The sequence below is a fragment of the Pseudomonas sp. B21-059 genome (assembly GCF_026016285.1).
Lineage (GTDB): Bacteria > Pseudomonadota > Gammaproteobacteria > Pseudomonadales > Pseudomonadaceae > Aquipseudomonas > Aquipseudomonas danubii.
The window spans coordinates 989,152-1,100,539 of record NZ_CP087201.1; the positions used below are offsets into that span (position 1 = coordinate 989,152).

The following is a 111,388-nucleotide window of genomic DNA, read 5'->3' on the forward strand; positions in this document are numbered from 1 at the left end:
CGGTACTGCCTATCCAGGCGGCGAAGTACGTGAAGTCGACGTACGCGGCCGTAACCTGGCTGAAGGTGTGCCACGTGCCTTCACCCTGAACTCCAATGAAGTGCTGGAGGCTCTGCAGGAGTCCCTGGCAACCATCGTTCAGGCGGTGAAAAGTGCCCTGGAGCAATCGCCTCCGGAACTGGCTTCGGACATCGCCGAGCGCGGCCTGGTGCTGACCGGTGGTGGCGCTCTGCTGCGTGATCTGGACAAGCTGTTGGCCCAGGAAACCGGTCTGCCGGTGATCGTTGCCGAAGATCCGCTGACCTGTGTTGCTCGCGGCGGTGGCCGTGCATTGGAAATGATGGACAAACACACCATGGACCTGCTCTCCAGCGAGTAACTTCGCCGGTTGCATCTATGCTGTTGCGCTCACAGGCAGCACTTTGCAGTGCTGCCTGTGGCGTTTATCTTCTGTCAATCTGCATCCAGGCCGGTTTGATGCCGTATGAATAAACACAACATTTGCCTGGGAGGAGCGGCTTATTAAACCGCTTTTCGCCAAAGGCCCCTCATTGGGCGTGCGCCTCCTGGTGCTGGTCGTACTGTCGGTCGCACTGATGGTGGTCGATGCCCGCTTCACACTGCTCAAGCCAGTGCGTAGCCAGATGTCGCTGGTGTTGATGCAGTCCTACTGGATCACCGACCTGCCGCAGCGGCTATGGCAGGGCGTGGCCAGTCAGTTCGGCAGTCGCACCGAGCTGGTCGCTGAAAACGAAAAACTCAAGACCGAAAACCTGCTGCTGCAGGGACGCATGCAAAAGCTTGCCGCCTTGACCGAGCAGAACGTGCGTCTGCGCGAGTTGCTCAACTCTTCGGCACTGGTCAACGAGAAGGTTGAAGTGGCCGAGTTGATCGGCATGGACCCCAACCCCTTTACCCATCGCATTATCATCAATAAAGGTGAGCGTGACGGCGTGTTCCTCGGCCAGCCGGTGCTCGATGCCCGTGGCTTGATGGGGCAGGTGGTGGAGTTGATGCCTTATACCTCGCGCGTCCTGTTGCTGACCGACACCACCCACAGCATTCCGGTACAGGTCAATCGCAACGGCCTGCGGGCCATTGCCAGTGGCACTGGCAACCCGGAGCGCCTGGAGTTGCGCCACGTGGCCGACACCGCCGATGTCAAGGAAGGCGATTTGCTGGTCAGTTCGGGCCTTGGCCAGCGTTTCCCCGCTGGATATCCGGTGGCCACGGTCAAGGAAGTGATCCACGATTCCGGTCAGCCATTCGCCATTGTGCGAGCGGTGCCCACTGCTGCGCTGAACCGCAGCCGTTACCTGTTACTGGTATTCAGTGATCCGCGCACGGCCGAAGAGCGGGCCAATGATGCGGCCCAGGCTCAGGAAGCCCAGGACCAGCAGGGTGGCAATACCACCCCGGCGGTGCCGGCCACGGTGCCCAAGCCTGCGGTGACTCCAGCGGCCACTGCCGCGCCTGCCACTGCCCCCACTGCTGCACCGGCGACTCCGGTCAAGCCGGCCGCCCATGCGCCGGCCAAGCCGGTCAATAAACCTGTGGTGAAACCGGCGGCCCAGCCTCCGGCTGCGGCACCGGCCACCACCGGAGGAAGAGAATAATGGCGGGTAGCACCTATTCGCAAAACGGCTGGATCGTCTGGCTGACGTTTCTGATCGGCATGCTGCTGAGTGTGTCGCCTTTGCCTCAGTTCATGGAAATCCTGCGCCCGCTATGGCTGGCCCTGCTACTGGCCTTTTGGGCCCTGGCCCTGCCGCACAAGGTGGGCATGGTCACGGCTTGGTGCCTTGGGCTGGCGGAGGATGTGCTCTACGGCACGCTCCTGGGGCAGAACGCCTTGATCCTGACTCTGATCACCTTCCTCGTGCTATCCCTGCAACAGCGTCTGCGGATGTTCCCGATGTGGCAGCAGAGTTTGGTGATCCTGGTGATCTTTGGCTTGGCGCAGTTGGTCCAACTCTGGCTCAGCGCCCTGACCGGTAATCGCCAGCCGACCCTGGCGCTGGTCCTGCCAGCCCTGGTCAGTGCGCTGTTGTGGCCGTGGGTCAGCTTTGGCCTGCGTGGGTTGCGCCGACGTTTCAAAATCAATTAATTCGGTCAGGCATTGGCCCGCACCTCGACAGGGAGATGTCTTGATGAATCCGCTTTACCTCGCTTCCGGTTCGCCCCGTCGGCGTGAGCTGCTCACCCAGATCGGTGTGCCCTTCACCGCCATCAGCGCGGACATCGATGAAACTCCGCTGGCTGATGAATCCCCTGCGGCTTATGTCGAGCGTCTTGCCCGTGGCAAGGCGGCGGCCGGACGCGCCCTGATCACCAGCAGCGAATCCCGGGCCCCGGCCTGTGTGCTGGGAGCCGATACGGCCGTGGTGCTGGATGGGCGGATCCTCGGCAAACCGCTGGACCAGGCCGACGCCCTGGCGATGCTCATGGCGCTGGCCGGGCGCGAGCACGAAGTATTGACCGCCATTGCCTTGCTCGACGGAGAGCGCTGCGAGTCGAGAGTGGTGCGCAGCCTGGTGCGGTTTCGCGCCATCTCCGTTGAGGAAGCGAGCATCTACTGGGCCAGCGGCGAGCCTCGGGACAAGGCCGGCGGTTATGCAATCCAGGGGCTTGCGGCGGTGTTTGTGTCAGGGCTCAATGGCAGTTACTCCGCTGTGGTTGGCTTGCCGGTGTGCGAAACCGCAGAACTGCTTGGCCATTTCGGCATACCCTGTTGGCAAAACCTTCCAGTGCGCTAAAGCGCCGTACCCGACTGCTGCGGCCTTCTATGAACACGCCTGAACGAGACACTGCCATGAGTGAAGAGATTCTGATCAACATCACGCCGATGGAATCACGGGTGGCGGTGGTCGAAAACGGAGTGCTGCAAGAGGTTCACGTCGAACGGACCCAGCGCCGCGGTATCGTTGGCAACATCTATAAAGGCAAGGTGGTGCGGGTATTGCCCGGCATGCAGGCCGCCTTCGTCGATATCGGCCTGGACCGCGCAGCGTTTATTCATGCTGCGGAAATCTCCACCCGTGAAGGTACGGCGGTGGAAAGCATCAGTGCCCTGGTGCATGAAGGGCAGAGCCTGGTGGTGCAAGTCACCAAGGACCCCATCGGCACCAAGGGCGCCCGACTGACCACCCAGTTGTCGATTCCCTCACGTTATCTGGTGTACATGCCCCGTACCGCCCATGTCGGCATCTCGCTGAAGATCGAGGATGAAGCCGAGCGTGAGCGCTTGAAGCAGGTGGTCAGCGACTGCGTGGCCCAGGAAGGCATCAAGGAGGCGGGCGGGTTCATCCTGCGTACTGCCGCCGAGGGCGCCGGGGCCGATGAGATCCTGATGGACATTCGCTACCTGCGTCGGCTCTGGGATCAGATCGGCGTTCAGATCAAGACCATTGGCGCGCCCAATGTGATCTACGAAGACCTGGGCCTGGCGCTGCGTACCCTGCGGGATCTGGTGAGTCCGAAAATCGAGAAGATCCGCATCGACTCCCGGGAAACCTTCCAGAAGACCACTCAGTTCGTTGCCGAGCTGATGCCGGAAATCGCCGATCGCCTGGAGCACTACCCCGGTGAGCGGCCGATCTTCGACCTGTACGGCGTCGAGGATGAAATCCAGAAGGCCCTGGAGCGCAAGGTGCCACTCAAGTCCGGTGGTTATCTGGTGGTGGACCCGGCGGAAGCCATGACCACCATCGACGTCAACACCGGGGCCTTCGTCGGTCATCGCAATCTTGAGGAAACCATCTTCAAGACCAACCTCGAAGCCGCTACCGCCATTGCCCGGCAACTGCGCCTGCGCAACCTGGGCGGGATCATCATCATCGACTTCATCGACATGGAAGACGAGGAGCATCAGCGTCAGGTACTGCGGACCCTGGAGAAGCAGCTGGAGCGCGATCACGCCAAGACCAACATCATCGGCATCACCGAACTGGGCCTGGTGCAGATGACCCGCAAACGCACGCGCGAGAGTCTGGAGCAGGTGCTCTGCGAGCCCTGCAGCAGTTGTCAGGGACGGGGCAAGCTGAAGACTCCGGAAACCATCTGTTACGAAATATTCCGTGAAATCCTCCGTGAGGCCCGGGCTTATCAGGCAGAAGGGTATCGAGTGCTGGCCAATCAGAAAGTGGTGGATCGTCTGCTGGACGAAGAGTCGGGCAATGTGGCGGAGTTGGAAGGTTTTATCGGCCGTACCATCAGGTTCCAGGTCGAAACCATGTACTCCCAGGAACAATACGACGTGGTGCTGCTCTGATTTCCCGTGTTTTACACCACTGGAAACGGCTGGCTTCAGCTTTTTGCATGACTTTTGCCATGGGAGCCAACTGAGATGGAGCGGCTGATCCGCTTGTTCACCACGCTGATTCGCTGGGGGCTGGGCTCCTGCGCGTTGCTGCTGGTGGTGACGGCCTTGTACGTCAGCCTGGGTCGGGAACTGACTCCGTTGGTGGCTGAGTACCAGGCCGAGGTCGAAGCCAAGGTGCAGCAGGCCGTGGGGCTGCCGGTGCATATCGGTAGCCTGGAAGGGCGTTGGAGCGGACTGTCGCCGATTCTCCTGGCACACGATGTGATGGTGGGCGAGGGGGCCAACGCCCTGCGCCTGGACCAGGTCAGCGTGGCCCCGGACATGCTCGGCAGCCTGTTGGCCCGTGACCTGCGCATAGGGCGCCTGGAGCTCAGTGGTCTGAGTCTGAGCCTCAAGGAGGGCGCGGACGGCCAATGGCAATTGCAAGGCCTGCCAATGCAGCAGGACCAACCCATGGATCCGGGACAACTGCTGACTCGCTTGCAGCAAGTTGCGGAACTCTCCCTGTTGGACAGCCAAGTCACTTTGCTGCCGCAGGATCATTCGCCGCTGGCCCTGACCTATGTCGGACTCAATCTGCGCACCGGTCCCAGCCGCCAGCGCCTGGACCTGCGCCTGACCCTGCCGGACGGGCAGCCCCTGGCCGTCAACCTGCGCACACGCATCCAGGCGGATGCATGGCGCGACGCCCGGGCCGAGCTGTACCTGAGCCTGCCGCAAAGTGACTGGTCGCGCTGGCTGCCGGCCCGTGTCACTCAGCAATGGAAACTCTCCGAACTCAAGGCCGGTGGCGAGCTGTGGCTGACCTGGGCCAAGGGCACAGTGCAGAGCGCGGCGCTGCGCTTGAATGCGCCACAGCTAACCGGCGCCTATGCCGAGCGCACGCCAGTCACCCTGAAGAATCTGGCGTTGAATGCCTTCTTCCAGCGCAGCGATCAGGGCCTGCAGGTACAACTCGATTCCCTGGCGCTGAGCCTTGGCGAAACCCGTTGGGAATCGCGCCTGCAACTGCAGCAAACCCAGGCCGGCGATAACCGTGAAGAACTCTGGCATCTGCAAGCCGACCGCTTGGACCTGACGCCGCTCACGCCGATCCTCAATGCCCTGGCACCTTTGCCGCAAGGCCTGGCCACCACCATCGAGCGCTTGAAGGTTAGCGGCGGGCTGCGCAATGTGCTGCTCGACTATCGCCCCCAGAACACCGGCGACCAGCGGCTGAGCTTTGCCGCCAACCTTGATCGGGTCGGCTTCGACGCCTATCACGGCGCTCCGGCGGCGCGAAACGTCAGTGGCAGCATCAGCGGCGACCTGGGTAAGGGCGAGCTGCGCATGGACAGCAAGGATTTCTCCCTGCACCTGTACCCGATCTTCGCCAAGCCCTGGCAGTACATCCAGGCCAACGCCACCCTGACCTGGAAACTCGACAAACAAGGTTTCACCCTGATCGCGCCCTACCTCAAGGTGCTGGGGGAAGAGGGCAAGATTGCCGGCGATTTCCTGATCCGGCTGCACTTCGACCACAGTCAGGAAGACTACATGGACCTGCGGGTCGGCCTGGTGGACGGCGATGGGCGCTACACCGCCAAGTACCTGCCCCAGGTGCTCAGTCCGGCGCTGGATGAATGGCTGCGCACGGCGATCCTCAAGGGCGCGGTGGATGAGGGCTTCTTCCAATACCAGGGTTCGCTGAACCATGACGCTATCGAGGCGGCCCGCAGCATCAGCCTGTTCTTCAAGGTGCATGACGCCGAACTGGCGTTCCAGCCGGGCTGGCCGCACCTGAGCAAGATCAGCGGCGATGTGTTTGTCGAAGACAGCGGCGTACGCATCGTCGCCAGCAAGGGGCAGCTGTTGGATACCAAGGTGCGGGATGTTTTCGTCAACATTCCCCATTCCGTTGCCGGTCAGAGCAGCCACATGTTCATCGACGGCAGTTTTGCCGGCGGCCTGGGTGACGGGGTGAAGATTCTGCAGGAAGCGCCGATCGGCACCGCATCGACCTTTGCCGGCTGGCAGGGCGAGGGCGACCTGCAAGGCAAGCTGAACCTGGACATCCCCCTGGTCAAGGGCGAGGAACCGAAGATCCTGGTGGACTTCAAGACTGACAAGGCGCGCCTCAAACTCAGCGAACCCGAGTTGGAACTGACCCAGCTCAAGGGCGACTTCCGCTTTGACAGTGCCAGGGGCCTGAGTGGCTCAGGGATCAGCGCCCAGGCTTTCGATCGGCCGGTCACGGCGCAGATTTTTGCCGATGGCAAGCCAGGCAAGCCCAATACCCGAGTGGTTGCCAAGGGTCAGGTTACGGTGAAGAAACTCACCGACTGGTTGAAAGTCAGCCAGCCGTTGCCGGTGTCCGGCGAAGTGCCCTTTCAGTTGCAACTGAACCTTGACGGTGCCGACAGTCAATTGATGGTCAACTCCAGCCTCAAGGGCATGGCGGTGGACCTGCCGGCGCCGTTTGGCATGGCTGCCAGCACCGGGCGCAACAGTGTGTTTCGCATGACCCTGCAAGGGGCCGAGCGGCGCTACTGGTTCAAATACGGCGAGTTGGCCGACTTCACTTTCGCGGCGCCCAGCGGCAAGCTCGCCGAGGGTCGGGGCGAACTGTTCCTCGGCGATGGTGCGGCCTTGCTGCCTCCTGGCAAAGGGCTGCGGGTACGGGGGATTCTCTCCGAGCTGGATGTGGAGCCGTGGAAGGCTCTGGTGGATCGCTATGCCGGAAAGGACCCGGGGGGCAGCGCCAAGCAGTTGCTCAGCAGTGCGGACTTCAAGGTCGGCAAGCTCAGCGCCTTCGGCACCTCGCTGGATCAGGTCAACCTGCTGCTGAGCCGCAAGCCCACTGCCTGGGAGCTGCAGATCGACAGTCAACAGGCCAAGGGCAAAGTCGGGATTCCCGATGCCAAGGTGGCGCCAATGGTCATCGACATGGCGTATGTGCGCCTGCCGGCCGCCGACCCGACGGCCCAGACCGATGAAAATGCACCTGATCCTTTGGCTTCGGTGGACCCGAAGAACGTTCCGCCACTGGATATATCCATTGCCCAACTGTTCCAGGGCCAGGACCTGATCGGTCGCTGGGCGCTCAAGGTTCGGCCGACGGCCAAGGGCATGGTCTTCAATGGCCTGAACCTGGGCCTCAAGGGCATGCAGTTGCAAGGCGAGGGTGGCTGGGAAGGTCAGGCCGGTGCCAGCAGCAGTTGGTACCGTGGCCGTATTGGTGGCAAGAACCTGGCGGATGTGCTCAAGGGCTGGGGCTTCGCACCGACCGTGACCAGTGAAGACTTTCACCTGGATGTCGATGGCCGCTGGCCGGGCTCACCGGCCTGGGTGGGCTTGAAGCGCTTCTCCGGCAGCCTGGACGCCACCCTGCGCAAGGGGCAGTTCGTTGAAGTCGAAGGCGGGGCCCAGGCCCTGCGGGTATTCGGCCTGCTCAACTTCAACTCCATCGGCCGGCGCCTGCGCCTGGACTTCTCCGACCTGTTCGGCAAGGGCTTGAGCTATGACCGGGTCAAGGGCGTGCTGGCGGCGAGCAATGGTGTGTATGTCACTCGCGAACCGATCACCCTCACGGGGCCGTCGAGCAATCTGGAGCTCAATGGCACCCTGGATATGGTGGCCGATCAGGTGGACGCCAAGCTGCTGGTGACCCTGCCGGTCACCAACAACCTGCCGATTGCCGCGCTGATCGTCGGGGCGCCTGCGGTGGGCGGGGCGTTGTTCCTAATCGACAAACTGATCGGAGACCGCGTGGCGCGCTTTGCCAGCGTCAAATACAACGTCAAAGGCCCGTGGAAAGATCCCCAAATCACCTTCGACAAGCCGTTTTGAGAATCCTCGATTCGTGCCTATGGAGTAGCATGGCGGCCTACCCTACAAGGAGTTCGCCATGTCTCTTGCGGTGATTCAAATGGTCAGCCAGAGCGATGTGCTGGCCAATCTGAACCAGGCACGGAGCCTGCTTGAGCAAGCCGCCGTTGCTGGCGCCAAGCTGGCCGTGCTGCCGGAAAACTTCGCCGCCATGGGCCGCCGCGACATGGCGGCCATCGGTCGTGCCGAAGCCCTGGGCGAAGGTCCGATCCTGCCATGGTTGAAACAGACCGCCCGCGACCTCAGGTTATGGATAGTGGCCGGCACCTTGCCGCTGCCCCCCGAGGATCAGCCCGAGGCCAAGGCCAACGCCTGTTCTTTGTTGGTGGACGATCAGGGACAGATTGTGGCGCGCTACGACAAGCTGCATCTGTTCGATGTCGACGTGGCGGACAATCGCGGACGCTATCGCGAATCCGATGACTATGCTCATGGAGACCGCGTGGTAGTGGCGGATACGCCGGTGGGTCGGTTGGGGCTGACGGTTTGTTATGACCTGCGCTTTCCCGAGCTGTACAGCGAATTGCGCGCCGCCGGCGCTGAATTGATTACCGCGCCTTCGGCTTTTACCGCGGTGACCGGCGCCGCCCATTGGGAGGTGCTGATCCGGGCCCGGGCCATTGAAACCCAGTGCTACCTGCTGGCGGCGGCCCAGGGTGGCGTGCATCCCGGTCCACGGGAAACCTACGGCCATGCGGCCATCGTCGACCCATGGGGACGCGTGCTGGCGGAGCAGGATCAAGGTGAGGGCGTGCTGTTGGCCGAGCGCGACAGCAGTGAACAGGCGTCCATTCGGGCGCGGATGCCGGTGGTCAGTCACCGGCGCATTTTCTCGCAAGGCGTTCAACGGCTTGCATAAGTACGACGAATTTAAGGCCAAAGCATATGAGCGGGTTGTTGTCCTCAGTCAGTGAACATCTTCTAGCCCCTGGCGGCGTGACCATCGAAAGCTTGCAGGGCGTGCTGGGGGATCTGGCCGGCCCGGGCATCGATGCCGCCGACCTGTATTTCCAGGGGCAGATTTCCGAGTCTTGGTCCCTGGAAGACGGGATCGTCAAGGAAGGCAGTTTCAACCTCGACCAAGGGGTGGGTGTGCGTGCGCAGTCCGGGGAGAAGACCGGCTTTGCCTACAGCAACGCCATCACCCTGGAAGCCCTGGGGCTGGCGGCCCGTGCTGCGCGATCGATCTCCCGGGCCGGACAGAACGGTACGGTGCAGGCATTCACCAGCCAGGACGTGGCGCAACTGTATGCGCCGGACAATCCTCTGGAAGTCATCAGCCGGGCCGAGAAAGTCGAACTGCTCAAGCGAGTGGACGCGGCGACTCGTGCTCTGGACCCGCGTATCCAGCAGGTCAGCGTGAGCATGGCTGGGGTCTGGGAGCGGATTCTGGTGGCCTCGACGGACGGCGGCCTGGCGGCGGATGTGCGGCCGTTGGTGCGCTTCAACGTCAGCGTCATCGTCGAGCAGAATGGCCGCCGCGAGCGCGGTGGTCACGGTGGCGGCGGGCGTACCGATTACCGCTATTTCCTCACTGAAGATCGGGCCATGGGCTATGCCCGTGAAGCGCTGCGTCAGGCCCTGGTCAATCTCGAAGCCATTCCGGCACCGGCGGGCACCTTGCCGGTGGTACTCGGCTCCGGCTGGTCCGGTGTGCTGCTGCACGAAGCCGTGGGCCACGGCCTGGAAGGCGATTTCAACCGCAAGGGCAGCTCGGCCTACAGCGGCCGCATGGGCGAGAGGGTGGCTTCCAAGCTTTGCACCATCGTCGACGATGGCACCCTGGCTGGGCGTCGCGGCTCCCTGAGTGTGGACGACGAAGGCACCCCGACCGAATGCACCACCCTGATCGAGAACGGTGTGCTCAAGGGCTATATGCAGGACAAACTCAATGCCCGCCTGATGGGCGTGGCCCGCACTGGCAACGGGCGTCGTGAGTCCTACGCGCACTTGCCGATGCCGCGCATGACTAACACCTACATGCTGGCTGGCGAAAGCGATCCGGCGGAAATCATCGCCTCGGTGAAGAAAGGTATCTACTGCGCCAACCTTGGCGGCGGCCAGGTGGACATCACCAGCGGCAAGTTCGTGTTTTCCACCAGCGAGGCGTATCTGATCGAAGACGGCAAGATCACCGCACCGGTCAAGGGCGCGACCCTGATTGGCAACGGTCCTGAAGCGATGAGCCGAGTGTCGATGGTGGGCAACGATTTGTCCCTGGACAGCGGCGTTGGCACTTGTGGCAAGGACGGGCAATCAGTGCCGGTAGGCGTCGGTCAGCCGACCTTGAAGATCGATGCGATCACCGTGGGTGGCACAGGGGCATAAGAGAAGAGGGCGCCGGGTGAACTGCTGGGCAGCTCACCCGTGGAGGGCTCAACGCAGACCGCGTTGGGTCTCGTCCAGCTCGCGGATGTACTTGAAGATTTTACGGCTGGAGGCCGGCGCCTTGTTATGGGCCACCTCGTGCTGGGCCTGACGAATCAGGGAGCGCAGTTGCTGGCGATCGGCGTCAGGGTATTCACTGACGAACTTTTCCAGAACGTCATCGCCGCCGCCGATCAGGCGGTCACGCCAACGTTCCAGGTTGTGGAAACGTTCGTTGTACTGCCGGGTGGAGGCGTCGAGTTGGTCGAGCAGTTGCAGAATCGCGTCGGTGTCCTGGTCACGCATCAGCTTGCCGATGAATTGCAGGTGGCGCTTTCGGGCGATATGGGCGACGTGCTTGGGCGCATCCGCCAGGGCCCGGCGCAAGGCGTCGGTCAACGGCAGTTTGTTCAGCAAGTCAGGCTTGAGAGTGGTAAGGCGCTCGCCGAGATCAACCAGAGCATGCAGCTCGCGTTTGACCTGGGATTTGCTTTTCTCCCCATCGAGGGAGTCGTCGTAAGAATCAACCATGGTGGCAGTCCGCAAAGAAACGCCGCCATGATAACCAGTCGAGGGCCGCTTGTCCGGCCCGGTCGCTCGCCGGCCTTAATCGAAAGCAGAATTTGAGTGGAGAACAGCATGAGTGCAGCACAAAGCGTCGGCCCACAGGCTTTGCCGGCCCTGCAGGAGCAAGTCGAGCAGATCGTTGCCGAGGCCAAGCGCCAGGGGGCCAGTGCCTGCGAAGTAGCGGTGTCTCTGGAGCAGGGCCTGTCGACTTCGGTGCGCCAGCGGGAAGTGGAAACCGTGGAGTTCAACCGCGACCAGGGCTTTGGCATCACCCTCTATGTGGGCCAGCGCAAGGGTTCGGCCAGCACCTCTGCCAGCGGCCCCGAGGCCATTCGTGAAACCGTGGCCGCGGCCCTGGCAATCGCCAAGCACACCTCCGAAGACGAAGCCTCGGGGCTGGCCGATGCATCCTTGATGGCCAAGGACCTGCAGGACTTCGACCTGTTCCATGCCTGGGACATCACCCCAGAGCAAGCCATCGAGCAGGCCCTGGCCTGTGAAGCTGCGGCCTTTGCCGCCGACAGCCGGATCAAGAATGCCGACGGCACCACCCTGAGCACCCATCAGGGCTGCCGGGTGTATGGCAACAGTCACGGTTTTATCGGTGGTTATGCCTCCACTCGCCACAGTCTGAGTTGCGTGATGATTGCCGAGGCTGACGGCCAGATGCAGCGCGACTACTGGTATGACGTCAATCGCCAGGGCCAGTTGCTGGCCGACCCTGCGAGCATTGGTCAGCGTGCTGCCCAACGCGCGGCCAGTCGACTTGGCGCCCGCCCGGTGCCGACCTGCGAAGTGCCGGTGTTGTTTTCTGCGGAACTGGCCGGCGGCCTGTTCGGCAGTTTTCTCGGCGCGATTTCCGGCGGCAATCTGTACCGCAAGTCATCCTTCCTTGAAGGCGCCTTGGGCCAACAGCTGTTTCCCCAGTGGCTGACCATCGATGAGCGCCCGCACCTGATGCGCGCCATGGGCAGTTCGGCGTTCGATGGTGACGGCCTGGCCACTTACGCCAAGCCTTTCGTCAAGGACGGGGAGTTGGTGTCCTATGTGCTGGGCACCTATTCGGGTCGCAAGCTGGGCATGCCGAGTACCGCCAACGCCGGTGGCGTGCACAATCTGTTCGTCACCCATGGCGATGAAGACCAGGCGGCGCTGCTGCGGCGTATGGGGCGTGGCCTGTTGGTGACCGAGTTGATGGGGCATGGCCTGAACATGGTCACTGGGGATTACTCCCGTGGTGCGGCGGGTTTCTGGGTCGAGAATGGCGAGATCCAGTTCGCGGTGCAGGAAGTGACCATTGCCGGTAATTTGCGGGACATGTTCAAGCAGATCATTGCCGTGGGTAACGACCTGGAACTGCGCAGCAACATCCGCACTGGCTCGGTGCTGATCGAACGCATGACCGTCGCTGGCAGCTGACTGCCCTCCTGAGTCACCCAAACGCGCCACCTCCCCGGGTGGCGCGTTTTTTTATGCCTGGCGCTTTTCTAAGCTGGCTTGCCAGCGAAGGCGTCCTGACGCTCGATACCCGGCATAAGGGCTCATTCGCCGGCAAGCCGACTCCTACAAGGGTTGGGCAAAATTCGTACAAGTCAGATTGATTTGATTCTCAATATCATTTAATAATGAAAATCATTATTCAATGAGCCCAGGTCATGAGTTCTGCCTTGCACGAGCAGCCCTACCTCGAAAGCTGGCGCTGGATGAGTCGCCAGATCCGTTGCGCACTGGAACCGGACGAACCACGTCTGATTGAGCATTACCTCGCCGAGGGCCGCTACTTGGCCTGCTGCACCGCGATGTCGGCCTGGACCGTCGCTGAAACCTCCTTCCGTTTGTTGATCGATACCGCTACCGATACTGCGCTGCCCTGGCACTGGCGCAGCCTGTGCCTGGATCAGGCCTGGCGGCCATTGCGTGACATGGAGCGGTTGTCTTTGTGCAAGTGCCGGCTCAAGCGCTGGCAAAGCCATGCCTGGCAACTGGCGACCTGTTCGCTGCTGCCTTCCATTCCTCTGATTGAACTGGTGCAAGGATTTCCCGATGAGTAATACCCGTATCGAACGCGACAGCATGGGCGAACTGCAGGTCCCTGAGCAGGCCTTGTATGGCGCGCAGACTCAGCGCGCGGTGGATAACTTTCCCATCAGCGGGCAACGTATGCCGGCAGCCTTCATTCGTGCCCTGATTCTGGCCAAGGCTGCAGCGGCCGAGGCCAACGTCGAGCTTGGGCAGCTCAGCGCGTCCCAGGGCAAGGCCATTGTCGATGCCGCCCAGGGGCTGTTGGAAGGCGACTACATGCAGCACTTTCCGGTGGACATCTTCCAGACCGGCTCCGGTACCAGTTCCAACATGAACGCCAACGAAGTGCTGGCGACCCTGGCCAGCCGCCTGTTGGGCGAGCCGGTCAACCCCAATGACCACGTCAACTGTGGCCAGAGCAGCAACGACATCATTCCCACCACCATTCACGTCAGCGCAGCCCTGACCCTGCATGAGCAACTGCTGCCGGCACTGGTGCATCTGGTGGAGGTCATTGAGCGCAAGGCGGTGCAGGTGCATCCCTTCATCAAGACCGGTCGTACCCACCTGATGGATGCCATGCCGGTGCGAATGAGCCAGGTGCTGGACGGTTGGGCGCAGCAGCTCAAGGCCAATATCGCTCACTTGCAGGACCTGCTACCGAGCCTGCAGGCCCTGGCTCAGGGCGGCACCGCCGTGGGTACTGGAATCAACGCTCACCCCGAGTTCGCTGCGCGCTTCAGCCGGCAGTTGAGCAAGCTGACCCAGGTGCAGTTCACCCCGGGCAAGAACCTGTTCGCCCTGATCGGCTCACAGGACACGGCGGTCACGGTGTCCGGCCAGCTCAAGGCCACTGCGGTGTCGTTGATGAAGATCGCCAACGACCTGCGCTGGATGAACTCCGGTCCACTGGCGGGGCTTGGCGAGATCGAGCTGGAGGGGCTGCAGCCGGGCTCGTCGATCATGCCGGGCAAGGTCAATCCGGTGATTCCGGAAGCCGTGGCGATGGTCGCGGCCCAAGTCATTGGTAACGACAGCACCATCACCGTGGCCGGGCAATCGGGCAACTTCGAGCTCAACGTGATGCTGCCGATCATTGCCCAGAACCTGCTCGGCAGTATTGAACTGCTGGCCAACTCCAGTCGCCTGTTGGCGGACAAGGCCATTGCCAGCTTCAAGGTCAACGAGCCCAAGCTCAAGGAAGCACTGTCACGCAACCCGATCCTGGTGACTGCTCTGAACCCGATCATCGGGTATCAGAAGGCCGCTGAAATTGCCAAGACTGCCTACAGGCAAGGTCGCCCGGTGATCGACGTGGCACTTGAACTCACTGATCTGCCACGCAGCCAACTTGAGGTCCTGCTGGACCCGGAAAAACTCACCGCAGGCGGCGTGTAACTCCCAACACCGCTTTGGAGGCTCACCATGGAGCACTGGAAACGCACGATCGAAAGGGCCAATCGCCTCTTTATGCAGGGCGAACTGGTGGATGCTCGCGAGTTCTACCTGCAGGCACTGGCCTTGGCTCAGGTGTTGTTCGAGCGCTGGGGGGATGCCGACGAGGCGGTGGCAGCCTGTGTGATTTCCCATCACAACCTGGCGGACCTGCATTTGCGCCTGAACCAGCCGGAGGAGAGCGCAGAGTACCTCTGCGCGATCCACCAGCGCCTGCTGCAGACCATGCAGGACAGCCGCCTCAGCCCTGCCTTGCGCGAAGCGGCTTTGCGCCAGAGCAGCAAGACCTACGTCGAACTGTTGAATTTCATCGGTGATCACGGTGAGTACCCCCGTACTCATCGTTTGCTGGACAGCAACGTCGCGGGCCTGTCAGCCGACAGCCCGCTAGCCGACAGCCCCTCTTACGGAGCCCATTGATATGTCCTTTACCTTGCCTGCACTGCCTTATGCCTATGACGCGCTGGAACCGCACATCGATGCGCAGACCATGGAGATTCACTACAGCAAGCACCACCAGACCTACATAAACAATCTCAATGCCGCTGTAGAAGGCACTGAATGGGCGGGCTGGGAAGTCGAAAAACTGGTGGCCAGCGTCCAGCAACTGCCGGAAAAACTTCGGGCCGCGGTGATCAACCAAGGGGGTGGTCACGCCAACCATTCGCTGTTCTGGGCGGTCATGACCCCGGCCGGCGGCGGTAAGCCCGAGGGTGCCCTGGCTCAGGCAATCGAGCAGCAACTGGGTGGTTTCGAGCGCTTCAAGGAGGCGTTCACCAAGGCTGCGCTGACCCGTTTCGGCAGTGGCTGGGCCTGGCTCAGCGTGACTCCGGAGAAAAAGCTGCTGGTGGAAAGCAGCGGTAACCAGGACAGCCCGCTGATGAATGGCAACACGCCGATTCTCGGTCTGGACGTGTGGGAGCACGCCTACTACCTGCGTTATCAGAACCGTCGGCCGGAATACATCAATGCGTTCTACAACGTGATCAATTGGCCGGAAGTCGCTCAACGCTATCAGGCCGCGATGGCCTGATACCTCCATTCATAACAAGACCTAAGGCCGACTATGGGCACTGAAACACTGGCGATCAGCAGCGGACGGATGTTTCGTTATGCCTTCGGTTCGCTGTTGCTGTTGGCGGGTACCGCGTTGCTGGTGGCTCAAGGGCTGAGCTGGCTGGATCTGGAACCAAGGTTGTTGCGCGCCTTGCAGGGTGGCTCGATCTGCGCGTTGGGCACGGCGCTGGGGGCGGTCCCGGTGCTGGTGATCCGCAGAATGCCGATGGCCGTGAGCGATACGTTGCTGGGTTTTGGCGCTGGGGTGATGCTGGCGGCGACGGCGTTTTCGCTGATCGTTCCCGGTATTGCCGCTGCTCAAGACTTGGGCTTGTCTGCCTGGGGCTCCAGTGGCCTGGTTTGCGCCGGCATCATGCTGGGGGCTTTTGGCTTGTTCCTGGTGGATCGCAAGGTGTCGGGAGCCAGCCCCGAAGTGCTGGTAGGTACGGCGGAGCATCCGGTGATTGCGCCACGCATCTGGCTGTTTGTCTTTGCCATCATTGCCCACAACATTCCGGAAGGCATGGCGGTGGGGGTGTCGGCAGGGGGCGGCATGGCGGATGCGGACAGCTTGGCCATGGGGATTGCCCTGCAGGATGTACCGGAGGGGCTGGTGATCGCTCTGGTGCTGGCGGGGGCGGGGATGTCGCGGGTCAGGGCATTTCTGATTGGCGCCGCTTCAGGCTTGGTGGAGCCGGTCTTTGCCTTGCTCTGTGCCTGGTTGGTCAGTCTGGCGCAGGTGCTGCTGCCGCTGGGGTTGGCCTTGGCGGCGGGAGCCATGTTGCTGGTGGTGACTCACGAAGTCATTCCCGAGTCCCGCCGCAATGGTCACGAAAAGCTCGCCAGCCTCGGATTGTGCATCGGCTTTTGCCTGATGATGGTGATGGACACGGCGCTTGCCTGAGGGCCGTTTGGCGAGTGGCCCGCAGGGGCTTACTCGCCCTCGTCGAAGTAGTTGTTGATCAATGCCACCAGCGCATTCAGCGCTTCCTGTTCTTGCTCGCCTTCGGTCTTCAGATGGATCTTGGTGCCCTTGCCTGCGGCGAGCATCATCATGGCCATGATGCTTTTGCCGTCCACCATTGACTCCGGGCTCCTGCCGGCGCGGATCTGGCAGGGGAACTGTCCCGCTACACCGACGAATTTGGCTGAGGCGCGGGCGTGCAAACCCAGTTTGTTGATGATCTCGATTTCCAGAGCTGGCATCGCGGGGTAGATCCTTTCAGCTAAGGTCGCGGTGGCGAACCTGGACGTTCTTCAGGGTTTTTTGCAACACCTTGCCCAGGCGCTCGGTCAGGTACACGGAGCGGTGATGTCCGCCGGTGCAGCCAATGGCAATGGTCACGTAGGCGCGGTTGCTGGCAGCGAAGCGTGGCAGCCACTTGAGCAGATAGCTTTCGATGTCCTGGAACATTTCTTCGACATCGGGCTGTGCGGCCAGGTATTCGGCCACGGGAGCGTCCAGACCGGATTGGGCGCGCAGTTCGGGCTTCCAGTACGGATTGGGCAGGCAGCGCACGTCAAACACCAGATCGGCGTCCACCGGCATGCCGCGCTTGAAACCGAAAGACTCCACCAGGAACGCAGTCCCGGGTTCGGGTTGGTTCAGCAGGCGCAGCTTGATGGTGTCCCGCAATTGGTAGAGGTTCAGATTGGTGGTGTTGACCTTGAGGTCGGCCAGATCGACGATCGGCCCCAGCAGTTGAGTCTCATCGTGGATGGCTTCAGCCAGCGAGCGATTGGCACTGCTCAGCGGGTGGCGCCGTCGGGTTTCCGAGAAGCGCTTGAGCAGGGTTTCCTCATCGGCGTCCAGATAGAGCACGTCGCACTGGATATGCCGGCTGCGCACTTCTTCCAGCAACTCGGGGAAGCGCGACAGATGGCTGGGTAGGTTTCGGGCGTCGATGGAAACCGCTACCAGAGGTTGTGCCAGTTCCGTGTGAATCAAAGCGCGCTCGGCCAGCTCGGGCAGCAAGCCGGCGGGAAGGTTGTCGATGCAGTAGTAGCCGTGGTCCTCAAGAACATCGAGGGCGGTGCTTTTACCTGAGCCGGAGCGGCCGCTGACAATGATCAAGCGCATGGTTACTGACCGTTTTGCTCGTCCAGGACAACCTGATACAAGGCTTCATTGCTGGTGGCACTGCGCAGCCGGTCACGGACTTCCTTGCGATCGAGCATGCTGGCGATCTGCCGGAGCAGTTCCAGGTGTGCGTCGGTGGCGGCTTCCGGAACCAGGAGGACGAACAGCAGATCCACGGGTGCACCGTCGATGGCGTCGAAATCGATCGGAGCGTCCAGGTGCATCAGCGCACTGATAGGCGACTCGCAGCCTTTGAGGCGGCAGTGGGGAATGGCGATGCCGTTGCCAAAACCGGTGGAACCGAGTTTTTCACGGGCGATCAGGCTCTCGAAGACATCCTGCATCTCCAGATCAGGCACTTCGCGGCTGATCAGGTTGGCAATTTGTTCGAGGGCGCGTTTTTTACTGCCGCCCGGCACGTTCACCAGGGAACGGCCGGGGGTCAGGATGCTTTCAAGTCGGATCATGGGAGGGGAGTGTTAGCGACCCGTGCCTTGGAGAAGGTGGAGTTGCTTTTCCTTATGCTTTTTCAGTTGGCGGTCAAGCTTGTCCGTGAGCAGGTCGATTGCGGCATACATATCGTCATGTTCTGCATTGGCGACGACCTCCCCACCGTGGATGTGCAGGGTGGCTTCGATTTTCTGTTTCAGCTTCTCGACAGCCATGGTGACCTGCACATTGGTAATCTTGTCGAAGTGCCGCTCCAGCCGGTCGAGTTTCTCGCCGATGTAAGCGCGCAGAGGTTCAGTCACTTCGAGTTGGTGTCCACTGATGTTGACTTGCATACAGCTTCTCCTTCGTTGCCAGTGCATAACGCGACAGGCTGGGTTGCCTGCCACCTAGACCGCGTTTGAAACCGACTTTCGGCCTGTTTCAAACACACTCTGAAACGCTGTGGCCAGCCCGGCGGCTACATCAACCGCTTCCGTTCGCTGGAAGGCGCGATCCCAAGGGATTCGCGGTACTTGGCGACGGTACGACGGGCTACCTGAATGCCTTGTGCCTCCAGTAAACCAGCGATCTTGCTGTCACTCAACGGCTTTTTCTGATTTTCCGCAGCCACCAGTTTTTTGATGATCGCGCGGATCGCCGTGGACGAGCATTCGCCGCCTTCGGAGGTGCTGACGTGGCTGGAGAAAAAGTATTTCAGTTCATATATGCCCCGGGGGGTATGCATGAATTTTTGCGTGGTTACACGGGAAATGGTCGATTCGTGCATGCCCACAGCTTCAGCGATGTCATGCAGAACCAGAGGTTTCATGGCTTCGTCGCCGTACTCCAGGAAGCCTCGTTGGTGCTCGACGATCTGAGTGGCGACTTTCATCAGGGTTTCGTTACGGCTCTGCAGGCTCTTGATGAACCAGCGAGCTTCCTGCAACTGATTGCGCATGAAGGTGTTGTCGGCACTGGTGTCGGCGCGGCGAACAAAGCCGGCGTACTGTGCGTTGACCCGCAGGCGTGGCACTGATTCCTGATTCAGCTCCACCAGCCAGCGCTCGTTGTCCTTGCGCACGATGACGTCCGGGACCACGTATTCGGCTTCGCTGGATTCGATCTGTGAGCCCGGGCGCGGGTTGAGGCTTTGCACCAGTTCGATGACCTGGCGCAGCTCGTCTTCCTTGAGCTTCATGCGGCGCATCAGCTGGCTGTAGTCGCGACTACCCAGGAGGTCGATGTAGTCACTGACCAGGCGCTGGGCTTCGCTCAGCCAGGGAGTTTTCGCTGGCAGTTGGCGCAGTTGCAGCAGCAGGCATTCACCCAGGTTGCGGGCGCCGATGCCGGCCGGCTCGAATTGCTGGATGCGGTGCAGGACGGCTTCGATCTCGTCCAGCTCGATGTCCAACTCCGGATCGAAGGCCTCGAGAATCTCTTCAAGGGTTTCGTCCAGGTAACCCTGATTGTTGATGCAATCGATCAGGGTCACGGCGATCAGGCGGTCGGTATCCGACATTGGCGCCAGGTTCAGTTGCCAGAGCAGGTGGCTTTGCAGGCTCTCGCCGGCCGATGTGCGAGTGGTGAAGTCCCATTCATCGTCATCGCTGCTGGGCAGGCTGCTGGCGCTGGTCTGGTAGACGTCTTCCCACGCGGTGTCCACCGGTAGCTCGTTGGGGATGCGTTCGTTCCATTCGCCTTCCTCGAGGTTATCCACCGTGGGGGCGGTTTCCTGGTAGGAGGGTTCCTGAATCTCGGTGTTGGGTTTGGACTCGGTGTTGTCGGCCAAGGGGTCGCTGTTGTCGAAGTCTTCGCCATCTTCCTGGCGTTCGAGCATCGGGTTGGACTCCAGGGCCTCCTGGATTTCCTGTTGCAGGTCCAGGGTCGACAATTGGAGCAGGCGGATGGCCTGTTGCAGCTGCGGTGTCATCGTCAGCTGCTGGCCCATTCTCAGGACTAGCGATGGTTTCATGGCAGGGGCTTAACACCTTATTTGCCGGCGCACATGCGCCATCCACTACAGGGCGCCGGAGCGCCAAACATAAGCAAATTATATGCCTGAAACTGAAGTGTTTGCCTAGAGCGCTGTAACAATAAAATCAGTAGGGATTTATTGTTCCTGGCGCTCTGGCATCTAGCCCGACACCTCAGCCTTTACAGGCGGAACTCATGGCCCAGGTAGACTTCCTTGACCAATTCGTTGGCCAGGATGGTCTCGGAGTCGCCTTCGGCAATCAGTTGCCCGTCATTGACGATATAGGCGGTTTCACAGATGTCCAGGGTTTCGCGGACATTGTGGTCGGTGATCAGCACCCCGATGCCCTTGGCCTTCAGGTGGTGGATGATCTGCTTGATATCGCCGACCGAGATCGGGTCCACGCCGGCGAAGGGTTCGTCCAGCAGGATGAACTTGGGCGCGGTGGCCAGGGCGCGGGCGATTTCCACGCGACGGCGCTCACCACCGGACAGGCTCATGCCGAGGTTGTCGCGGATATGGTTGATGTGGAACTCCTGCAGCAGGCTTTCCAGTTCCTGGCGACGGCCGGCCTTGTCGAGTTCCTTGCGGGTCTCGAGGATGGCCATGATGTTGTCGGCCACCGACAGCTTGCGGAAGATCGAGGCTTCCTGTGGCAGGTAGCCGATGCCGGCGCGGGCGCGACCGTGCATCGGTTGGTGGCTGACATCCAGGTCGTCGATCAGGACGCGGCCCTGATCGGCCTGGACCAGGCCGACGATCATGTAGAAACAGGTGGTCTTGCCGGCGCCGTTGGGGCCGAGCAGGCCGACGATCTGGCCGCTGTCGATGGACAGGCTGACATCACGCACGACCTGACGGCTCTTGTAGCTCTTGGCCAGGTGCTGAGCTTTCAGAGTTGCCATTACTGGGCCTTTTGCTCGTCGGTTTTCTTTTTCGGCTGGATGACCATGTCGATCCGCGGACGTGGCGCGGTGACCGAGCTGCCATTGGCGCGACCGGCGTTAGCCACTTGCTTGACGGTGTCGTAGACGATCTTCTCGCCTTCGGTGGTGTTGCCGTCGTTGATGACCTTGGCTTTGTCGATCAGCACGATGCGATTCTGCTGAGCGTGGTACTGGATGGTCACAGCGTAGGCCTGAACCGGTTTCGGGTCGGTCTGCTTCTGCAGCTGCTCGAAGTAGGCGAGGTTGCCCACCGACGTCACTACGTCGATTTCGCCGCTCTGGGCTCGGGTGATGGTCACGGTGTTGCCAGTGATCTTCATCGAACCCTGGGTGATGATCACATCGCCCTTGTAGGTGGCTACGCCGTTCTTATCGTCCAACTGGGCGTCGTCGGCCTGGATGCGGATTGGCTGTTGGCTATCGTTCGGCAGAGCCCAGGCGCTCACGCTTCCCAGTGCTGCGCCCAGACTGAGCAAAATAGGGAGGGTTTTAACGAGCCTCATACTGTCCTCTTACGTTCGATAGCAGGTTCATCCTGCCGTCTTTCAAATACGCTTTCATTCCCTTGGCCGTAGTCACGCCGCCGGCGCCGTCGATTCTAACGGCTTGCTCGGTCTGCGCATATTGCTTCTGCGGGAATACTGTCATGCGGCTGGTGGTGATCAGCAGGTTGCGGTTGCGCTCATCAGTGCGGGAAACCCGTACCGAATCGATCAGCTCGACCTCGGTGCCGTCCGGATTGACTTCGCCGCGCTCGCTCTGGACGTGCCAGGGGAAAGTGGTGCCGCGGTACATCTGCAGGTCCGGCTTGGTCAGCAGCGTCACTTCGCTGGCCTTGACGTGCTCCACTTTGTCCGAGGTCATTTCGTACTGCAGCTTGCCGTCAGGCAGGTACTGCACGCTGCGAGCGTTGATCACGTAATAGTCGATGGCGTTGTCGTCGACCTGCACTACCGGCTTGTCGAGGAAGCGCTCAGGGCTGATGTTCCAGTAACCGACCGCGGCGAACAGCAGGGCGATGATCCCGAATATCAGGATGTTGCGAATCTTTTTACTCAGCATGGGAGGGCTCTATAAATAAGCGGCGTTGGCTGCTTCAAGGCGGTCCTGGGCTTGCAGGATCAGCTCGCAGAACTCCCGGGCAGCGCCTTCGCCACCGCGGGCTACAGTGATGCCATGGGCGTGTTCGCGGACAAAGCCGGCTGCGTTGGCCACCGCCATGCCCAGGCCGACACGGCGGATCACCGGCAGGTCGGGCAGGTCGTCGCCCAGATAGGCGACCTGTTCATAGCTTAGGCCCAGTTGGGCAAGAAGTTCGTCCAGCACCACCAGCTTGTCTTCACGACCCTGGTAGAGGTGGGGAATCCCCAGGTTCTTGGCCCGGCGCTCCACCACAGGGGTCTTGCGCCCGCTGATGATCGCCGTCTGCACCCCGGCGGCCATGAGCATCTTGATGCCTTGGCCGTCGAGGGTATTGAACGTCTTGAACTCGCTGCCGTCCTCAAGGAAGTACAGGCGACCGTCGGTCAGTACGCCGTCGACGTCGAAAACCGCCAGCTTGATGTTTTTACCGCGTTGCAGCAGGTCGGCACTCATTACATCACTCCCGCGCGCAGCAGATCGTGCATGTTCAAGGCGCCGATCGGCCGGTCTTCCTTGTCCACCACCACCAGGGCGCTGATTTTATGGTCTTCCATGATCTTCAGGGCTTCGGCTGCCAGCATATCGGCGCGTGCCGTCTTGCCGTGAGGGGTCATGACCGAGTCGATGGTGGCGTGATGAATATCGATGGCGCGATCCAGGGTGCGGCGCAAGTCGCCGTCGGTGAAGATCCCGGCCAGGCGGCCATCGGCCTCCAGGATCACGGTCATGCCCAGGCCCTTGCGGGTCATCTCCATGAGCGCGTCCTTGAGCAGGGTGCCCCTTTGCACGTGCGGCAACTCGGTGCCTTCATGCATCACATTCTCCACCTTGAGCAGCAGACGGCGGCCCAGGGCGCCTCCGGGATGGGAGAAAGCGAAGTCTTCGGCGGTGAACCCGCGAGCTTCCAGCAGGGCCACGGCCAGGGCATCGCCCATGACCAGGGCGGCAGTGGTCGAGGAGGTCGGCGCCAGGTTCAGCGGGCAGGCCTCGTGTTCGACATGCACATTGAGGTTGACGTCGGCGGCCTTGGCCAGCGGCGAGTCAGGGTTGCCGGTCAGGCTGATCAACTGGATGCCCAGGCGCTTGATCAAGGGCAGCAGGGTGACGATTTCGTTGGTGGAGCCGGAGTTGGAGAGGGCCAGGATCACGTCGTCGCGAGTGATCATGCCCATGTCGCCATGACTGGCTTCAGCCGGGTGGACAAAGAAAGCCGTGGTGCCGGTGCTGGCCAGGGTGGCGGCGATCTTGTTGCCGACGTGCCCGGACTTGCCCATGCCGACCACTACCACGCGGCCTTTACTGGCCAGAATCATCTCGCAAGCGCGCACGAAATCTGCATCGATATGGGGCAGCAAGCCTTCTACGGCCTGAAGTTCGAGGCGGATGGTGCGTTGTGCTGATTGAATCAGGTCGCTGGATTGGCTCATGTCTGAAATCGTATAGCCCGATGAAAAGGCGGCGATTATAGCGGTAATGAACAAATCCCTCACGCAAGTTCGTCAGCCTTTATCTGGCCGGTATTAGGATTCCTCCGATTTTGCCTGTCTTGGACCTGAACGTTCACGGCTTCGGCCTTGGGGGCTCCGTATCAGCAGTGATATAGTTCGCCGCCAGTTCGGCCTGCCCAGGGGCACGTACTCCCGGCAGGGAGCCAAGCGTCCGAGTGATAGGCTGCATCGCAAGGAGTTTAGATGAGTGCCGATAACGCCTACGCGGTCGAGCTGAAGGGACTGTCCTTCAAGCGCGGTACGCGCAGCATTTTCAATAACGTGGATATCCGTATTCCGCGGGGCAAGGTCACCGGCATCATGGGGCCTTCAGGCTGCGGAAAAACCACCCTGTTGCGCTTGATGGGCATGCAATTGCGGCCCAGCAGCGGCGAAGTGTGGGTCAACGGCCAGAATCTGCCGACCCTCTCGCGCAGCGATCTGTTCGATGCACGCAAGCAAATGGGCGTTCTGTTCCAGAGCGGCGCGCTGTTCACCGACCTGGACGTGTTCGAGAACGTGGCCTTTCCGCTGCGGGTACATACCGAGCTGCCGGACGAAATGATTCGTGACATCGTGCTGCTCAAGCTACAGGCGGTGGGCCTGCGCGGTGCCGTCGACCTGATGCCCGACGAGCTGTCCGGCGGCATGAAGCGTCGGGTCGCCCTGGCCCGGGCCATCGCCCTGGACCCGCAGATTCTCATGTACGACGAGCCTTTCGTGGGCCAGGACCCGATTGCCATGGGCGTCCTGGTGCGCTTGATTCGCCTGCTCAACGATGCCCTGGGCATTACCAGCATCGTGGTGTCCCACGATCTTGCGGAAACCGCGAGCATTGCCGATTACCTCTATGTGGTCGGCGATGGCCAGGTATTGGGGCAGGGAACTCCTGACGAACTGATGGACTCCGACAATCCGCGTATCCGTCAATTCATGAAGGGCGATCCCGACGGCCCGGTGCCGTTTCACTTTCCAGCGACGGATTACCGCGCAGATCTTCTGGGGAAGCGCTGATGCGCAAAATATCGCTAATCGAGAGGGTTCGCCTCTTCGGTCGCTCAGGCATCGATGTCCTGGCGGTACTGGGGCGCTCCACGCTGTTTCTGTTTCATGCGTTGCTGGGGCGCGGCGGCATTGGCGGCAGCTTTGGCCTGCTGGTCAAGCAACTGCATTCGGTGGGCGTGATGTCCCTGGTGATCATCGTCGTGTCCGGGATCTTCATCGGCATGGTGCTGGCGCTGCAGGGCTTCAACATTCTGTCCAGCTACGGTTCGGAGCAGGCCGTCGGGCAAATGGTTGCCCTGACCTTGCTGCGGGAGTTGGGCCCGGTGGTGACTGCGTTGCTGTTCGCCGGTCGTGCCGGGTCGGCGCTGACCGCGGAAATCGGCAACATGAAGTCCACCGAGCAACTCTCCAGCCTGGAGATGATCGGGGTCGATCCACTCAAGTACATCATTGCGCCGCGCCTGTGGGCCGGCTTCATTTCCCTGCCGTTGCTGGCGATGATTTTCAGCGTGGTGGGAATCTGGGGCGGTTCCTGGGTGGCTGTCGACTGGCTGGGCGTCTATGACGGTTCCTACTGGGCGAACATGCAGAACAGCGTGACCTTCACCGGTGACGTGCTCAACGGTGTGATCAAAAGTATTGTTTTTGCGTTTGTAGTGACCTGGATCGCCGTATTCCAAGGCTACGACTGTGAGCCCACTTCAGAAGGGATCAGCCGTGCCACTACCAAGACCGTGGTGTATGCCTCGTTGGCCGTACTCGGCTTGGACTTTATTCTGACCGCCTTGATGTTTGGAGATTTCTGATGCAAAACCGCACCCTGGAAATCGGTGTCGGCCTTTTTCTGCTGGCCGGCATCCTGGCTTTGCTGTTGCTTGCCCTGCGGGTCAGTGGCTTGTCTCCGACTGCGAGCACCGATACCTATAAACTTTACGCCTACTTCGACAATATCGCCGGTTTGACGGTCAGAGCTAAGGTGACCATGGCCGGTGTGACCATCGGCAAGGTTACAGCGATCGATCTGGACCGTGACAGCTTCACCGGCCGGGTGACGATGCAACTGGAAAAGCGTGTGGATAATCTGCCGACCGACTCCACTGCATCTATCCTGACGGCTGGCCTGTTGGGTGAGAAGTACATCGGTATCAGCGTGGGCGGGGAAGAAGCCTTGCTCAAGGATGGTGGAACCATCCACGACACCCAGTCGTCGCTGGTGCTGGAGGACCTGATCGGTAAATTCCTGCTCAATACCGTTAGCAAAGACGCCAAATGAGGAGTTTTTCGATGATCTCTATCTTGCGACGTGGCTTGTTGGTCCTGCTGGCGGCCCTGCCGTTGCTGGCCAATGCGGCAAGCACGCCTTCCGCGCATGATCTGGTGCAGGACACGACCACCCGTCTGCTGGCGGATCTGGCGGCCAATAAAGAGAAGTACAAGCAAAGCCCGAACGACTTCTACAACGCCTTGAACGGTATTGTCGGTCCGGTGGTGGACGCCGATGGCATCTCCCGCAGCATCATGACCGTGAAGTATTCGCGCAAGGCCACCCCGGAGCAGATGGCGCGCTTCCAGGAAAACTTCAAGCGCAGCCTGATGCAGTTCTATGGCAATGCCTTGCTGGAGTACAACAACCAGGGCATCACTGTTTCTCCGGCCAAGGATGAAAGCGGTACCCGTACCAGCGTGGATATGCAGGTCAAAGGCAACAACGGCGCGATCTACCCGGTGTCCTACACCCTGGAGAAGATCAACGACGAGTGGAAGGTGCGCAACGTGATTATCAACGGCATCAATATCGGCAAGCTGTTCCGTGATCAGTTCGCCGATGCCATGCAGCGTAACGGCAACAACCTGGACAAGACCATCGACGGCTGGGCCGGCGAAGTGGCCAAGGCCAAGGAAGTGACCGAAGACGCCGCAGATAAGGTTGCGCAATGAGCGAGTCCGCCGTACGCCTCGGGGACGCCGGGGAGTTGCTGATCAGCGGTGTGCTGGATTACCGCAGCGGTCCGGGTCTGCGCAAGCAGGGTCAGGCATTGATCAAGTCCAGCGCCGCTGCGGCGTTGGTGCTGGATTGCTCGGCGGTGGAAAAGTCCAGCAGTGTCGGCCTGGCCCTGCTGCTGGCCTTCATGCGAGATGCCCAGGACCTGGGCAAGGCAGTGAGTGTTCGTGCCTTGCCCGAAGACATGCGAGAAATTGCCGAAGTATCCGGGGTCACCGAGATCCTTCTCCATCCGTAGTAACCCACATCTATATAGAAGCCCCCCGTCAGAGTCCTGCTATGCGGGGTTCGCAGGCGCGGGGCTTTTTTGTATGATGTCCGACCCGCGCGCACAGGGCGCCGATTGAGGTTGAGCATGCAGGCCAACGAAGTGAAGAGCTTTCTTGAGGGAAAGCTGCCCGGAGCTCAGGTAGAAGTTGAGGGCGAAGGCTGCAACTTTCAGCTGAACGTGATTAGCGACGAACTGTCGGCCTTGAGCCCGGTGAAGCGTCAGCAGAGCATCTATGCCCATTTGAATCCATGGATTGCCGATGGCAGCATCCACGCGATCACTATGAAATTTTTCAGCCGCGCGGCCTGGGCCGAGCGCACCTGAGCCCAAGGGCGTCGAGACTGTTATGGATAAATTGATTATTACCGGCGGCGTTCGCCTTGATGGCGAGATCCGCATTTCCGGGGCCAAGAACTCCGCGCTGCCGATTCTGGCAGCAACCCTGCTGTGCGATGGCCCGGTCACCGTGGCCAACCTCCCGCACCTGCACGACATCACCACCATGATCGAACTGTTCGGTCGCATGGGCATCGAGCCGGTGATCGACGAGAAACTGAGCGTCGAAATCGATCCACGCACCATCAAGACCCTGGTGGCGCCGTACGAGCTGGTGAAAACCATGCGCGCCTCGATCCTGGTCCTGGGCCCGATGGTTGCCCGTTTCGGCGAAGCCGAAGTGGCCCTGCCAGGCGGTTGCGCCATCGGTTCGCGTCCAGTGGACCTGCACATTCGCGGCCTGGAAGCCATGGGCGCGGTGATCGATGTCGAGGGCGGCTACATCAAGGCCAAGGCGCCTGAAGGCGGCCTGCGCGGTGCCAACTTCTTCTTCGATACCGTGAGTGTGACCGGTACCGAGAACATCATGATGGCCGCTGCCCTGGCCAAGGGCCGCAGCGTGCTGCAGAACGCCGCCCGCGAACCTGAAGTCGTCGACCTGGCGAACTTCCTGATCGCCATGGGTGCGAAGATTTCCGGTGCTGGCACCGACACCATCACCATCGATGGCGTCGAGCGTCTGCATTCGGCGATCTACAAAGTGATGCCTGACCGTATCGAAACCGGTACCTACCTGGTGGCCGCAGCCGTCACCGGCGGCCGGGTCAAGGTCAAGGACACCGATCCGACCATCCTTGAAGCCGTTCTGGAAAAACTCAAGGAAGCGGGCGCCGAAGTCACCACCGGCAGCGACTGGATCGAGCTGAACATGCATGGCAAGCGCCCCAAGGCGGTCAACGTGCGTACTGCTCCGTACCCGGCGTTCCCGACCGACATGCAAGCGCAGTTCATTTCCCTGAACGCGATTGCCGAAGGCACGGGCGCGGTCATCGAGACCATCTTCGAAAACCGCTTCATGCACGTGTACGAGCTGCACCGCATGGGCGCCAAGATCCAGGTCGAAGGCAACACCGCGATCGTTACCGGCACCGAGATCCTCAAGGGCGCGCCAGTCATGGCCACCGACCTGCGGGCCTCGGCCAGCCTGGTGATCTCGGCCCTGATGGCCGAAGGCGACACCCTGATCGACCGCATCTACCACATCGACCGTGGTTACGAGTGCATCGAAGAGAAGCTGCAGATGCTCGGCGCCAAGATCCGCCGCGTACCGGGCTAGTTGCATGACGGGCACAGGGAGGTGCCCAACGCTGAATCAGTTCCACGTCGAGCCTGTCTTCAGGCTCGACGCATGTCTGGCGCCGTTTGCGTCCGGGCATCAGTCGCCGCATAAGGACTTACGTTACTCATGTTGACCATCGCACTGTCCAAGGGCCGTATCCTCGACGACACGCTGCCGCTTCTGGCTGAAGCGGGCATCGTGCCAACCGAGAATCCGGACAAGAGCCGCAAACTGATCATCCCCACGACCCAGGACGACGTTCGCCTGCTGATCGTGCGTGCCACTGACGTACCGACCTATGTCGAGCATGGCGCCGCCGACCTCGGGGTGGCCGGCAAGGACGTCCTGATGGAGTACTCCGGCCAGGGCCTGTACGAACCGCTGGACCTGCAGATTGCCCAGTGCAAGCTGATGACCGCCGGTGCGATTGGCGCCGTCGAACCCAAGGGGCGCCTGCGCGTGGCCACCAAGTTCGTCAACGTCGCCAAGCGTTATTACGCCGAGCAGGGCCGTCAGGTCGACATCATCAAGCTCTACGGCTCGATGGAACTGGCGCCGCTGATCGGTCTGGCGGACAAGATCATCGACGTGGTCGACACCGGCAACACCCTGCGGGCCAACGGTCTGGAACCCCAGGAACTGATCGCCACCATCAGCTCCCGCCTGGTGGTCAACAAGGCATCGATGAAGATGCAGCACGCCCGTATCCAGGCGTTGATCGATACCCTGCGCAAGGCAGTGGAATCGCGACACCGCGGCTGATTCACATGCGTGGCCTTGAGCCGCGCCCATCTATCCGCGTCATAGCCAGAATGCTCAGGTGCCCACGCGGATGGCTTGGTAGTCTTGCGGCGCCTGAGCTTTGCAAATCCAAGCTTGCCCTTTTGTGCACTCGCCAATCATTGAGGCCTTCGCTATGACCGCTCCGACTGCAATTCGCCGACTCAACGCTGCCGACCCGGATTTCGCCCGTCATCTGGATCATCTGCTGAGCTGGGAAAGTGTCTCTGACGATTCGGTCAATCAGCGGGTGCTGGACATCATCAAGGCCGTGCGCGAGCGCGGCGATGCGGCGCTGGTGGAGTTCACCCAGCGTTTCGACGGCCTGCAAGTGGCCTCCATGGCCGACCTGATCCTGCCGCGCGAGCGCCTGGAACTGGCCCTGACCCGAATCACCGTGGCCCAGCGCGAAGCCCTGGAAAAGGCCGCGGCGCGGGTGCGCAGCTACCACGAGAAGCAGAAACAGGACTCCTGGAGCTACACCGAAGCCGACGGCACGGTGCTGGGCCAGAAGGTTACGCCGCTGGACCGCGCCGGCTTGTATGTACCGGGGGGCAAGGCGTCTTACCCGTCATCGGTGCTGATGAACGCGATCCCGGCCAAGGTGGCGGGCGTGACCGAGGTGGTGATGGTGGTGCCGACCCCCCGTGGTGAAGTCAACGAGCTGGTACTGGCCGCTGCCTGCATCGCCGGGGTTGACCGGGTGTTCACCATCGGTGGCGCCCAGGCCGTGGCCGCGCTGGCCTACGGCACCGAAAGCGTGCCCCAGGTGGACAAGGTGGTCGGCCCAGGCAACATCTATGTGGCCACCGCCAAGCGCCACGTGTTTGGCCAGGTCGGGATCGACATGATCGCCGGTCCTTCGGAGATCCTCGTGGTCTGTGACGGCCAGACCGATCCGGACTGGATCGCCATGGACCTGTTTTCCCAGGCTGAGCACGACGAAGACGCCCAGGCAATCCTGGTCAGCCCGGACGCCGAGTTCCTCGACAAGGTGGCGGCGAGCATCGCCAAGCTGCTGCCGACCATGGAGCGCGCAGAAATCATCAACACCTCGATCAACGGCCGTGGCGCGCTGATCCAGGTTCGCGACATGCAGCAAGCCATGGACGTGGCCAACCGCATTGCCCCCGAGCACCTGGAGTTGTCGGTGGCCGACCCGCAAGCCTGGCTGCCGCAGATCCGCCACGCCGGGGCGATCTTCATGGGCCGTCACACCTCCGAGGCGCTGGGCGATTACTGCGCCGGGCCGAACCACGTGCTGCCGACGTCCGGTACTGCGCGTTTCTCCTCACCGCTGGGGGTGTATGACTTCCAGAAACGCTCGTCGATCATTTTCTGCTCCGAGCAGGGCGCGTCCGAGCTGGGGCGGACCGCCTCGGTGCTGGCCCGTGGCGAGTCGCTGACCGCCCACGCCCGCAGCGCCGAATACCGCATCGTCGACGACCAAGATCAGGGGCAATGAACATGAGCAAATTCTGGAGTCCGTTCGTCAAGAACCTGGTGCCCTACGTGCCGGGCGAACAACCCAAGCTGACCAAGCTGGTCAAGCTCAACACCAACGAAAACCCCTATGGCCCGTCGCCCAAGGCCCTGGCGGCGATGCAGGCCGAGCTCAATGACAACCTGCGCCTGTATCCCGACCCCAACAGCGACCTGCTCAAGCAGGCGGTGGCCCGCTATTACGGGGTGCAGGGCAATCAGGTATTCCTCGGCAACGGTTCCGACGAAGTCCTGGCGCACATTTTCCATGGCCTGCTGCAGCAGGATAAGCCGCTGCTGTTCCCGGACATCAGCTACAGCTTCTACCCGGTGTACTGCGGTCTATACGGCATCGACTACCAGGCGGTGCCCCTGGATGAACAGTTCCAGATCCGTGTGGCCGACTACGCCCAGCCCAACGGCGGGATCATCTTCCCCAACCCGAATGCGCCCACCGGCTGCTTGCTGACCCTGGACGCGGTGGAGCAGATCCTCCAGGCCAGCCCGGATTCGGTGGTGGTCGTGGACGAAGCCTATATCGACTTCGGTGGCCAGACTGCCATCAGTCTGGTGGACCGCTACCCCAACCTGCTGGTGACCCAGACTCTGTCCAAGTCGCGCTCTCTGGCCGGCCTGCGGGTGGGCCTGGCGGTGGGGCATCCGGACCTGATCGAGGCCCTGGAGCGGATCAAGAACAGCTTCAACTCCTACCCTCTGGATCGCCTGGCCATTGTGGGGGCAGCGGCGGCCTTCGAGGACCGCGAGTACTTTGCCAAGACCTGCCAGCGGGTGATCGACAGTCGTGAGTGGGTGGTGGCGCAGTTGGAGGCCAAGGGTTTTGAAGTATTGCCGTCGGCGGCCAACTTCATCTTTGCCCGCCACCCCCAGCACGACGCAGCCGGCCTGGCGGCCAAGCTGCGTGAGCAAGGGGTGATAGTGCGTCACTTCAAGCAGGAACGGATCGCCCAATTCCTGCGCATCAGCATCGGCACGCCGGAGCAGAACCAGGCGCTGATCGACGGATTGGTGCAGCTTTAAGCCGCAAGCTGCAAGTTAGAAGCCCAGAGCCAATGCTTGGAGCCTCTCGCTTGCAGCTACAAGCTTGCCGCTTGTAGCTGCAGCCCCCGGCTGCTCTCACTCGTGGTGCGGCTCGCCGAGGAAGGTCAGGGAGCTGAACAGGCCGCGTGAAGCCACATCCGGGTCGTCCTTGAGCGGCACTTCAAGCTCTGCGGCAATCACGTTCAAGCCTTCATTTCTCACCAACACTTGAGCGCGTCCCTGGGCATCGGTTTCGGTGCTCAGGGTGCTCGGTGCATTGCGGTAATCGCCGATCAACTTGACCCCAGCCACGGGCTGCCCATCCAGCAGGACCCGCACCGGCAGGCTGTTGCCCTGGCCCACGGTCAGCGGGTCGACTTCCGGCAGGATCAGCAGCTTGAGCTGTTCCAGCTTGGGCAGCTTCGCCCCCGCTTGATAGATCGCCAGGCTGTACTTGAAGGTGTGGGTCGAGGCGATGGCCCCCGGGACTTTGCTGCGCCCCTGGTTGACCCAGCGTTTGTCCGCCGTTTGCGACCACGGACCGTTGTCCAGCGCCACGGCCAGCACCGCCGGTGGCTTGAGTGGTTGCAGGCGCGCGTGGTCGGCCAGGCGTTGCACGCTCACCGGAATCATTCTGGCTGCGGCGTCGTAGGCCCAGGCACCACTGACCTTCTTGGCCTTGAAGGCGTCGTCTTCGGCGCCGTGGCCGTAGATCACTTCGATATTGCCGCGGCGCTGTTCGGTCCACAGACCGTGGGCCGAGGCCTGGGTTGTACCCAGGGTGGCGAGCAGGCCCAGCAGGGCGATTGATTTGAGGTTGTGCATGGCGATTTCCGGCTACAGGTTGAGTGTCAGGCTGACGGTGAAGTTGCGCGGCTCGCCGGGGTTGACCCAGTAGTTGCTGTAGGAGCGCTCGTAGTACTTCTCGTCGAACAGGTTGTTCAGGTTCAGGCCCAGGGTCAGGTTGTCGCTGGCCTTGTAGTGGGCCAGCAGGTCCAGGGTGCGGTAGGCGGGCAACTCGAAGCGGCCTCCGGCCTCGCCTGAGCGATCGCCGACGTAGGTCAGGGCGGCGCCGACGTCCGAGCCTTTGAGTCGTCCGTCCTGGAACTCATAGACGCCCAACAGGCTGCCACTGTGCTTGGCCACGCCGAGTATGCGACTGCCGGCGGGGATCGCCCGATCGCCCTTGGTGACCTCGGCATCGATCAGCGCATAGGCACCAATCACCCGCACCGCATCGGTCAACTGGCCGGTCACTTGCACGTCGAAGCCCTGGCTGCGGGCCTTGCCCACGGCGCGGCTGGAGTCGGTGCCGGGGTCCAGGGCCAGGACGTTTTCCTTGTCGATATGGAAGGCGGCGAGGGTGGCGCTCAGGCGTTCGTCGAACAGCTCGCTCTTGATCCCCACTTCATAACCGACCCCTTCCTCGGGCTTGAAGGTCTTGCCGGCCGCATCCAGCCCGTTGTTGGGCTTGAACGAGGTGGAGGCGTTGGCGAACAGCCCCAACTGCGGAGTCAGTTGATACAGCAGGCCGGCGCGCTGGGTCAGGGCGTCGTGGCTCTGGCGGCTGCGCTTGCCGGTGGTGTGGTCGTCGATCCGTTGCTCGAAATGTTCGAAGCGGGCGCCGAGCATGCCGCGCAGGCGGTCGTTGAAGACAATCTGGTCCTGCAGGTTGAGGGCCTGGCTTTCGACATGTTCGAAAAAGTCCGTGCCGGAACGTTTGCCGTTGGGCTTGGCCTGGCCGTAGATCGGGTCGTAGATGTCGACAGCGTAGGCGCCGCCGGCAATGGTGGTGACCCGCTCGTTCTTGCGGTAGTTCTCGTATTCGCTGCCGATCAGCAGCTCGTGCTGCCAACTGCCGATGTCGAACAGGCCGCGCAGTTCCAGTTGGGTGATGCTGTCGTGCCAGTTGTTGTCGCGCTCGCGATAGCGCCGGTTGACGGTGTGCTGGTCGGCATTCAGCGGGCGGGTTTCCGAGGCGAAGCCCCACAACTTGCCTTCCTTGTAGTGGCTGGCCAGGCGCAGCTTCCAGCTGTCGTTGAGGTGATGTTCCAGGGCGGCCTGGAGCATGGTGTTGTGGTTGTCGATGTTGCCGTCGTTGGGTTCACCGAGGAAGGTCGAGCGCGAGACGCCGCTCCAGCGATTGTTGGGCGCGACGATGCCGCGGTCGAAGGTCGAGCTGTGGCGCACGAACTCGCTCTCCACCAGCAGGCTGGTGTCCGGGTTCAGCTGCCAACTGAAGGAGGGGGCGACGAACAGCCGGCGGCTGTCCACATGGTCGCGGAAGCTGTGGTTGTCCTCCACCGCCAGGTTGACCCGGGACAGCAGGTTGCCCTGGTCATCCAGCGGGGTGTTGAGGTCCAGGGCGGTGCGGTAGCGGTCCCAGCTGCCGGCGCTGGTCTGCAGGGTGGCGAAGGCTTCGGGCTGAGGTTTCTTGGTGACGATGTTCACCGTACCGCCGGGATCGCCCCGGCCATAAAGGCTGGCCGCCGGTCCCTTGAGCACTTCGATGCGCTCGATATTGGCCGCATCCGGGGTGCTGGGATAACCGCGATTGGCGCTGAAACCGTCCTTGTAGAACTCCGAGGTGGTGAAGCCGCGCACGCTGTATTCATACAGGGTCAGGCCGCCGAAGTTGTTCTGCTTGGAGACTCCGCCGGCGAACTCCAGGGCCCGCTCGACGTTACTGCTGCCCAGGTCCTTGAGCACGCTGGCGGGGATCACGCTGATGGACTGCGGGATATCGCGGATTGCCGTGTCAGTCTTGGTGGCGCTGGCCGAGCGAGTGGCCCGGTAACCTTTGACCGGGCCGCTGGCAGACTCGTATTCGGTGGTGATGCGGGTGGTTTCAAGTTCCAGCGACTGCGGTTCTTCGGCAAGCAGCGGGTCTGCCAGCAGGCCTAGGGTCAGGCCTGCCAAGGGGAGGATTTTTCGGGACGTCATCGGGCTGTTCCAATAGCAATATTGAAACAATATAACATGACTGATGAGAATGTATGTTGTTAACCCGGCATGGCCGGGCGCACATTCACTCTTCTTCTTTGACCGGTGCGGGCGGCGGACGCAGGCCGATTTCTGCGGTCAGCTTGAGTTCCTTGCCGTTGCGCATGACCTGGATCGAGACTTTGTCCGTCGGTTTGATTCGCGCCACCTGATTCATCGAACGACGACCATCGCCGGCGGGTTCGCCGTCGATGCTGAGGATCACATCACCCAGCTGCATACCGGCCTTCTGCGCCGGACCGTCGCGGAAGATCCCGGCCACCACGATTCCAGGCCGCCCGGCCAGGCCGAAGGACTCTGCCAGCTCCTGGGTCAGCGGCTGCACTTCGATGCCCAGCCAGCCACGGATCACCTGGCCATGCTCGATGATCGACTTCATCACCTCCATGGCCAGTTTGATCGGGATCGCGAAGCCGATGCCCTGGGAACCGCCGGACTTGGAGAAGATGGCGGTGTTGATCCCGGTAAGGTTGCCGTTGGCGTCTACCAATGCACCACCAGAGTTGCCTGGGTTGATCGCGGCATCAGTCTGGATGAAGTCTTCGTAGTTGTTCAGGCCCAGCTGGTTGCGCCCGGTGGCGCTGATGATGCCCATGGTCACGGTCTGGCCGACCCCGAACGGGTTGCCGATGGCCAGGGCGACGTCACCGACACGGACGTTTTCCGAGCGGCCGACGGTGATCGAAGGCAGTTTTTTCAAGTCGATCTTGAGTACCGCCAGATCGGTTTCCGGATCGCTGCCGATGACCCTTGCCAGGGTTTCACGGCCATCCTTGAGCGCCACCACGATCTGCTCGGCGCCGGAAGTCACGTGGTTGTTGGTCAGCAGGTAGCCTTCGGGGCTCATGATCACCCCGGAACCCAGGCTTGACTCCATGCGCTGCTGCTTGGGCAGGTTGTCGCCGAAGAAACGCCGGAACTGCGGGTCTTCAAACAGCGGATGCGCGGGTTTGTTGATCACTTTGGTGGTGTACAGGTTGACCACCGCGGGCGCGGCAATCAGTACCGCATCGGCGTAGGAGACTGGCCCCTGCTGGGTGCTGGTGGTTTGCGGAGCTTGCTGCAGGTTGACGTCCAGGCTGGGTAGCCCGACCCATTGCGGATAACGCTGAATAATCAACAACGCGATAAGCACGCCGGCCAGTAGCGGCCAGCCAAAAAAACGCAGAGCCTTGAGCATTGAGCAAGTCCTGGGTGGTTACGAAGGGCTGCGCACGGCCCATAATGTCGCGCATTATACGAGGCCGCGCGCGCCTCTGAACGGGATATTTAGGAGTCTTTTATGGCCGTTGCCCTGAGCACACTGGTGGAAGAAGCGGACCGCTACCTGGGCAGTTCACGTATCGCCGACTATTGCCCCAATGGCTTGCAAGTCGAAGGACGCCCGCAGGTGATGCGCATCGTCAGTGGCGTGACCGCCAGCCAGGCGTTGCTGGACGCAGCCGTGGAGGCCAAGGCCGATCTGGTGCTGGTGCATCACGGCTACTTCTGGAAAGGCGAGAACCCCTGCATCACCGGAATGAAGCAGCGTAGGTTGAAAACCCTGCTCAGGCACGACATCAGCCTCTTGGCCTATCACCTGCCCCTGGATCTGCACTCGGAGGTGGGCAACAACGTGCAGTTGGCCCGGCAGTTGGATATCACCGTGGAAGGCCCATTGGACCCGGAGAACCCCAAGGTCGTCGGTCTGGTCGGTTCCCTCAGCGAACCCATGACGGCGCGGGACTTTGCCCGGCGGGTGCAAGAAGTGATGGGCCGCGAACCCTTGCTGATCGAAGGCAGCGAGATGATCCGCCGGGTCGGCTGGTGCACCGGCGGCGGCCAGGGCTACATCGACCAGGCGGTCCAGGCCGGCGTTGACCTGTACCTGAGTGGTGAGGCTTCGGAACAGACCTTCCACAGCGCCCGGGAAAACGACATCAGCTTCATTGCTGCCGGTCACCACGCCACCGAGCGTTATGGCGTCCAGGCCCTGGGCGACTACCTGGCCCGGCGCTTTGCCCTGGAGCACCTGTTCATCGACTGCCCCAACCCGATCTGACCCCGTGCAGGAGCCGGCTTGCCGGCAAAAAGATCTTCAGCCCTGAGGTGCGCTTGAAAGTGCCTTCGCTGGCAAGCCAGCTCCTACAGAGGGGCGTTTGGGGGCTAACGGAGCGGTATATTCATATACCGTTTCGTTCTAGTTGGCGTCCTGATTAGAAGCAGGTCGCTGTGCTAGCATGCCCCGCTCGAACACGGCCCGCTGGCCGTCCATAAGAAAGCTTTCGTGAGTAGCCATGGTCGACAAACTGACGCATCTGAAACAGCTGGAGGCGGAAAGCATCCACATCATCCGCGAGGTGGCCGCCGAGTTCGACAACCCGGTGATGCTGTACTCCATCGGTAAAGACTCCGCCGTGATGTTGCATCTGGCCCGCAAGGCGTTCTTCCCCGGCAAGCTGCCGTTCCCGGTGATGCACGTCGATACCCAGTGGAAATTCCAGGAAATGTACAAGTTCCGCGATCGCATGGTCGAGGAGCTGGGGCTGGACCTGATCACCCACGTCAACCCGGATGGCGTGGCCCAGGGCATCAACCCGTTCACCCACGGCAGTGCCAAGCACACCGACATCATGAAGACCGAGGGCCTCAAGCAGGCTCTGGACAAGTACGGTTTCGACGCCGCATTCGGCGGTGCCCGTCGCGATGAAGAGAAGTCCCGCGCCAAGGAGCGCGTCTACTCGTTCCGCGACAGCAAGCACCGCTGGGATCCGAAGAACCAGCGCCCCGAGCTGTGGAACGTCTACAACGGCAAGGTCAACAAGGGCGAGTCGATCCGCGTGTTCCCGCTGTCCAACTGGACCGAGCTGGACATCTGGCAGTACATCTACCTGGAAGGCATCCCGATCGTGCCGCTGTACTTCGCCGCCGAACGTGAAGTGATCGAGAAGAACGGCACCCTGATCATGATCGATGACCAGCGCATCCTCGAGCATCTGTCCGATGAAGAGAAAGCCCGCATCGTCAAGAAGAAAGTGCGTTTCCGTACCCTTGGCTGCTACCCGTTGACGGGCGCGGTGGAGTCCGAGGCCGAGAGCCTGACGGACATCATCCAGGAAATGCTCCTGACGCGAACTTCCGAGCGCCAGGGTCGGGTCATCGACCACGATGGCGCCGGCTCGATGGAAGATAAAAAACGTCAGGGTTATTTCTAAGGGGCTGTCATGTCGCATCAATCTGATTTGATCAGCGAGGACATCCTCGCTTACCTGGGCCAGCACGAACGCAAAGAGCTGCTGCGCTTTCTCACCTGCGGTAACGTCGACGACGGCAAGAGCACCCTGATCGGGCGTCTGCTGCACGACTCGAAGATGATCTACGAAGACCATCTGGAAGCCATCACCCGGGATTCGAAGAAGGTCGGCACCACCGGTGACGACATCGACCTGGCGTTGCTGGTCGATGGCTTGCAGGCCGAGCGCGAGCAGGGCATCACCATCGATGTCGCCTATCGTTATTTCTCCACCGCCAAGCGCAAGTTCATCATCGCCGACACCCCCGGCCATGAGCAGTACACCCGCAACATGGCCACCGGTGCTTCCACCTGTGACCTGGCGATCATCCTGGTGGACGCCCGCTACGGTGTGCAGACCCAGACCCGTCGTCACAGCTTCATCGCCTCCCTGCTGGGCATCAAACACATCGTCGTGGCCATCAACAAGATGGACCTCAAGGACTTCGACCAGGGCGTGTTCGAGTCGATCAAGGCCGACTACCTGAAGTTTGCCCAGGGTTTGAAGATCCAGCCCACCAGCCTGCACTTCGTGCCAATGTCGGCCCTCAAGGGCGACAACGTGGTGAACAAGAGCGAGCGTTCGCCCTGGTACACCGGCCAGTCGCTGATGGAAATTCTCGAGACTGTGGAAGTGGCGGGTGACCGCAACTTCACCGACCTGCGTTTCCCGGTGCAGTACGTCAACCGTCCGAACCTGAACTTCCGTGGTTTTGCCGGCACCCTGGCCAGCGGCATCGTGCACAAGGGCGACGAAGTCGTGGTGCTGCCGTCGGGCAAGAGCAGCCGGGTCAAGTCCATCGTCACCTTCGAGGGCGAGCTGGAGCAGGCAGGTCCAGGCCAGGCCGTGACCCTGACCATGGAAGACGAGATCGACATCTCCCGTGGCGACCTGCTGGTGCATGCCGACAACGTGCCGCCGGTCACCGACAGCTTCGAAGCCATGCTGGTGTGGATGGCCGAAGAGCCGATGCTGCCGGGCAAGAAATACGACATCAAGCGCGCCACCAGCTACGTGCCGGGTTCGATTGCCAGCATCACTCACAAGGTTGATGTGAACACCCTGGAGGAGGGCGCGGCCAGCGCGCTGCAACTGAACGAGATCGGCAAGGTCAAGATCAGCCTCGACGCGCCGATTGCCCTGGATGGCTACGAAAGCAACCGCACCACCGGTGCTTTCATCGTTATCGACCGCTTGACCAACGGCACCGTCGGCGCCGGCATGATCATCGCCCAGCCAGTGGCCCATGGCAGCGTCACCCATCACGGCAAGCTGGCCCATGTGGCCACTGAGGAGCGTGCCCTGCGTTTCGGCCAGCAACCGGCCACCGTGCTGTTCAGCGGCCTGTCGGGCGCTGGCAAGAGCACCCTGGCTTATGCGGTGGAGCGCAAGCTGTTCGACATGGGCCGTGCGGTGTATGTGCTCGATGGTCAGAACCTGCGTCACGACCTGAACAAGGGTCTGCCACAGGATCGTGCCGGGCGTACCGAGAACTGGCGCCGTGCGGCTCACGTGGCCCGTCAGTTCAACGAAGCTGGCCTGCTGACCCTGGCCGCGTTCGTGGCGCCGAGTGCCGAAGGGCGCGAGAAGGCCAAGGACCTGATCGGCAAGGATCGTCTGCTGACGGTTTACGTCCAGGCATCGCCTGCGGTGTGCGCTGAGCGTGATCCTCAAGGCCTGTACGCTGCCGCTGGGGACAACATCCCGGGCGAATCCTTCCCCTATGACGTACCGCTCAATGCCGATCTGGTGATCGACACCCAGGCGCTGTCGGTGGAAGAGAGTGTCAAGCAGGTGCTGGACCTGTTGCGTGGCCGCGGCGTGATCTAAGCCGTAGCAAAAAGCCCGCAGTCGAGTGATCGGCTGCGGGCTTTTTTGTGCGCTGCAGATAGCGTCAGCCGGCCAGGACGGTGCAGCTACGCAGGCGCTGGCCTGCCAGCGAACAGGCCCTCAGGGCTTTGCCGGATACTCGCGATGCAGTTCTTCCAGCAGCGCGTCCTTGTCCAGCCACTGCTGGTTGATCCAGCCCTGGAATGCCTGGCGATAGGTCGTGTCCTGCTCGTAGTTCTTGCCAATGAACTGCGGTGGAATCTGCACTTCCTCAAAGCGCACCACCACCTCCTTGACCCTGCCGCACAGCAGGTCCCAGAAACCGGGCCGGCCAGCGGGGTAGTGGATGGTCACATCGATGATCGATTGCAATTGCTCGCCCATGGCATCCAGGACAAAGGCGATGCCGCCGGCCTTGGGCTTGAGCAGGTAGCGGAACGGCGACTGTTGCTGGGCATGCTTGCCTTCGGTGAAGCGCGTGCCTTCGACGAAGTTGAAGATCCCCACCGGGTTGTTGCGGAACTTCGCGCAGGTCTTGCGGGTGGTTTCCAGGTCCTTGCCCTTTTTCTCCGGATGCTTTTCCAGGTAGGCCTTGGAGTAGCGCTTCATGAACGGAAAGCCCAGGGCCCACCAGGCGAGGCCAATCACCGGCACCCAGATCAGCTCCTGCTTGAGGAAGAACTTCAGCGGGCGGATGCGGCGGTTGAGCACGTACTGCAGCACCATGATGTCGACCCAGCTCTGATGGTTGCTGGTGACCAGATAGGAGTGCTGGTAATCCAGGCCTTCAAGGCCCTGAAGGTGCCAGCGAGTGCGGCACACCAGCTGCATCCAGGCCTTGTTGTTGCTGATCCAGGCTTCGTGGGTGTGGTTCATCAGCCAGTGGGTGAAGCGCTGGGTGAGGGCGAAGGGCAGGGCCTTGCAGATCGCCACGCAGAACAGGAACGAGCACAGCAGGATGGTGTTCAGCGCCAGCAGGATCGAGGCGATGATCCCGCGCACGGCGGCAGGTAGAAATTCCAGCATTTAGGCATCCATGGGTCGGTTGGCGGCTTGAATCGCGGTCAGGGCGATGGTGTAGACAATGTCATCCACCTGGGCGCCCCGGGGCAGGTCGTTCACAGGCTTGCGCAGGCCTTGCAGCATCGGGCCCAGGCTCACGCAATCGGCACTGCGTTGCACGGCCTTGTGGGTGGTGTTGCCGGTGTTCAGGTCGGGGAACACGAAAACCGTGGCCTTGCCTGCCACCTGGCTGTTGGGGGCCAGTTGCCGGGCGACGTTTTCGTTGGCCGCGGCATCGTATTGCAGCGGGCCGTCGATCAACAGCGAACGCTGGGCTTCATGGGCCAGCAGGGTCGCCTCGCGGACTTTCTCCACTTCTTCGCCGCTGGCCGAGTCGCCGCTGGAGTAGCTGATCATGGCCACTCTTGGAGTAATGCCGAACGCAGCCGCCGAGTCGGCACTCTGCAGGGCGATCTCCGCCAGTTCGCTGGCGCTGGGGTGCGGGTTCATCACGCAGTCGCCGTAGACCAGCACCTGCTCGGGGAACAGCATGAAGAATACCGAGGACACCAGGGTGCAGCCCGGGGCGGTCTTGATCAGTTGCAGGGCCGGGCGAATGGTGTTGGCGGTGGAATGGATGACCCCCGATACCAGGCCATCCACCTCATCCAGGGCCAGCATCACGGTGCCGATCACCACCGGGTCCTCCAGTTGCTGCTCGGCCATGGGGGCGTTGAGGCTCTTGCTCTTGCGCAGGGCCACCATGGGCTCCACGTAGCGCTCGCGAATCAGGTCCGGGTCGAGAATCTCCAGGCCTTCGGGCAACTCGATGCCCTGGGCCCGGGCGACCGCATGCACTTCCTCTGGCTTGGCCAGCAGTACACAACGGGCGATGCCCCGGGCCTGGCAGATGGCGGCGGCCTGCACGGTCAAGGGTTCGCTGCCTTCGGGCAGGACGATACGCTTGTTGGCGTCCTGTGCCCGCTGGATCAACTGATAGCGGAACACCGCCGGCGACAGGCGCATTTCCCGCGGAGTGCCGCAGCGCTGGTGCAGCCAGTTGGCGTCCAGGTGGCTGGCGACGAAGTCGGTGATGATTTCCGCGCGCTCGCGGTCATCGATGGGGATTTCCTTGTTCAGGCCATTGAGCTGGTTGGCGGTGTCGTAGGACCCGGTGCTGACCGATAGCACCGGCAGGCCGGCGTTCAGGGCACCACGGCACAGATCCATGATGCGCGGGTCGGGCAGGGTGTCGCTGGTCAGCAGCAGGCCGGCCAGGGGCACACCGTTGATCGCCGCGAGACTCACGGCGAGGATGATGTCGTCGCGATCCCCCGGGGTCACCACCAGTACGCCGGGCTTGAGCAGTTCCACGGTGTTGCGCATGGTGCGGGCGCAAATGATGATCTTGGTCATGCGCCGGGTTTCATAGTCCCCGGCATTGAGCACCTGGGCGCCCATCAGGTCGGCTACGTCGCGGGTGCGCGGTGCGTTCAGTTCCGGCTGGAAGGGAATGCAGCCCAGCAGGCGGAAGTCGCCGCTGCGCAGCAAGGGCGAGTGCTCCTTCAAACGGGCGGAGAACGCCTCCATGCTTTCGTCGGTACGCACTTTGTTGAGGATCACCCCCAGCACTTTCGGGTCTCGCGGGCCGCCGAACAACTGCGCCTGCAACTCGACTCGTCCCGACAGCTCGGTGAGCACTTCGTTTTCCGGAGCAGAGACCAGGATCACTTCGGCATCCAGGCTTTTGGCCAGGTGCAGGTTGACCCGGGCGGCGTAGCTGGCGCTGCGGGTCGGTACCATGCCTTCGACGATCAGCACGTCCTTGCCGATGGCGGCCTGCTGGTAGAGGGTGATGATTTCCTCTAGCAATTCATCCAGCTGGCCGTCGCCGAGCATTCGCTCCACATGGGCCAGGCCCAGGGGTTGTGGCGGCTTCAGGCCGTGGGTCCGGGCTACCAGCTCGGTGGAGCGCTCGGGGCCGGTATCACCGGGGTGGGGCTGGGCAATGGGCTTGAAAAAGCCGACCTTGAGGCCGGCCCGTTCCAAGGTACGCACCAGCCCGAGGCTGATGGAGGTCAGACCCACACCAAAATCGGTGGGCGCGATAAAAAAAGTTTGCATGCGAGTTCTCAGAAGGTGCATGGCAAAGGCGACGGTCTGCAGCCGTCTGCCTGGTCGTCAGGCGCTAAGGTTATCGTTATCCGGTGCTTGAGCACACCAGCCGCAGTCAAAGCGCTGGCCTATTTTTTCCGCCCGCGACTGCGGGTCCAGTACCCAGGCCCGGGATTGCCAGGGCGGCAAGTGACGCAGGTGCTGGGTATGCCCACAGGACAGTTCGGCCACCCAATGACCCTCTTCGTCCTGATGGAAACCGCAGATTGTCGAGTGATTTTTCACGTTCCGTTGGTCCGGGTTCCGTTCGCTTTCGAGCGATTGCTTCGCTAAACTTGCCCGTTCTTCATTCTTATGCAAAAGGTCCCGCCCCATGCTGATCGCCGCCAATAAGGCTGTCTCCATCGACTATACCCTCACCAACGATGCTGGTGAGGTCATCGACAGCTCTGCCGGCGGCGCCCCGCTGGTTTACCTGCAAGGCGCAGGTAACATCATTCCTGGTCTGGAAAAGGCTCTGGAAGGCAAGCAAGTCGGTGACGAACTGAGCGTCTCCGTGGAACCTGAAGATGCCTACGGCGAATACGCTGCCGAACTGGTCAGCACCCTGAGCCGCAGCATGTTCGAAGGCGTCGACGAACTGGAAGTGGGCATGCAGTTCCACGCGTCCGCTCCGGACGGCCAGATGCAGATCGTGACCATCCGTGATCTGGACGGTGACGACGTGACCGTAGACGGCAACCACCCGCTGGCCGGTCAGCGCCTGAACTTCCAGGTCAAGATCGTTGCCATCCGTGATGCCAGCCAGGAAGAAGTTGCTCATGGTCACGTCCATGGCGAAGGTGGCCATCACCACTGATTTTCTGCGCTAAGCTCAAGCTTACTGGAGAGGCGCCCGAGGGCGCCTTTTTAGTCCGCGGCTTTTGGCTGTACTGTCGAGAGGCTGTTTTTCTGTAAGAACACAGGAATTTGGAGTTCGTCATGAGTGCTTTTCACGACCTTAAATTGAAAGCCCTGGATGGTCAGGAGCTGCCGCTCGCGCCCTTCAAGGGGCAAGTCGTGCTGGTGGTCAACGTCGCCTCCAAATGTGGTCTGACACCACAATATGCGGCGTTGGAGAATCTCTACCAGCAATACAAGGCCCAGGGATTCAGCGTGCTGGGGTTGCCCTGCAACCAGTTCGCCGGGCAGGAACCGGGCACCGAGCAGGAGATCCAGGAGTTTTGCAGCCTCAACTACGGGGTGACTTTTCCCTTGAGCAGCAAACTGGACGTGAACGGTCCCGAGCGTCATCAGCTGTACCGTTTGCTGGCGGGCGAGGGCGCGGAGTTTCCCGGGGATATCACCTGGAACTTCGAGAAATTCCTGTTGGGCAAGGACGGTCGGGTACTGGCGCGTTTCTCGCCCCGTACCGCTCCGGATGATCCGACTGTGGTCCAGGCCATCGAAAAAGCCCTGAGCTAAGCACTGCCGGGCCCCTCTTTCACGCCGCTGCAATGCGGCGTTTTTGCATCTAGATCACTCAAATCAATAATGCTGTGCAGCACTGTGAGGGGGCCATATTATCCTCATCATAAGTGCGCCGGGGCAGGTACCCGGCGCAGTCTTGTGCGTCGAGTATCGACTCGAGCCTTTTTGTCGGAGTGCAGCATGCCTGTTCAAGCCTTGTTCAAACCCTTTCAACTCGGCGCGCTGGAGCTGCCGAGCCGCGTAGTGATGGCGCCGATGACCCGTTCGTTTTCTCCGGGTGGCGTGCCCAACTCCAAGGTCATCGAGTATTACCGTCGCCGCGCTGCTGCGGGTGTCGGCCTGATCATCACCGAGGGCACCACGGTGGGGCACCAGGCCGCCAACGGTTACCCCAATGTGCCGCAGTTCCATGGCGAGGCGGCCCTGGCCGGGTGGAAGAAGGTGGTGGATGCGGTCCACGCCGAAGGTGGCAAGATCGTTCCGCAACTGTGGCATGTGGGTAATGTGCGGCGCCTGGGCACCGAGCCGGACGCCAGCGTGCCCGGCTATGGCCCGACCGAGAAGCTCAAGGACGGCAAGGTGCTGGTGCATGGCATGACCCACCAGGACATCCAGGAAGTGATCGCAGCCTTTGCCCAGGCCGCCAAGGATGCCCAGAGCATCGGCATGGACGGTGTGGAAATCCATGGTGCCCACGGTTACCTGGTGGACCAGTTCTTCTGGGAGGGCACCAACCAGCGCACCGACGAATACGGCGGCGACCTGGCGCAGCGCTCGCGTTTCGCCATCGAGTTGATCCAGGCGGTGCGGGCTGCCGTCGGCCCGGATTTCCCGATCATCCTGCGTTTCTCCCAGTGGAAGCAGCAGGATTACAGCGCGCGTCTGGTGCAGACCCCGGAAGCTCTGGGCGCCTTCCTCAAGCCGTTGGCAGATGCAGGTGTGGATATCTTCCACTGTTCGACGCGACGCTTCTGGGAGCCGGAGTTCGAAGGCTCGGACCTGAACCTGGCAGGCTGGACCCGCAAGCTCACCGGCAAACCCACCATCACCGTGGGCAGCGTCGGCCTGGACGGCGAGTTCCTGCAGTTCATGGTCAACACCGACAAGGTGGCGCAGCCGGCCAGCCTGGAAAACCTGCTGCAGCGCTTGAACAACGACGAGTTCGATCTAGTGGCCGTGGGTCGGGCACTGTTGGTGGACCCGGATTGGGCGCAGAAAGTCCGTGAAGGCCGTGAGCAGGACATCCTGCCGTTCAGCCGTGAAGCACTGACGACCCTGGTTTAACTTCTGGCCCCGGGCGATGAGGGGGGCAGCCTCCTTGCCGCACCAAGTGTCTCTGTGGCGCTGCGTGGTTCCAGCGCCGCTTCGATCATCCCTTCGTAATCCACGACCGGTGCTGGCTGGCAGACACTGCGCAACTGATCCTCAAACTGTGCGATCACGGCCGGCCAGCCCTGGCGGCTGGCGTGTTGCCGGGCGTTGAGACGTACCCGGCGCAGGGTTTCCGCTTCCTCCAGCAGCCAGCCGGCGGCCTCACAGAACGCGCCTTCATCCCCGGGCATGGCCAGCACGCCGTTGTAGCCATGGCGGATATGCTGGGCTGCAGCGGCCTGATCGTAGGCCACCACCGCCAGCCCGGAAGCCAGGGCTTCCAGCACCACATTGCCGAAGGTTTCCGTGAGGCTGGGAAACAGGAACACATCCCCCGAAGCGTAATGGGCCGCCAGGGCTTCACCCCGCTGACAGCCACAGAACAGGGCCTCGGGCAGGCTTTTTTCCAGGGCGGCGCGTTGTGGGCCGTCACCCACCACGATCAGTTTCATCTTCCGCTGTGGATAAGTGGCCTTGAGTTGCTCGAAGCAGCGCTTGAGCAGGCTCAGGTTCTTCTCCGGGGCCAGGCGCCCGACATGGATCACCGCCAGATCATCGTTGCCCAGGCCCCAGCGGGTGCGCAGCTCATTGAGGCGTTTGGCCGGATGGAACAGTTGGCTGTCGACGCCCCGGGACAGCAGGGCCAGGCGTTCGAAGTGCCGACGCTCCAGCTCCAGGCGCTGACTGGCGCTGGGCACCAGGGTCAGCTTCGAACGGTTGTGGAACCAGCGCAGGTAATGGGTCAGCAAGCGCGTCAGCAAACCCAGGCCGTACTGGCTGGAATACTGCTGGAAGTTGGTATGGAAGCCACTGACCACCGAGATCCCCAGACGTTTCGCCGCCCGCAGCGCGGACAGCCCCAGCGGGCCCTCGGTGGCGATGTAGAGCACGTCCGGGCGTTGGCGTTTCCAGCGTCGCAGCAGTTTGTGCATCGACGACTGGCCCCATTGCAGCCCCGGGTATCCCGGCAGTGGCCAGCCGCGGCACAGCATCAGGGCCTCGTCGCTGGGGCGGCTCTGATCACAACCCTGGCGCGGACGCACCAGTTCCACCTGATGCCCACGGGCACGCAGGCCATCACACAGGCGACCAAGGGTATTGGCCACGCCGTTGATTTCCGGTGGGAAGGTTTCAGTGATGAGGGTGATGTGCAGAGCTGTCGTCATGGCCTCAGTGTCGACTGAGGCCATGTCGTCATTGTGACGTCTGGATGATGGATTTATGACGCGCCAGCCTTATTTGGCCGGCAGGTTCTCCATCCCGCGCTCACGCACCCAGAACAGCGTCGCCCCGGCCACGGCGGCCGGCATCATCAGGATGTTGACGAAGGGGATCATCAGCGCCAGGTAGACGATGCCGCCAAAACCCAGGCTCTGCCAGCGCTTCTGCCGCAGCCAGACGATCATCTCCTGCCAGCTCATCTTGTTGTTATCCGCCGGGTAGTCGATGTACTGGATGGCCATCATCCAGACGCCGAACAGCAGCCACAGCGGCGCGGCAATCAGGTTGACCACCGGGATCAGCGACAGGATGAACAGGCCGATGGCCCGGGGCAGGAAGTAGCCGAGCTTGCGCATTTCCCGGGATAGGGTGCGGGGGATCATGGCGATCAGTTCGCCCCAGCTGAAGGGCGGGAAATCGTCGGTGCCACGGACCACGATTTCGACTTTTTCCGATAGAAAGCCGTTGAAGGGAGCGGCGATGATATTGGCTAGCATGGTGAAGGTGAAAAACACCATCAACACCACCAGCACCATGAACAGCGGCCAGAGGATGTAGCTCAGAAAGCTCAGCCATTGCGGCAGGGTCGGCATCAGGGTGTCGATCCACAGGCTGAACTGGTGGCCGGCGAAATAGATCAATCCGACGAACAACACCAGGTTGATCACCAGGGGCAGTAGCACGAACAGGCGCAGGCCGGGACTGAGGACCAGCTTCAGGCCTTCACGCAGGTATTGCGGGCCTGACAGTACGGGGGCGGGCATAGAACGCTCCGAGCAGATGGAAAACGCGCCGACCTTACCGGCTTTGCCCGGGGGGCGAAAGCACCGTGAACAGGTCGACATCAACGGTAACAAAGACCCTTTCAAATGGGCCTGCTGAGGATAGAGACCGCCTATGAGCTGGATTGTTAAACCGTATTTCCTTAATCTTCGCCCCCTCTATACGCTTCACCCATTATTTTTTGGACGGTCGAGTTCAAGCCTTCCCCAAGGTTTCGCCGTCCTTTTTTATTCCAGCCGGCAATCCGGCGTTCCGCGCCAGGGCACCCGGGCCGGTCGATAGGAGTGAGTCATGTCTGAAGTACGCCATTCGCGTGTGATTATTCTCGGTTCCGGCCCTGCCGGTTACAGCGCCGCCGTCTATGCCGCCCGTGCCAACCTGAAGCCGCTGCTGATCACCGGTATGCAGGCCGGTGGCCAACTGACCACCACCACTGAAGTCGACAACTGGCCTGGCGACGTGCACGGCCTGACCGGCCCGGCGCTGATGGAGCGGATGCGCGAGCACGCCGAGCGTTTCGAAACCGAAATCGTCTTCGACCATATCAATGCCGTGGACTTCGCTGCCAAGCCTTACACCCTGACCGGCGACAGCGCGACCTACACCTGCGACGCCCTGATCATCGCCACCGGCGCCAGCGCCCGTTACCTGGGCCTGCCTTCGGAAGAAGCGTTCATGGGCAAGGGTGTATCGGCCTGCGCTACCTGTGACGGTTTCTTCTATCGCAACAAACCGGTGGCGGTGGTCGGTGGTGGCAACACCGCTGTCGAAGAAGCCCTGTACCTGGCCAACATCGCCAGCACCGTGACCTTGATCCACCGTCGCGAAACCTTCCGCGCCGAGAAGATCCTGATCGACAAGCTCAACGCCCGCGTGGCCGAAGGCAAGATCATCCTCAAGCTCAATGCCAACCTGGACGAAGTCCTGGGTGACAACATGGGCGTGACCGGTGCGCGCCTGAAGAACAACGACGGCAGCTTCGACGAGCTGAAAGTCGACGGCGTGTTCATCGCCATCGGCCACACCCCGAACACCTCGCTGTTCGAAGGCCAGTTGACCCTCAAGGACGGTTACCTGGTGGTGCAGGGCGGTCGTGACGGCAATGCCACGGCCACCAGCGTCGAGGGCATCTTTGCCGCTGGCGACGTGGCTGACCACGTTTACCGTCAGGCCATCACCTCGGCCGGCGCCGGCTGCATGGCGGCACTGGACACCGAGCGTTACCTGGACGGTCTGCAGAACGCTGCACACTGATTTCCAGGCGATAAAAAAACCGGCGCAAGCCGGTTTTTTTATGGGTATTGCACGGTAGGAGCCGGCTTGCCGGCGAAGAGGCCTTCGGGCCTTGCGCCGCCTGTGCTGACGCCTTCGCTGGCGAGCCCGCTCCTACAGAGTACGGTTCAGCGGCGAGTCAGCGGCTGGGCGGCGAACTTGACCCCGGCCAGGCCGTGGGCGATCAGGGCGCGGATATTGCCGTGGTCAGTGCCTTCGGGGGTGGCCAGTACCGAGCGGTAGTGCTCGCCGAAGGCCAGCAGGGCTTCTGTGTCGCTCAGGCCTTCCAACAGGGCCAGGCCCAGGGTCTTGCACGAGCCTTCGTTCTGCCCGGCGGCGTTTTCCACGCCACCGTTGTTGAAGGCCTGAGGCTGGTAGTCGTAACCGGCGGCGACAAAGGCCAGGGTGTCGGCAAAAGCGTGTTCACCGCTGTTCAGGCTGGCGCGCAGGGTGTTCAGATCAGTCATGGGACTTTCCTTTGGCGAACGCCGCTTGCTGCTCGGCGCTGGCTTCTTTCTGGTAGAGATTTTTCCATTCGGCGTAGGGCATGCCGTACACCACTTCACGGGCGTCATCGAGGCTGACCTCGATCTGGCGTTCGTCGGCCTCGGCCTTGTACCACTTGGACAGGCAGTTGCGGCAGAACCCGGCCAGGTTCATCAGGTCGATGTTCTGCACGTCCTTGCGGTTGTCCAGGTGGGCCACCAGGCGGCGAAAGGCCGCGGCTTCCAGTTCCAAGCGTTGTTGTTCGGTCATGTGACTCTCCAATGCAGCGGCAAGCGCCAAGACAGGCGCTTGCCGCTATGGCTGTTCTCTATGAGCCAGCGCGGCTGGCCGCGAGGGTGATCGATACCGATTCGGCAAAGCGCAGGGCGTGGGGTTTGTCGACTTCGACTTCGGCGTACTGCACCGAGAGGTTGCACATCACCAGGTCCAGCAGTTCCTGGGTCAGGCGCTCCAGCAAGGCGAAGCGATTGCCTTCGACGTGGGCAATGATTGCCTTGGTGATGGTGCGGTAGTTCAGCGCGTGATCGATGTCGTTGTCGCGCACCGCATCATGGGCGGGGTACAGGATGGTCAGGTTGATCAGCACATCCTGCTTGTTGAGGATCTCTTCCTCGTTGATTCCGATATAGGTCCGCAGGAGCAGGTCCTTGACTCGGATACGAGCCATTCCTGGCTGAAGTTGTGGCATTGCTACTTGCTCCGTCCAATCAATTGCAGGAATTCCTGGCGAGTGGTGCTCGAATCGCGAAAGGCGCCGAGCATCACCGAGGTGTGCATGGTGGAATTCTGTTTCTCGACGCCGCGCATCATCATGCACATGTGCTTGGCTTCGATTACCACCGCGACGCCCGCGGCCTGGGTCACGCTTTGCACCGCGTCGGCGATTTCCCGGGTGAGATTTTCCTGGATCTGCAGGCGTCTGGCGAACATATCGACGATCCGGGCGATCTTCGACAGCCCCAGCACCTTGCCGGTAGGAATATAAGCCACATGGGCCTTGCCGATGAAGGGCAGCAGGTGATGTTCGCACAGGGAGTACAGCTCGATGTCGGCGACTATCACCATTTCGTCGCTGTCGGAGGCGAACAGTGCGCCATTGACGATCTCGTCCACCGACTGGCTGTAGCCATGACACAGGTACTGCATGGCCTTGGCCGCGCGCTTGGGGGTGTCGAGCAAACCTTCGCGCTCGGGGTCTTCACCGAGGCCCTTGAGGATCTCGCGGTAGTGTTGGGGCAGGGAAAGGCTCATGCAAGGTCCTCGTGGGGGCCGGCTTATTTAACGTGCCGCCCGCCGTTGACGGTCAAGGTGGTGCCGGTGACATAGGGGTTGTCCAGCAGGTAGCGCAGGCTCTGGTAGATCACTTCGCTGCCGGGTTCGATGCCCAGGGCGGATTTGGCCAGGGTCTTGGCGCGGTACGCCGCGTCGTCGTCGGGGTTGAACAATAGCAGGGCCGGAGCGATGCCGTTGACCTTGATTGCCGGGGCGTATTTTGCCGCGAAGGACAGGGTCAGGCTGTCCAGCCCGGCTTTGCTGGCGCAGTAGGCGATGTGCTTGCTGCTGCCCTTGCGGGTCACGTCGTCGCTGATGTGGATGATGTCCGCCGGGCTCGAACGCTGCAGCAACTCTGCGCAGTGCAGGTTGATCAGGTAGGGCGCGAGCATGTGCACGCTGAACATCCGGGTAAAGGCCGCGCTTTCCTCGCCTGGGCTTTCTTCCAGCCACTCTGAGGCGTTGTGGACGATGGCCCGCAAGCGGTCGGTGTGGTGTTTCACCTCGCTGATCAGGGCCAGGATTCCGGCTTCGCTGGAGAAGTCGGCATGCAGCAGGATCGCGCCTTTTTCCCGCAAGGTCTGCAGGCCCGGGCGGTCGCTGCGGTAAGTGACGATCACCGGCTGCCCGTCTTCCAGCAGGCGCAGGGCGCAATGCAGGCCGACACGCTGGCTGGCACCAGTGATCAGGATCGGAGCGGAGGAGGTGTTCATGAAGGGCTCGCGTCGCGGGTAGGGGAAAACTATACCAGCGGCGGGATGGGTTGTGCCTGTTGCTCGGGGGCTGCGCTGGCAAGCCAGCTCCTACAGGGCGATGTAGGAGCCGGCTTGCCGGCGAATCACGGATTCTGCGTCGAGGCGCTGGTCGGCAGCGGGCGCGCAGGTGTGCTGTTGAGCCAGTTAGCCAGCAGGCGGGTGGACATCGGAATGAAGAGGTAGACCATCAACGGGGTCAACGCCAGGGTGCTGACAAACACTCGGGGCAACAGGCTCAGGTCGCTGAGCAGGGGACCTAAGACGAAGTTGAACAGCAGCGACACCGGGAAGAACGCCAGCCAGATGGCCACGGCCTGTTTCCAGCGCGGTGGTCGTTGTCCGGCTGCGCCGAACCAGCCATCGATACCGCTGACGCGATGTTCCGATGGGTGGGCAAACAAGTCGCTGCCCCGGGCCAGCCAGGCGGTGCGCGAGGCGGAGTGTTCCCAGGTGTGCAGGGTCTGTTCGTCGGCGAAGCGGAAGATGATCTGGAATTCGTCGTCGTCAGGTGGTGGGGCCAGAACGCCGGAACCCAGGTAGCCGGGAAAGTCGGTGGCCAGTTGTTCGCCTTCGCGCAGCCAGGCGATCAGGTCCTGGTAACGGCCGTCGGCAACGCGCCGGGCAACCATCAGGGTGACGGGTGAGGTAGACATTATGTATCTCCGTAAACCAATGCGCGGCCTGGGTAAGGCAGTCGCTGACGTGGCACCGGGGTAGTGGGCCGCGCCTGAATCAAGCAAGGATTATTCCTGATTGGCGCGAGGCTACCAATGACACCGGTCGGTTTTTCTCGCGCTTGAAGCATTTGCACCTGGGGAGAGTAGAATGGCCGCCACTTTGTTTACTGGTGTTTTCTCCCCAGATGCCCGTCATGACTGAACCTGTCCCTGTTGCTCCGGCGCCTGACCCTGCCCGTCAGGATGAGCTGTTTCCGATCCGTGAAGTGGCGCGCCTGACTGGAATCAACCCGGTGACCCTGCGGGCCTGGGAACGACGCTACGGTCTGATTCAGCCGACGCGCACCGAAAGCGGGCATCGCCTGTATTCCATGCACGATGTTGAGGCGGTGCGGGAGATTCTGGGTTGGATCGAGCGCGGTGTGGCGGTAAGCAAAGTCGGCAAGATTCTGGCCAAGAGCCGGGCAGACCAGGCTCAGGCCAAGGTGTCGGTGGACGACGGCCTGCAAGGTGAATATGGCCAGTGGCGCGATCAGTTGAAGCTGGCGGTGAGCGCTTTCGATGAAGAGCAACTGGAGCGTCTCTACGGCCAGGTCTTCTCCAGCTACGCCTTGCCGGTGGTATTCCAGGACATTTTCCTGCCGTTCTGGAAGCAACTGCTGCAGGACCGGGAGACTTTCGGTCAGACCAGCGAGTGGTTGTTTCTGGATGGTTTTTTGCGGGCGCGGATCACGCAAAGGCTGTTGTTGCAGCGTGCCACTCAGAACCGGCAACTGCTGCTGACGGCGCTCAGCCCGCAGTGCCGCGAACTGGAGCTGCTGGTGGCGGCACTGATGCTCGGGCATGACCAGGTCGGTGTCCGCCTGCTGGGGCCGGGAGCACCGCTGGATGAACTGACCCTGGTCTGCGAAAAACTCAAGCCTGTGGCTCTGGTGGTGTTCTCCAATCACGCGCCGACGGCGGAGTTGCCCAAGCGCCTCAAGCGTCTGGCGCTGACTCTGGACTGTCCATTGATGCTTGCCGGAGATGCGGCGGACCTGGCTCAGGAAAGCTTCAGCGGTTCGCCGGTGGCGTGCCTTGGAAATGAGGGGCGCCTGATGCAGAAGCGCCTGCGGCAGTTCCTCAGCGGTCGCCTGGATACCTGAAACGGCTCTCGGTCAGCTTCAGGCGTGCAGGGCCGGATGGGTATGGCGGTGCTGCTGGAGGATGAACTGGCGCAGGCGTTCGGTTTCTTCCGCGTCACTCTGATCCAGGCGATAGGCATAGAAACCGGCTTCGGTCTGGCGCTCGAAGCGCCCGTGCAGGGCAATCCGTTCATATCCCGAAGGGCTGAACCACTGGGCGAACTGCTTGGGGGGCCGGGTCCGGTTGCGGATCTCCAGCAATACGCCCTTGAACGACACCTCCCGCACCCACAGGCGTCCAGGCTGGCCCCTGGAGTTTTCCAGGGCCACCGGCTCTTCCAGCGTCAGGCGCCAGGGCCGGATCATGGGGCCGTCCTCGAAGATGCTCGGCACCCCCAGGCGTAGATGCAGGGCATGGAATTCATCTTCCACCAGATGCAGGGGGAAGGTCATCTGCTGGTTGTCGAAATGGGCCTGGATGGTGACCTTTTCATTGGCAGCCAGACGGGTCAGCAGGTCACGGATCTGCGAGCCGCCATTGACCAGCAGGCTCGATGTGGCATCGCGCACATTGAGCTGCGGGTTGTGCTGCATGGTTTGGATGAAGTCCAGTTCATCCTGGGTGAGGAGAGCGTCACGCTGCATGATGTTGCTCGAAGGGTGAAGGACAAATCGGTGGGGAATATCCCTACAGACCACTAAATCTGCGACTTATTAGAGCCGTCGGTCGCCTTGAGGGCCGCGAGCTCGGCTTGCACTGCGGCCAGTTGCTGCTCCAGCTGGAGCAAGCGTTGCTGCGCCTTGATCTGCACACTGACGTCTTTCTGCACGCCAATGAAATAGGTCAGTTGATCGCTGTCGTTGAATACCGGGGTGATCGACAGTTCGTTCCAGAAGTGGCTGCCGTCCTTGCGATAGTTGCGCAGCACCTCGCGGCAAGGCTGCCCCTGGCTCAGGGCCTGGCGAATCCGTTCCAGCCCCGGCTGGTCACGGTCTCCGGACTGCAGGAAACGACAATCCTGATACAGCACTTCGTCGGCGCTGTAGCCGGTCAGTCGCTCGAAAGCCGGATTCACGTAAATCACGATGTTGTCTTCGCCTTCCTGTTCCGCGACCACAATCCCGTCGTTGGAGGCGTTGATCATCTTTTGCAGCAGATGAGCGTTGATCATCCCGAAGTTCCGCTATCAATCAGCAAGTGTTGAATTGAATTCTAAGTCACGCTGGCACGCTGTCCACAGGCGCTTTTGAGCGGTGCGGGCAGCAGAAGCGGGATTTTACTCCGTAGCTGGTAATATCCCAGTCTTTTAGTCAGCTTCAGGAACAGATTGATGAAAGTCGCCATCCTTTCCGGCTCGGTGTACGGCACGGCTGAAGAAGTCGCCCGGCACGCCGCCAAGCTCCTCAACGCCGCAGGTTTCGAGGCCTGGCACAACTCGCGGGCCACTTTGACCGAGCTTCAGGCCTTCGCACCGCAGGCGTTGCTGGCCGTGACCTCGACCACCGGCATGGGCGAACTGCCGGACAACCTGCTGCCGCTGTATTCGAGCATTCGCGATCAGTTGCCCGCCGCCTGGCGTGGGCTGCCCGGAGCGGTAATCGGTCTGGGGGATTCCAGCTACGGCGATACCTTCTGTGGCGGTGGCGAGCAGATGCGTGAGCTGTTTGCCGAGCTGGGAGTGGAAGAAGTGCTGCCGATGCTGCGCCTGGACGCCAGCGAGAGCGTGACCCCGGAAACCGATGCCGAGCCCTGGCTGACCGAGTTGATCAGCGCCCTGCGGGGTTGACCGGCTGTTCCCTTAGCAGCGCCAGCCAGGCTTGCGCTGCCTTGGACAGATACGCGCCCTGGCGCCAGATGAAGGCAATGTCCCAGCGCAGATAGTCCGGGGCCTTCAGCGTCAGGCGCACCACCCCCGGCCGCACCAGGCCGCGGGCCACCACACTGGGCAGCAACACCACACCTTGACCGGCGGCCACCAGCGCCGCAAGAAAGTCTGCCTGGCCGCTACGTCCCCCCTCCTTTGGCGTGAAGCCCACCTGCTGGCAGGCCTGGAGCAGCCGGTCGTTGAGCACAAAGCTGCGCTGATAGAGGAGGAAGGGCGTATCGGCCAGTTCTTCCAGGCGCACCTGGGCGTTCAGCGCCAGGGGATGATCGGCGGGCAACAAGGCATCCAGGGGTTCATCGCAGAAGGGTTGATAGGCAAACGCCGGGTCCTTGGGGGTCAGGCTGCCCCCCAGTTCCAGCTCGCCACTGCGCACGGCCTGCTCGACATTCAGGCTGCCGCCTTCGAGCAGTTGCACTTGGATATTCGGGTAGCGCCGGCGGTATTCGGCGAAACGGCTGGCGAACAGTGCATCGCTGCCCAGCAGCGGCAGACCCAGGCGCAGTTCACCCCGTGCCAGTTGGCTCAGGTCATCCAGTTCGCTGAGCAGTTCATGGCGCAGGCGCAGCATGTCCTCGGCCCGCTGCAGCACCACGCCGCCGGCGGCGGTGAGATGAATGTGCGAGCCCTGGCGCTCCAGCAGGGGCGTGCCCAGGCTTTGTTCCAGCTGCGCGATCTGCTTGCTGACCGCCGACTGGCTGATGTGCAGGGTCCTGGCCGCCTGGGTGAAACCGCCCTGGCGGATGACTTCGACAAAACTGCGCAGTTGTTTGAAATCCATGGTGGTAATTCCAGATTGGAATGGTTTCAAGTCTAACAATTCGCTTCGGTGATGCAGGGGCTTTTCATAAAATGGGCCCCTGAGAGGACTCAACCACCATGAACATTTCCACCTGTAAACGCCTGGGCCGCCTGATTGGCGAATTGGCAGTGCTGCTGGCCATCTATTTTCTCGGTTGCCAACTGGCTACCTGGCTGCCCTGGCCGATTCCCGGTGGGGTCATTGGCCTTGCGCTGTTGCTGCTGACCTTCGCCCTGGGCTGGGTCAAGCCGGCGGCCTTGCAACTGGGGGCCGGCCTGCTGATGGCGGAGATGCTGCTGTTCTTCATTCCGGCGCTGATGAGCTTGCTGGACTACGGCAGCCTGCTGCGTCAGGACGGCTGGCGGATTCTGCTGGTGATCGGTATCAGCACCCTGCTGGTGATGCTGGTGACCGCACTCACGGTGGAGATGGTCTGCCGCTGGAGGATGCGCCATGAAGCTTGAACTGATGCCGATGTTCTGGCTGGTCCTGACCCTGGGGGCGTATCTGTTCAGCCGCTGGATCTACCGGCGCACCGGGCGCTACCTGCTGTCGCCGTTGATCCTGGTGCCGGCCCTGCTGCTGGCAATTGCGGTGCCATTGCACACCGCCTATGCCGAATACGCCGCCAACACCCACTGGCTGATGCTGGTGCTGGGGCCGGTGACGGTGGCCTTTGCGATTCCCATCTGGCAGCAGCGCCAGTTGCTGATGCGCCACTGGTCGGCCCTGTTGCTGGGCATGCTGGCGGGCAGCGCCGCGTCCATCGGCAGTTCCTTCGGCTTGGCGAAGATGCTGGCCCTGGACAGCTCGGTGACCCTGTCCCTGGTGCCACGTTCCATTACCACGCCGTTCGCCATGCCCCTGGCCCATGACCTGGGCGGCGTGCCTGAGTTGACGGCGGTGTTCGTGATGTTCACCGGGGTGTTCGGTGCCATGCTCGGCGGTGTGCTGCTGCGCTGGCTGCCCTTGCGCAGTGCCCTGGCCCGGGGCGCGCTGTTTGGTGTCGGTGCCCACGGAGCCGGAGTCAGCCGGGCCCATGAAGTCGGGGGGGAAGAGGGCTCGGTGGCCGGTCTGGTGATGGTGTTGACCGGGTTGCTGAACCTCTTCGCGGCCCCTTTGCTGGCGTCTGTGCTTTGACGCAAAGCCGCGGATCAGAGCCTTCTCTCCGGCTGACCCGTACGGTCATCAAGCTGGCTGTCAATGCAACTCCGCAGTCGATGCAAGCTGTCTAGACTCTGAGGGTTCCCTCATCCAATAAGAACCATCACCGAGGTCCTTGCCGTGAGCCTAGCCCCCGTTCAATCGACACCGAGTGTAAAAAAACAAGTCAGCGCCGTTGAGTGGCAAACCCGTCTGGACCTCGCCGCCTGCTACCGTCTGGTGGCCATGCACGGCTGGGACGACCTGATCTTCACCCATATCTCCGCCAAGGTGCCGGGCACCGAAGACTTCCTGATCAACCCCTTCGGCATGATGTTCCACGAGATCACCGCCTCTAGCCTGGTGAAGGTCGACCAGGCCGGTAACAAGCTGATGGACAGCCCCTACGAGATCAACCCGGCGGGCTACACCATTCACAGTGCCGTGCACGCGGTGCGCCACGATGTGCTCTGTGTGCTGCATACCCACACGGCCGCCGGGGTCGCAGTGTCGGCGCAGAAGCAGGGCGTGCTGCCCATCAGCCAGCAGTCGCTGTTCGTGCTGTCGAGCCTGGGCCGTCACCCTTATGAGGGCGTAGCCCTGAACCCCGAGGAGAAAGAGCGGCTGCAGGCCGACCTGGGGGACAACAACTTCCTGCTGCTGCACAACCATGGCTTGCTGACCTGCGGCGCCAGCATCGCCGATACCTTCCTGATGATGTTCACCTTCCAGCGTGCCTGCGAGATCCAGGTGCTGGCGCAGAATGGTGGCGCCGAGCTGATCACCATTCCTGCATCGATCCTGGCGGGGGCCAAGGCGATGATCGCCGGCGTCATCCGCAGTGCCCAGGGGATGGGGGGCGCACTGGCCTGGCCGGCCCTGTTGCGCAAACTCGATCAACTCGACCCGGGTTATAAAGTCTGATGCCTATCGCCGAGATTCCTCTGTGTGTCTGGCGCAAGCGCGGCAAGGACTTTGTGTTTCGCGGCCAGCGCATTCGTTATTGGGTGGCGGGGCAAGGAGAGCCGCTGCTGTTGATCCATGGGTTTCCCACCGCCAGCTGGGACTGGCATTACCTGTGGCAACCCCTGGCGCGGCGCTATCAGGTGATCGCCTGCGACATGCTCGGCTTCGGCGACTCGGACAAGCCGCTGGACCATGAGTACAGCCTGCTGGAGCAGGCAGACTTGCAGCAGGCGTTGCTGGCCCATTTGCAGATCCAAGAGCCGCTGCACCTGCTGGCCCATGACTACGGCGACAGCGTCGCCCAGGAACTGCTGGCCCGGCATTATGAAGCGCGGATCGAGATCGCCAGCTGCGTGTTCCTCAATGGCGGTCTGTTTCCGGAAACCCATCGCCCGGTACTGACCCAGAAGCTGTTGCTCAGCCCCGTGGGCTGGATGCTCGGGCGGGTGTTCAGTCGCCAGGGGCTGGCGAACAGTTTCCGGCAGATCTTCGGCCCCCAGACCGGTCCCAGCGAGTCGGTCCTGGATGACTTCTGGAGCCTGGTGCACAGCAACAACGGGCCGCGCATCCTGCACAAGTTGATCGCTTATATCCCCGAGCGACGGGCCCAGCGCGAGCGTTGGGTCGGCGCCATGCAACGCGGCGAGGTGCCGCTGCGGGTGATCGATGGCGCCCAGGACCCGATTTCCGGGGCGCACATGGTGGAGCGCTATCGCCAGTTGATCGCCGAGCCGGACACGGTGCTGCTACCGGGTATCGGCCATTACCCACAGATCGAGGCGCCGTTGCCGGTGCTCAAGCATTACCTGGGGTTTCGCGACACATTGCTCGCGCCGCCACGCCAGGCAATGGGTTCCTGAGCGCCTTGGGTCACTGTGTGGCCCAAGGCAGGGGCGCGCTCTGGTGCGGGCGGGGCGATTATCCCGCTGTCTTATTGGGCACCATTCAGGCCCGGACGTTTTTATTGTGACCGCCGGCTGGCTGTCCGACACTCGAAGAATTGTCCATTGGCCCTGCTGGAGTTCGGTATGAGTGAATCTGTGCGCTTGCAAGACAAAGTAGTGATCATCACCGGAGCCGGCGGCGGCCTGGGCCGGGCCCATGCCTTGCTGTTCGCCAGGCACGGGGCCAAGGTGCTGGTCAACGACCTGGGGGGCTCGGCCCAGGGCGAGGGCGCCAGTGCCTCGGCGGCGGATCGGGTGGTGGCGCAGATCCGTGAGGCTGGGGGCATCGCCGAGGCCAACCACGACTCGGTCACCGATGGCGAAAAGATCGTGCAGAACGCCCTGGATGTGTTCGGCCGGGTCGATGTGGTGGTCAACAACGCTGGCATCCTGCGGGACAAGACCTTCCACAAGATGGACGACGCCGATTGGGACCTGGTGTACCGGGTGCATGTCGAAGGTGCCTACAAAGTCACTCGCGCCGCCTGGCCGCATCTGCGGGACCAGGCGTACGGACGGGTGATCTTCACCGCGTCCACATCAGGCATCTACGGCAACTTTGGCCAGTCCAACTACGGCATGGCCAAGCTCGGCCTGTATGGCCTGACCCGGACTCTGGCGATCGAGGGGCGCAAGAACAATATCCTGGTCAACGCTATCGCCCCGACCGGTGGCACGCGGATGACCGAGGGCCTGATCCCGCCACAGGTGTTCGAGCAGCTCAAGCCGGAACTGGTGAGCCCGCTGGTGGTGTACCTGGGCAGCGAGCAGTGCGAGGAAACCTCCGGCCTGTTCGAAGTGGGCGGCGGCTGGATCGGCAAGGTGCGCTGGGAGCGCAGCCTGGGCGCCGGTTTTGATCCGCGCCAGGGCTTTTCGCCCGACGATGTGGCGGCGCACTGGCAGCAGATCTGCGATTTCGAGGGGGCGGCGCATCCCAAGGACAACATCGAGGCGCTCAAGGAGATGATGCAGAATCTGCAAAAGTACGCCCTCTGACGCTGCGTGGGTCAGCCTTGTCCGGCGCTGATCGGCGGGCGCTTTTTCCAGGCTTGAAAGCCGCCAGGCAATGACCCGCCGGAGCCTGGGCTCCGGCGGTTTTACTCCTGTGGCGTTCGTCTCTATGCTCGACGGCTGGCGAACGCACAAGGAGCGCTTGAGATGTATGAGTCAAAGGATCAGCCGGTACTGTCGCGACTGCTGTTTATCCGGCGTCTATGTGTTCACGGCCTGGTGGTTCTGGCCCTGATCAGCTTTTCGGTGTTGCTGGGTATCAGCGGTCTGCTGTACTTCGAGCAGGACATTTCCTTTCACGACGCCTTGTATGACGCAGCCATGATCCTCGGCGGCATCGGGCCCATCAACATGCCGCAAACCCCTGGCGGCAAACTGTTTTTTGCCACCTACGGGCTCTACACCAACCTGGTGTTCGCCGCCACTCTGGGCTTGATCCTGTCACCGGTGGCGCATCGTCTGTTGCACAAGTTTCATTACGACGATGGTGATGACGACACCTTGTAAGGCCAACTTGGCCGTTGTCTTGCGCGCATAAAAAAGGCCGCTGCAAGAGCAGCGGCCAAGGTAAGACGTTAGATCAAGGAGCTACAAAATCAACGTCGGTGAACCTGGGGTAGTGGCCTGGACTGAATCTTTTCAAGCCAACTGGAAGTCTGTTTCGGGCAACGGGCGGCGGGCTCTTTGCGCGGCAGTAGCGTGGCGTTGTTTGCCGTGACTGCGAGGTAAGAATAAGCCCTGGCATGACCTGGAAAAATAGCCATTCAGGACAAGGACTGTTACAGCTTGAGCAACAGTCCAGAGGGCACAGCACCTGTATCGATGCACTTGATGGTCGCGTATCCAGCCCGTGGATACATCTCTGAACGGTCCCTGTGGCAAGGGCGCTAATCCTTTCGGGCGACAACTCGAATACCTCCTTGGTGCGCTTATCGGCCGTGGTACCCCGGCAGTAGGGTGAGGCCTCCTGTCACTCACCGGGGAAGACGCATGACAAGAACAACAATGCGCGCCATCTTCAAACCGCAGGCGCTGGCTGTCGCGGTAGCGCTGGGCTGCAGCGCTCAGGCGCAGGCGGTTTCGTTCAATATTGGGGAAATTGAAGGGCAGTTCGACTCGTCCTTGTCCGTTGGCGCCAGTTGGGGCATGCGCAATGCCGACCCTGCGTTTGTCGGCACCATCAATGGTGGCACCGCGCAGTCTTCCACCGGTGACGATGGCCGCTTGAACTTCAAGAAGGGCGAGACTTTCTCGAAGATCTTCAAGGGCCTGCACGACCTTGAACTCAAGTACGGCGACACCGGCGTCTTCGTGCGCGGCAAGTACTGGTACGACTTCGAACTCAAGGACGAGGATCGCCAGTTCAAACCCATCAGCGACCACAACCGCAAGGAAGGCGCCAAGTCCTCGGGCGCACAGATTCTCGACGCCTTCGTCTACCACAACTACTCGATTGCCAACCTGCCGGGTACCGTGCGCGCCGGCAAGCAGGTGGTCAGCTGGGGCGAGAGCACCTTCATCGGCAACTCCATCAACAGCATCAACCCGGTGGACGTCTCGGCCTTTCGCCGCCCCGGGGCCGAGATCAAGGAAGGCCTGGTGCCGGTGAACATGCTGTTCGCCTCCCAGGGCCTGACCAACCAGTTGACCGTGGAAGGCTTCTATCAGCTGGAGTGGGACCAGACCGTGGTGGACAACTGCGGCACCTTCTTCGGCAACGATGTGGTGGCCGATGGCTGCACCACCGGCTACACCGTCGGCAACCCGGCGATCGCACCGTTACAACCGGTGGCAGCGGCCTTCGGCCAGGGCTTTCAGGTGGCCCGCGAGGGGGTGATCCTGCCCCGCGGCGGTGACCGCGATGCCCGGGACTCCGGGCAGTGGGGCGCCGCTCTGCGCTGGCTCGGCGATGACACCGAGTACGGCCTGTATTTCATGAACTACCACGCCCGCAGCCCCGTGGTCAGCACCACCACCGCCAATGTCAGCCCGGCGACCCTGGGCGCGATTGCCGGCGCCGCCAACGGCATCGTTCCCGGTTCCGGCAGCGGCCTGGTGCAAAGCGTGATGCTCGGCCGTGGCCAGTACTACCTCGAATACCCGGAGGACATCCGCCTGTATGGCGCCAGCTTCTCTACCACGCTGCCCACCGGCACCGCCTGGACCGGCGAGATCAGCTACCGGCCCAATGCCCCGGTGCAGGTCAATACTAACGACCTGACCCTGGCCCTGCTCAACCCCATTGCCGGGGGTGCGGCTTCACCGATCAAGACCGCCATGGGCGCCGACAACACCGGCTACCGGCGCAAGGAAATCACCCAGATCCAGAGCAGCATGACCCAGTTCTTCGATCAGGTGCTGGGGGCCGATCGCCTGACCCTGGTGGGCGAGGCGGCGATTGTCCGGGTCGGTGGCCTGGAGGACAAAAGCAAGCTGCGCTACGGCCGCGACTCGGTCTACGGCCAGTACGGCTATGGCGGCGACACCGATGGGTTCGTCACCGCCACCTCCTGGGGTTATCGGGCCCGGGCCATCCTCGACTACAGCAACGTGATCGGCGGGATCAACTTCAAGCCCAACCTGTCCTGGTCCCATGACGTCAACGGCTACGGCCCCAACGGCTTGTTCAACCAGGGCGCCAAGGCCCTCAGCGTTGGTGTCGACGCCGACTACCGCAACACCTACACCGCCAGCCTCAGCTACACCGACTTTTTTGGCGGGCGCTACAACACCCTCACCGACCGGGACTTCCTCGCGTTGAGCTTTGGCGTGAACTTCTGAACCGGCACAAGAAGGAGCACTTGAATGCGCAAGATGATTCTGCAATGCAGCGCCCTGGCACTGGGCCTGTGGGCGGCCAACCTGATGGCTGCAGTGAGTCCGGAAGAAGCCGCCAAGCTGGGCACCAGCCTGACTCCCGTGGGGGCGGAGAAGGCCGGCAACGCCGATGGCTCGATTCCGGCCTGGACCGGCGGCATCCCGAAGAACGCCGGGGCGGTGGACAGCAAGGGCTTTCTCGCCGATCCCTTCGCCAATGAGAAACCGTTGTTCATCATCACCGCGGCCACGGCCGACAAGTACAAGGACAAGCTGTCCGCAGGGCAACTGGCGATGTTCAAGCGCTACCCGGACAGCTACCGGATTCCGGTCTACCCGACCCATCGCAGCGTCGGCCTGCCACCGGAAATCTACGAGTCGGCCAAGCGCAGCGCGCTGAACGTGACCACCACCAACGACGGCAACGGACTGGCCAACTTCACCGGCAACCGCTACTACGCCTTCCCGATTCCGAAGAGCGGCATCGAGGTGCTGTGGAACCACCTGACCCGCTATCACGGTGGCAATCAGAAACGCATCATCACCCAGGCCACCCCGCAGACCAACGGCAGCTACACCTCGATCCGTTTTGAAGAGGAAGTGGCGGCGCCGCAACTGATCCCCGACCTGGACCCGGCCAAGGGTGCCAACGTGCAGAACTTCTTCAAGCAGTCGGTGACCGCCCCGGCGCGGCTGGCGGGCAACGTGCTGCTGGTCCATGAAACCCTGGATCAGGTCAAGGAGCCCCGTTCGGCCTGGATCTACAACGCCGGGCAGCGCCGTGTACGCCGCGCCCCGCAGGTGGCCTACGACGGTCCGGGCACCGCCGCCGACGGCCTGCGCACCTCGGACAACTTCGACATGTTTTCCGGCGCCCCCGACCGTTACGACTGGAAACTGGTGGGCAAGAAGGAGATGTACATCCCCTACAACAGCTACAAGCTGGACTCGCCGAGCCTCAAGTACGACGACATCATCAAGGCCGGGCACATCAACCAGGACCTGACCCGCTACGAACTGCACCGGGTCTGGGAAGTGGTGGGCACGGTCAAGCCCAACCAGCGGCATATCTATGCCACCCGCCACATGTACATCGACGAGGACAGCTGGCAGGTGGCGCTGGTGGATCACTACGACGGTCGTGGCCAGTTGTGGCGAGTGGCCGAGGGACACGCGCAGTACTACTACGACCATCAGGTCCCGGCCTACACCCTGGAAGCGCTGTATGACCTCAACGCCGGTCGCTACCTGGCCCTGGGCATGAAGAACGAGGAAAAGCACAGCCTGGAATTCGGCTTTGCCGCCAAGGCGGCCGACTACACTCCGGCCGCCTTGCGCGCCAGCGGGGTGCGCTAGGCAGCAGTGACGCACGAGGTGCAAAGGCGACCGCCCGGTCGCCTTTTTTATGGCAGAGGATCAGCCCGCTGAATACTTCTTCAACAGGTCGGGAGGTCGAGGCTAGGGTGGGGGCACGCTGGCTAAAACTATAAAAAGGCTCGCCGCAATGACTGCCATGACTCGTTGTCCAGAGCGTCCCGGGTTCATGCCCCGTTTGTCTTCCCATCATTCTCCACGCGACCACCTGAGTACGCCGTTGCTGGCCTCCAGTGCGCGGGTCAAGTTGTTGTGTGCCCCTGCCGGCAGCGGCAAGACCGCCCTGCTCAGCGAATGCCTGCAGCAGGCCCCCGCTTCGTGCCGGGTCATCTGGTTGCCCCTGGGCGGTGCGTGCCAGAGTCCTGAAGACTTGTGTCGTGTCCTGGCCGACGCCTTGGACCAGGCCGATGCCGATCCCGCCGCGCTGCTGTTACACCTGGCTCATCTGCCCAGTCCGGCCTGGCTGTGCATTGATGACTATTGCCGTTTGCCGGCTCCGGAGCTGGACGGGCTGCTGGACCGCTTGCTGAGCATCGACAACCCCTTGCTCACTTGGTGGATCGGCAGTCGCCGCCGCCCCCAATGCAACTGGCCACGCCTGTTGCTGGACGACCAGCTCTACGAACTGGACGGCAGCGCCCTGGCCTTCAGCCAGCGTGATATCGAGCAACTGCTGCAACGTTTGCCGCAACCTTTGTGTGCCCAGACCGCCAGCAGCATCCTGCAGCGCAGTGGCGGCTGGTGTGCCGGGGTGCGCATCGCCTTGCTCGATGGCAGCGAGCGGGTGACCCAACCCTGCAAGCCAGGGCGCCCCAATACCTTGCTCGAATACCTGGAGCATGAGCTGTTCAGCGTGTTACCGGCGGAACTGGCGGAAGTCTGGCAAGTGCTGGCCCAGATGCCGCGGTTCAATGCCGAGTTGTGCGAGCACCTGTTTGGCGCCGGAGAAGGGGCCCAGTACCTGCGTACCCTGCAGGACCTGGGCTGCTTTATCGAACCCTGGGAAGGCGGTGCCGACTGGCTGCAGGTGTTTGCACCCCTGGCCCGGCTGATGCGGCATGAGGCCTGGCCCGCCGGGCGCTCCTGGCATCGGCGGGCGTGCCAGTGGTTTACCGCTCAGGAGGATTGGCAGTCGGCCTTTGAGCAGGCGCTATTGGCCCAGGAGTACGAAGTCGTGGTCAGCCTGCTGGAGCATTTCAATATTGAGTTCCTGTTCCAGCAGCACAATGGCTTGTTGCTGTTGCAACTGCATGAGCGCCAGGGCGCCGAGTTGCTGCTGGGCAGTCCGCAGTTACTGGGGTTGCTGGTGGCGGCCATGCTGTTTGCCGGACGCTTCGAACAGGCCGGGCAATGCATGGCCCAGATGGCACGGTTTGCACCGCAACCTTCGGCGGTTGAACAACGTCAGCTGCTGGCTCGCTGGCAGGCGCAGCAAGGGTGGCTGTTGCACCTGGGCGGGCGGATGGAGGCCGCGCGGCAGCACTTTCGCGAAGCCTTGAACGAGTTGGAGGACGGCGCCTGGACCACCCGTTTGCTGTGCCTGTCCGGCCTGACCCAGCAAGCGCTGTTGTGCGGCGAGCTGGAGGTGGCCCAGTCCCTCAATCGTGAGGCGTTGTGTCTGGCCCGGGCCCAGGATGCGTTGTTGTTCGAAGGCTTGCTGGAGCTCGATCATGCCCAATTGCTGGAACAACGCGGCGCGCCCCATCGGGCGCAAAGTTTGCTGGAGCAGGTGATCGAGCGTTTGTCCGGGCAAGCGCTGCGCGCCACGCCCTTGCTCGGGCGCCTGGCCTTGCGCCTCGGCCGGCTGGCGTTGCGCCAGGGAAACGATGGGCAAGCAGCCGAGTATTTTCGCCGAGGGCTCGAGGACTGTCTGGTCAGTCATGACAAGCGCGCCTTGTATGGCTTTCTCGGTGAGGCCCAGTTGGCGGCCAACCAGGGCGACTACGCCCAGGCGTTCGTGCGCCTGCGGGACGCCGAGCGGCTGATGCAGCAACGGCAGATCCCGGACACGGTCTACCGTGGCGTGCTGTTGCAGGTCAGCAGCCAGCTCTGGCTGCAGCAGGGCCGAGCGGAACTGGCTCACGAAGCCTTGAGCCGGGTGCTCCGGCACTTTCGCGGGCCCCAGGCCCTGCAGGCGCCGCCGGCCTCCCTGGAATTGATCCCGAGCATTGAGTACCTGCTGGTGCTGGCCGAGGTCCATCTGGGGCGGGCCCAGGCACCGGTGGCCACGTTGCAGGGGCTGCTGGCCCGGGCCCAGCGCCACGGCATGCTGGGGCTGGAGGCACAGGTGCAATTGGCCCTGGCCGAGGTGGCTTTCATCCTCGGCGATCAAGCCTTGGCGGCGCAGGCGTTGCAGGCCGGGCAGGAGCGGGTGGCGCGCTGCAATCTGCCCCAGGCCCTGCACGAGTTGCGCCTGCGACAACCAGCGTTGTTGCAAGCACTGGACAGCCCGCCAACCACGCTCGCGGCGCCGCAGGAGGATCACGACAGCCTGCTCAGCCTGCGGGAGTTGCAAGTGCTGCAATTGATTGCCCAGGGCTGCTCGAACCAGCAGATTGCCGAGCAGTTGTTCATCTCCCTGCACACGGTGAAGACCCACGGCCGCAGGATTCACAGCAAGCTGGGGGTCGAGCGGCGCACCCAGGCGGTGGCCAAGGCCCAGGCCCTGGGGCTGATGAGTTGAGGCGCGCCGGTTACTCGGGCTGCGGTTGATAACCCATGCGCCAGCTCACTGCAGAGCTGGCCGCCAGCAGGCGTTGGGCCGCGGGTCCATGTTCATCGGCGTGGAACAGCGACGTCGGCCCTACCACGGTCAGCACGGCGGCGATCTTGCCGGTGGCATCGAATACCGGCGCCGACAGGGCATCGACCCCAGGCATCAGTAAACCGTGGACATGGTGCAAGCCGCGCTGACGGATCTGCTCGGCCAGTGCGTCGTGGACCTGCGGGTCGGCCAGGGCATGGGGGGCACCTGTGGACAGTTCCTGCTGGCGCAGATCGAGGGTTTCCCGTTGTGGCAGGTAGGCGTTGAACACCAGCCCGGTGGATGAGCTGAGCAGGGGCAGCACCGAGCCCAATTGAGTGACCACGGTCACCGCTCGCACCGCCGGCTCGATGTGCACCACGGTCGCGCCCTGATTGCCCCACACCGCGAGGAAGCAGGTTTCGTTCAATTCGTCCCGCAGTTCCGCCAGGGGTAGGGCGCCTACCTTCAAGACATCCATGCTGCCCAGGGCCGCCAGCCCCACCCGCAAGGCTTCACGGCCCAGGCCGTAGTGATTGGTGGCGGTGTTCTGCTCGGCAAAACCGCTGGCGATCAACGCCTGCAGGTAACGGTGCACCTTGCTCGCCGGCATTTGCACATGTTCGGCCAGACGCGAAAGAGAAGTGGCCGGTGACAGTTCGGCCAGGGCCTTGAGGATGTCGGTGCCGACTTCGGCCGAGCGGACTTTCTGTTTACCGGTGCTGTCGCTGGTGCTGCGCGGCTTTTCCATGGAGGTGTCGGGGTCCCGTTACAAGTGGCGGTCTTTATAGCTTGACGCTCATAGGCAATCAAATTACGTTATGCGTAATTGGATTACGATAAAAATAACCCAGGCGTGCCGATAACTCTTGTGAAGGAGTGGTGGGCCCCTGCCTATTCCAACTTCCAGGAGGCTCCATGAACCTCGATTCTTCGGCGTCGGCCCTCAGCTACCAATCGGGCTTTGGCAATGAATTCGCCAGCGAAGCCCTGCCGGGCGCACTGCCCGTCGGCCAGAACTCCCCGCAAAAAGCCCCTTACGGCCTGTACGCCGAATTGTTTTCCGGCACCGCCTTCACCATGACCCGCAGCGAAGCCCGGCGCACCTGGATGTACCGCATCCAGCCCTCGGCCAATCACCCGGCGTTCGCCAAGCTCGAGCGCCAGTTGGCGGGCGGCTCCTTGGGAGAGGTGACCCCCAACCGCCTGCGTTGGAACCCGTTGCCGATTCCTGCCGAACCCACCGATTTCATTGATGGCCTGGTGGCCATGGTGGCCAACTCTGCGGCGCAGAGTCCTTCCGGCATCAGCGTCTATCACTACCGCGCCAACCGCTCCATGGAGCGGGTGTTCTTCAACGCCGACGGGGAAATGCTCCTGGTGCCGGAACAGGGCCGCCTGCGCATTGCTACCGAACTGGGCGTGCTGGAGCTGGAACCCCTGGAAATCGCCGTGCTGCCTCGCGGCCTGAAATTCCGCGTTGAGCTGCTGGACCCGCAAGCCCGTGGCTACATTGCCGAGAACCATGGTGCGCCGCTGCGCCTGCCGGACCTGGGCCCCATTGGCAGCAACGGCCTGGCCAATCCCCGGGACTTCCTGAGCCCGGTGGCCCACTACGAAGACCTCAAGCAGCCCACCACCCTGGTGCAGAAGTTCCTCGGCGAACTCTGGGGCTGCGAGCTCGACCATTCGCCGCTCAACGTGGTGGCCTGGCACGGCAACAACGTGCCCTACAAATATGACCTGCGCCGCTTCAACACCATCGGTACTGTCAGCTTCGATCACCCGGACCCGTCGATCTTCACCGTGTTGACCTCACCCACCAGCGTGCCGGGTCTGGCCAACCTCGACTTCGTGATCTTCCCGCCGCGCTGGATGGTGGCCGAGAACACCTTCCGTCCACCGTGGTTCCACCGCAACCTGATGAACGAATTCATGGGCCTGATCCAGGGCGCCTACGATGCCAAGGCCGAAGGCTTCCTGCCCGGCGGCGCGTCCCTGCACAGCTGCATGAGCGCCCACGGTCCGGACGGCGAGACCTGCACCAAGGCGATCAACGTCGAGCTGCAACCTTCGAAGATCGACAACACCATGGCCTTCATGTTCGAGACCAGCCAGGTGCTGCGTCCCAGCCAGTTCGCCCTGGAATGCCCGCAACTGCAGAACGACTACGATGCTTGCTGGGCCTCGCTGCCCGCCACCTTCAACCCGAATCGGAGATAACCCATGACCTCAACCATCACCCGTAGCTGGGTCGAGTCCGCCAACGGTCACCCCGACTTCCCGTTGCAGAACCTGCCCCTGGGGGTCTTCAGCACCCAGGGTTCGGCGCCCCGCAGTGGCGTTGCCATTGGCGAACAGATTTTCGACCTGGAAGCGGCGCTGGAGGCCGGCCTGTTCGAAGGCCAGGCCAAGGCCGCGGTGCAAGCTGCCCGTGGTGGTCAGTTGAACGCTTTCTTCCAGCTTGGCCGTCCGGCCCGCGTCGCCCTGCGTGAGCGCCTGCTGGAACTGCTGGGCGAGGGCAGCAGCCTGCGCGACAAGATCCAAGCCCTGGGCGCGAAACTGCTGCCCCTGGCGGCGGACTGCCAGATGCACCTGCCGGCCAAGATCAATGACTACACCGACTTCTATGTCGGCATCGAGCACGCGCAGAACGTCGGCAAGCTGTTTCGTCCCGACAACCCCCTGTTGCCCAACTACAAGTACGTGCCCATCGGCTACCACGGTCGCGCCTCGACCATCCGCGTCTCCGGTGCCGATGTGCGCCGGCCCAAGGGCCAGACCCTGCCGGCCGGGCAGAGCGAGCCGACCTTCGGCCCCTGCGCACGCCTGGACTATGAACTGGAACTGGGCATCTGGATTGGCCAGGGTAACGAGATGGGCGAGCCCATCGCGATTGGCGACGCCGCTGAGCACATTGCCGGTTTCTGCCTGCTCAACGACTGGTCGGCGCGGGATATCCAGGCCTGGGAATACCAGCCGCTGGGGCCATTCCTGTCGAAGAGTTTCATCACCAGCATTTCGCCCTGGGTGGTGACCGCCGAAGCCCTGGAGCCGTTCCGCCAGGCCCAGCCCCAGCGTCCTGAAGGCGACCCGCAACCCTTGCCTTATCTGCTGGACAAGCGCGATCAGGCCGCTGGCGGCTTCGACATCGAGCTGGAAGTGCTGCTGATCACCCAGGCCATGCGCGAGCAGGGCTTGCCGGCTCACCGCCTGACCCTGAGCAACACCCAGTACATGTACTGGACCGTGGCGCAGATGGTGGCGCACCACAGCGTCAACGGCTGCCAGTTGCAGGCCGGTGACCTGTTTGGTTCGGGCACCTTGTCCGGCCCGCAGAGCGGTCAGTTCGGCAGCCTGCTGGAGATCACCGAAGGCGGCAAGAAGCCCATCGAACTGGCTTCCGGTGAGGTGCGCAAGTTCCTCGAAGACGGCGATGAAATCATTCTGCGCGGGCGTTGCCGCCGCGAAGGTTTCGCCTCCATCGGCTTCGGCGAATGCCGAGGCACGGTCCAACCGGCACGTTAAGGGAGAGCCCCATGCAGCTCTATACCTACTACCGTTCCACCGCCTCCTATCGGGTGCGCATCGCCCTGGCCCTCAAGGGCCTGGAATTCCAGGCCATCCCGGTCAATCTGCTGGTGCCCAAGGGCGGCGCCAACCGCCAGCCGGAGTACCTGGAGATCAACCCCCAGGGCCGGGTGCCGGCCCTGCGCACCGACGACGGCGACCTGCTGATCCAGTCGCTGGCGATCATCGAGTACCTGGAGGAGCGTTATCCACAGGTGCCGCTGCTGTCCAAGGATCTGGTCAGTCGCGCCCGGGAGCGTGCGGTGGCGGCGATCATCGGCTGCGACATCCACCCGCTGCACAACTCCAGCACCCAGAACCTGCTGCGGGAATGGGGGCATGAAGAAGAGCAGTTGCTGGTGTGGATCGACCATTGGATCAGCCAGGGCCTGGCGGCCCTGGAACAACTGATCGGTGACCACGGCTTCTGTTTCGGCGATGAGCCGGGGCTGGCCGATGTGTTCCTGATTCCCCAGCTGTACGCCGCCGAGCGCTTCAAGGTGTCTCTGGATGAGTATCCACGGATTCTCCGAGTCGCAGCCCTGGCTGCGGCGCACCCGGCGTTCCAGGCTGCGCACCCGGCCAACCAGCCGGACACCCCGGCCTGAACCTGCACGCTGCCCCGGCGTGCGGGGCAGCGTGGCATCCGTATCAACCGGGCCCCGCAACGGGGCTTGAGCGGTCACCGCCTGTGACCTGCGCAACACTGCTGCTCATAACCATAAAAAACGAACAGGTACCTTGCGATGCAAAATCAGATTGCCAGCTTTCGTGCTGCGCTCGACGCCCGCCCGGTGTCCCGCTATCAGTGGTTGCTCCTGTTGCTTCTCGCCTTGCTGCTGGTCACTGACGGCTACGATGCCCAGGTTCTGGGTTATGTGGTGCCGGCCCTGGCCCAGGACTGGGGCCTGGAAAAGTCCGCCTTCGGCCCGGTGTTCAGCGCCAACCTGCTGGGCTTGACTCTCGGCTCTCTGGCAGTGACACCTCTGGCAGACCGGTTCGGGGTGCGACGGATTCTGCTCGGTTGCGTGCTGATCTACGCCAGCCTGACGGTGCTGATGGTGTTCGCCAATTCCCTCGACAGCCTGATGGCCGCGCGCTTTATCTGCGGGATCGGCATGGGCGGCGCCATGCCCAGCGCCATGGCCCTGATGTCCGAGTATTCGCCGCCACGCTTGCGCACCTTGATGGTGACCTTGGCCGCCTGCGGTTTCTCGTTCGGTGGCGCTGCCGGTGGTTTTGTCGCTGCCGGTTTCATCGACCGCTTCGGTTGGGAGGCGGTGTTCCTGGCCGGTGGGATCACGCCGTTGTTGCTGTTTCCGTTCCTGGTCTGGCGCCTGCCCGAATCCCTGCCGCGCTTGCTGCGGGATGCGCCACCTTATGCGCGCTTGCGCAAGGTCACTGCGCAGATGCTCCCGCACTGGCAGCCACCGCCGGTTGTCAGCGACGCCACTGAAGCACCGGCAGGCAGCAAGCTCACGGTGCTGGAGCTGTTCCGCCAGGGCTATGCGCGGCCAACGCTGCTGATCTGGTCGACGTTTTTTGTCAGCCTGATCCTCCTGTACTTCATGATCAGTTGGTTGCCGACCTTGCTGCTGGAAAGTGGCCTGGCCCTGAAACAGGCCAATCTGGTGACCTCGATGTTCCTCTTCGCCGGCACTTTGGGGGCGATCTGCATGGCCTGGTTCGCCGACCGCCTCAAGCGCAAGGTGCGCTTGCTGGCGGCCGTGCTCGGCGCCGCGGCCCTGTGCACGGTGTTGCTCGGCCTGAATCACGACAATCCGCGTTATCTGGTGGTGTTCGTGTTCGCCGCCGGTTTTTGCATCATCGGCGGCCAGCTGACCCTCAACGCCTTCGCCAGCAATTTCTATCCGGCTCAGGTGCGCGCCACCGGCACTGGCTGGGCGCTGGGGGTGGGGCGCTTCGGTTCGATCCTCGGGCCCTTGTTCGGCAGCCTGCTGTTGGCGATGCATATCCCGGTGCAGCAGATTTTCTTCTTCTGCGCGATTCCGGCGGTACTGGCGGCCTTGCTGATCATCCAGGTGCGCTCGCCGTCCGAGGCTCCCGCAGGTGGTGCGGGAGTGGCCCCCGAGCTGCAGGAAGCGCTCAAGTCCTGATGTGCTGTCGGTTCAGCGTGCCAGGTGCTTGATCATCGGCACGCAGGCCAGAGTCAGGCCCCGGGGCGATTGGTACTGGGCGATCCGCTCGCCGACGAAACCGCACTGACGATAGAAGTGGGCGGCGTTCAAGGTCGAGTCCAGGATCAGGTGCGGCAGCCCGGCTTGCAGGGCCCGTTCCTCAAGGTAGGCCATCATCTGCCGGCCAATCCCCTGGCCCATGTAGGCCGGGTCGACGAACACCGCGTCGACCTGTCCGGTCTCCAGGTCGAGCAGGCCGCTGGCGGTGACCTGGCCGTCGATGACGGCCACGTAGCCGGTGTTTTCCACCACTTCGATGAAGTAGTCCGCCAGGCTGCCGGCGGTCCATACCTGCAAGTCGGCGTCGGGGTAGTGGCCGCGGCACTGGTGGTTGATGGCTTGGTTACGAATGTCGAAGACCCGTTGCGCGTCGCCGCCATGAGCTTTTCTGATCAGCATGCTGTGCCCGTTCCGTGGAGTGAGCCGAGCATCCTGCCAGAGCCCGGTCCGGGATGCGATCAGTGGACCACGGTGTTGGGCGGCAGGTGCCCCAGGCGCTCGGTCAGGCGCAGGCGCTGGATCGGGTCGTCGCTGAGCAGCAAGGCGTGCTCCAGGTCGAAGCGCTCGGCATTCGGGCACTCCAGGCGTTGATAGAGGCTGGCCCGGGCCAGGTAGTCGGCGGCGCTGCCGTTGCCCAGTTCCAGCACGCGCTCGGCATTGATCAGGGCCGCCAGGTTGTCGTCGTAGGACAGGTGCAACTGGCGCAGATTGCGCGACAGGCGCTGGAACATCTGCAGCGGCTCGGCACTGGCCAGGTGTTCGGCACTGAGCTTGATATGGGCGCCGTACTGGCGTTGCAGCAGTTCCCGGCAGTCGGCGGGGTACAGTCGGCGTCCGCCGCAGGGATCGAGCAGATGGTCGGCGCCGGGTACCCGCAGCAGGAAGTGCCCGGGGAAGTTCACCCCCACCAGGGGAATCTGCAGCCGTTGTGCCAGCTCCAGGGCAATCAGGGCCAGGGCCAGGGGTTGCCCGCGGCGCGATTCCAGGACCTTGTCCATCAGCGCCGCCTGGGGGCGCAGGGGCAGGTGCTCGTCCTGCTGGAAGCCCAGGTCGTTCATGCGCCGCAACAGTGGCTGGCCCAGTTCGTTCGGCGGTAGATGAGGCAGGCTGCTGCCGATCTGCAGCTGGATCTCCTTGAAGGCTTCCAAGTGACGCTCGGGCACAAGTTTTGGTGCATGCTCGGCGGCAATCCACAGGGCCGCTTCCAGCAGGGCTGGTGGCGAGCGGTGCAGGCAGGCGAAAAAGGCTTGGCGCGGGTTCATCTCAACCTCCGACGGATGCCTCGTTTTAGCCTCGTGGCGCAGGTTCGTCCAGTGCTGACACAGGTGGTAGCAGGTTATTTCCCAAAGCCTGTAAAAGCCCGCGGCTTATTCCTGCGTGGCGCAGCAAATTCCAGGCGCAAGCCTATACTGGCGACTACAAGAAGTGATTCGGGAGCCCGTCGATGTTCGCTCTCATGCACAGCACTCGCCTTGAATCGCTGCACCTCAGCGTCGACCCCAGCACCGGGTTGAAGGCAGTGATCGCCATCCACAACAACCGCCTGGGGCCCGCCCTGGGCGGTTGCCGTTATCTGGCCTATCCCGACACCACCAGTGCCGTGGAAGACGCTGCGCGACTGGCCCAGGGCATGAGCTACAAGGCGGCCCTGGCCGGCTTGCCTCAAGGCGGTGGTACCGCGGTGATCATCCGTCCCGCCCATGTGGAAAACCGCGCGGCGCTGTTCGAGGCCTTTGGCCGTTGCATCGAGCAACTGGACGGGCGCTACATCACCGCCATCGACAGCGGCACCTCGGTGGCCGACATGGACTGCATCGCTCAGCAGACCCGCTACGTCACCAGCACCAGCGCCGCCGGAGACCCGTCGCCCCACACCGCCATGGGCGTATTCGCCGGGATTCGCAGCACCGCCATGGCCCGCCTGGGCAGCGACAACCTGGAAGGCCTGCGGGTGGCAATCCAGGGCCTGGGCAACGTCGGCTTTGCCCTGGCCGAGCAACTGCACGCCGCTGGTGCCGAGCTGCTGGTCAGCGACATTGATGCCGGCAAGGTGCAGTTGGCCATGGAGCAACTCGGGGCGCATCCCGTCGCCAACGATTCGTTGCTCAGCACCCCTTGCGACATTCTCGCCCCTTGTGGCCTGGGCGCCGTGCTCAACAGCCTCAGCGTGGCCCAGTTGCGCTGCGCGGCGGTGGCCGGATCGGCCAACAATCAACTGACCAACCTGCAAGTGGCCGATCAACTGGAGCGGCGCGGGATTCTCTATGCGCCGGACTACGTGATCAATTCGGGTGGCCTGATCTATGTGTCCCTCAAGCATCGCAATGAGGAGCTTCCGGTGATCACCGCGCACCTGTCGAAGATCAGCCTGCGGCTGACGGAGATCTTCGCCCACGCCCAGGCGGAAAAACGCTCTCCGGCGCGGGTCGCGGACGAACTGGCGGAGCGGGTGCTGTACCGCTAGGTATCTGTGTCTTATCCCTTTGGCTCGCCCTCTGTAGTATCAGGGCCCGGAAAAGGTTGCCGCGCTGAGCCCGATCCCTCAAAGGCCAACGACAAGGAATGAATTCGACGATGCCTCAAGTGCTGGATAGTGGCCTGGATGAGCAGTTGGCTTCGCTGTTGCGCAAAGGTGCGGATATTCAATCGATACGCCAGCTTCTTGAGCGGTACCGGGATCGGGGCTTTGGCGCGCAGGCGGTGTACAACTATCTGGCGTCGCTCAGGCACGACGCATCTGAAGAACTTGAAGACAGAATCCTGGAAGCCATGGATATAGCGTCCGGATACTGCTCGCCAGGCTGCAGGGTGTGGGAGGTTGTGTCATGACCGAGGCCCATACCGACAAACCATTGATCGGGTGTTCTGTCAGGGACCTGCAGTTGTACGCTGCGGCGTGCCTGGAGGCTTACTGCCTGAGCAAAGGTATTACTCATCCTGCTGTAGATGACTTGCTAAAGCACCTTGAGGACTATCCGGAAAAAGATCGTTTACTGGCCTGGGACAGGGCCGGAGCGCAACTGGCATTGAATGGACGAGGAGATGATTTGCCACAAAGCCTTGTTGCTTTGATAGCGCCTGAAGATATCGAAGCGTTCTCCAGTATCGTCGACAGCGCGGTTGAGGTTGGAATGGTCGACCTGTATGGAGGCGCGACCGATTTGCCCGTGATTTTCATGGGCAAGATCACTGCGATATTGCGTCGCAACCTGATCGATTTGCCCGAGCCGAAAGGCGCGGCAGTCGTTTGACCGGCGGCTGCATCACGGGCACTCCTTGATCGGCAAACATGAAAAAAGCCCTGTGCCATGGACACAGAGCTTATTCAATTCGCGTAAAGCCTATTTCGCTGCCTTGGCCGCTTTCGCCGGTTTGGTCGGCGCCTCGACTTCAGCAGGTTGCTGCGCTTCAACCACCTCCAGCGCGGGAGCGGGGGCGCTGAGCAATTCGGACAACGCATCCGGCTGGCTCTTGAAGGCCCTGGCGAATACATCGCGGTTCTTCGCCATGTAGATCCCGGCTTCTTCCACCTGTTGCTCGCTCAGCGACGGCACGGCTTTTTGCAACACTTGCGCCAGCACTTCAGCCAGTTCGAGCATTTTGTCATGACGGTCAGCTTCGGCTTTATCCATGAACAAGCGCTCCAGATCTCGGCTGCTGCGGTATACCACTTCGACGGCCATTCACCACCTCACATGCCTTCACGATAATGGGTCTGTATAAACACTGTATCTATATACAGGTCGAGAGAATAGGCGAATCCTTTTCCCTTGGATAGTGGCTTTTTAATGTAGACGGAATTTTTTTCCCGGGTCGATTGTGATGGGGCCGTGCCTCGTTGCGGGCGGCCACCATCTCATTGACGGCTCCTGGCCTTTTTTCTGCATGCAGAACAACCGTCACGTCCAATCCGCATCATCCGGTCGAACCGACCTAAGGAAGAACCATCGTGAAAATCAATTGGGCCGAGAACCTACGGCAGAACGTCCATCAACTGGCCGAGTCCCTGGGCAACCTGTTTGTCGAGTCGTTCCATTACCTGGCGCTGTTCGCCATTGGCGCGGTGACTGCCTGGGCGGCGGTGATGGAATTCCTGCAGATGCTTGAGGCAGGCCACATCAAGATCGATGACATCCTGCTGCTGTTCATCTACCTGGAATTGGGGGCGATGGTCGGTATCTACTTCAAGACCAACCATATGCCAGTGCGTTTCCTGATCTACGTGGCGATCACCGCGCTGACCCGGCTACTGATTTCCAACGTCTCGCACCACAGCCCGCCGGACCTGGGGATCATCTACCTGTGTGGCGGCATCCTGCTGCTGGCCTTCGCCATTCTGGTGGTGCGCTACGCCTCGTCGCAGTTTCCCTCGGTGAAGATCGAACATCCGCAACGCAAGATCGGCGCGGGCTCCGGCGAGCACCCGGAAGTGGAGAAGGGCGAGCTCTAGAAACGCAAGGCCTGGGGCGCGGGCTTATGCCCAGCGGACGGCAGCAGTGCGAGGCTGTCGCCGTTGGTCATGGCTTCGAGGATGGCCACGGCGCTGTGGCCTTGCTCGATGGCGATGCCGAATTGAATGCTTTGCACCAGGCGCTTGATGCGCTGCGGGTCATTGCGCTGGGCTGCGCTGATCATGCGCTTGGCCACCACCCGGCCAGCCTGGGACAAGGTCAGCATGATGCTGCCGTCCAGGCCCTGGATGCTCAGGTTGACCTGATAATCCGGGGTGAAGGTGTCGGTAATCAGTTGAAAGGGGTTGTCCATGATGCGTCACCGCCTGATTGGATCGTGCAGTCATTGACTGGCAGGGCGCGGAATTAGTTCGCAATTCCAGACCGCTGGCCGGTCGTTTGCCGAGGTTTGCCTACGTCCGTGTTGCTCAAGGATGAACAAAGCAAGGGGCATGCCGGGAACCTCGCCGGGCAATGATTGCGGGGACAAAAAAGCGGACCACAAGGTCCGCTTTTTTTATTCCTGCCCGTTTCAGGGCACGACCGAGTAAATGATCGCAGACAGTGCGATCAGGCCGATCAGCACCACGAACAGGTTCGACAACTGGCCCGAATACTGGCGCAGCGAAGGCACCCGCTGGATCGCGTACATCGGCATCAGGAACAGCAGGCAGGCGATCACCGGTCCGCCCATGGTCTCGATAATGTGCAGGATGCTCGGGTTGAAGGTGGCCACGGCCCAGCAAGTGAGGATCATGAACAGCGCGGTGATCTTTTCCAGGCGGGTGGACGACAGCGAGCGCCCCCGCAGGTTTTTCACGATCAGCCCCTGGAAGCCTTCGCTGGCGCCGATGTAGTGGCCCAGGAACGACTTGGTAATGGCCACCAGGGCGATCAGCGGCGCGGCGTAGGCGATGACCGGGGTCTGGAAGTGGTTGGCCAGGTACGACAGGATCGAGATGTTCTGTTCCTTGGCCGCCACCAGGTCCGCCGGCGACAGGGCCAGCACGCAGCTGAAGCAGAAGAACATCACCGTCAGCACCATCATGGCGTGGGCCGTGGCCAGGATGCCGCTGCTCTTGCGTTCGGCCTGGCCGCCGTAATGGCGTTTCTGATCCAGGGCGAAGGCCGAGATGATCGGCGAATGGTTGAAGGAGAACACCATCACCGGAATCGCCAGCCACAAGGTCTTGAAGAACAGCGGCAGGGGCATGCCCTCGCCGGCCGAAGCGAAGAACGCGCCGTTCCAGTTGGGAATCAGGCTCAGGGCCAGTAGCAGCAAGGCGGCGACGAACGGATAGACCAGCAGGCTCATGGCCCGCACGATCACGTCCTGGCCGCAACGCACAATGGCCATCAGGCCGAGGATCAGCAGCAGCGACAGCAGCGCCCGAGGCGGCGGGGTCATGTGCAGCTGGTGCTCCATGAAGTTGCCCAGGGTGTTGGTCAGGGCCACGCTGTACACCAGCAGGATCGGGAAGATGGCGAAGAAGTAGAGCAGGGTGATCAGCTTGCCGGCACCGACCCCGAAGTGTTCTTCCACCACCTCGGTGATGTCCCCGGAGCGCCCGGAGAGGACGAAACGGGTCAGGCCGCGGTGAGCGAAGAAGGTCATGGGGAAGGCCAGCAGCGCCAGCACGATCAATGGCCAGAAGCCACCGACCCCGGCGTTGATCGGCAGGAACAGGGTGCCGGCGCCGATGGCGGTGCCATACAGGCCGAGCATCCAGGTGGTGTCGTGCTTGCTCCAGCCTTGCCGGGCTGTTGCGGTGTCGCGGGGTGTGGCTACTGCGGGATTTTCGGCAGCAGGTGTGGGTACATCGGTCATCGGTATCGCCTCGTTATTATTTTTGCTCGGGCTCACGTGTTACGGACGGTCAGGGAAGGCTCCTCAGCATTCCACCCAGCTCACTGCCAGGCCGCCCCGTGAAGTTTCTTTGTATTTGTCATGCATGTCGGCGCCGGTATCGCGCATGGTGCGGATCACCCGGTCCAGGGAAATGAAGTGTTTGCCGTCGCCGCGCAGGGCCATCTGGGTGGCGTTGATCGCTTTCACCGCGGCAATCGCGTTGCGCTCGATGCAGGGCACCTGCACCAGCCCGCCCACCGGGTCGCAGGTCAGGCCGAGGTTGTGTTCCAGGCCGATCTCGGCGGCGTTTTCCAGTTGCTCGGGGGTGGCGCCGAGGACTTCCGCCAAACCCGCGGCGGCCATGGCGCAGGCCGAGCCCACTTCGCCCTGGCAGCCGACTTCGGCGCCGGAAATAGAGGCGTTCTTCTTGCACAGGATGCCCACTGCCGCGGCACCGAGGAAAAAGTTCACGACGTCGTCGTCAGAGGCCTGGGGATTGAACTTCATGTAGTAGTGCAGCACCGCCGGGATGATCCCCGCCGCACCGTTGGTAGGAGCGGTGACCATGCGCCCGCCGGCGGCGTTTTCCTCGTTTACCGCCAGGGCGTAGAGGTTGACCCACTCCATGGCCGAGAGGGTCGAGGTGATGACATTCGGCTTGCCGATTTCCAGCAGGCTGCGGTGCAGCTTGGCGGCGCGCCGCGGGACATCGAGGCCGCCAGGCAGGATGCCTTCGTGGCGCAGGCCCTGTTCGACGCATTCGCGCATCACCGACCAGATATGCAGCAGGCCGCTGCGGATTTCGGCGTCGCTGCGCCAAGCCCTTTCGTTGGCCAGCATCAGCTCGCCGACCCGCAGCTTGTGGGTCTTGCACAGCGCCAGCAGTTCAGCAGCGCTGTTGAAGTCGTAAGGCAATTCGACGCTGGCGCCGGCTTCAGTTCCGGCCTCGACCTGGGCGGCCTCGATGATGAAACCACCACCTACCGAGTAGTAGGTCTGTTCCAGCAGCGTGCCTTGCTCGCCTGAGGCGGTCAGGGACATGGCGTTGGGGTGGTAGGGCAGGCTTTGGTCCAGCAGGAGCAGGTCCTGTTGCCAGTCGAAGGCGATGTTCGTGCGCCCCCCCAGCAGCAATTGGCCGCTGTCGCGCAGTTGCTGGATGCGTGGGCCGATGCTGCCCGGGTCGATGCTGTCGGGCCATTCGCCCATCAGTCCCATGACGCTGGCGCGGTCGGTGGCATGGCCGACACCGGTGGCGGAGAGGGAGCCGTAAAGGCGGATCTGCACCCGCTGTACCTGATCCTCCAGGCCCAGGTCGAACAGCGCCTGGGCGAAGGTGGCGGCGGCGCGCATCGGGCCCACGGTGTGGGAGCTGGAGGGACCGATACCGACTTTGAAAAGATCGAAAACACTGATAGCCATGCTAAAGCCTTACAAGCAATGGAAGGTGGATCGCTGCCATTTTTTGTAGGCCAAGCGCAATGTCGGCGATACTGCCCGGGTCGGTCGGAACTGACCAACGAAACTTCCTAAGAGATCCTTTAGCAGGACTAAACGATGAGCCGTCAGTTTCATGCCCAGACCTATGTCTGGCTGCATGTGTTTTCCTGTGCCGCGCGGCACCTGTCCTTTACCCGTTGTGCTGAAGAACTGCACATCACGCCCGGAGCGGTCAGCCAGCAGATCCGTCAGTTGGAAGAGCGCCTGGGTCTGCGCCTGTTTCACCGTCGGCCCCGGGGTGTGGAACTGAGCGCCGAAGGCCAGCGGCTGGCGCTGACGGTGAGCGAGGCCTACGGCAGCATCGATGCGGAGCTGCGGCGCCTGGACGCGGGAATGATCAGTGGCACCCTGCGTCTGCGTTCGATCCCTTCGTTTCTCGGCAAGTGGCTGACCCCGCGCCTGCCGCGGCTGCAACAGCGTTATCCGGAGATCCAGCTGCGGCTAGTGGCGGAGGACAGCAGCGTGGCCTTGCACGAAGGCGACTTCGACCTGGCCATCGACCTGAACGACGGCAGCTACCCCGGCTTGCAGTCCACCGCGTTGCTGGACGAGCAGATCTTCCCGGTCTGCGCGCCGAGTCTGCTGCGGGGCCGTCCGCCGCTGCACGGGCCGGCGGACCTGGCGCATTTCCCCCTGCTGCACGACATCACCGCCTGGCGCGGCAGCTTTGAATACGCCGAATGGGAGTTCTACCTCAATGCCATCGGCTTCGAAGGCGCGGATGTGCGTCGTGGCCACACCTTCAACCGCAACCACCTGACCATCGAGGCGGCGATCGCCGGCATGGGCGTGGCGATTGCCCGGCGCACCCTGCTCAATGACGAACTGGAGCGCGGCACCCTGATCGTGCCTTTCGGTCTGGCGGTGCCCAATCACAAGCGTTATGTGTTGCTCTATGCACCGGGCGCCCTGAGCCATCCGGGTGTGCGTGCGGTGCATGATTGGCTGGTCGAAGAAGCGGAGATCTTTCGCGGTCTGCACCCCCTGGGAGAGGGGCAATTGTGAGGGTTTGAGCGAGGGGGCCGAATCGAGCTAACTCCCGACCTTAACAGCGCCTTTGCAGTTTGTCCGGCTTTATTTGCGTATGAATATTTATCTTTTTTAAGGGGTTGAAATGTTCGCCGCCGTGCCTAATTGTGTAATCAAGAGGTCACGAAATGCAGGTCCAAACGTCCTGCCTTGACCCTCTTACGAGCAAGCTGAAATAAGGGAAGAACTATGCAAATCCAAGTCCATAGCGATAACCATATTCAAAGCAGCCTTCGGTTGGAGGAGTGGGTGCGCAGCACCGTTGAAAGCACGCTCGAACGCTACGAAGAAGACCTGACCCGGGTCGTGGTCCACCTGCGGGACGAGAACGGTGGCAAGTCAGGTCCGGACGATATGCGCTGCCAGCTGGAAGCCCGTCCGAAAGGTCACCAGCCGATTTCCGTGACCCATAAGGCCGACACCCTGGAACAGGCCATTGATGGTGCGACCATCAAGCTGGAAAGTGCCCTGGAGCACATGTTCGGTAAATTGCGCGGCAAACGTGCGGCGGCCGTGCCCAGCAGCGACGGCACCGAGGCGGATGCCCTGCTCGAAGAAGAATTCCTGGAAAACCAACAGGCCGCGCTCAATAGCTGACGGCTGAGTTTCTCCCCCAACCCACGGGCCTGCATTGCAGGCCCGTTTTGTTTTGTGGCGAGGAAAGTCAGAACGCCACTGACGTTTGTACATAGAGCGTGCGTGGCTCACCCACGTACTTGCCCTTGTTGTTGTCGTCGAAGGAGCGGGTGAAGTACTGGTGGTTGAAGATGTTCTTCACGCCCACCGCGACATTCAGGTCAGACAGCTGCGGGCCGAAGTCGTAGCCGGCACGGGTGCTGAACAGCATGTAGCCGGGGATGCGGCCGTTGCTGCCGTCGGCACTTTCACGCGAGGTGTTGGCGTTGTCGGCGAACTGGCTGCTCTGGTAGCTGCTGTCGAGGTTGAGCTTCCACGGACCTTCGGTGTAGCTCACCCCCAGGGTGCCCTTGTGCTTGGAGGAGAAGGGCACGCGGTTGCCCTTGTTCGGACCGTCCTCACGAATCGTGGCATCGACGTAGGCATAGGTGGCGTAGACATTGAAACCGGCCAGCGCCGGATCGAGGCCGTCCAGGGCGTAGTTGATGCTGCTCTCGATACCCTGGTGGCGGGTTTCGCCCCGGGCGATCACCGTGTCGTTGGTCTGGTTGCTGTCGTACTGGTTGTCGAAGTTGATCAGGAAGGCGCCGATCTCCGCCCGCAGGTTGCCATCGTCATAGCGGGTGCCCAGTTCCCAGGTGCGGGCTTTTTCCGGTTTGACCTCGCCGCTGGCCACCCGGTTGGGCATCTGGCTGTATTGCACGCTGCCGAAGGAGCCTTCGGTATTGGCGTAGAGGTTCCAGCTCTCGTTGAGGTGATACAGCACATTCAGCGCCGGCAGCGCGGTGTTGTAGTCGCCCTGGTATTTGACGTGGGTGAGGTTGTTGCTCTGCTGTGACTCGATCATCTCGTAGCGGATGCCCGGGGTCAGGGTCCACTTGCCGATATCGATCCGGTCGTCGACGAAGAAAGCGTGGGCCTCGGTGCCGCCACGGGTATCCCGGTCGTTGCGACTGTTGCTGGTGGGCAGTTGCTGATTGGCGGTCAGCGGTGTGCGGTAGCGCAGTTCATGCCCGGCTTCGTTGATGTAGCGGTAGCCGACGCCCACTTCATGGCTGCTGTCCCCCAAGTCGAAGCCCTGGGCGAAGCGGGTTTCCAGGCCGCGCACCCAGTACTCGCGGGGTGACAGGGAGAGGAAACTGCCCTGGTCCAGGTAGCCGCTGCGCAGGGTCTTGGTGAAGAAGCTGTTGACGGTGAACTCCCGGCGATCTTCCTGATAGCGATAGCCGACATTGAACATCGTGCGCCGGCCCCAGAATTTGTCATAGGGACGGGTGGACTGATACGGATCGGCCTTGTAGTCCGCCACGTTCAGGCCGCCGGGCATGTCCGCTTCACCCTCGTAGTACTGGGCCATGGCATTGAAGCTGTTGGCCTCGTCGAGCTGGTACTTGCCCTTGAGAATCAGGTCGTCGATCTGCGTGTCGCTGTGTTCGCGCCAGTCGCCGCCGCGGGTGCCGGAGTACAGCAGGGCGCCACCCAGGCCATTGTCGGCCGTGCCGCCGGCCAGCAGGTTGGCGCTGGTCTTGAAACCGTCATGGCTGGAGGAGGGGCTGGTCTCGGTCTGAAAACCACCCTTGACCGTTGGTGTATCGGGAATCGCCCGGGTCACGAAGTTGACGATGCCGCCGACGTTCTGCGGGCCGTAGCGCACGGCGCCGCCGCCACGCACCACGTCCACGGCATCCATGTTGCCCATGCTGATGGGGGCAAACGACAGTTGCGGCTGACCGTAGGGGGCGAACGGTACCGGGATGCCGTCCATCAGCACCGTGGAGCGCGAGGCCAGACGCGGATTGAGGCCGCGAATGCCGAAGTTCAGGGCCATGTCGTGGCTGCCGGTGCCGTTGTTGTCCGGTGCATTGACCCCGGGAATCCGATTGAGCACATCCCGGGCCTGGGTCGCGCCCTGACGCTCGAACTCTTCCCGCCGAATCACGTCCCGGGCGCCGGGGTGCTCGAAGACATCGCTCTGCTGGGCATCGCCGAGCCAGTCACCGACCACGCTGGAGGTCTCCAGTTGCACTGACGCCGGGGCTGCCTCGGGGTTGGCCGGTTGCAGGCTGAAGGCATTCTGGCCCTCGGCCCGGGCTTGCAGGCCGGTGCCTTGCAGCAGGGCTTTGAGGCCCTGTTCCGGGCTGTAGTTACCTTCCAGGCCACGACTTTGCACGCCACGGGTGACCTCTGAGCCGAAGGAGATCAGCACCCCGGCTTCACGACCGAACTGGTTCAGCGCGCTTTCCAGGCTGGTCGGGGCAATGTGGTAAGGCTTGGTCTCGGTGGTGGCGGCCAGGACCTGGGGCAGGCTGGCAAGACTCAGGCTGGCGCCCAGCAACAGGTGACGCAGGGTACGGGCCAGGGGCGTGAGGCGGATGGGTTGCTCGGTCATGAACGGCGATCCTGAGAAGGGGGAATCAAGGTGGCTTTCCCTCTCTGTCACCCGAGCCGGGCAAAACGGCTCAACGGCCATGAAAAAATCTTCCTGAGCGAAAGAACCAGCGACGGATGGTGGTTCCCGACAATCAGGCCCGGGCCTCAACCGTGACCCAATAGCGGGTAAAGCGCCGCACCCTGACCGGCAGGCTGATGGCCAGCAGGTCGAGAATCCGCTCGCTGTCATCCAGTGGATAACTGCCTGAGATCAGCAGGTCCGCCACCTGGGCATCGCAGTTCAACTGGCCACGACGGTAGCGCCCCAACTCGTCGAGGAAATCCGCCAGGCGCATATGGGCCGCCACCAGCATGCCTTCGCTCCAGGCACCGCTGCCGGCATCCAGGGCCTGGGGCGGCTGCCAGCTGCTGTGGGTGAAATTCAGTTGTTGTCCGGCCGCTACCTGAGGCGGCATTGCGCTGTAGTGCGCCGGCGTCACGCTGACCGTTCCGGAAAACACCGCCAACTGACTGTGCTCCTTGAACTGGCGCAGGTTGATTCGTGCGGCAGCGGGGCGGACCTGCCCCTGGGAAGTCTGTACCACCAGCGGCCGGGCGTCCTGGCCGGCGCTGAGCATGATCTCGCCCTCCAGCAGACGGATCAGTCGTTGCTGTCCATCGAAACGCACATCCACCGCGCTGCTGGTGTTGAGTTGCAACTGGCTGCCATCGCTCAGTTGCAAGGTGCGCCGCTGGCCCAGGGAGCTGCGGTAGTCCGCCAACAGCGGCGGCAGCGGGTTGTGTTCCCGCAGGCCCCAGGCGGCGGCCGAGCCGGCACCGAGAATCAGCAACAGCTTCAGGGCCTGGCGCCGGCTGGCGGATTTCGGTGCATTCAAGGCCGCGTGGGCCAGGGGCGAGGACAAGCCGCGCAAGCGCTGATTGACCCGTTGGATATGCGCCCAGGCTCGCTGGTGTTCGCTATGGGCGTCGTGCCATTGCTGCCAGGCCGCTTGCTGGCGTGGGCTCAGGGGGCCGCCTTGCATTTCGATCAGCCAGTGCACGGCCTGTTCGGCCACGGCGTTGCTGAAGTCGGGCTGGCCATTGAGGTGTGGGTTCATCGAGGCGCTCACAGGGCGAAATAACAACGCATGGCGGCTTTGTTCAGATGACGTTTGACTGTGGCGATGGAGATGTTCAATTGCTCGGCAATCTGGCCGTAGGTCAGGCCATCGAGCTGACACAGCAGAAAGGCCCGCTTGACCGGGCGTGGCAGGCCGTCGAGCAAGGCGTCCAGCTCCATCAGGGTCTGCAGGATGATGGCCCGCTCCTCCTCGGAGGGGGCCACCTGTTCCGGCATCTGCGCCAGGGTTTCCTGATAGGCCCGCTCCAGGTCCTGGCGTCGGTAGTGGTTGAACAGCACCCGTTTGGCGATGGTGGTGAGAAACGCCCGGGGCTCGATCAGGGTCGGTGTTTCCCGGGCGCTGAGCACACGAATAAAGGTGTCCTGGGCCAGGTCGGCGGCACTGTGGGGGCAGCCGAGCCGGCGCCGTAACCAAGTGTTCAGCCAGCTGTGATGGGCTTGGTAGAGGCCTTCGACGGTAGCGCAATGGGACAAGTCGGACGCTCCTGCACCCACAAGGCGCATAAGAGAACAAGAATTGTTCGCATTGTAGTGTTGCGACAGGGCATTCGGCAATCAGCCCGTACCGACAGAAATGGGCCGCGTTGTCGGTGTTTTTTTGCACATGAGAATATTTATCATTAGTATTGTGCGCCTGTTTCTCCCCGACGGCCTGCGCAGTGCCCCGGGCATCCCCTCGCTGCAAGGTTCAAACATGAAAAGCAAGGCCGGCGGAGTTCCCGCTTCCTATCGTCTGGCAGTGGTCTCGCGGGTCTGTGCCGCGGTCCTGGGTGGTTACCTGCTGGCGGCGCTGTCCAGCGTCTGCCTGACGCTGCTGCTGCCCATTCCCCGGGCCGACGCCGTGCTCAGCGGGATGATGGCCTCCTTTGTGTTCTATCTCCTGGCGGTGCTCTGGTGCTTCGCCTGTCGCACTGCCTGGCAGGCCTGGTTCGGCCTGTTGCTGCCAAGCCTGGTGCTGGCGCTGGTCGCCGGCAGCGCCTATTGGGTGGCCTTGCCATGAAGGAAGGTTTGCGTCAGTCCATGGCCTGGCTGCACACCTGGGCCGGGCTGGTGTTCGGCTGGTTGCTGTTCGCGATTTTCTTCACCGGAACCCTGTCCTACTTCAAGGAAGAAATTACCCACTGGATGCAGCCGGAGGCCCCGGTTCGGGCCGTGCATGCCGATATCAGCCTGGATCTGGCCCAGCGTTACCTGGAACAGCACGGCCAGGGCGCGCAGCGCTGGTTCATTACCCTGCCCGATGCGCGTCAGCCGCTGCTGTCGGTGGCCTGGCAGGCGCCGAGCGCCCCGGGCGAGCGCGGCGAGTTCACGGAAAAACTCCTGGACCCCAGCACCGGCAGCGAACTGCAGGTGCGCGATACCCGTGGCGGCGAGTTCTTCTACCGCTTCCACTTCCAGTTGCAAATGCCTTATCCCTGGGGCCGCTGGTTGTCGACCCTGGCCGCCATGGTGATGTTCGTGGCCCTGATCAGCGGCATCATCATCCACAAGAAAATCTTCAAGGACTTCTTCACCTTCCGGCCCCGCAAGGGCCAGCGCACCTGGCTCGACGGGCACAACGCGGTGGGTGTGCTGGTGCTGCCATTCCACCTGATGATCACCTACAGCAGCCTGGTGATCTTCATGTCCATGGTCATGCCGGCGAGCATCCTGGTGGCCTACAAGGGTGACAGCAATGCGTTCTTCAAGGACTTGCGGCCGGCCAGCAACAGCATCCCGGCGGCTGGGCAGCCGGCAGCGCTGACGGCCCTGGACCCGCTGCTCAAGCAAGCCTTGGCACAGTGGCCGGGGGGCCATGCGCAGCGCCTGGTGGTCAACCACCCGGGGGATGTGAATGCGTCGGTGCACGTCATGCGCCACAGCGCCGACCGGGTGGCCCGGGATCTTGGCAGCAGCGTGTCGTTCAACGGGGTCACTGGCCAGCCGTTGGACGCCAGCCCCGAACAGTCCCTGCCCATGGCCATCGGCGGCAGTTTCTATGGCCTGCACATGGGCCTGTTCGCCGGTCCGGTGTTGCGCTGGCTGTACTTTATCTGCGGCCTGGCGAGCACCGCGATGATCGGCACCGGGCTGGTGATCTGGCTGGGCAAGCGCCAGCTCAAGCACGCCAAGAGCGGGGTCATGCCCTTCGAGCTGCGCCTGGTGGAAGTGCTGAACATTGCCAGCATGTCCGGGCTGGTGCTGGCGGTGGCCGGCTTCTTCTGGGCCAACCGGCTGTTGCCGGCAGCCTTCGCCGAGCGCGCCGAGTGGGAGGTCAACAGCTTCTTCATCCTGTGGGGCCTGAGCCTGGTGCATGCCGTGGTCCGGCCCGGGCGGCGTGCCTGGGTCGAGCAATTGAGCCTCGCCGCCTTGCTGTTCTCCAGCATCCCCTTGCTGGACGCTGTGACCAGCCCGAGCCTGATGGACGGCTTCATGGTGCGTGGCGACTGGATGCTGGCGGGCTTCGACCTGGCCTGCCTGAGCAGTGGCCTGTTCCTGGCCTGGGCTGCGCGCAAGCTGCATCGCGGCCAGCAAGCACCGGCCCGGCAGCGGCCTCTGCCCCCTGACACCGAGGTGAACTGATGTTGCTGGCGCTGCTGTTGTGTTTTAGCGGATTCACCGGCCTGTGCCTGTCCCTGGACCGGCATCACGGTGAACTCCTGGGGCACAAGCCCACGACTCGGCGCCAACAGGGCCTGCGCCTGGGAGGCTGGTTGTTGCTGGGCCTGTCGCTGGCGGCGGCAGTGCAGGGCACCGGCTGGAGCCTGGGGCTGGTGCAGTGGTGCGCCGTGCTGATGTGCAGTGCCTTGCTGCTGGTGTTGCTGCTGCCCTATCGCCCGCGTCTGGTGCTGTCGATGGCGGGGGCCAGTCTGTTGGCCTGCCCCCTCGCGGCCCTGGCCCGGTTCTGAGGGAGCGGCCCGTGATGAGCGCCCTGCCACCGGAACCCAGCGACCTGGATCACCCCGATCTGCGGGGCAGTCGTGCGCATTTTCTGCAGGTGTTCCTGTCCCAGCGTTCGCAGATGGAAGCCTTGGTCAGCCGCCGGGTCGGCTGCCGGGCCACCGCCGCGGACCTGGTGCAGGACCTGTTCCTGCGCTTCTGGCGCCGGCCCCTGGTGCAGGTCGAAGAGCTCAGCACCTACCTGCTGCGCTGCGCCGGCAACATTGCCATCGATCACTTGCGCAGCGAAGGCGCGCGGGTGCGGGTCAGTGAAGGCTGGCTACCGGAACAGCAGGACAACCAGGGCAGCGAGCCCCAGGCCGCCCTGGAAGCCGGCAATGACTTGCGACACGTGGAGGCCGCCCTGCGCAGCCTGCCGCAGCGAACCCGGCAGATCTTCCTGCTCAACCGTATCCACGGGCGCAAGTACGCCGAGATCGCCAAGGTCATGGGCCTGTCCCAAAGCGCCGTGGAAAAACACATGATGCGCGCCCTCGAAGCCTGCAAGGCCAGCCTGCGGGAACCTGCGCCCCCGCGCACGCCAAGGAATGCACCGTGAATCAGCGCTCCCGTGTCATCCCGACGCCGGCCCAGGAACAGGCCGCCCTGGCCTGGCTGAGCCTGCTCCACGATCAGCCCAGCAGTGGCGACCAGGCCACCTTCAGCCAATGGCTGCAGGCCGATCCGGCCCACGTCGAAGCCTATGCCCAGGCCCAGGTGCTGTGGGAGTTGAGTGAACAGCCGGCGCGGACCCTGGCGGATGAAGACGCCTTGGCCCTGCAGGGCCTGCTGCGTGCCATGGACGGAGCCCGTGCTCGGGCCCGGCGGCGCTGGTCGGCAGGGTTGGCCATGGCCGCCAGTGTGCTGCTGGTGATCGCCCTGGGCGCCGGCTGGCAGCCGGGCCGTTGGCTCGATGACCTGGGCGCCGATTACGTTTCCGCGCCGGGTCAGGTACGCACGGTGATTCTTGCCGACCAGAGTCAGGTCACCCTGGACGCCGACAGCGCCATTGCCGTGGACTTCAGCCACGGCGAACGGCATGTGCAGTTGCGTCGTGGTGCTGGTTTCTTCAGCGTCAGCCACACGGGCGCGCCCTTTGTGGTGGCGGCCGGGGAGGGCGAAGCGCGGGTCCTGGGCACCCAGTTCGAAGTGCGTCTGCAAGCCGACGGTGCCCAGGTCACGGTGCTGTCCGGGCGTGTCGCGGTCACCGCCGCCAAAGGCGCGGCGCAGCAGGTGCTCGGTGCCGGCCAGCAGGTGGCGTACGGTCATGGCCAGGCGACCCCGTTGCAGGGTGTCGACAGCGAAGCGCAACTGGCCTGGCGCCAGGGTTGGCTGAACTACTACCACGCGCCCCTGGCCGAGGTGGTGCAGGACCTGCGGCGCTATTTCCCCGGACGCATCCTGCTGCTCAATGACCAACTGGCAGCGCGCCGGGTCAGTGGCAGTTTCTCCAGCAAGGACCCTCAGGCGGTCCTCGATTCCCTGCAGGCGGCCTTAGGGTTCGAACAGCACCAAGTCCTCGGCAGGTTCATAGTCCTGCGCTGAAAGGCCCGTCCCAGAGCTCCCGAACATTCATCGATATCACACCTTTCTGTCACCAAACCGTTATATCAGGCGCGGATGATCTGCGGATTCCTGAGCACATGGTCAGGATCGGCGAGGGTTGTGATTCAGCTCTCACAAGGGAGGGAAGGCTGAAGCGGGAGCAAGACGATGCGCAGCTGGGATGTCGCAAAAAAGAAGAAGGCCCACATCGAAATCATTCCGATGATCGATGTGATGATGTTTCTCCTGGTGTTCTTCGTACTGATCAGTCTCAACGTGATTCCCGCCGTGGGAATCAAGACGCAGTTGCCGGTGGCCAGTACCGCGCAACAATTGAAGCCGCAAAACAAGGCGGTGATTACCCTGGGGCTGCAAGAACGCCTGCAACTCGACGGCCAGGACCTGGATGAAGGGGCGCTGTTGGCACAACTTAAAGTGCTGAACAACGGCAGCGAAAAGTTGGTGATCATTATCAACAGCGATCAGGGCGTGGAAGTTAAGCGCCTGGTTTCGGTGATGGACTTGCTCAAGGGCAATGGCTTCTCTTCCGTCTCCATCGCTACGCGCAAGTCCTGACGCCATGTTCGGTTTATATAGAACTCGCAAGTGGCTGGCGTGCCTGCTGCCGGCCGGCCTGTTGTTGCTGGTGATCTATGCCAGTCAGTTGCAACAGTTGCAGATCAAGCCGGTGTATGACGAAAGCACGGTGGAAATTGCCCTGGTGGATGCGGCGGAACTGGTGGCCGCGGCAGAGCCACCACCGCCTGAGCCCGAGCCGCTGCCGATCGAGCCCGAGCCACCGCTGGTGGTGCCCGAGGAAGAGCCGCTGGTGATCGAGCCGCCCAAGCCCAAGCCGGTGGTCAAGCCCAAGCCCCCAGCGCCCAAGCCGTTGCTGGCCAAGCCGTTGCTGGCCAAGCCGCAACCACCCAAGCCGGCTCCGGCTCAGGTGGCCAGGAGTGCCCCCGCGCCGCAGCCGGCGGTGGTTGCAGCGCCGCAACCGGTGGTGGCGCCAGCGGCTCCTGCACCGGCTCCGGCCCCCGCACCTGCGGCGCCCGCCAGTGCAATCAAGGAAAGCCTGTACACCGCCGCTTTGCGCAAGGAACTGGAAAAGCACAAGCAATACCCCAGCGGCCGCGAGGCCTCGCTGCAACGTCCCCAGGGCGATGTGGTGATCTGGCTGGAAGTCGATCGGGCCGGCAACGTGCTCGACAGTGGCATCGAAAACAAGGCGCCGAACATGTTGCTCAATCGCGCGGCGCAAACCAGTTTGCGCCGCGTGGAGAAAGTTTCACCGTTTCCCTCGGACGCGTTCTCCGGCAAGAACAAGCAACGTTTTACCGCGACCTTTAGTTACAACGTGGAATAAACCCATCACCTATTAACGAAAGTTGTAAGCAAGGGATTGACCCGTGAAGATCAATAAACTTTATGCCCTGCTTCTGGCATCGGGCCTGGGCAGTTTTGCGCCATTGGTTTTGGCCGACGATACAGTTGACGTCGGTTCGGTGAACGTTGCCGGTAAACAGACCCTGGGCAACGGCCACATGATCAAGGAAGAAAGCGCCAAGGGACGTTCCACCGTGACCAAGGAGGCCATGGACCAGATGGCCCCCACTGCCAACGCCGTGGACAAGCTCAAGTACACCCGGGGATCAACGTTTCCAGCACCGACGCCACCGGCCTGAGCGGCACCAACTTCACCATGCGCGGGATGAACTCCGACCAGGTCGGGCTTTCTGCCGATGGTTTCCCGATCAACGATTCGGGGGACTACAGCATCTACCCGAACCTGATGGGCGACCCGGAGAACTTCAGCGAAGTCTTCGTCACCCAGGGCTCGTCCGAAGCCGACGGCCCGCACATCGGCTCCAGCGGCGGCAACATCGGCCTGGTGACCGTGCGCCCGACCAAGGACTTCGGCGTGTTCGCCAAGCAGTCCATCGGCTCGAACAACGTGCGCAAGAGCTTCGCCCGTCTCAACACCGGTGACCTGGGCGGTTTCAAGACCTGGGTCTCGGCGTCTCACACCGAGGGCGACAAGTGGCGCGGCAAGGGCACCCTGCGGGCTGACAAGGTCGAGTGGAACACCCTGTTCGAAGACGGTAACGGCAACTCCACCAACGCCATCGTCAAGTACAACCAGCAGGAAAACTACAACTACAACAGCCTGAGCAAGGCCCAGTTCCAGAACCAGGGCCGGCGCCTGGACTACTCGGAAAGCACCGTGTTCAAGAACGGCAGCGTGTCCCAGTCCTACAAGCTCAACCGCAACCCCTTCGAAAGCCTGACCGCCTCGGTGACCCAGCGCTTCCAGCTGCGCGACGACCTGAGCCTGACCTTGAACCCCTACTACGTGTGGTCCAACGGCGGCAGCTTCAGCGGCCAGACCGCCACCAGCTTGTCCGCCAGCTCGAACAAGGCCGGCAACTACGACCTGAGCGGCTTGCCTGCCGGCACCTACTACCGGCCGTCGTGGACTGAAACCTGGCGCCCCGGGATGACCACCAAGCTCAAGTGGGATCTCAACGAAGAGCACAGCCTGGACGTCGGCTACTGGTACGAGCGCGCCCGCCAGCGCCAGACCCAGCCCTTCATCGGGATCAAGGGCAATGGCGCTCCGGAAAATGTCTGGGGCGACTACAACGGTTCCGACCAACTGGTGGACCGCAACGGCGCCACGGTCCAGGGCCGTCACCAATACACCGTGACCCCGGCGCAGAAACTCTGGGTGCAGGACACCTGGCAGGCGACCCCGGACCTGACCCTGACCGGAGCCCTGGCCTACCAGTACGTGGAACGTGACGGCAACAACCTCGGCAGCCTCACCGACAAGCCGGAAAAACGCGACGCCAGGTACCACGAGTTCCTGCCCAGCTTCAACGCCAAGTACCAGATCGACCCGAACAACCAGGCCTTCTACAACGTCACCCGCAACATGCGCACGCCGCCCAACTACGTGCTCTACAACAAGGGCGATTCCATCAGCCTGAAACCCGAGCTGAGCTGGAACCAGGAACTGGGCTGGCGCTACAGCGAAGACGACATGGCCCTGAGCGCGACCCTGTTCTACATCAGCTTCAAGGACCGGCAGATCTCCACCACCGACGTCAACGGCGACTATGTGGTGGCCAACGTTGGCGAAGTGAAGAACCGCGGCCTGGAGCTGGAGTGGAGCGGCAAGTTGCCCCACGACTTCAACTACTACGCCTCGTACACCTACACCCAGTCCGAGCAGATGGACGACCTGAGCAACAAGAACGTGCTGCTGCCCACCTCCGGCAAGCAACTGGCCAACGTGCCGGAAAACATGTTCAACCTGAGCCTGGGCTACGACGACTCGCGCTACTACGGCAACGTCGTCGGCAAATACGTCGGTGCCTTCTACGGCGACCTGACCAACGACGAGAAGATCGCCGGCCGCACCGTGGTGGATCTCAACGCCGGTATCCACCTGCCGGTGGACAAGAAAGTGCTGAAGTCCGCGACCCTGCGCTTCTCCATGCTCAACGTGTTCGACAAGGAATACCTGGCCTCGACCCGCACCGTGTCGTTCAACACCCAGCGCACCAATGGCCTGGCACCGAGCACGGCCTATTACAACGTCGGTGAGGAACGCACCGCGATGGTCTCCCTGGAAGCCGGGTTCTGATGGCCTTCGGGCCCAAGAGGAAATGACGATGGACATGAATCTGCTGCACGACATCACCTTCTACACCATGTACGGCGCCGCCGCGATTGCCGCCTTTATCGCCGTGGAACGCGGCATCTACTTCAGCTTCAGCCTGCGTCAGGCGAAGAAACTGGAGACCGTGCTCAGCCCGAAAATGCACAGTGTCGACGACCTGCCCGCCGAGCTGCGCCAGCGCAACAGCCTGCCCCTGGAGATGGTCGCCGAGCTGTTCGCCCACAAGCAGGGGCTGGCCAGCCACAAGGACCTGGAAGACCTCAGCGAGTCGATCTACATCGCCACCCGCAGCAAGCTGATGCATGGCTTGTGGCTGCTGGAAACCGTGGTCACCGCCGCGCCCTTGCTGGGCCTCTTGGGCACCATCCTGGGGATCATCGACACCTTCAAGGCCCTGGCCGAGACCGGCGTCAGCGACCCCGGTGAAGTGTCCAAGGGCATCGGCACCGCGCTCTACGCCACGGCCCTGGGTATCGCCATCGCCCTGGGCAGCATGATTTTCCACAACCACTTCCAGGACCGGGTCGAGCGCATCACCGACCACCTGAAGATCCTGTTGCTGCGCGCCGGCATGGGCACCGCCCTGAAGGCCCCCGTACCCACGGTCCAGGGCAATCTGCAACCGGCCTGATGACCTGACGTGACCTGTAGCCGCTGCCGTAGGCTCGGGCCGCGTTCGGACGATCGACGGCGAGCGCTGTTCCCCAGCGCTCGTCTCTGTCCGATCCAGGCCTGTGTCAGCGGCCTTTTTTTTGCTGATCTGCCAAGGATTTCTTTCATGTCCCGTCTTCGTCCCATGCCCCGGGTGCTGGGTGCACTGACCCTGGCCCTGGTTACTCTGGCCGGTTGCAGCTCGCTGCCGCGCGAGCCGCAACCGGTGGCGGTGAACATCGTCGCCATCAACGACTTGCACGGCTATTTGCAGGCCAACCCCTTCAGCTACAAGGACCCCCAGGCCCCCGGCGGGGTGCGCAAGCTTGCGGCCGGCGGTATCGCCACCCTGGGCGGCATGCTCAGCCAGCTGCGCCAGCAGGACCCGCAACTGCTGTTCATCGGCGCCGGCGATCTGGTGGGCGGGAGCCCGCCGCTGTCGGCCATGTGGGCCGACGAGCCGACCCTGGAAGCCCTGCGCCACATGGACATGAAACTCAGCGCCATCGGCAACCACGAACTGGACAACGGCAAGGCCGAGTTCCTGCGCCAGCTCAATGGCGGCTGCCAGTCATCGCGGCCGGACAAGGCCTGCCAGTTCCGGCCGAATTACCCCGGCAGCGGTTTCCCCTACCTGGCGGCCAACCTGCTGGACAGCGACACCGGCCAGCCGCTGTTGCCGGCCTACCGCATCGAGGAGGTGCGCGGGGTCAAGGTGGCCTTCGTCGGCGCAGTGCTGCGGGACGTGGCTTCGGTGGTCAGCGCCAAGGGCATGCGCGGTTTGCAGGTGGCCGATGAAGCCCAATCGATTAACCAGTTGATTCCCGAACTCAACGCCAAGGGGGTCAACGCCATCGTCGCCGTGGTGCACCAGGGTGGCGCGACCCCGGAACCTTTCGATAAGCAGGACTGCTCGCAGTTGAGTGGCGATATCGTCGACGTGGCCAAGCGCCTGGACCCGGCGGTGGACGTGTTGATCAGCGCTCACTCGCACCAGGGCTACCTGTGCAAGGTCGGGCCATTGCTGGTGACCCAGGGCAATGCCTACGGCCATCTGTTGACCCACCTGACCCTGCAAGTGACCCCGGGCCAGCACCGGGTGACGAGCATCCAGGCCCTTAACCTGCTGGCCGATCCGGCCCGTTATCCACAGGACCAGGGCTTGGCGAAGCTGCAACAGGAGGTCGAGGCCCGCAGCAATCAGGTGCTGCTCCAGCCGGTAGGGGCGATTGCCGCCTCGCCGATTGCCCGGCGAGCTGACAACGCCGGGGAAATGCCCATCGGCGACCTGATCGCCGATGCCCATCTGGCGGGTGGCCGGGCCAACGGTGCGCAAATCGCCTTCATGAACACCGGCGGCATTCGCAGCGACCTGGCCCTGGAACCGGGGCAGACCCAGGTGAACTATGGGCAACTGGCGACCCTGCAGCCGTTCAACAACAACCTGATCGCCTTCGACCTCACGGGGCGGCAGATCGAACAGGTGCTCAACCAGCAATGGAAGGGCGCGGACGATGCCAACATCCTGCAAGTGTCCCAGGGCTTCAGTTATCGCTGGGACGCCCAGCGCCCGCTGGACAGCCGCGTAGTGCCCGGCAGCCTGCGCCTCAACGGCAAGCCGCTGCAGGCCGATGGCAACTACCGACTGGTGATGAATGGCTTCCTGGCCGATGGCGGCGACCGCTTCAGCCTGTTCAAGAGCGGCCGCAACCGCAGCGACCTCGGCCTCAGCGATCTGGACGCGATGCTGCAGTACCTCAAGGCCATGGACCAGCAGGGCCAGCCGGTGGGTTCCAGCAGCAGCGCCGGGCGCATCCAGCGCCTCAACTGACACCAGAAGCGCCCCCGATCCTTGTAGCCGCTGCCGAGCCTGCGAGGCTGCGAAAAGGTCCGCAGGACCTTGCTTGGCGATCTCCCGCCAAGCCAGCAGCGGCCTCAAGACCGCCGCGCCCACTTCGTCGGAGTGCCGCCCAGCTCGTTCGCAGCCTGCGCCAGCGGCTACAAGGAATGCATCGGGCGGGGGGCGTTTTCGCCATCGTGAAAATATTTTCAAAAAACAGGTGAGGTCTTTGCGTTCGAGCCACGTGTAGTGCTTGAAAGTGCGACTAATTCGCATTCATGGCTTTTTTACACGCGAGTCTCAAGCATGAAGTCCAGGGCACATTCGGCGGCAAACGCTTCGATCAAACGGTGGTTCGGCGCTTCGGCGCTGGTGGTGTCGGGGTTGGCGTGGCTGCCCCTGAGCGTGGCGCAGGCGGCCGAGGCCGGCAGTGCGCAACACGGTGCGCTGTTCAACTTTGCCATCGTGGCCAAGCCGCTGCCCCAGGCCCTGAGCGATTTCACCCGGGTCACCGGGATCAGCGTGGTCTACACCGACGAAGCGCCTTATGCGTTCAAGGCACCGGCTCTGAGCGGCCCGTTCAGCGCCGAACAGGCCCTGCAGCGTCTGCTGGGCGGTTCCGGCTTCACCTACCGGCGCAGCGACGCGCACACCCTGGTCCTGGAGCCCTTGCCCAGCAGTGGCGCACTGAACCTGGGGGCCACCAGCATCACCACCCCGGGCCTCGACGACAGCACCAGCTACCAGCCGCCGGCCACCACTTCGGTGGCCCGTTCCCAAGCGCTGAACCAGGAAATCCCGCAGATCATCAACGTAGTGCCGGCCCAGGTGCTGCGGGACCAGACCCCGCGCAATCTGGACGATGCCCTGAAGAACGTCAGCGGTATCACCCAGACCAACACCCTGGGCGGCACCCAGGATGCGGTGCTGCTGCGCGGCTTCGGTGACAACCGCAACGGCTCGATCATGCGCGACAGCATGCCGGTGGTGCAGGGCCGGGCGCTGAATGCCACGGCGGACCGGGTGGAAGTGCTCAAGGGCCCGTCGTCTCTGCTGTACGGCATCCAGGACCCGGGCGGGGTCATCAACATTGTCAGCAAGAAGCCTGAGTTGCAGCAGTCCACGGCCCTGACCGTGCGTGGCTCGACCTACGGCTCGGGCAAGAACGGCAGCGGCGGCAGCCTCGACACCACTGGGCCGCTGGGTGATTCCGGGCTGGCCTACCGCTTGATCGTCGACCATGAAGACGAAGACTACTGGCGCAACTTCGGCACCCATCGCGAATCCCTGGTGGCGCCGTCCCTGGCCTGGTACGGCGAGCGCACCAAGGTGTTGCTGGCCTATGAGCACCGCGAGTTCCTGACCCCCTTCGACCGTGGCACCGCCATCGATCCCAAGACCAATCACCCGCTGGACATCCCGGCCACCCGACGCCTGGACGAGCCGTTCAACAATATGGAAGGGCGCTCGGACCTGTATCGCTTTGAAGTCGACCACGAGCTCAGCGACGACTGGAAGGCCCACTTCGGCTACAGCTGGAACCGTGAGACCTACGACGCCAGCCAGGTGCGCCTGACCGCGGTAAATGCCAACGGCACCCTGACCCGGGCCATGGACGGCACCCAGGACGCCCTGACCACCGACCGCTACGCCACCGTCAGCCTGGAAGGCCAGGTGCAACTGGGCGGCATGCGCCACGATCTGGTGTTCGGCCTGGATGATGAGTACCGCAAGATCTACCGCGCCGACCTGATCCGGCAGAAAAGCCGGACCACCTTCAACTACCTGAACCCGGTCTACGGCCGGGAAGTGGCCGGAACCACAGTCAGCGCCAACGACAGTGCGCAGACCGACCTGTTGCGCAGCGACTCGCTGTTTTTCCAGGACGCCATCCACCTTACCGACCAGTGGATTCTGGTGGGCGGCGGACGTTTCCAGGAATACGACCAGTACGCCGGCAAGGGCCGGCCGTTCCGGGTCAACACCAACAGCAACGGGCAGAAGTTCGTGCCGCGGGCCGGGCTGGTGTATCGCTACACCGACCAGTTGTCGCTCTACGGCAGCTACACCGAGTCGTTCAAGCCGAACTCCAGCATCGCCGATCTGGCCGGTGGCAGCGCGGTGCTCGACGGCTCCATCGCCCCGGAAGAAGCCAAGTCCTGGGAGCTGGGGGCCAAGCTCGACATTCCCGGGCGCGTCACCGCCAGCGCGGCGCTGTTCGATATCACCAAGCGCAATGTGCTGGTGACCACCGCCACCGCTACCGAGACGGTCACCAGCGTCGCCGGCGAAGTGCACTCCCAGGGCCTGGAACTGGACCTGACCGGGCAGCTCACCGATCAGTGGAGCCTGATCGGCAGCTACGCCTACACCGACACCGAAGTGACCAAGGACACCCAGTACAAGGGCAAGCAACTGCAGAACGTGGCCAAGAACACCGGCTCGCTGTCGGCGGTCTACGACTTCGGCAGCCTGATCGGTGGCGACCGCCTGCGCGTCGGCGCCGGGGCCCGTTATGTCGGCGAGCGCGCCGGGGATGCGCCCAACAGCTTCGACCTGCCGGGCTACACCGTGGCCGATGCCTTTGCCACCTACGACACCCGGGTCGAAGGGCAGAAGGTCAAGTTCCAGCTCAACGTGAAGAACCTGTTCGACAAGACCTACTACACCTCGTCGGCCAGCAAGTTCTTCGTGTCCATGGGGGATGCTCGCCAGGTGTCGCTGTCCAGCACCCTGGAGTTCTGATGAGCACCCTGATCCAGGGCCTGGCCGTGGCGCCTTAGTCGGCGCCCAGCGCCAGGGCTTGCGCTTGCGCCGCACAGTCGCCGCTGGCAGTCAGGCCCTTGGCGCGAACGGCCAGCAGCTCTTGCCGGGCGACGGCGAAGTCGGCCTGGAAGGTCGGATCGGTGTGCAAGCGTGCCACGGTGGTCGCGCCAATCTCGCGGCCTTCACGGACATCGCTGTACCAGTGCACGTTGCACACCATCCGGCTTTCCGAATAGGCCCGGCCACGGGCCCAGAGCGCGTTGCCGTGCTCGGGGGCCAGTTCGCTCAACAGCAGCGCCCAGGCCCAGCCGATGGCGCTGTGGCCCGATGGGTAGGAACCATCCGCGGCCAGCTTGGCTTCATCTTCCGGGGTGCAACTGGGCTGCTGGTTGTAGACGAAGGGCCGGGGGCGCTGGTAGCGCTTCTTTGCGCTATAGGTGGCCAGCCCGGCATCGGTCAGGGTCCGGCGCAAGACTCTGTACAGCGCAGGTGTTTGCTGTTCGCTGATTGGCGCATCCAGCGCACAGGAAAACGTCTCTGCGGCGGCGGGGAATTTCAGGTTGGCATCGCTGATTGCCAACGCCCAGCGTTTGCTGCCACGCAAGGCCTGGCTTTTTTCAGCCATGCTCTGGTCCAGCGCGAAGGCTGGCGTGCCCACCGCAGGAGGTGGTGGTAACAGCGACAGACTATTGGGCAGATCCTGCTGTTTCAGATAACCGATCAAGTAACCCGGTCGGAACTCCGGGACGTTTTCTGCTTGGCTGGTTTGTTTGGCCACGGCGGAGTGGATCAGACTTGAAAACAATAGACCGGCCAAACAGTTCGATAGTAGGCGTTGCATGTGGATATCACCTCTAGGAGTTTGATTCGCTACATGGGTTCTGCTTGTTGGGTTACTTGATATTCCAGGCGTAATTGAACATCAGCCGTGTATCATCGGTGTCGCGAATGAAGTTCTTGGCATAGTTGGAGCGATAGTGTGCGGTGCGCAGGCGCACACTCAAGTTTTTCAGTGGGCCTTGTTGCACGACATAACGCAGTTCGTTATCCAACTCCCATGACTTGCCAATGGTTCGGGTGCCGGTGATTTCGGCATGGCTGCCGGATATATAGCGGCTGTTGATACTCAGTCCCGGCAAACCCAGGTTGGCGAAGTCATAGCCATAACGAAGTGCCCAGGAACGTTCCTTGGCATTGGCGAAGTCACCCAGTACCGATAAGTTGATCAAGTTGGCATCGGCGCCCAGGATGTTGGCATAACCGGTGTCTCCCAACATTCGCTGATAAGCCAGGCCAAGGCTGTGGCCTTTGTAGGCATAGCCGAGTAGCCCCTGCAGAGCGCGGTTGTCGATCTTGCCGCCTTTGGCATTGCCATAGTCGTTCATCAGGCTCAAGCGCAGATCGCTGCTGAACGTCCCCGCGCCCCAGGGGCTCTTATTGACCAGGGTGAAGACCTGCTGGCGGTAGATGTCCTCCAGTTGGGCGACATGCACCCGCGCCAGCCATTGCTTGTGGAACCGATAGTCGACGCCCGCCATGTCGAAATGATCCGCCGTTGCCCCCTGACCCTGGAAGCGCCGGTTCAAGGGGCTCAAGGTCAGCGGCGTGTACTGCGTGGCGTTGCGCTGCATGACCCGGCTCAGGCGCCCGGCGGTAAATTCCAGGTCATCGATTTCATTCGAGGTCAGCAGCCCGCCTTCGAAAATCTGCGGAAACAGGCGGCCGTCATTGGGTTTCAGCGTTGGCAGTACCGGCGGTACCAGCGCGCCGAACTTGAACAGGGTCTTGCTGGTCTTGAGCTTCCCGGCCAGGGCCAGTTTCCAGTAGTCATCCTCTGCCCGGCCATCGCGCCCCACCTTCAGCAGCCCGGTGCCGGTTCGGCCAGGTGCGGAGTCCAGCTTGATGCCGAGCATGCCGATGGCGTCGGCACCCACACCCAGGCGGCCCTCGGTAAACCCCGAGTCCAGGCGCAAGAGCAAACCTTGTGCCCATTCTTCACGGCTGGGCGCGGTGCCTTCGCGATAGTCCCGATTGAAGTAATAGTTGCGCAGCTCCAGGCGCGCGCTGCTGTCTTCAAGCAGTTCGGCGTTTACCGGGATGGCCAGCAGCCCGGTGCAAAGTAGGGTAGAGCGGTTGAGCCACTGTCGTGGCCAGTGTCTTGAAGGCATTTCATCGTCCTCTGTTTTTGTTGTTTTAGGAGAAAGGCGATTGGGGGCTGATGTATTGAGTCTTTGCAGCTTTGTTTAAATGTGATGAAGGGTGGGTGAAGTTGTGGGTGTGGCTTTTTTGGGGTTGAAGTTAATGGGGGTGAAGGCGTGTGGCTGTTTGTTGAATCTTTGCGTAATGCCGGGGATTCAAGGCCTAAAGACTAAGTTGGGGCTGGGGTTAAACAAGAATCATCAGTTCTGTGAATGGGGTGATAACTGAAGTTTTAAAATAATTACCTGTTTATGTTTTTGTTTGTCATATCGGTACTTGTTGGAAGTGCTCTTTTATAGAGGGCGGCGTAGGAGTTTATTGATTGTTTGGTAAGAGTTGTCCTGTTTAGGTAAAGAATTTGAGTAATTTACTTATTCAGGCGTGCCGATGCGGACTTTGGCATAAGAAGGGGCCTACAGAGGCGGGTCAGGATTAAGCCGAACCTCAGCGCAGGAATGCCAGGCGGTAGTCCCCCGGTGTTCCACCCAGGGCCTGGCGGAAGCGATTGTTGAAGTGGCTGGCACTGGCAAAACCACAGGCCAGGGCAATCTCCCCCAGGGGCTGGGCAGTGCTGCGTAGCAGGTGCCGGGCCCGGCTCAGGCGCCGGGCCAGCACATATTGATGGGGCGGCAGGCCGAAGCTTGCGCGGAACATGCGGGCGAAGTGGTACTCCGACAGCGCACACAACCCCGCCAGTTGGCCCAGGCTCAGGGGCGCGTCCAGCTGGCTGTCGATGTAGTCCACCAGCAGGCGGCGCTGGTGGGCGGCCAAGCCGCCCTTGAGCCGGGCACCCTGGCGCAGGCCCACTTGATTGAGCAGGGCATGGCAGAGCATCTCGTGGGCCAGGCTGCTGGTGAGCAGGCGCTCGCCGGGCTCGTCCCAGTTCAGGCGGACCAGTTGGGCAAAGCGCCGGGTCTGCTCGGGGTCGTCGACAAAGGTGCTTTCGCGCAGTTGCATTGCCCGGGGTTCGCGGTCCAGCAGGGTGACGCAACCCAGGGCGAATTGTTCGGGGCTGAAATACACGTGGGCCAGGCGGATATCGCCGTTGATCACCCAGGCCGATTGGTGCTCGGCAGGCAGGATGCACAGCTTGCCCGGGCCGCCTTTGCTGCCCGGCTGATCGCGGCGAAAGGTGCCGGTGCCGCCGGCCAGGTAGCAGGACAGGGTGTGGTGGCCGGGTGCCTCATATTCCTGGGCGTCGTGATGGTTGCTCCACAAGGCTGCGGACAAGCCGTCTCCGAGCTCGGCGCTATGCTCCAGGCGAGCATGGGGCGAGCGGTTCAAGGCTTGGAAGACTTGCAGGGTATCCAGTGCGGGCATGCTGTTCGAGTCGGCAAGGGGTCCGGTTTCCGGTGGTTTGCATGCTACTCCCTCGCCGGTTCGCCGCCAGCCCCGGGCCGATAAAAAGCGCAAGTTTATGCAAGCGCCCAAGGTCGGTCGGGCGGGACACTGCACTCCTGATAAAGGAGTCCCGCCATGAACCTATCGCTGTACCTGTTGACCGTGCTGATCTGGGGCACCACCTGGATCGCCCTGAAACTGCAACTGGGGGTGGTGGCGATTCCGGTGTCCATCGTCTATCGCTTCGCCCTGGCGGCCCTGGTGCTGTTCGCCTTGCTGCTGCTCAGCCGCAAGCTGCAGCCGATGAACCGCCGTGGCCACCTGATCTGCCTGGCCCAGGGCCTATGCCTGTTCTGCATCAATTTCATGTGCTTTCTGCACGCCAGCCAATGGATTCCCAGCGGCCTGGTGGCGGTGGTGTTTTCTACCGCGACCTTGTGGAATGCCCTGAATGCGCGGGTGTTCTTTGGCCAGAAGATCGCCCGCAACGTGCTGCTGGGCGGCGGTCTGGGCCTGCTGGGGTTGGGGCTGCTGTTCTGGCCCGAGCTGGCAGGCCACAGCGCCAGTCCGCAAACGTTGTTGGGCCTGGGCTTGGCCCTGTTGGGCACCTTGTGTTTCTCGGCGGGCAACATGCTCTCCAGCCTGCAGCAGAAAGCCGGACTCAAGCCCATGACCACCAATGCCTGGGGCATGGCCTACGGCGCGACGATGCTGGCGGTGTATTGCCTGTTCCAGGGCATTGCCTTCGACGTCGAGTGGACCACCCGCTACATCGGCTCGCTGCTGTACCTGGTGATACCGGGTTCGGTGATCGGCTTTACCGCCTACCTGACCCTGGTCGGGCGCATGGGCCCGGAGCGGGCGGCCTATTGCACGGTGCTGTTCCCGGTGGTGGCGCTGAACGTCTCGGCCTTTGCCGAAGGCTACCAATGGACCGCCCCGGCATTGGCTGGACTGGTGCTGGTGATGCTGGGCAACGTGCTGGTGTTCCGTAAACCCAAGGCTGCGCCAGCCTCTGTAGCTGCTGCCGAGCTCGCGAGGCTGCGAACGGCGGCGCAGCCGTCGCAAAACCAGGCGACCTGATTCTGCCGGGCTATCGCTGAAGGTCCTGCGGACCTTGTCGCAGCCTCGCAGGCTCGGCAGCGGCTACAGGGGGTGAGAGGCAGTGGCTGGTCAGCCCTTCCACACTTGCGGGTTGACCAGATCCTGCGGGCGTTCGCCCAGCAGGGCGCTGCGCAGGTTGGCCATGGCGCGGTTGGCCATGGCGTCGCGGGTTTCATGGGTGGCCGAGCCAATGTGCGGCAGGGTCAGCGCATTTTTCAGTTGGAACAGCGGCGATTCTGCCAGCGGCTCTTTCTCGTACACATCCAGGCCGGCGCCGCGGATCTGGCCCTTCTGCAAGGCTTCGATCAACGCCGGTTCATCCACCACCGGCCCCCGGGAAATGTTCACCAGGATCGCGCTGGGTTTCATCAGCGCCAGTTCGCGGTGGCTGATCAGGTGTCGGGTCTTGTCGCTCAGCGGCACCACCAGGCAGACGAAATCCGCCTCGGCCAAGAGTTGCTCCAGGCTCCGGAACTGCGCCCCCAGTTCCTGTTCCAGGGCAGTCTTGCGGCTGTTGCCGCTGTAGAGAATCGGCATGCCGAAGCCCAAACGCCCACGCCGGGCGATGGCCGCGCCAATGTTGCCCATGCCGACGATGCCCAGGGTCTTGCCGTGCACATCGCCGCCGAACAGCGCCGGGCCGACGCTGGCCTGCCATTGCCCGGCCTTGGTCCAGGCGTCCAGCTCGGCCACCCGGCGGGCGCTGCCCATGAGCAGGGCAAAGGCCAGGTCGGCGGTGCTTTCGGTGAGCACGTCGGGAGTGTTGGTGAGCATCAGCCCGCGTTCGTTGAAGTAGTCCAGGTCGTAGTTGTCGTAGCCCACCGAGATGCTCGACACCACTTCCAGTCGTGCGGCGTTTTCCAGCTGCGCGCGTCCCAGTTTGCGGCCGACGCCGATCAGGCCGTGGGCCTGGGGCAGGGCTTCATTGAACTGCGCGGCGATGTCCCCGAGCTTGGGGTTGGGGACGATGACCTCGAAGTCCTGTTGCAGGCGTTCGGTCATCTCGGGGGTGATGCGGCTGAAGGCAAGTACCGTCTTTTTCATTGCGGGGAGACTCATCAGGCGGGAGAGAATGCCAAGCAAGCTAACATTCCCCACCGGCTTTTTGTAGCCGCTGCCGCAGGCTGCGATGGCTTGCACAGGGGCGGCCTGGTGGCCGCTCTGCAGGGTTCGGCGAGAGTTGCTCAGGCTGAGCCCGCGCAGCCTCGCCTTGGCTCGACAGCGGCTACAGGCCCCCGGTTCAAGGGGGCGGGCTCAAGTGCTCAGGCGTGCGCCGCTCAGGCTGCCGCTCAGTTCATAGGCCGCCAGTTCCGCCTGGTGCGCGGCGAGGATCTCCGGCAGGGAGCCGCGCAGGTATTCGACCCAGGTCTTGATCTTGGCGTCCAGGTACTGGCGCGACGGGTAGATGGCGTACAGGTTCAACTCCTGGGAGCGGTACTTGGGCATGACCCGTACCAGGGTGCCGTTGCGCAGGCCTTCGATGGCGGCGTACACCGGCAGCACACCAACGCCCATGCCGCTGATGATCGCGGTCTTCATGGCGTCGGCGGAGTTCACCAGGAACGGCGAGCTGTTGATGGTCACCATCTCCTGGCCTTCCGGGCCGTCGAAAGCCCACTTCTCAAGCGGTATCACCGGGCTCACCAGGCGCAGGCAGGCATGGTTGAGCAGGTCGCTGGGTTTGTGCGGGCAGCCGTTGGCTTTCACGTAGGCCGGGGAGGCGCAGACGATGCTGTAGGTGATCCCCAGGCGCTGGGAGACGAACCCCGAGTCCGGCAGCTCGCTGGCCAGGACGATGGACACGTCGTAGCCCTCGTCCAGAAGGTCCGGCACGCGGTTGGCCATGGTCAGGTCGAAGGTCACGTCCGGGTGCGACTTGCGATAGCGGGCGATGGCGTCGATCACGAAGTGCTGGCCGATGCCGGTCATGGTGTGCACTTTCAATTGCCCGGCGGGGCGGGCGTGGGCGTCGCTGGCCTCGGCCTCGGCTTCTTCGACGTAGGCCAGGATCTGCTCGCAGCGCAGCAGGTAGCGCTTGCCGGCTTCGGTCAGGGCGATACGGCGGGTGGTGCGGTTGAGCAGGCGGGTTTGCAGGTGAGCCTCAAGATTGGAGACTGCGCGCGAGACGTTGGCCGTGGTGGTGTCCAGTTGCACTGCCGCGGCGGTGAAACTACCGGCTTCGGCGACGCAACTGAAGGCGCGCATGTTTTGCAAAGTGTCCATGGGGTGCTCTCTGGGGAGATGGCAAATTGTGACACGAAGTTACGGGGGCTTGGATAGGCGACCAAGGGATTATCGCGTTTACGGTAACAAAGATTCACAGGAATCCCACCTTATCGCCGCCCCGGCCGCCCCCTAGAATTGCGCCGATCCGTAGGAGCCGGTTTGCCGGCGATCCGCGCAACGCGGTTTAGCAGGCGTATCGCTGCGCCGGCCAGCCGATGCCTACGAGAGAAATACTCCCCCCGATCTTCAGGAATTCGCAGCAGTGCCGCGTCGCATCAGCAGAGGGTTCAAGACCCTCAGTGTTTGGGCTTTATCGTTAGCAATCAGCGGCTGCATCGGAACCGGAGGCATTGCCCCACAAGGCAAGACACTTCCCGCTAATACACTGGCCACCGACGAGGCGATCAAGAGCGCCGCGCAAGAGGCCCACTGGCCCAGTGCCCAGTGGTGGCAGGCCTACGGCGACCCGCAGCTGAACCGCTGGATCAGCCTCGCCGTGCAAGGCAGCCCGAGCCTGGCCATGGCCGCCGCCCGGGTGCGCCAGGCCAAGGCCCTGGCCGGTATTGCCGAGTCGGCCGAGTCGTTGCAGATCAAGGGCGACGCCACCCTCAAGCGCCACAACTGGCCCACCGATCAGTTCTACGGCCCCGGCGCCCTGGCCAACACCACCACCTGGGACAACAACGCCGCCCTGGGCTTGAGTTATGCCCTGGACCTCTGGGGCCGGGAAAGCAACAGCACCGAGCGCGCCGTCGACCTGGCCCACATGAGCGTGGCCGAAGCCCGCCAGGCCCAGCTGGAACTGGTGAACAACGTGGTGCGCAGCTATATCCAGCTGTCCCTGCACTTCGCCCAGCGCGATATCGTGGCCGCCACCCTGAAGCAGCAGCAACAGATTCTCGAACTGGCGCAACGACGCCTGGACGGCGGCCTCGGCACCCATTTCGAAGTCAGCCAGGCCGAGGCGCCGCTGCCGGAAACCCATCGCCAGCTGGACGCCCTGGACGAAGCAATCGCCCTGACCCGCAATCAACTGGCGGCCCTGGCCGGCAAGGGCCCGGGGGAGGGCGCGCAACTGCAGCGACCGAGCCTGTCCCTGGGCGCCGCGCTGAAACTGCCCTCGGCCCTGCCCGCCGAACTCCTGGGGCAGCGCCCGGACGTGGTCGCCAGCCGCTGGCAAGTGGCGGCCCAGGCCCGTGGCATCGATGTGGCTCACGCCGGCTTCTACCCCAACGTCGACCTGGTGGGCAGCCTCGGCTTCATGGCCACTGGCGGCGGGGCCCTGGAGTTCCTCACCGGCAAGAAACTCAACTACAACGTCGGCCCGGCCATCAGCCTGCCGATCTTCGACGGCGGGCGGCTGCGCTCGGAACTGGGTGAAGCCGCAGCCGGCTACGACCTGGCCGTGGCCAGGTACAACCAGACCCTGGTGGACGCGCTGAAAAGCATCTCCGACCAGTTGATCCGCCGCGAGTCCATGGACAAGCAGCAAGCCTTCGCCGCCGAGTCGGTGGCTGCGGCGCAGAAGACCTACGACATCGCCACCGTGGCCTTCCAGCGTGGCCTGACCGACTACCTGAACGTGCTCAACGCCCAGAGCCTGCTGTTCCACCAGCAGCAGATCCAGCAACAGGTGCAGGCTGCGCGCCTGACCGTCCAGGCGGACCTGGTGACAGCCCTGGGCGGCGGGCTGGAAGCCGGCCGTGACGTCCCCGCGGAAAATCGCACCCAGGCACCCAAGACCCCCGCGGCCCTGGCCGTGTTCGACCACTGAAGCAGGCCCTCATGACTTCCTTGCCCGCCCCTTTGCGCTGGCTGTACTCCCTGGAATGGCGCCGGGGCTTCTTCGACTGGGCGCGCAGCGACGGCGTGACCTGGGTGTACATCTTCAAGGTCCTGGCCGCCGCGTTCCTCACCCTGTGGCTGGCCATGCGCCTGGAGTTGCCGCAACCGCGCACGGCGATGATCACCGTGTTCATCGTCATGCAGCCGCAGAGCGGCCAGGTGTTCGCCAAGAGCTTCTACCGCTTTCTCGGCACCCTGACCGGCTCGGCGGTGATGGTGGCGCTGATCGCCCTGTTCGCCCAGAACACCGAGCTGTTCCTCGGCTCCCTGGCGATTTGGGTCGGCATCTGCTCGGCCGGTGCCGCGCGTTATCGCAACTTTCGCGCCTACGGTTTCGTCCTCGCCGGCTACACCGCGGCCATGGTCGGCTTGCCGGCCCTGGCTCACCCGGAAGGCGCCTTCATGGCGGCGGTGTGGCGGGTACTGGAGATCTCCCTGGGGATTCTCTGCTCGACCCTGGTCAGCGCCGCGATCCTGCCGCAGACCGCCAGCGCCGCCATGCGCAACGCCCTGTACCAACGCTTCGGGGTGTTCGCCCTGTTCGTCACCGACGGCCTGCGCGGGCGCAGCCAGCGCGACAGCTTTGAAAGCAGCAACGTGCGCTTCATCGCCGAGGCCGTGGGCCTGGAAGGGCTGCGCAGCGTCACTGTGTTCGAAGACCCGCACATGCGCCGGCGCAATGGCCGCCTGAGCCGCTTGAACAGCGAATTCATGGGCATCACCACGCGTTTCAACGCCCTGCACCAGTTGCTCGAACGCCTGCGCAGCAGTGGCGCCGACCATGTGGTGGCAGCGATCAAGCCGGGCCTGCAGGACCTGGCGGAACTGCTGGACGGTTTCTCCGGCCGGGCCCTGACCAGCCCCGATGCGGCGCGCCTGGCCACGGCCCTGGCGGCCTACAAGGCCGAACTGCCAGCACGGGTGCGCAGCCTGCGGGCGGCCTTCCAGGAGAGCGGTCCGAGCGACGCCGAGCAGCTGGATTTCCACACCGCCTACGAGCTGCTCTACCGCTTCGTCGACGAGATGCACAGCTACGCCCAGACCCACGCGTCCCTGGCCGACCACAGTCACGAACGCGAGCGCTGGGACGAGCCCTACACGCCGCAGACCAACTGGCTGGCCTGCGCCGCTTCGGGCATCCGCGCGGCCTTTGTACTGGTGGTGCTGGGCAGCTACTGGGTGGCCACCGCCTGGCCCAGCGGTGCCACCATGACCCTGATCGCCGCCGCCACCATCGGCCTCTCGGCGGCTACGCCGAACCCCAAGCGCATGGCGTTCCAGATGGCCTGCGGGACCTTGATCGGTGCCCTGGTGGGCTTCGTCGAAATGTTCTTCGTGTTCCCCTGGATCGACGGCTTCCCGCTGCTGTGCCTGATGCTGGCGCCGGTGATCGTGCTCGGTTCATTCCTCGCCTCGCGGCCCAAGTACGCCGGGGTCGGCCTGGGCCTGCTGATCTTCTTCAGCACCGGTTCGGTGCCGGACAACCTGACCGTCTACAACCCCTACACCTTCATCAACGACTACATCGCCATGGTCATGGGCATGCTGGTCTGCGCCGCGGCCGGGGCGATCATCCTGCCGCCCAACAGCCGCTGGCTGTGGCGGCGCCTGGAGCAGGACCTGCGCGGCCAGGTGGTGTACGCCATCAGCGGCAAGCTCAAGGGCCTGGCCTCCAGTTTCGAAAGCCGTACCCGCGACCTGTTGCACCAGGCCTACGGCCTGGCGGTGGGTCAGCCCAAGGTGCAGAGCGAACTGCTGCGCTGGATGTTCGTGGTGCTGGAAGTCGGCCACGCCATCATCGAGTTGCGCAAGGAACAGGCGATCCTCCCGGTGCACCCGGCCTATGCCGAATCCCAGCCCTGGCGCCAGGCGATCCGGGTCATGGGGCGCTCCCTGGTGCGGCTGTTCCTGCAACCGAGCCAGAGCAACCTGGAGCGCGGCCTGATCGCCGTGGACCACGCCATCAGCCGGGTCCAGGCCACCGACGAACCCTTTGCCCCGCACTTCGACACTTCGGCCCTGCGCCGGGTCAAGAGCTACCTGCACTTCATCCGTACTTCATTGCTCGACCCGCAATCGCCGCTGGCGGCCTATGCCGTGGCCAAGCCAACGGCGCCTGCACCCCAAGGACTTGACCATGCCTCGTGAAATCGCCTTCCACGGCGTTTACATGCCCACCATGACCCTGATGTTCTTCATCGCCGCGGCCCTGGCCTGGGCCCTGGACCGGTTCATTTCCGGCTATGACCTGTATCGCTTCTTCTGGCACCCGGCGCTGCTGCGCCTGAGCCTGTTCTGCTGTCTGTTCGGCGCCATGGCGCTCACTGTCTACCGTTGAGACCCCCGCAATGAAAAAGTTTTTCAGCCTGCTCGCCACCCTGCTCGTGCTGGCCCTGGCCCTGTGGATCGGCCGTACCCTGTGGGAGCACTACATGTACACCCCCTGGACCCGTGACGGCCGGGTGCGCGCGGACATCATCAACGTCGCCGCCGACGTCACCGGCGAAGTGGTGGACGTGCCGGTCAAGGACAACCAGCTGGTGCGCAAGGGCGATCTGCTGATGCAGATCGACCCCGAGCACTACCAGATCGCGGTCAAGCAGGCGCAAGCGCTGGTGGCGTCGAAGAAGGCCACCTGGGAGATGCGCAAGGTCAACGCCCGACGCCGCGCCGACATGGACAACCTGGTGATCTCCAAGGAAAACCGCGACGACGCCGGCAACATCGCCGACTCGGCCCTGGCCGATTACCAGCACGCCCAGGCGCAGTTGGAAGCGGCGGAGCTCAACCTCAAACGCACCCAGGTACGGGCGGCGGTGGACGGCTACGTCACCAACCTCAACGTGCACCGCGGCGACTACGCACGCATCGGCGAGGCGAAGATGGCGGTGGTCGACATGAACTCGTTCTGGGTCTATGGCTTCTTCGAAGAAACCAAGCTGCCCCACGTGCGCGTGGGGGATAAGGCCGACATGCAACTGATGAGCGGTGAAGTGCTCAAGGGGCACGTGGAAAGCATTTCCCGCGGCATCTACGACCGCGACAACCCGGAAAGCCGCGAACTGATCGCCGACGTCAACCCGACCTTCAACTGGGTGCGCCTGGCCCAGCGCGTGCCGGTGCGCATCCACATTGATGAAGTGCCGGAAGGCGTGCTGCTGGCGGCGGGCATCACCTGCACCGTCATCGTCAACCCCGAACCCCTGTAGGAGCTGGCTTGCCAGCGAAAGCGCCGGCAGGGGCGATGCAAGGCTCGC

Annotated in this window: 109 protein-coding genes and 2 pseudogenes (1 of these 111 cut by a window edge); 68 read left to right on the top strand and 43 right to left on the bottom strand. The window is 62.7% G+C overall.

Features of this window, described 5'->3' with window-relative positions; translation table 11 throughout:
* The 8 genes from mreB to tldD form a co-directional block, all read left to right on the top strand.
* Positions 1-379, top strand: partial view of a rod shape-determining protein MreB gene (gene mreB / locus LOY69_RS04400; RefSeq protein ID WP_002555108.1) — the 3' end only. It extends 659 nt beyond the left edge of the window; the window shows 379 of its 1,038 coding nt (coding positions 660-1,038); the start codon falls outside the window, past its left edge; its stop codon occupies positions 377-379.
* 142 nt (positions 380-521) lie between these two features.
* On the top strand, positions 522-1,616 hold the full coding sequence (gene mreC, locus LOY69_RS04405) for a rod shape-determining protein MreC (RefSeq protein ID WP_170001240.1): 1,095 nt from the start codon (positions 522-524) through the stop codon (positions 1,614-1,616).
* Positions 1,616-2,107, top strand: coding sequence for a rod shape-determining protein MreD (mreD, locus tag LOY69_RS04410; protein ID WP_102861138.1), 492 nt, complete (start codon positions 1,616-1,618; stop codon positions 2,105-2,107). Before mreC ends, mreD begins: the two co-directional genes overlap by 1 nt.
* A 43-nt stretch (positions 2,108-2,150) precedes the next feature.
* Positions 2,151-2,756, top strand: coding sequence for a Maf family protein (locus LOY69_RS04415; protein ID WP_265074179.1), 606 nt, complete (start codon positions 2,151-2,153; stop codon positions 2,754-2,756).
* Between the two features lie 56 nt (positions 2,757-2,812).
* Complete coding sequence (rng, locus tag LOY69_RS04420) at positions 2,813-4,270, top strand: ribonuclease G (RefSeq protein WP_102861140.1); 1,458 nt, start codon at positions 2,813-2,815, stop codon at positions 4,268-4,270.
* A gap of 75 nt (positions 4,271-4,345) precedes the next feature.
* Positions 4,346-8,149 (top strand): YhdP family protein, encoded by a 3,804-nt coding sequence (locus LOY69_RS04425; protein WP_170001151.1) that lies wholly within the window; start codon positions 4,346-4,348, stop codon positions 8,147-8,149.
* A gap of 58 nt (positions 8,150-8,207) precedes the next feature.
* Complete coding sequence (locus LOY69_RS04430; protein WP_102861142.1) at positions 8,208-9,047, top strand: carbon-nitrogen hydrolase family protein; 840 nt, start codon at positions 8,208-8,210, stop codon at positions 9,045-9,047.
* 26 nt (positions 9,048-9,073) lie between these two features.
* Positions 9,074-10,516: a metalloprotease TldD gene (gene tldD / locus LOY69_RS04435; RefSeq protein ID WP_102861143.1), complete on the top strand. Its 1,443-nt coding sequence runs from the start codon at positions 9,074-9,076 to the stop codon at positions 10,514-10,516.
* A gap of 48 nt (positions 10,517-10,564) precedes the next feature.
* Here tldD and yjgA read toward each other — a convergent pair whose 3' ends face one another.
* Positions 10,565-11,086, bottom strand: a complete 522-nt coding sequence (gene yjgA, locus LOY69_RS04440; protein ID WP_102861144.1) for a ribosome biogenesis factor YjgA — start codon at positions 11,084-11,086, stop codon at positions 10,565-10,567.
* Positions 11,087-11,194: 108 nt separating this feature from the next.
* On the opposite strand from yjgA, the gene pmbA reads away from it, so the two are divergent.
* The 6 genes from pmbA (at position 11,195) to LOY69_RS04470 (ending at position 16,559) form a co-directional block, all read left to right on the top strand.
* On the top strand, positions 11,195-12,541 hold the full coding sequence (gene pmbA, locus LOY69_RS04445) for a metalloprotease PmbA (protein WP_102861145.1): 1,347 nt from the start codon (positions 11,195-11,197) through the stop codon (positions 12,539-12,541).
* Positions 12,542-12,777: 236 nt separating this feature from the next.
* Positions 12,778-13,173, top strand: a complete 396-nt coding sequence (locus LOY69_RS04450; protein WP_102861146.1) for a FagA protein — start codon at positions 12,778-12,780, stop codon at positions 13,171-13,173.
* A complete protein-coding gene (locus LOY69_RS04455) occupies positions 13,166-14,542 on the top strand; it encodes a class II fumarate hydratase (protein ID WP_102878373.1) in 1,377 nt (458 codons plus the stop codon). Before LOY69_RS04450 ends, LOY69_RS04455 begins: the two co-directional genes overlap by 8 nt.
* A 27-nt stretch (positions 14,543-14,569) precedes the next feature.
* Complete coding sequence (locus tag LOY69_RS04460; protein WP_102861148.1) at positions 14,570-15,019, top strand: hypothetical protein; 450 nt, start codon at positions 14,570-14,572, stop codon at positions 15,017-15,019.
* A gap of 1 nt (position 15,020) precedes the next feature.
* Positions 15,021-15,632, top strand: coding sequence for a superoxide dismutase (locus LOY69_RS04465; RefSeq protein ID WP_102861149.1), 612 nt, complete (start codon positions 15,021-15,023; stop codon positions 15,630-15,632).
* A gap of 33 nt (positions 15,633-15,665) precedes the next feature.
* Positions 15,666-16,559 carry a ZIP family metal transporter gene (locus tag LOY69_RS04470; RefSeq protein WP_102878375.1) on the top strand — a complete coding sequence of 298 codons (894 nt, stop codon included), beginning with the start codon at positions 15,666-15,668 and terminating at the stop codon, positions 16,557-16,559.
* Between the two features lie 29 nt (positions 16,560-16,588).
* Here the strand turns inward: LOY69_RS04470 and LOY69_RS04475 are convergent, their stop codons facing one another.
* From LOY69_RS04475 to LOY69_RS04520, 10 genes are all read right to left on the bottom strand, one after another.
* The gene (locus tag LOY69_RS04475; RefSeq protein ID WP_041115979.1) at positions 16,589-16,861 is read right to left on the bottom strand and encodes an HPr family phosphocarrier protein; all 273 of its coding nucleotides are present in this window, start codon (positions 16,859-16,861) and stop codon (positions 16,589-16,591) included.
* Positions 16,862-16,877: 16 nt separating this feature from the next.
* Positions 16,878-17,735: an RNase adapter RapZ gene (gene rapZ / locus LOY69_RS04480; RefSeq protein WP_016966640.1), complete on the bottom strand. Its 858-nt coding sequence runs from the start codon at positions 17,733-17,735 to the stop codon at positions 16,878-16,880.
* A gap of 2 nt (positions 17,736-17,737) precedes the next feature.
* Positions 17,738-18,202, bottom strand: a complete 465-nt coding sequence (gene ptsN / locus LOY69_RS04485; RefSeq protein ID WP_011059267.1) for a PTS IIA-like nitrogen regulatory protein PtsN — start codon at positions 18,200-18,202, stop codon at positions 17,738-17,740.
* Between the two features lie 12 nt (positions 18,203-18,214).
* A complete protein-coding gene (gene hpf, locus LOY69_RS04490) occupies positions 18,215-18,520 on the bottom strand; it encodes a ribosome hibernation-promoting factor, HPF/YfiA family (RefSeq protein WP_016966642.1) in 306 nt (101 codons plus the stop codon).
* A gap of 125 nt (positions 18,521-18,645) precedes the next feature.
* A complete protein-coding gene (locus LOY69_RS04495; protein ID WP_102861151.1) occupies positions 18,646-20,139 on the bottom strand; it encodes an RNA polymerase factor sigma-54 in 1,494 nt (497 codons plus the stop codon).
* Positions 20,140-20,321: 182 nt separating this feature from the next.
* Complete coding sequence (gene lptB / locus LOY69_RS04500; protein ID WP_011059270.1) at positions 20,322-21,047, bottom strand: LPS export ABC transporter ATP-binding protein; 726 nt, start codon at positions 21,045-21,047, stop codon at positions 20,322-20,324.
* The gene (lptA, locus tag LOY69_RS04505) at positions 21,047-21,592 is read right to left on the bottom strand and encodes a lipopolysaccharide transport periplasmic protein LptA (RefSeq protein WP_102861152.1); all 546 of its coding nucleotides are present in this window, start codon (positions 21,590-21,592) and stop codon (positions 21,047-21,049) included. Before lptA ends, lptB begins: the two co-directional genes overlap by 1 nt.
* Positions 21,579-22,151 (bottom strand): LPS export ABC transporter periplasmic protein LptC, encoded by a 573-nt coding sequence (gene lptC / locus LOY69_RS04510; protein ID WP_102861153.1) that lies wholly within the window; start codon positions 22,149-22,151, stop codon positions 21,579-21,581. Before lptC ends, lptA begins: the two co-directional genes overlap by 14 nt.
* Positions 22,152-22,160: 9 nt before the next feature.
* The gene (locus LOY69_RS04515) at positions 22,161-22,685 is read right to left on the bottom strand and encodes a KdsC family phosphatase (protein WP_102861154.1); all 525 of its coding nucleotides are present in this window, start codon (positions 22,683-22,685) and stop codon (positions 22,161-22,163) included.
* Entirely contained in the window at positions 22,685-23,659 is a 975-nt protein-coding gene (locus LOY69_RS04520; protein ID WP_102878376.1) for a KpsF/GutQ family sugar-phosphate isomerase, read from the bottom strand. Before LOY69_RS04520 ends, LOY69_RS04515 begins: the two co-directional genes overlap by 1 nt.
* Positions 23,660-23,923: 264 nt before the next feature.
* On the opposite strand from LOY69_RS04520, the gene LOY69_RS04525 reads away from it, so the two are divergent.
* From LOY69_RS04525 to hisC, 10 genes are all read left to right on the top strand, one after another.
* Entirely contained in the window at positions 23,924-24,733 is an 810-nt protein-coding gene (locus tag LOY69_RS04525) for an ATP-binding cassette domain-containing protein (RefSeq protein ID WP_102861156.1), read from the top strand.
* Positions 24,733-25,530 (top strand): lipid asymmetry maintenance ABC transporter permease subunit MlaE, encoded by a 798-nt coding sequence (gene mlaE, locus LOY69_RS04530; RefSeq protein WP_102861157.1) that lies wholly within the window; start codon positions 24,733-24,735, stop codon positions 25,528-25,530. The genes LOY69_RS04525 and mlaE overlap by 1 nt, the downstream gene beginning before the upstream one ends.
* Complete coding sequence (gene mlaD / locus LOY69_RS04535) at positions 25,530-25,997, top strand: outer membrane lipid asymmetry maintenance protein MlaD (RefSeq protein WP_011059277.1); 468 nt, start codon at positions 25,530-25,532, stop codon at positions 25,995-25,997. Before mlaE ends, mlaD begins: the two co-directional genes overlap by 1 nt.
* A gap of 11 nt (positions 25,998-26,008) precedes the next feature.
* The gene (locus LOY69_RS04540) at positions 26,009-26,662 is read left to right on the top strand and encodes a phospholipid-binding protein MlaC (RefSeq protein ID WP_102861158.1); all 654 of its coding nucleotides are present in this window, start codon (positions 26,009-26,011) and stop codon (positions 26,660-26,662) included.
* Complete coding sequence (locus LOY69_RS04545; protein ID WP_110653375.1) at positions 26,659-26,964, top strand: lipid asymmetry maintenance protein MlaB; 306 nt, start codon at positions 26,659-26,661, stop codon at positions 26,962-26,964. The genes LOY69_RS04540 and LOY69_RS04545 overlap by 4 nt, the downstream gene beginning before the upstream one ends.
* Positions 26,965-27,081: 117 nt before the next feature.
* The gene (locus LOY69_RS04550; RefSeq protein ID WP_011059280.1) at positions 27,082-27,321 is read left to right on the top strand and encodes a BolA family protein; all 240 of its coding nucleotides are present in this window, start codon (positions 27,082-27,084) and stop codon (positions 27,319-27,321) included.
* A gap of 22 nt (positions 27,322-27,343) precedes the next feature.
* Positions 27,344-28,609 carry a UDP-N-acetylglucosamine 1-carboxyvinyltransferase gene (gene murA / locus LOY69_RS04555; RefSeq protein ID WP_102861160.1) on the top strand — a complete coding sequence of 422 codons (1,266 nt, stop codon included), beginning with the start codon at positions 27,344-27,346 and terminating at the stop codon, positions 28,607-28,609.
* 129 nt (positions 28,610-28,738) lie between these two features.
* On the top strand, positions 28,739-29,374 hold the full coding sequence (gene hisG / locus LOY69_RS04560) for an ATP phosphoribosyltransferase (protein WP_016968619.1): 636 nt from the start codon (positions 28,739-28,741) through the stop codon (positions 29,372-29,374).
* Between the two features lie 154 nt (positions 29,375-29,528).
* The gene (gene hisD, locus LOY69_RS04565; RefSeq protein ID WP_047283941.1) at positions 29,529-30,857 is read left to right on the top strand and encodes a histidinol dehydrogenase; all 1,329 of its coding nucleotides are present in this window, start codon (positions 29,529-29,531) and stop codon (positions 30,855-30,857) included.
* Positions 30,858-30,859: 2 nt separating this feature from the next.
* Positions 30,860-31,912 carry a histidinol-phosphate transaminase gene (hisC, locus tag LOY69_RS04570; protein ID WP_265074180.1) on the top strand — a complete coding sequence of 351 codons (1,053 nt, stop codon included), beginning with the start codon at positions 30,860-30,862 and terminating at the stop codon, positions 31,910-31,912.
* 96 nt (positions 31,913-32,008) lie between these two features.
* Here hisC and LOY69_RS04575 read toward each other — a convergent pair whose 3' ends face one another.
* From LOY69_RS04575 to algW, 3 genes are all read right to left on the bottom strand, one after another.
* On the bottom strand, positions 32,009-32,737 hold the full coding sequence (locus LOY69_RS04575; protein ID WP_213664740.1) for a DUF4198 domain-containing protein: 729 nt from the start codon (positions 32,735-32,737) through the stop codon (positions 32,009-32,011).
* A gap of 12 nt (positions 32,738-32,749) precedes the next feature.
* Positions 32,750-34,855, bottom strand: coding sequence for a TonB-dependent siderophore receptor (locus LOY69_RS04580; protein ID WP_102878380.1), 2,106 nt, complete (start codon positions 34,853-34,855; stop codon positions 32,750-32,752).
* An 85-nt stretch (positions 34,856-34,940) separates the two neighbouring features.
* Positions 34,941-36,095, bottom strand: coding sequence for a Do family serine endopeptidase AlgW (gene algW, locus LOY69_RS04585; protein ID WP_102878381.1), 1,155 nt, complete (start codon positions 36,093-36,095; stop codon positions 34,941-34,943).
* A gap of 102 nt (positions 36,096-36,197) precedes the next feature.
* On the opposite strand from algW, the gene LOY69_RS04590 reads away from it, so the two are divergent.
* The 3 genes from LOY69_RS04590 (at position 36,198) to cysN (ending at position 40,017) form a co-directional block, all read left to right on the top strand.
* Positions 36,198-36,956 (top strand): Nif3-like dinuclear metal center hexameric protein, encoded by a 759-nt coding sequence (locus tag LOY69_RS04590; RefSeq protein ID WP_170001147.1) that lies wholly within the window; start codon positions 36,198-36,200, stop codon positions 36,954-36,956.
* Positions 36,957-37,191: 235 nt separating this feature from the next.
* The gene (gene cysD, locus LOY69_RS04595; RefSeq protein WP_102861165.1) at positions 37,192-38,109 is read left to right on the top strand and encodes a sulfate adenylyltransferase subunit CysD; all 918 of its coding nucleotides are present in this window, start codon (positions 37,192-37,194) and stop codon (positions 38,107-38,109) included.
* A 9-nt stretch (positions 38,110-38,118) separates the two neighbouring features.
* The gene (gene cysN / locus LOY69_RS04600; RefSeq protein ID WP_265074181.1) at positions 38,119-40,017 is read left to right on the top strand and encodes a sulfate adenylyltransferase subunit CysN; all 1,899 of its coding nucleotides are present in this window, start codon (positions 38,119-38,121) and stop codon (positions 40,015-40,017) included.
* 120 nt (positions 40,018-40,137) lie between these two features.
* On the opposite strand, the gene LOY69_RS04605 is transcribed toward cysN, so the two are convergent.
* From LOY69_RS04605 to LOY69_RS04615, 3 genes are read right to left on the bottom strand one after another with little or no spacing between them, the layout of a single operon-like run.
* On the bottom strand, positions 40,138-41,043 hold the full coding sequence (locus tag LOY69_RS04605) for an acyltransferase (RefSeq protein ID WP_102878384.1): 906 nt from the start codon (positions 41,041-41,043) through the stop codon (positions 40,138-40,140).
* Positions 41,044-43,143, bottom strand: coding sequence for a phosphate acetyltransferase (gene pta, locus LOY69_RS04610; RefSeq protein ID WP_102878385.1), 2,100 nt, complete (start codon positions 43,141-43,143; stop codon positions 41,044-41,046). It abuts the gene before it with no gap.
* A 57-nt stretch (positions 43,144-43,200) separates the two neighbouring features.
* Entirely contained in the window at positions 43,201-43,539 is a 339-nt protein-coding gene (locus tag LOY69_RS04615; RefSeq protein ID WP_102879065.1) for a DUF3565 domain-containing protein, read from the bottom strand.
* Between LOY69_RS04615 and LOY69_RS04620 the strand changes: the two genes are divergently transcribed.
* The 3 genes from LOY69_RS04620 (at position 43,508) to LOY69_RS04630 (ending at position 45,888) form a co-directional block, all read left to right on the top strand.
* Entirely contained in the window at positions 43,508-43,993 is a 486-nt protein-coding gene (locus LOY69_RS04620) for an FKBP-type peptidyl-prolyl cis-trans isomerase (protein ID WP_265074182.1), read from the top strand. The two genes, LOY69_RS04615 and LOY69_RS04620, sit on opposite strands and share 32 nt — an antisense overlap.
* A gap of 122 nt (positions 43,994-44,115) precedes the next feature.
* Positions 44,116-44,598, top strand: a complete 483-nt coding sequence (locus tag LOY69_RS04625) for a glutathione peroxidase (protein WP_102861170.1) — start codon at positions 44,116-44,118, stop codon at positions 44,596-44,598.
* A 186-nt stretch (positions 44,599-44,784) separates the two neighbouring features.
* On the top strand, positions 44,785-45,888 hold the full coding sequence (locus LOY69_RS04630) for an NADH:flavin oxidoreductase (RefSeq protein ID WP_265074183.1): 1,104 nt from the start codon (positions 44,785-44,787) through the stop codon (positions 45,886-45,888).
* Here the strand turns inward: LOY69_RS04630 and LOY69_RS04635 are convergent.
* Together LOY69_RS04635 and cysZ are read right to left on the bottom strand one after the other, a co-directional pair.
* Positions 45,885-47,165 carry a glycosyltransferase family 4 protein gene (locus tag LOY69_RS04635; RefSeq protein WP_265074184.1) on the bottom strand — a complete coding sequence of 427 codons (1,281 nt, stop codon included), beginning with the start codon at positions 47,163-47,165 and terminating at the stop codon, positions 45,885-45,887. The genes LOY69_RS04630 and LOY69_RS04635 overlap by 4 nt on opposite strands.
* 45 nt (positions 47,166-47,210) lie before the next feature.
* A complete protein-coding gene (gene cysZ / locus LOY69_RS04640) occupies positions 47,211-47,960 on the bottom strand; it encodes a sulfate transporter CysZ (RefSeq protein WP_102878389.1) in 750 nt (249 codons plus the stop codon).
* Between the two features lie 310 nt (positions 47,961-48,270).
* Here cysZ and trxB point away from each other — a divergent pair, with 310 nt between their 5' ends.
* Positions 48,271-49,233 (top strand): thioredoxin-disulfide reductase, encoded by a 963-nt coding sequence (trxB, locus tag LOY69_RS04645; protein WP_060837566.1) that lies wholly within the window; start codon positions 48,271-48,273, stop codon positions 49,231-49,233.
* Between the two features lie 146 nt (positions 49,234-49,379).
* Here trxB and LOY69_RS04650 read toward each other — a convergent pair whose 3' ends face one another.
* The 6 genes from LOY69_RS04650 to LOY69_RS04675 form a co-directional block, all read right to left on the bottom strand.
* Entirely contained in the window at positions 49,380-49,718 is a 339-nt protein-coding gene (locus LOY69_RS04650; protein ID WP_102861174.1) for a HopJ type III effector protein, read from the bottom strand.
* The gene (locus tag LOY69_RS04655) at positions 49,711-50,007 is read right to left on the bottom strand and encodes a DUF1244 domain-containing protein (RefSeq protein ID WP_110596025.1); all 297 of its coding nucleotides are present in this window, start codon (positions 50,005-50,007) and stop codon (positions 49,711-49,713) included. Before LOY69_RS04655 ends, LOY69_RS04650 begins: the two co-directional genes overlap by 8 nt.
* Positions 50,008-50,065: 58 nt before the next feature.
* Complete coding sequence (gene folX, locus LOY69_RS04660; protein WP_102878391.1) at positions 50,066-50,446, bottom strand: dihydroneopterin triphosphate 2'-epimerase; 381 nt, start codon at positions 50,444-50,446, stop codon at positions 50,066-50,068.
* A gap of 2 nt (positions 50,447-50,448) precedes the next feature.
* The gene (gene folE, locus LOY69_RS04665; RefSeq protein ID WP_102861177.1) at positions 50,449-51,009 is read right to left on the bottom strand and encodes a GTP cyclohydrolase I FolE; all 561 of its coding nucleotides are present in this window, start codon (positions 51,007-51,009) and stop codon (positions 50,449-50,451) included.
* A 23-nt stretch (positions 51,010-51,032) separates the two neighbouring features.
* On the bottom strand, positions 51,033-51,743 hold the full coding sequence (gene folM / locus LOY69_RS04670; protein WP_110596027.1) for a dihydromonapterin reductase: 711 nt from the start codon (positions 51,741-51,743) through the stop codon (positions 51,033-51,035).
* 125 nt (positions 51,744-51,868) lie between these two features.
* Complete coding sequence (locus LOY69_RS04675; RefSeq protein ID WP_265074185.1) at positions 51,869-52,438, bottom strand: antibiotic biosynthesis monooxygenase; 570 nt, start codon at positions 52,436-52,438, stop codon at positions 51,869-51,871.
* A gap of 209 nt (positions 52,439-52,647) precedes the next feature.
* On the opposite strand from LOY69_RS04675, the gene LOY69_RS04680 reads away from it, so the two are divergent.
* Positions 52,648-53,607, top strand: coding sequence for a MerR family transcriptional regulator (locus LOY69_RS04680; RefSeq protein ID WP_110596028.1), 960 nt, complete (start codon positions 52,648-52,650; stop codon positions 53,605-53,607).
* Between the two features lie 18 nt (positions 53,608-53,625).
* On the opposite strand, the gene LOY69_RS04685 is transcribed toward LOY69_RS04680, so the two are convergent.
* Together LOY69_RS04685 and LOY69_RS04690 are read right to left on the bottom strand one after the other, a co-directional pair.
* Positions 53,626-54,231: a hypothetical protein gene (locus LOY69_RS04685; RefSeq protein WP_102861181.1), complete on the bottom strand. Its 606-nt coding sequence runs from the start codon at positions 54,229-54,231 to the stop codon at positions 53,626-53,628.
* A gap of 53 nt (positions 54,232-54,284) precedes the next feature.
* Positions 54,285-54,758: a PAS domain-containing protein gene (locus LOY69_RS04690; RefSeq protein WP_102861182.1), complete on the bottom strand. Its 474-nt coding sequence runs from the start codon at positions 54,756-54,758 to the stop codon at positions 54,285-54,287.
* Between the two features lie 159 nt (positions 54,759-54,917).
* Between LOY69_RS04690 and LOY69_RS04695 the strand changes: the two genes are divergently transcribed.
* The gene (locus tag LOY69_RS04695) at positions 54,918-55,373 is read left to right on the top strand and encodes a flavodoxin (RefSeq protein WP_265074186.1); all 456 of its coding nucleotides are present in this window, start codon (positions 54,918-54,920) and stop codon (positions 55,371-55,373) included.
* Here the strand turns inward: LOY69_RS04695 and LOY69_RS04700 are convergent.
* On the bottom strand, positions 55,354-56,250 hold the full coding sequence (locus LOY69_RS04700) for a LysR family transcriptional regulator (protein ID WP_102878395.1): 897 nt from the start codon (positions 56,248-56,250) through the stop codon (positions 55,354-55,356). The genes LOY69_RS04695 and LOY69_RS04700 overlap by 20 nt on opposite strands.
* A 98-nt stretch (positions 56,251-56,348) precedes the next feature.
* Between LOY69_RS04700 and LOY69_RS04705 the strand changes: the two genes are divergently transcribed.
* The 9 genes from LOY69_RS04705 (at position 56,349) to LOY69_RS04745 (ending at position 67,209) form a co-directional block, all read left to right on the top strand.
* A complete protein-coding gene (locus LOY69_RS04705; RefSeq protein WP_110653386.1) occupies positions 56,349-56,735 on the top strand; it encodes a CidA/LrgA family protein in 387 nt (128 codons plus the stop codon).
* Positions 56,725-57,411 (top strand): LrgB family protein, encoded by a 687-nt coding sequence (locus LOY69_RS04710; RefSeq protein WP_102878397.1) that lies wholly within the window; start codon positions 56,725-56,727, stop codon positions 57,409-57,411. Before LOY69_RS04705 ends, LOY69_RS04710 begins: the two co-directional genes overlap by 11 nt.
* A 144-nt stretch (positions 57,412-57,555) precedes the next feature.
* Complete coding sequence (locus LOY69_RS04715) at positions 57,556-58,338, top strand: class II aldolase/adducin family protein (protein WP_265074187.1); 783 nt, start codon at positions 57,556-57,558, stop codon at positions 58,336-58,338.
* A complete protein-coding gene (locus tag LOY69_RS04720) occupies positions 58,338-59,240 on the top strand; it encodes an alpha/beta fold hydrolase (RefSeq protein WP_102878398.1) in 903 nt (300 codons plus the stop codon). The genes LOY69_RS04715 and LOY69_RS04720 overlap by 1 nt, the downstream gene beginning before the upstream one ends.
* A 168-nt stretch (positions 59,241-59,408) precedes the next feature.
* Positions 59,409-60,320, top strand: coding sequence for an SDR family oxidoreductase (locus tag LOY69_RS04725; RefSeq protein ID WP_102879066.1), 912 nt, complete (start codon positions 59,409-59,411; stop codon positions 60,318-60,320).
* 162 nt (positions 60,321-60,482) lie between these two features.
* Positions 60,483-60,842 carry a hypothetical protein gene (locus LOY69_RS04730; RefSeq protein ID WP_102861188.1) on the top strand — a complete coding sequence of 120 codons (360 nt, stop codon included), beginning with the start codon at positions 60,483-60,485 and terminating at the stop codon, positions 60,840-60,842.
* A 483-nt stretch (positions 60,843-61,325) separates the two neighbouring features.
* Positions 61,326-63,116, top strand: a complete 1,791-nt coding sequence (locus LOY69_RS04735) for a DUF1302 domain-containing protein (RefSeq protein ID WP_123393735.1) — start codon at positions 61,326-61,328, stop codon at positions 63,114-63,116.
* Positions 63,117-63,140: 24 nt separating this feature from the next.
* A complete protein-coding gene (locus LOY69_RS04740) occupies positions 63,141-64,508 on the top strand; it encodes a DUF1329 domain-containing protein (RefSeq protein ID WP_110596032.1) in 1,368 nt (455 codons plus the stop codon).
* Between the two features lie 148 nt (positions 64,509-64,656).
* Positions 64,657-67,209: a LuxR C-terminal-related transcriptional regulator gene (locus LOY69_RS04745; RefSeq protein ID WP_265074188.1), complete on the top strand. Its 2,553-nt coding sequence runs from the start codon at positions 64,657-64,659 to the stop codon at positions 67,207-67,209.
* 10 nt (positions 67,210-67,219) lie between these two features.
* On the opposite strand, the gene LOY69_RS04750 is transcribed toward LOY69_RS04745, so the two are convergent.
* Positions 67,220-68,020 carry an IclR family transcriptional regulator gene (locus tag LOY69_RS04750; RefSeq protein WP_102861192.1) on the bottom strand — a complete coding sequence of 267 codons (801 nt, stop codon included), beginning with the start codon at positions 68,018-68,020 and terminating at the stop codon, positions 67,220-67,222.
* A 167-nt stretch (positions 68,021-68,187) separates the two neighbouring features.
* Between LOY69_RS04750 and hmgA the strand changes: the two genes are divergently transcribed.
* From hmgA to LOY69_RS04770, 4 genes are all read left to right on the top strand, one after another.
* A complete protein-coding gene (gene hmgA / locus LOY69_RS04755; RefSeq protein ID WP_110653390.1) occupies positions 68,188-69,492 on the top strand; it encodes a homogentisate 1,2-dioxygenase in 1,305 nt (434 codons plus the stop codon).
* 3 nt (positions 69,493-69,495) lie between these two features.
* Positions 69,496-70,797, top strand: coding sequence for a fumarylacetoacetase (gene fahA / locus LOY69_RS04760; protein WP_265074189.1), 1,302 nt, complete (start codon positions 69,496-69,498; stop codon positions 70,795-70,797).
* Between the two features lie 11 nt (positions 70,798-70,808).
* Entirely contained in the window at positions 70,809-71,447 is a 639-nt protein-coding gene (gene maiA, locus LOY69_RS04765) for a maleylacetoacetate isomerase (protein WP_213664749.1), read from the top strand.
* Between the two features lie 138 nt (positions 71,448-71,585).
* Complete coding sequence (locus LOY69_RS04770) at positions 71,586-72,956, top strand: MFS transporter (RefSeq protein ID WP_123393727.1); 1,371 nt, start codon at positions 71,586-71,588, stop codon at positions 72,954-72,956.
* 12 nt (positions 72,957-72,968) lie between these two features.
* Here LOY69_RS04770 and LOY69_RS04775 read toward each other — a convergent pair whose 3' ends face one another.
* Positions 72,969-73,436 (bottom strand): GNAT family N-acetyltransferase, encoded by a 468-nt coding sequence (locus tag LOY69_RS04775; RefSeq protein WP_265074190.1) that lies wholly within the window; start codon positions 73,434-73,436, stop codon positions 72,969-72,971.
* Between the two features lie 59 nt (positions 73,437-73,495).
* Complete coding sequence (locus LOY69_RS04780) at positions 73,496-74,299, bottom strand: SirB1 family protein (RefSeq protein ID WP_110596037.1); 804 nt, start codon at positions 74,297-74,299, stop codon at positions 73,496-73,498.
* 182 nt (positions 74,300-74,481) lie between these two features.
* On the opposite strand from LOY69_RS04780, the gene LOY69_RS04785 reads away from it, so the two are divergent.
* From LOY69_RS04785 to LOY69_RS04795, 3 genes are all read left to right on the top strand, one after another.
* The gene (locus LOY69_RS04785; protein WP_102878408.1) at positions 74,482-75,501 is read left to right on the top strand and encodes a Leu/Phe/Val dehydrogenase; all 1,020 of its coding nucleotides are present in this window, start codon (positions 74,482-74,484) and stop codon (positions 75,499-75,501) included.
* A gap of 98 nt (positions 75,502-75,599) precedes the next feature.
* The gene (locus tag LOY69_RS04790) at positions 75,600-75,866 is read left to right on the top strand and encodes a hypothetical protein (protein ID WP_265074191.1); all 267 of its coding nucleotides are present in this window, start codon (positions 75,600-75,602) and stop codon (positions 75,864-75,866) included.
* Positions 75,863-76,288, top strand: a complete 426-nt coding sequence (locus LOY69_RS04795; RefSeq protein ID WP_265074192.1) for a hypothetical protein — start codon at positions 75,863-75,865, stop codon at positions 76,286-76,288. Before LOY69_RS04790 ends, LOY69_RS04795 begins: the two co-directional genes overlap by 4 nt.
* A 177-nt stretch (positions 76,289-76,465) precedes the next feature.
* Here LOY69_RS04795 and LOY69_RS04800 read toward each other — a convergent pair.
* Positions 76,466-76,720: pseudogene (locus tag LOY69_RS04800) on the bottom strand (YebG family protein); the annotation flags it as partial.
* A 266-nt stretch (positions 76,721-76,986) separates the two neighbouring features.
* On the opposite strand from LOY69_RS04800, the gene LOY69_RS04805 reads away from it, so the two are divergent.
* Positions 76,987-77,487 carry a phosphate-starvation-inducible protein PsiE gene (locus LOY69_RS04805; RefSeq protein ID WP_102861203.1) on the top strand — a complete coding sequence of 167 codons (501 nt, stop codon included), beginning with the start codon at positions 76,987-76,989 and terminating at the stop codon, positions 77,485-77,487.
* Here the strand turns inward: LOY69_RS04805 and LOY69_RS04810 are convergent.
* The 3 genes from LOY69_RS04810 to LOY69_RS04820 all read right to left on the bottom strand — a co-directional run bounded on the left by LOY69_RS04810 (position 77,484) and on the right by LOY69_RS04820 (position 80,756).
* Positions 77,484-77,801: a DUF3509 domain-containing protein gene (locus LOY69_RS04810; protein WP_102861204.1), complete on the bottom strand. Its 318-nt coding sequence runs from the start codon at positions 77,799-77,801 to the stop codon at positions 77,484-77,486. The genes LOY69_RS04805 and LOY69_RS04810 overlap by 4 nt on opposite strands.
* Before the next feature lie 219 nt (positions 77,802-78,020).
* Positions 78,021-79,316, bottom strand: a complete 1,296-nt coding sequence (locus LOY69_RS04815) for a serine/threonine transporter (protein WP_213664753.1) — start codon at positions 79,314-79,316, stop codon at positions 78,021-78,023.
* A gap of 63 nt (positions 79,317-79,379) precedes the next feature.
* Entirely contained in the window at positions 79,380-80,756 is a 1,377-nt protein-coding gene (locus LOY69_RS04820) for an L-serine ammonia-lyase (protein WP_102861206.1), read from the bottom strand.
* Between the two features lie 135 nt (positions 80,757-80,891).
* On the opposite strand from LOY69_RS04820, the gene LOY69_RS04825 reads away from it, so the two are divergent.
* Both LOY69_RS04825 and LOY69_RS04830 read left to right on the top strand, forming a co-directional pair.
* Positions 80,892-81,839, top strand: a complete 948-nt coding sequence (locus tag LOY69_RS04825; protein WP_102861207.1) for a LysR substrate-binding domain-containing protein — start codon at positions 80,892-80,894, stop codon at positions 81,837-81,839.
* Positions 81,840-82,052: 213 nt separating this feature from the next.
* Positions 82,053-82,460 (top strand): HPF/RaiA family ribosome-associated protein, encoded by a 408-nt coding sequence (locus tag LOY69_RS04830; RefSeq protein WP_102861208.1) that lies wholly within the window; start codon positions 82,053-82,055, stop codon positions 82,458-82,460.
* 67 nt (positions 82,461-82,527) lie between these two features.
* Here LOY69_RS04830 and fecA read toward each other — a convergent pair whose 3' ends face one another.
* The 3 genes from fecA to LOY69_RS04845 form a co-directional block, all read right to left on the bottom strand.
* Positions 82,528-84,888 carry a TonB-dependent Fe(3+) dicitrate receptor FecA gene (fecA, locus tag LOY69_RS04835; RefSeq protein WP_265074193.1) on the bottom strand — a complete coding sequence of 787 codons (2,361 nt, stop codon included), beginning with the start codon at positions 84,886-84,888 and terminating at the stop codon, positions 82,528-82,530.
* A 133-nt stretch (positions 84,889-85,021) separates the two neighbouring features.
* On the bottom strand, positions 85,022-85,987 hold the full coding sequence (locus tag LOY69_RS04840) for a FecR domain-containing protein (RefSeq protein WP_110596040.1): 966 nt from the start codon (positions 85,985-85,987) through the stop codon (positions 85,022-85,024).
* An 8-nt stretch (positions 85,988-85,995) separates the two neighbouring features.
* Complete coding sequence (locus LOY69_RS04845) at positions 85,996-86,514, bottom strand: sigma-70 family RNA polymerase sigma factor (protein WP_371826178.1); 519 nt, start codon at positions 86,512-86,514, stop codon at positions 85,996-85,998.
* A gap of 190 nt (positions 86,515-86,704) precedes the next feature.
* Here LOY69_RS04845 and LOY69_RS04850 point away from each other — a divergent pair, with 190 nt between their 5' ends.
* The 11 genes and pseudogenes from LOY69_RS04850 to LOY69_RS04900 all read left to right on the top strand — a co-directional run bounded on the left by LOY69_RS04850 (position 86,705) and on the right by LOY69_RS04900 (position 99,395).
* Positions 86,705-87,010, top strand: coding sequence for a DUF3649 domain-containing protein (locus LOY69_RS04850; RefSeq protein ID WP_102861711.1), 306 nt, complete (start codon positions 86,705-86,707; stop codon positions 87,008-87,010).
* On the top strand, positions 87,007-88,572 hold the full coding sequence (locus tag LOY69_RS04855) for a PepSY-associated TM helix domain-containing protein (protein WP_110596042.1): 1,566 nt from the start codon (positions 87,007-87,009) through the stop codon (positions 88,570-88,572). Before LOY69_RS04850 ends, LOY69_RS04855 begins: the two co-directional genes overlap by 4 nt.
* Positions 88,572-88,898: a DUF3325 domain-containing protein gene (locus tag LOY69_RS04860; RefSeq protein WP_102878419.1), complete on the top strand. Its 327-nt coding sequence runs from the start codon at positions 88,572-88,574 to the stop codon at positions 88,896-88,898. Before LOY69_RS04855 ends, LOY69_RS04860 begins: the two co-directional genes overlap by 1 nt.
* A gap of 14 nt (positions 88,899-88,912) precedes the next feature.
* A complete protein-coding gene (locus tag LOY69_RS04865; protein ID WP_102878420.1) occupies positions 88,913-89,488 on the top strand; it encodes an RNA polymerase sigma factor in 576 nt (191 codons plus the stop codon).
* A complete protein-coding gene (locus tag LOY69_RS04870) occupies positions 89,485-90,474 on the top strand; it encodes a FecR family protein (RefSeq protein WP_102878421.1) in 990 nt (329 codons plus the stop codon). Before LOY69_RS04865 ends, LOY69_RS04870 begins: the two co-directional genes overlap by 4 nt.
* Positions 90,475-90,642: 168 nt before the next feature.
* Complete coding sequence (locus LOY69_RS04875) at positions 90,643-91,050, top strand: ExbD/TolR family protein (protein ID WP_060837609.1); 408 nt, start codon at positions 90,643-90,645, stop codon at positions 91,048-91,050.
* Between the two features lie 4 nt (positions 91,051-91,054).
* Entirely contained in the window at positions 91,055-91,840 is a 786-nt protein-coding gene (locus LOY69_RS04880) for an energy transducer TonB (RefSeq protein WP_265074194.1), read from the top strand.
* Positions 91,841-91,883: 43 nt separating this feature from the next.
* A pseudogene (locus tag LOY69_RS04885) lies at positions 91,884-94,123 on the top strand (TonB-dependent receptor family protein).
* Positions 94,124-94,151: 28 nt separating this feature from the next.
* Positions 94,152-94,790, top strand: coding sequence for a MotA/TolQ/ExbB proton channel family protein (locus LOY69_RS04890; RefSeq protein ID WP_265074195.1), 639 nt, complete (start codon positions 94,152-94,154; stop codon positions 94,788-94,790).
* Between the two features lie 147 nt (positions 94,791-94,937).
* Complete coding sequence (locus tag LOY69_RS04895; RefSeq protein WP_265074196.1) at positions 94,938-96,641, top strand: bifunctional metallophosphatase/5'-nucleotidase; 1,704 nt, start codon at positions 94,938-94,940, stop codon at positions 96,639-96,641.
* A gap of 315 nt (positions 96,642-96,956) precedes the next feature.
* Positions 96,957-99,395, top strand: a complete 2,439-nt coding sequence (locus LOY69_RS04900) for a TonB-dependent siderophore receptor (RefSeq protein WP_265074197.1) — start codon at positions 96,957-96,959, stop codon at positions 99,393-99,395.
* Positions 99,396-99,429: 34 nt separating this feature from the next.
* Here LOY69_RS04900 and LOY69_RS04905 read toward each other — a convergent pair whose 3' ends face one another.
* The 3 genes from LOY69_RS04905 to LOY69_RS04915 all read right to left on the bottom strand — a co-directional run bounded on the left by LOY69_RS04905 (position 99,430) and on the right by LOY69_RS04915 (position 102,935).
* Positions 99,430-100,257, bottom strand: a complete 828-nt coding sequence (locus LOY69_RS04905) for an acid phosphatase (protein ID WP_265074198.1) — start codon at positions 100,255-100,257, stop codon at positions 99,430-99,432.
* A 52-nt stretch (positions 100,258-100,309) separates the two neighbouring features.
* Positions 100,310-101,584: an OprD family porin gene (locus tag LOY69_RS04910; protein WP_265074199.1), complete on the bottom strand. Its 1,275-nt coding sequence runs from the start codon at positions 101,582-101,584 to the stop codon at positions 100,310-100,312.
* Positions 101,585-102,059: 475 nt separating this feature from the next.
* Entirely contained in the window at positions 102,060-102,935 is an 876-nt protein-coding gene (locus tag LOY69_RS04915) for an AraC family transcriptional regulator (protein ID WP_110596049.1), read from the bottom strand.
* A 156-nt stretch (positions 102,936-103,091) separates the two neighbouring features.
* Between LOY69_RS04915 and LOY69_RS04920 the strand changes: the two genes are divergently transcribed.
* Positions 103,092-104,039, top strand: coding sequence for a DMT family transporter (locus LOY69_RS04920; protein WP_265074200.1), 948 nt, complete (start codon positions 103,092-103,094; stop codon positions 104,037-104,039).
* 90 nt (positions 104,040-104,129) lie between these two features.
* On the opposite strand, the gene LOY69_RS04925 is transcribed toward LOY69_RS04920, so the two are convergent.
* Positions 104,130-105,104 (bottom strand): 2-hydroxyacid dehydrogenase, encoded by a 975-nt coding sequence (locus LOY69_RS04925; protein WP_102878432.1) that lies wholly within the window; start codon positions 105,102-105,104, stop codon positions 104,130-104,132.
* A gap of 210 nt (positions 105,105-105,314) precedes the next feature.
* Positions 105,315-106,283, bottom strand: coding sequence for a LysR family transcriptional regulator (locus LOY69_RS04930; RefSeq protein WP_102878433.1), 969 nt, complete (start codon positions 106,281-106,283; stop codon positions 105,315-105,317).
* 265 nt (positions 106,284-106,548) lie between these two features.
* Between LOY69_RS04930 and LOY69_RS04935 the strand changes: the two genes are divergently transcribed.
* The 4 genes from LOY69_RS04935 to LOY69_RS04950 are packed head-to-tail and all read left to right on the top strand — an operon-like array spanning position 106,549 to position 111,340.
* A complete protein-coding gene (locus tag LOY69_RS04935; protein WP_110596051.1) occupies positions 106,549-108,060 on the top strand; it encodes an efflux transporter outer membrane subunit in 1,512 nt (503 codons plus the stop codon).
* An 11-nt stretch (positions 108,061-108,071) separates the two neighbouring features.
* Positions 108,072-110,279 carry an FUSC family protein gene (locus tag LOY69_RS04940; RefSeq protein ID WP_102878435.1) on the top strand — a complete coding sequence of 736 codons (2,208 nt, stop codon included), beginning with the start codon at positions 108,072-108,074 and terminating at the stop codon, positions 110,277-110,279.
* The gene (locus LOY69_RS04945; protein ID WP_007930063.1) at positions 110,269-110,469 is read left to right on the top strand and encodes a DUF1656 domain-containing protein; all 201 of its coding nucleotides are present in this window, start codon (positions 110,269-110,271) and stop codon (positions 110,467-110,469) included. The genes LOY69_RS04940 and LOY69_RS04945 overlap by 11 nt, the downstream gene beginning before the upstream one ends.
* Positions 110,470-110,479: 10 nt before the next feature.
* Positions 110,480-111,340 carry an HlyD family secretion protein gene (locus LOY69_RS04950; protein ID WP_102878436.1) on the top strand — a complete coding sequence of 287 codons (861 nt, stop codon included), beginning with the start codon at positions 110,480-110,482 and terminating at the stop codon, positions 111,338-111,340.
* Positions 111,341-111,388: the final 48 nt, after the last annotated feature.

Bases quoted from the DNA above. Each gene is read 5' to 3' on its own strand.
- mreD (WP_102861138.1), top strand. From the start codon at position 1,616: ATGGCGGGTAGCACCTATTCGCAAAACGGCTGGATCGTCTGGCTGACG.
- LOY69_RS04415 (WP_265074179.1), top strand. From the start codon at position 2,151: ATGAATCCGCTTTACCTCGCTTCCGGTTCGCCCCGTCGGCGTGAGCTG.
- rng (WP_102861140.1), top strand. From the start codon at position 2,813: ATGAGTGAAGAGATTCTGATCAACATCACGCCGATGGAATCACGGGTG.
- LOY69_RS04425 (WP_170001151.1), top strand. From the start codon at position 4,346: ATGGAGCGGCTGATCCGCTTGTTCACCACGCTGATTCGCTGGGGGCTG.
- LOY69_RS04430 (WP_102861142.1), top strand. From the start codon at position 8,208: ATGTCTCTTGCGGTGATTCAAATGGTCAGCCAGAGCGATGTGCTGGCC.
- tldD (WP_102861143.1), top strand. From the start codon at position 9,074: ATGAGCGGGTTGTTGTCCTCAGTCAGTGAACATCTTCTAGCCCCTGGC.
- yjgA (WP_102861144.1), bottom strand. From the start codon at position 11,086: ATGGTTGATTCTTACGACGACTCCCTCGATGGGGAGAAAAGCAAATCC.
- pmbA (WP_102861145.1), top strand. From the start codon at position 11,195: ATGAGTGCAGCACAAAGCGTCGGCCCACAGGCTTTGCCGGCCCTGCAG.
- LOY69_RS04450 (WP_102861146.1), top strand. From the start codon at position 12,778: ATGAGTTCTGCCTTGCACGAGCAGCCCTACCTCGAAAGCTGGCGCTGG.
- LOY69_RS04455 (WP_102878373.1), top strand. From the start codon at position 13,166: ATGAGTAATACCCGTATCGAACGCGACAGCATGGGCGAACTGCAGGTC.
- LOY69_RS04460 (WP_102861148.1), top strand. From the start codon at position 14,570: ATGGAGCACTGGAAACGCACGATCGAAAGGGCCAATCGCCTCTTTATG.
- LOY69_RS04465 (WP_102861149.1), top strand. From the start codon at position 15,021: ATGTCCTTTACCTTGCCTGCACTGCCTTATGCCTATGACGCGCTGGAA.
- LOY69_RS04470 (WP_102878375.1), top strand. From the start codon at position 15,666: ATGGGCACTGAAACACTGGCGATCAGCAGCGGACGGATGTTTCGTTAT.
- LOY69_RS04475 (WP_041115979.1), bottom strand. From the start codon at position 16,861: ATGCCAGCTCTGGAAATCGAGATCATCAACAAACTGGGTTTGCACGCC.
- rapZ (WP_016966640.1), bottom strand. From the start codon at position 17,735: ATGCGCTTGATCATTGTCAGCGGCCGCTCCGGCTCAGGTAAAAGCACC.
- ptsN (WP_011059267.1), bottom strand. From the start codon at position 18,202: ATGATCCGACTTGAAAGCATCCTGACCCCCGGCCGTTCCCTGGTGAAC.
- hpf (WP_016966642.1), bottom strand. From the start codon at position 18,520: ATGCAAGTCAACATCAGTGGACACCAACTCGAAGTGACTGAACCTCTG.
- LOY69_RS04495 (WP_102861151.1), bottom strand. From the start codon at position 20,139: ATGAAACCATCGCTAGTCCTGAGAATGGGCCAGCAGCTGACGATGACA.
- lptB (WP_011059270.1), bottom strand. From the start codon at position 21,047: ATGGCAACTCTGAAAGCTCAGCACCTGGCCAAGAGCTACAAGAGCCGT.
- lptA (WP_102861152.1), bottom strand. From the start codon at position 21,592: ATGAGGCTCGTTAAAACCCTCCCTATTTTGCTCAGTCTGGGCGCAGCA.
- lptC (WP_102861153.1), bottom strand. From the start codon at position 22,151: ATGCTGAGTAAAAAGATTCGCAACATCCTGATATTCGGGATCATCGCC.
- LOY69_RS04515 (WP_102861154.1), bottom strand. From the start codon at position 22,685: ATGAGTGCCGACCTGCTGCAACGCGGTAAAAACATCAAGCTGGCGGTT.
- LOY69_RS04520 (WP_102878376.1), bottom strand. From the start codon at position 23,659: ATGAGCCAATCCAGCGACCTGATTCAATCAGCACAACGCACCATCCGC.
- LOY69_RS04525 (WP_102861156.1), top strand. From the start codon at position 23,924: ATGAGTGCCGATAACGCCTACGCGGTCGAGCTGAAGGGACTGTCCTTC.
- mlaE (WP_102861157.1), top strand. From the start codon at position 24,733: ATGCGCAAAATATCGCTAATCGAGAGGGTTCGCCTCTTCGGTCGCTCA.
- mlaD (WP_011059277.1), top strand. From the start codon at position 25,530: ATGCAAAACCGCACCCTGGAAATCGGTGTCGGCCTTTTTCTGCTGGCC.
- LOY69_RS04540 (WP_102861158.1), top strand. From the start codon at position 26,009: ATGATCTCTATCTTGCGACGTGGCTTGTTGGTCCTGCTGGCGGCCCTG.
- LOY69_RS04545 (WP_110653375.1), top strand. From the start codon at position 26,659: ATGAGCGAGTCCGCCGTACGCCTCGGGGACGCCGGGGAGTTGCTGATC.
- LOY69_RS04550 (WP_011059280.1), top strand. From the start codon at position 27,082: ATGCAGGCCAACGAAGTGAAGAGCTTTCTTGAGGGAAAGCTGCCCGGA.
- murA (WP_102861160.1), top strand. From the start codon at position 27,344: ATGGATAAATTGATTATTACCGGCGGCGTTCGCCTTGATGGCGAGATC.
- hisG (WP_016968619.1), top strand. From the start codon at position 28,739: ATGTTGACCATCGCACTGTCCAAGGGCCGTATCCTCGACGACACGCTG.
- hisD (WP_047283941.1), top strand. From the start codon at position 29,529: ATGACCGCTCCGACTGCAATTCGCCGACTCAACGCTGCCGACCCGGAT.
- hisC (WP_265074180.1), top strand. From the start codon at position 30,860: ATGAGCAAATTCTGGAGTCCGTTCGTCAAGAACCTGGTGCCCTACGTG.
- LOY69_RS04575 (WP_213664740.1), bottom strand. From the start codon at position 32,737: ATGCACAACCTCAAATCAATCGCCCTGCTGGGCCTGCTCGCCACCCTG.
- LOY69_RS04580 (WP_102878380.1), bottom strand. From the start codon at position 34,855: ATGACGTCCCGAAAAATCCTCCCCTTGGCAGGCCTGACCCTAGGCCTG.
- algW (WP_102878381.1), bottom strand. From the start codon at position 36,095: ATGCTCAAGGCTCTGCGTTTTTTTGGCTGGCCGCTACTGGCCGGCGTG.
- LOY69_RS04590 (WP_170001147.1), top strand. From the start codon at position 36,198: ATGGCCGTTGCCCTGAGCACACTGGTGGAAGAAGCGGACCGCTACCTG.
- cysD (WP_102861165.1), top strand. From the start codon at position 37,192: ATGGTCGACAAACTGACGCATCTGAAACAGCTGGAGGCGGAAAGCATC.
- cysN (WP_265074181.1), top strand. From the start codon at position 38,119: ATGTCGCATCAATCTGATTTGATCAGCGAGGACATCCTCGCTTACCTG.
- LOY69_RS04605 (WP_102878384.1), bottom strand. From the start codon at position 41,043: ATGCTGGAATTTCTACCTGCCGCCGTGCGCGGGATCATCGCCTCGATC.
- pta (WP_102878385.1), bottom strand. From the start codon at position 43,143: ATGCAAACTTTTTTTATCGCGCCCACCGATTTTGGTGTGGGTCTGACC.
- LOY69_RS04620 (WP_265074182.1), top strand. From the start codon at position 43,508: ATGCTGATCGCCGCCAATAAGGCTGTCTCCATCGACTATACCCTCACC.
- LOY69_RS04615 (WP_102879065.1), bottom strand. From the start codon at position 43,539: ATGGAGACAGCCTTATTGGCGGCGATCAGCATGGGGCGGGACCTTTTG.
- LOY69_RS04625 (WP_102861170.1), top strand. From the start codon at position 44,116: ATGAGTGCTTTTCACGACCTTAAATTGAAAGCCCTGGATGGTCAGGAG.
- LOY69_RS04630 (WP_265074183.1), top strand. From the start codon at position 44,785: ATGCCTGTTCAAGCCTTGTTCAAACCCTTTCAACTCGGCGCGCTGGAG.
- LOY69_RS04635 (WP_265074184.1), bottom strand. From the start codon at position 47,165: ATGGCCTCAGTCGACACTGAGGCCATGACGACAGCTCTGCACATCACC.
- cysZ (WP_102878389.1), bottom strand. From the start codon at position 47,960: ATGCCCGCCCCCGTACTGTCAGGCCCGCAATACCTGCGTGAAGGCCTG.
- trxB (WP_060837566.1), top strand. From the start codon at position 48,271: ATGTCTGAAGTACGCCATTCGCGTGTGATTATTCTCGGTTCCGGCCCT.
- LOY69_RS04650 (WP_102861174.1), bottom strand. From the start codon at position 49,718: ATGACTGATCTGAACACCCTGCGCGCCAGCCTGAACAGCGGTGAACAC.
- LOY69_RS04655 (WP_110596025.1), bottom strand. From the start codon at position 50,007: ATGACCGAACAACAACGCTTGGAACTGGAAGCCGCGGCCTTTCGCCGC.
- folX (WP_102878391.1), bottom strand. From the start codon at position 50,446: ATGCCACAACTTCAGCCAGGAATGGCTCGTATCCGAGTCAAGGACCTG.
- folE (WP_102861177.1), bottom strand. From the start codon at position 51,009: ATGAGCCTTTCCCTGCCCCAACACTACCGCGAGATCCTCAAGGGCCTC.
- folM (WP_110596027.1), bottom strand. From the start codon at position 51,743: ATGAACACCTCCTCCGCTCCGATCCTGATCACTGGTGCCAGCCAGCGT.
- LOY69_RS04675 (WP_265074185.1), bottom strand. From the start codon at position 52,438: ATGTCTACCTCACCCGTCACCCTGATGGTTGCCCGGCGCGTTGCCGAC.
- LOY69_RS04680 (WP_110596028.1), top strand. From the start codon at position 52,648: ATGCCCGTCATGACTGAACCTGTCCCTGTTGCTCCGGCGCCTGACCCT.
- LOY69_RS04685 (WP_102861181.1), bottom strand. From the start codon at position 54,231: ATGCAGCGTGACGCTCTCCTCACCCAGGATGAACTGGACTTCATCCAA.
- LOY69_RS04690 (WP_102861182.1), bottom strand. From the start codon at position 54,758: ATGATCAACGCTCATCTGCTGCAAAAGATGATCAACGCCTCCAACGAC.
- LOY69_RS04695 (WP_265074186.1), top strand. From the start codon at position 54,918: ATGAAAGTCGCCATCCTTTCCGGCTCGGTGTACGGCACGGCTGAAGAA.
- LOY69_RS04700 (WP_102878395.1), bottom strand. From the start codon at position 56,250: ATGGATTTCAAACAACTGCGCAGTTTTGTCGAAGTCATCCGCCAGGGC.
- LOY69_RS04705 (WP_110653386.1), top strand. From the start codon at position 56,349: ATGAACATTTCCACCTGTAAACGCCTGGGCCGCCTGATTGGCGAATTG.
- LOY69_RS04710 (WP_102878397.1), top strand. From the start codon at position 56,725: ATGAAGCTTGAACTGATGCCGATGTTCTGGCTGGTCCTGACCCTGGGG.
- LOY69_RS04720 (WP_102878398.1), top strand. From the start codon at position 58,338: ATGCCTATCGCCGAGATTCCTCTGTGTGTCTGGCGCAAGCGCGGCAAG.
- LOY69_RS04725 (WP_102879066.1), top strand. From the start codon at position 59,409: ATGAGTGAATCTGTGCGCTTGCAAGACAAAGTAGTGATCATCACCGGA.
- LOY69_RS04730 (WP_102861188.1), top strand. From the start codon at position 60,483: ATGTATGAGTCAAAGGATCAGCCGGTACTGTCGCGACTGCTGTTTATC.
- LOY69_RS04735 (WP_123393735.1), top strand. From the start codon at position 61,326: ATGACAAGAACAACAATGCGCGCCATCTTCAAACCGCAGGCGCTGGCT.
- LOY69_RS04740 (WP_110596032.1), top strand. From the start codon at position 63,141: ATGCGCAAGATGATTCTGCAATGCAGCGCCCTGGCACTGGGCCTGTGG.
- LOY69_RS04745 (WP_265074188.1), top strand. From the start codon at position 64,657: ATGACTGCCATGACTCGTTGTCCAGAGCGTCCCGGGTTCATGCCCCGT.
- LOY69_RS04750 (WP_102861192.1), bottom strand. From the start codon at position 68,020: ATGGAAAAGCCGCGCAGCACCAGCGACAGCACCGGTAAACAGAAAGTC.
- hmgA (WP_110653390.1), top strand. From the start codon at position 68,188: ATGAACCTCGATTCTTCGGCGTCGGCCCTCAGCTACCAATCGGGCTTT.
- fahA (WP_265074189.1), top strand. From the start codon at position 69,496: ATGACCTCAACCATCACCCGTAGCTGGGTCGAGTCCGCCAACGGTCAC.
- maiA (WP_213664749.1), top strand. From the start codon at position 70,809: ATGCAGCTCTATACCTACTACCGTTCCACCGCCTCCTATCGGGTGCGC.
- LOY69_RS04770 (WP_123393727.1), top strand. From the start codon at position 71,586: ATGCAAAATCAGATTGCCAGCTTTCGTGCTGCGCTCGACGCCCGCCCG.
- LOY69_RS04775 (WP_265074190.1), bottom strand. From the start codon at position 73,436: ATGCTGATCAGAAAAGCTCATGGCGGCGACGCGCAACGGGTCTTCGAC.
- LOY69_RS04780 (WP_110596037.1), bottom strand. From the start codon at position 74,299: ATGAACCCGCGCCAAGCCTTTTTCGCCTGCCTGCACCGCTCGCCACCA.
- LOY69_RS04785 (WP_102878408.1), top strand. From the start codon at position 74,482: ATGTTCGCTCTCATGCACAGCACTCGCCTTGAATCGCTGCACCTCAGC.
- LOY69_RS04790 (WP_265074191.1), top strand. From the start codon at position 75,600: ATGAATTCGACGATGCCTCAAGTGCTGGATAGTGGCCTGGATGAGCAG.
- LOY69_RS04795 (WP_265074192.1), top strand. From the start codon at position 75,863: ATGACCGAGGCCCATACCGACAAACCATTGATCGGGTGTTCTGTCAGG.
- LOY69_RS04810 (WP_102861204.1), bottom strand. From the start codon at position 77,801: ATGGACAACCCCTTTCAACTGATTACCGACACCTTCACCCCGGATTAT.
- LOY69_RS04815 (WP_213664753.1), bottom strand. From the start codon at position 79,316: ATGACCGATGTACCCACACCTGCTGCCGAAAATCCCGCAGTAGCCACA.
- LOY69_RS04820 (WP_102861206.1), bottom strand. From the start codon at position 80,756: ATGGCTATCAGTGTTTTCGATCTTTTCAAAGTCGGTATCGGTCCCTCC.
- LOY69_RS04825 (WP_102861207.1), top strand. From the start codon at position 80,892: ATGAGCCGTCAGTTTCATGCCCAGACCTATGTCTGGCTGCATGTGTTT.
- LOY69_RS04830 (WP_102861208.1), top strand. From the start codon at position 82,053: ATGCAAATCCAAGTCCATAGCGATAACCATATTCAAAGCAGCCTTCGG.
- fecA (WP_265074193.1), bottom strand. From the start codon at position 84,888: ATGACCGAGCAACCCATCCGCCTCACGCCCCTGGCCCGTACCCTGCGT.
- LOY69_RS04840 (WP_110596040.1), bottom strand. From the start codon at position 85,987: ATGAACCCACACCTCAATGGCCAGCCCGACTTCAGCAACGCCGTGGCC.
- LOY69_RS04845 (WP_371826178.1), bottom strand. From the start codon at position 86,514: ATGCGCCTTGTGGGTGCAGGAGCGTCCGACTTGTCCCATTGCGCTACC.
- LOY69_RS04850 (WP_102861711.1), top strand. From the start codon at position 86,705: ATGAAAAGCAAGGCCGGCGGAGTTCCCGCTTCCTATCGTCTGGCAGTG.
- LOY69_RS04855 (WP_110596042.1), top strand. From the start codon at position 87,007: ATGAAGGAAGGTTTGCGTCAGTCCATGGCCTGGCTGCACACCTGGGCC.
- LOY69_RS04860 (WP_102878419.1), top strand. From the start codon at position 88,572: ATGTTGCTGGCGCTGCTGTTGTGTTTTAGCGGATTCACCGGCCTGTGC.
- LOY69_RS04865 (WP_102878420.1), top strand. From the start codon at position 88,913: ATGAGCGCCCTGCCACCGGAACCCAGCGACCTGGATCACCCCGATCTG.
- LOY69_RS04875 (WP_060837609.1), top strand. From the start codon at position 90,643: ATGCGCAGCTGGGATGTCGCAAAAAAGAAGAAGGCCCACATCGAAATC.
- LOY69_RS04880 (WP_265074194.1), top strand. From the start codon at position 91,055: ATGTTCGGTTTATATAGAACTCGCAAGTGGCTGGCGTGCCTGCTGCCG.
- LOY69_RS04890 (WP_265074195.1), top strand. From the start codon at position 94,152: ATGGACATGAATCTGCTGCACGACATCACCTTCTACACCATGTACGGC.
- LOY69_RS04895 (WP_265074196.1), top strand. From the start codon at position 94,938: ATGTCCCGTCTTCGTCCCATGCCCCGGGTGCTGGGTGCACTGACCCTG.
- LOY69_RS04900 (WP_265074197.1), top strand. From the start codon at position 96,957: ATGAAGTCCAGGGCACATTCGGCGGCAAACGCTTCGATCAAACGGTGG.
- LOY69_RS04905 (WP_265074198.1), bottom strand. From the start codon at position 100,257: ATGCAACGCCTACTATCGAACTGTTTGGCCGGTCTATTGTTTTCAAGT.
- LOY69_RS04910 (WP_265074199.1), bottom strand. From the start codon at position 101,584: ATGCCTTCAAGACACTGGCCACGACAGTGGCTCAACCGCTCTACCCTA.
- LOY69_RS04915 (WP_110596049.1), bottom strand. From the start codon at position 102,935: ATGCCCGCACTGGATACCCTGCAAGTCTTCCAAGCCTTGAACCGCTCG.
- LOY69_RS04920 (WP_265074200.1), top strand. From the start codon at position 103,092: ATGAACCTATCGCTGTACCTGTTGACCGTGCTGATCTGGGGCACCACC.
- LOY69_RS04925 (WP_102878432.1), bottom strand. From the start codon at position 105,104: ATGAAAAAGACGGTACTTGCCTTCAGCCGCATCACCCCCGAGATGACC.
- LOY69_RS04930 (WP_102878433.1), bottom strand. From the start codon at position 106,283: ATGGACACTTTGCAAAACATGCGCGCCTTCAGTTGCGTCGCCGAAGCC.
- LOY69_RS04940 (WP_102878435.1), top strand. From the start codon at position 108,072: ATGACTTCCTTGCCCGCCCCTTTGCGCTGGCTGTACTCCCTGGAATGG.
- LOY69_RS04945 (WP_007930063.1), top strand. From the start codon at position 110,269: ATGCCTCGTGAAATCGCCTTCCACGGCGTTTACATGCCCACCATGACC.
- LOY69_RS04950 (WP_102878436.1), top strand. From the start codon at position 110,480: ATGAAAAAGTTTTTCAGCCTGCTCGCCACCCTGCTCGTGCTGGCCCTG.